This window comes from Daejeonella sp., from assembly GCF_017495225.1.
In the GTDB taxonomy this organism is placed as follows: domain Bacteria; phylum Bacteroidota; class Bacteroidia; order Sphingobacteriales; family Sphingobacteriaceae; genus Daejeonella.
Genome location: NZ_JAFEIG010000020.1, coordinates 346,030 through 461,372 on the forward strand (window position 1 = coordinate 346,030; position 115,343 = coordinate 461,372).

General features: G+C 34.9%; 102 protein-coding genes and 1 tRNA gene (2 of these 103 only partly in view). 66 read left to right on the plus strand and 37 right to left on the minus strand.

Translation table 11 applies throughout. The annotated features are described in order from the left end of the window. Positions 1–45, minus strand: the 5' end (the start) of a protein-coding gene (locus QZ136_RS08830; protein WP_291402544.1) for a sialidase family protein. The gene continues 1,077 nt to the left of window position 1, outside the view; only the first 45 of its 1,122 coding nucleotides appear in the window; its start codon is at positions 43–45; its stop codon lies off the left edge, out of view. Between the two features lie 157 nt (positions 46–202). Next, positions 203–1,567, minus strand: a complete 1,365-nt coding sequence (locus QZ136_RS08835; protein ID WP_291402546.1) for a hypothetical protein — start codon at positions 1,565–1,567, stop codon at positions 203–205. A 162-nt stretch (positions 1,568–1,729) separates the two neighbouring features. On the opposite strand from QZ136_RS08835, the gene QZ136_RS08840 reads away from it, so the two are divergent. The 9 genes from QZ136_RS08840 (at position 1,730) to QZ136_RS08880 (ending at position 12,186) form a co-directional block, all read left to right on the plus strand. After that, entirely contained in the window at positions 1,730–2,053 is a 324-nt protein-coding gene (locus QZ136_RS08840) for a hypothetical protein (protein WP_291402548.1), read from the plus strand. A 109-nt stretch (positions 2,054–2,162) separates the two neighbouring features. Further along, the gene (gene yaaA / locus QZ136_RS08845) at positions 2,163–2,780 is read left to right on the plus strand and encodes a peroxide stress protein YaaA (RefSeq protein WP_291402550.1); all 618 of its coding nucleotides are present in this window, start codon (positions 2,163–2,165) and stop codon (positions 2,778–2,780) included. A 3-nt stretch (positions 2,781–2,783) separates the two neighbouring features. Further along, a complete protein-coding gene (locus QZ136_RS08850; RefSeq protein WP_291402552.1) occupies positions 2,784–6,791 on the plus strand; it encodes a T9SS type A sorting domain-containing protein in 4,008 nt (1,335 codons plus the stop codon). Then, complete coding sequence (locus QZ136_RS08855; RefSeq protein WP_291402554.1) at positions 6,788–7,474, plus strand: hypothetical protein; 687 nt, start codon at positions 6,788–6,790, stop codon at positions 7,472–7,474. The genes QZ136_RS08850 and QZ136_RS08855 overlap by 4 nt, the downstream gene beginning before the upstream one ends. Before the next feature lie 33 nt (positions 7,475–7,507). Continuing rightward, on the plus strand, positions 7,508–8,458 hold the full coding sequence (locus QZ136_RS08860) for an FISUMP domain-containing protein (protein ID WP_291402556.1): 951 nt from the start codon (positions 7,508–7,510) through the stop codon (positions 8,456–8,458). Between the two features lie 146 nt (positions 8,459–8,604). Further along, positions 8,605–8,976, plus strand: coding sequence for a hypothetical protein (locus QZ136_RS08865; protein ID WP_291402558.1), 372 nt, complete (start codon positions 8,605–8,607; stop codon positions 8,974–8,976). A gap of 268 nt (positions 8,977–9,244) precedes the next feature. Beyond that, positions 9,245–10,540: an amidohydrolase/deacetylase family metallohydrolase gene (locus QZ136_RS08870; RefSeq protein ID WP_291402560.1), complete on the plus strand. Its 1,296-nt coding sequence runs from the start codon at positions 9,245–9,247 to the stop codon at positions 10,538–10,540. A gap of 11 nt (positions 10,541–10,551) precedes the next feature. Continuing rightward, positions 10,552–11,778 (plus strand): amidohydrolase/deacetylase family metallohydrolase, encoded by a 1,227-nt coding sequence (locus QZ136_RS08875; protein ID WP_291402561.1) that lies wholly within the window; start codon positions 10,552–10,554, stop codon positions 11,776–11,778. A gap of 72 nt (positions 11,779–11,850) precedes the next feature. Then, complete coding sequence (locus QZ136_RS08880) at positions 11,851–12,186, plus strand: DUF6150 family protein (protein ID WP_291402562.1); 336 nt, start codon at positions 11,851–11,853, stop codon at positions 12,184–12,186. A gap of 28 nt (positions 12,187–12,214) precedes the next feature. Here QZ136_RS08880 and QZ136_RS08885 read toward each other — a convergent pair whose 3' ends face one another. Next, positions 12,215–13,468 (minus strand): DUF4143 domain-containing protein, encoded by a 1,254-nt coding sequence (locus QZ136_RS08885; RefSeq protein ID WP_291402563.1) that lies wholly within the window; start codon positions 13,466–13,468, stop codon positions 12,215–12,217. A 311-nt stretch (positions 13,469–13,779) separates the two neighbouring features. Between QZ136_RS08885 and QZ136_RS08890 the strand changes: the two genes are divergently transcribed. The 3 genes from QZ136_RS08890 (at position 13,780) to QZ136_RS08900 (ending at position 16,729) form a co-directional block, all read left to right on the plus strand. Further along, the gene (locus tag QZ136_RS08890) at positions 13,780–14,124 is read left to right on the plus strand and encodes a zinc ribbon domain-containing protein YjdM (RefSeq protein ID WP_291402565.1); all 345 of its coding nucleotides are present in this window, start codon (positions 13,780–13,782) and stop codon (positions 14,122–14,124) included. A 225-nt stretch (positions 14,125–14,349) separates the two neighbouring features. Next, positions 14,350–16,008 (plus strand): PLP-dependent transferase, encoded by a 1,659-nt coding sequence (locus tag QZ136_RS08895; protein ID WP_291402567.1) that lies wholly within the window; start codon positions 14,350–14,352, stop codon positions 16,006–16,008. Between the two features lie 139 nt (positions 16,009–16,147). Further along, the gene (locus tag QZ136_RS08900) at positions 16,148–16,729 is read left to right on the plus strand and encodes a Crp/Fnr family transcriptional regulator (RefSeq protein WP_291402569.1); all 582 of its coding nucleotides are present in this window, start codon (positions 16,148–16,150) and stop codon (positions 16,727–16,729) included. Between the two features lie 80 nt (positions 16,730–16,809). On the opposite strand, the gene QZ136_RS08905 is transcribed toward QZ136_RS08900, so the two are convergent. The 6 genes from QZ136_RS08905 to QZ136_RS08930 form a co-directional block, all read right to left on the minus strand. Next, positions 16,810–17,385 (minus strand): YceI family protein, encoded by a 576-nt coding sequence (locus QZ136_RS08905; RefSeq protein ID WP_291402570.1) that lies wholly within the window; start codon positions 17,383–17,385, stop codon positions 16,810–16,812. Positions 17,386–17,404: 19 nt separating this feature from the next. Next, positions 17,405–17,926 carry a hypothetical protein gene (locus QZ136_RS08910; protein WP_291402572.1) on the minus strand — a complete coding sequence of 174 codons (522 nt, stop codon included), beginning with the start codon at positions 17,924–17,926 and terminating at the stop codon, positions 17,405–17,407. Positions 17,927–18,025: 99 nt separating this feature from the next. Then, positions 18,026–18,517 carry a RidA family protein gene (locus QZ136_RS08915; protein WP_291402574.1) on the minus strand — a complete coding sequence of 164 codons (492 nt, stop codon included), beginning with the start codon at positions 18,515–18,517 and terminating at the stop codon, positions 18,026–18,028. A 27-nt stretch (positions 18,518–18,544) separates the two neighbouring features. Continuing rightward, the gene (locus QZ136_RS08920; protein ID WP_291402576.1) at positions 18,545–20,257 is read right to left on the minus strand and encodes an FAD-dependent oxidoreductase; all 1,713 of its coding nucleotides are present in this window, start codon (positions 20,255–20,257) and stop codon (positions 18,545–18,547) included. A 5-nt stretch (positions 20,258–20,262) separates the two neighbouring features. Beyond that, positions 20,263–21,501, minus strand: coding sequence for a sugar MFS transporter (locus QZ136_RS08925; RefSeq protein ID WP_291402578.1), 1,239 nt, complete (start codon positions 21,499–21,501; stop codon positions 20,263–20,265). A 45-nt stretch (positions 21,502–21,546) separates the two neighbouring features. Beyond that, the gene (locus tag QZ136_RS08930; protein WP_291402580.1) at positions 21,547–22,725 is read right to left on the minus strand and encodes an AGE family epimerase/isomerase; all 1,179 of its coding nucleotides are present in this window, start codon (positions 22,723–22,725) and stop codon (positions 21,547–21,549) included. Between the two features lie 277 nt (positions 22,726–23,002). Between QZ136_RS08930 and QZ136_RS08935 the strand changes: the two genes are divergently transcribed. Both QZ136_RS08935 and QZ136_RS08940 read left to right on the plus strand, forming a co-directional pair. Beyond that, on the plus strand, positions 23,003–25,318 hold the full coding sequence (locus QZ136_RS08935; protein ID WP_291402582.1) for a patatin-like phospholipase family protein: 2,316 nt from the start codon (positions 23,003–23,005) through the stop codon (positions 25,316–25,318). Next, positions 25,315–25,875, plus strand: a complete 561-nt coding sequence (locus QZ136_RS08940; protein WP_291402584.1) for a hypothetical protein — start codon at positions 25,315–25,317, stop codon at positions 25,873–25,875. The genes QZ136_RS08935 and QZ136_RS08940 overlap by 4 nt, the downstream gene beginning before the upstream one ends. 27 nt (positions 25,876–25,902) lie before the next feature. Here the strand turns inward: QZ136_RS08940 and QZ136_RS08945 are convergent, their stop codons facing one another. Next, entirely contained in the window at positions 25,903–28,185 is a 2,283-nt protein-coding gene (locus QZ136_RS08945; protein WP_291402586.1) for a BamA/TamA family outer membrane protein, read from the minus strand. A 50-nt stretch (positions 28,186–28,235) separates the two neighbouring features. Here QZ136_RS08945 and QZ136_RS08950 point away from each other — a divergent pair, with 50 nt between their 5' ends. From QZ136_RS08950 to QZ136_RS08960, 3 genes are all read left to right on the plus strand, one after another. Continuing rightward, complete coding sequence (locus QZ136_RS08950; protein ID WP_363245106.1) at positions 28,236–29,009, plus strand: RNA methyltransferase; 774 nt, start codon at positions 28,236–28,238, stop codon at positions 29,007–29,009. Positions 29,010–29,060: 51 nt separating this feature from the next. After that, positions 29,061–29,131 (plus strand) — tRNA-Cys (locus QZ136_RS08955). A gap of 26 nt (positions 29,132–29,157) precedes the next feature. Then, a complete protein-coding gene (locus QZ136_RS08960; RefSeq protein WP_291402588.1) occupies positions 29,158–29,340 on the plus strand; it encodes a spore protein in 183 nt (60 codons plus the stop codon). A 78-nt stretch (positions 29,341–29,418) separates the two neighbouring features. Here QZ136_RS08960 and QZ136_RS08965 read toward each other — a convergent pair whose 3' ends face one another. Next, complete coding sequence (locus tag QZ136_RS08965; RefSeq protein WP_291402589.1) at positions 29,419–30,438, minus strand: quinone-dependent dihydroorotate dehydrogenase; 1,020 nt, start codon at positions 30,436–30,438, stop codon at positions 29,419–29,421. 157 nt (positions 30,439–30,595) lie between these two features. Between QZ136_RS08965 and QZ136_RS08970 the strand changes: the two genes are divergently transcribed. From QZ136_RS08970 to QZ136_RS08985, 4 genes are all read left to right on the plus strand, one after another. Further along, positions 30,596–31,345 (plus strand): isoprenylcysteine carboxylmethyltransferase family protein, encoded by a 750-nt coding sequence (locus QZ136_RS08970; protein WP_291402591.1) that lies wholly within the window; start codon positions 30,596–30,598, stop codon positions 31,343–31,345. A gap of 205 nt (positions 31,346–31,550) precedes the next feature. Then, the gene (locus QZ136_RS08975; protein ID WP_291402593.1) at positions 31,551–33,470 is read left to right on the plus strand and encodes an ABC-F family ATP-binding cassette domain-containing protein; all 1,920 of its coding nucleotides are present in this window, start codon (positions 31,551–31,553) and stop codon (positions 33,468–33,470) included. A gap of 45 nt (positions 33,471–33,515) precedes the next feature. Then, entirely contained in the window at positions 33,516–34,811 is a 1,296-nt protein-coding gene (locus QZ136_RS08980; RefSeq protein ID WP_291402595.1) for a DUF5103 domain-containing protein, read from the plus strand. A 78-nt stretch (positions 34,812–34,889) separates the two neighbouring features. Further along, entirely contained in the window at positions 34,890–35,414 is a 525-nt protein-coding gene (locus QZ136_RS08985) for an acyl-CoA thioesterase (RefSeq protein WP_291402597.1), read from the plus strand. Between the two features lie 17 nt (positions 35,415–35,431). Here QZ136_RS08985 and QZ136_RS08990 read toward each other — a convergent pair whose 3' ends face one another. Next, entirely contained in the window at positions 35,432–35,836 is a 405-nt protein-coding gene (locus QZ136_RS08990) for an EVE domain-containing protein (protein ID WP_291402599.1), read from the minus strand. 587 nt (positions 35,837–36,423) lie between these two features. On the opposite strand from QZ136_RS08990, the gene QZ136_RS08995 reads away from it, so the two are divergent. The 7 genes from QZ136_RS08995 (at position 36,424) to QZ136_RS09025 (ending at position 42,612) form a co-directional block, all read left to right on the plus strand. Further along, a complete protein-coding gene (locus QZ136_RS08995) occupies positions 36,424–36,762 on the plus strand; it encodes a TM2 domain-containing protein (RefSeq protein WP_291402601.1) in 339 nt (112 codons plus the stop codon). Then, positions 36,762–37,178, plus strand: a complete 417-nt coding sequence (locus tag QZ136_RS13455; protein WP_363245110.1) for a DUF2752 domain-containing protein — start codon at positions 36,762–36,764, stop codon at positions 37,176–37,178. The genes QZ136_RS08995 and QZ136_RS13455 overlap by 1 nt, the downstream gene beginning before the upstream one ends. Beyond that, positions 37,175–37,606, plus strand: coding sequence for a DUF4870 domain-containing protein (locus QZ136_RS09005; RefSeq protein ID WP_291402605.1), 432 nt, complete (start codon positions 37,175–37,177; stop codon positions 37,604–37,606). The genes QZ136_RS13455 and QZ136_RS09005 overlap by 4 nt, the downstream gene beginning before the upstream one ends. Further along, a complete protein-coding gene (locus QZ136_RS09010; protein WP_291402607.1) occupies positions 37,603–38,400 on the plus strand; it encodes a M48 family metallopeptidase in 798 nt (265 codons plus the stop codon). The genes QZ136_RS09005 and QZ136_RS09010 overlap by 4 nt, the downstream gene beginning before the upstream one ends. Positions 38,401–38,475: 75 nt before the next feature. Continuing rightward, a complete protein-coding gene (locus tag QZ136_RS09015) occupies positions 38,476–40,653 on the plus strand; it encodes an acylase (RefSeq protein WP_291402609.1) in 2,178 nt (725 codons plus the stop codon). Between the two features lie 51 nt (positions 40,654–40,704). Further along, on the plus strand, positions 40,705–41,634 hold the full coding sequence (locus QZ136_RS09020) for an alpha/beta hydrolase (protein ID WP_291402611.1): 930 nt from the start codon (positions 40,705–40,707) through the stop codon (positions 41,632–41,634). A gap of 60 nt (positions 41,635–41,694) precedes the next feature. Next, positions 41,695–42,612, plus strand: a complete 918-nt coding sequence (locus tag QZ136_RS09025; protein WP_291402613.1) for a hypothetical protein — start codon at positions 41,695–41,697, stop codon at positions 42,610–42,612. Positions 42,613–42,638: 26 nt separating this feature from the next. On the opposite strand, the gene holA is transcribed toward QZ136_RS09025, so the two are convergent. Then, complete coding sequence (holA, locus tag QZ136_RS09030; RefSeq protein ID WP_291402615.1) at positions 42,639–43,670, minus strand: DNA polymerase III subunit delta; 1,032 nt, start codon at positions 43,668–43,670, stop codon at positions 42,639–42,641. A 110-nt stretch (positions 43,671–43,780) separates the two neighbouring features. Here holA and QZ136_RS09035 point away from each other — a divergent pair, with 110 nt between their 5' ends. Together QZ136_RS09035 and QZ136_RS09040 are read left to right on the plus strand one after the other, a co-directional pair. Continuing rightward, positions 43,781–44,245: a type I restriction enzyme HsdR N-terminal domain-containing protein gene (locus QZ136_RS09035; RefSeq protein ID WP_291402934.1), complete on the plus strand. Its 465-nt coding sequence runs from the start codon at positions 43,781–43,783 to the stop codon at positions 44,243–44,245. Between the two features lie 165 nt (positions 44,246–44,410). Beyond that, positions 44,411–45,148, plus strand: coding sequence for an acyl-CoA desaturase (locus tag QZ136_RS09040; RefSeq protein ID WP_291402617.1), 738 nt, complete (start codon positions 44,411–44,413; stop codon positions 45,146–45,148). A gap of 28 nt (positions 45,149–45,176) precedes the next feature. Here the strand turns inward: QZ136_RS09040 and QZ136_RS09045 are convergent, their stop codons facing one another. After that, positions 45,177–46,430 carry a DUF2264 domain-containing protein gene (locus QZ136_RS09045; RefSeq protein WP_291402620.1) on the minus strand — a complete coding sequence of 418 codons (1,254 nt, stop codon included), beginning with the start codon at positions 46,428–46,430 and terminating at the stop codon, positions 45,177–45,179. 174 nt (positions 46,431–46,604) lie between these two features. Here QZ136_RS09045 and QZ136_RS09050 point away from each other — a divergent pair, with 174 nt between their 5' ends. Beyond that, a complete protein-coding gene (locus tag QZ136_RS09050; RefSeq protein ID WP_291402622.1) occupies positions 46,605–46,934 on the plus strand; it encodes a metalloregulator ArsR/SmtB family transcription factor in 330 nt (109 codons plus the stop codon). Positions 46,935–46,987: 53 nt separating this feature from the next. Beyond that, positions 46,988–47,836, plus strand: a complete 849-nt coding sequence (locus QZ136_RS09055; RefSeq protein WP_291402624.1) for an arsenite methyltransferase — start codon at positions 46,988–46,990, stop codon at positions 47,834–47,836. Positions 47,837–47,892: 56 nt separating this feature from the next. On the opposite strand, the gene QZ136_RS09060 is transcribed toward QZ136_RS09055, so the two are convergent. Then, the gene (locus QZ136_RS09060; protein ID WP_291402626.1) at positions 47,893–50,532 is read right to left on the minus strand and encodes a valine--tRNA ligase; all 2,640 of its coding nucleotides are present in this window, start codon (positions 50,530–50,532) and stop codon (positions 47,893–47,895) included. 347 nt (positions 50,533–50,879) lie between these two features. Between QZ136_RS09060 and QZ136_RS09065 the strand changes: the two genes are divergently transcribed. The 4 genes from QZ136_RS09065 to mazG all read left to right on the plus strand — a co-directional run bounded on the left by QZ136_RS09065 (position 50,880) and on the right by mazG (position 55,090). Next, positions 50,880–52,928: a M13 family metallopeptidase gene (locus QZ136_RS09065; protein ID WP_291402628.1), complete on the plus strand. Its 2,049-nt coding sequence runs from the start codon at positions 50,880–50,882 to the stop codon at positions 52,926–52,928. Positions 52,929–53,042: 114 nt separating this feature from the next. After that, positions 53,043–53,555, plus strand: coding sequence for a rhodanese-like domain-containing protein (locus QZ136_RS09070; protein ID WP_291402631.1), 513 nt, complete (start codon positions 53,043–53,045; stop codon positions 53,553–53,555). Positions 53,556–53,570: 15 nt separating this feature from the next. Continuing rightward, entirely contained in the window at positions 53,571–54,245 is a 675-nt protein-coding gene (gene mnmD / locus QZ136_RS09075; RefSeq protein WP_291402633.1) for a tRNA (5-methylaminomethyl-2-thiouridine)(34)-methyltransferase MnmD, read from the plus strand. A gap of 35 nt (positions 54,246–54,280) precedes the next feature. Next, positions 54,281–55,090: a nucleoside triphosphate pyrophosphohydrolase gene (gene mazG, locus QZ136_RS09080; protein ID WP_291402635.1), complete on the plus strand. Its 810-nt coding sequence runs from the start codon at positions 54,281–54,283 to the stop codon at positions 55,088–55,090. A gap of 52 nt (positions 55,091–55,142) precedes the next feature. On the opposite strand, the gene QZ136_RS09085 is transcribed toward mazG, so the two are convergent. Continuing rightward, a complete protein-coding gene (locus tag QZ136_RS09085; RefSeq protein ID WP_291402637.1) occupies positions 55,143–56,363 on the minus strand; it encodes an FtsX-like permease family protein in 1,221 nt (406 codons plus the stop codon). Between the two features lie 108 nt (positions 56,364–56,471). On the opposite strand from QZ136_RS09085, the gene QZ136_RS09090 reads away from it, so the two are divergent. Together QZ136_RS09090 and fmt are read left to right on the plus strand one after the other, a co-directional pair. Continuing rightward, positions 56,472–57,737: a DUF1343 domain-containing protein gene (locus tag QZ136_RS09090; protein ID WP_291402639.1), complete on the plus strand. Its 1,266-nt coding sequence runs from the start codon at positions 56,472–56,474 to the stop codon at positions 57,735–57,737. Positions 57,738–57,834: 97 nt separating this feature from the next. Then, on the plus strand, positions 57,835–58,749 hold the full coding sequence (fmt, locus tag QZ136_RS09095; RefSeq protein ID WP_291402641.1) for a methionyl-tRNA formyltransferase: 915 nt from the start codon (positions 57,835–57,837) through the stop codon (positions 58,747–58,749). 3 nt (positions 58,750–58,752) lie between these two features. Here fmt and QZ136_RS09100 read toward each other — a convergent pair whose 3' ends face one another. Together QZ136_RS09100 and QZ136_RS09105 are read right to left on the minus strand one after the other, a co-directional pair. Further along, positions 58,753–59,592: an aminotransferase class IV gene (locus QZ136_RS09100; protein WP_291402643.1), complete on the minus strand. Its 840-nt coding sequence runs from the start codon at positions 59,590–59,592 to the stop codon at positions 58,753–58,755. A 1-nt stretch (position 59,593) separates the two neighbouring features. Further along, positions 59,594–60,613, minus strand: coding sequence for an RluA family pseudouridine synthase (locus tag QZ136_RS09105; RefSeq protein ID WP_291402645.1), 1,020 nt, complete (start codon positions 60,611–60,613; stop codon positions 59,594–59,596). 213 nt (positions 60,614–60,826) lie between these two features. On the opposite strand from QZ136_RS09105, the gene QZ136_RS09110 reads away from it, so the two are divergent. The 3 genes from QZ136_RS09110 to lat all read left to right on the plus strand — a co-directional run bounded on the left by QZ136_RS09110 (position 60,827) and on the right by lat (position 64,334). Then, positions 60,827–61,906, plus strand: a complete 1,080-nt coding sequence (locus QZ136_RS09110; RefSeq protein WP_291402647.1) for a DUF6588 family protein — start codon at positions 60,827–60,829, stop codon at positions 61,904–61,906. A gap of 22 nt (positions 61,907–61,928) precedes the next feature. Then, positions 61,929–62,816 carry a pyridoxal-phosphate dependent enzyme gene (locus QZ136_RS09115; protein WP_291402649.1) on the plus strand — a complete coding sequence of 296 codons (888 nt, stop codon included), beginning with the start codon at positions 61,929–61,931 and terminating at the stop codon, positions 62,814–62,816. Between the two features lie 186 nt (positions 62,817–63,002). Then, entirely contained in the window at positions 63,003–64,334 is a 1,332-nt protein-coding gene (gene lat, locus QZ136_RS09120; protein WP_291402651.1) for an L-lysine 6-transaminase, read from the plus strand. An 18-nt stretch (positions 64,335–64,352) separates the two neighbouring features. Here lat and bshB1 read toward each other — a convergent pair whose 3' ends face one another. Genes bshB1 through QZ136_RS09135 form a run of 3 tightly spaced genes read right to left on the minus strand, consistent with a single transcriptional unit; the run spans position 64,353 to position 66,189 of the window. Beyond that, positions 64,353–65,069, minus strand: coding sequence for a bacillithiol biosynthesis deacetylase BshB1 (gene bshB1 / locus QZ136_RS09125; RefSeq protein WP_291402653.1), 717 nt, complete (start codon positions 65,067–65,069; stop codon positions 64,353–64,355). Beyond that, positions 65,066–65,572: a glutathione peroxidase gene (locus QZ136_RS09130; protein ID WP_291402655.1), complete on the minus strand. Its 507-nt coding sequence runs from the start codon at positions 65,570–65,572 to the stop codon at positions 65,066–65,068. Before QZ136_RS09130 ends, bshB1 begins: the two co-directional genes overlap by 4 nt. After that, on the minus strand, positions 65,569–66,189 hold the full coding sequence (locus QZ136_RS09135) for a DUF4294 domain-containing protein (RefSeq protein WP_291402657.1): 621 nt from the start codon (positions 66,187–66,189) through the stop codon (positions 65,569–65,571). Before QZ136_RS09135 ends, QZ136_RS09130 begins: the two co-directional genes overlap by 4 nt. Before the next feature lie 112 nt (positions 66,190–66,301). Between QZ136_RS09135 and QZ136_RS09140 the strand changes: the two genes are divergently transcribed. Genes QZ136_RS09140 through QZ136_RS09155 form a run of 4 tightly spaced genes read left to right on the plus strand, consistent with a single transcriptional unit; the run spans position 66,302 to position 71,686 of the window. Further along, the gene (locus QZ136_RS09140) at positions 66,302–68,533 is read left to right on the plus strand and encodes a bifunctional (p)ppGpp synthetase/guanosine-3',5'-bis(diphosphate) 3'-pyrophosphohydrolase (protein ID WP_291402659.1); all 2,232 of its coding nucleotides are present in this window, start codon (positions 66,302–66,304) and stop codon (positions 68,531–68,533) included. Positions 68,534–68,590: 57 nt separating this feature from the next. Further along, complete coding sequence (locus QZ136_RS09145) at positions 68,591–69,067, plus strand: transcriptional repressor (RefSeq protein WP_291402661.1); 477 nt, start codon at positions 68,591–68,593, stop codon at positions 69,065–69,067. 33 nt (positions 69,068–69,100) lie between these two features. Next, positions 69,101–70,375: an adenylosuccinate synthase gene (locus QZ136_RS09150; protein WP_291402662.1), complete on the plus strand. Its 1,275-nt coding sequence runs from the start codon at positions 69,101–69,103 to the stop codon at positions 70,373–70,375. A gap of 42 nt (positions 70,376–70,417) precedes the next feature. Then, positions 70,418–71,686, plus strand: a complete 1,269-nt coding sequence (locus QZ136_RS09155) for an anthranilate synthase component I family protein (protein ID WP_291402664.1) — start codon at positions 70,418–70,420, stop codon at positions 71,684–71,686. 57 nt (positions 71,687–71,743) lie between these two features. On the opposite strand, the gene plsY is transcribed toward QZ136_RS09155, so the two are convergent. From plsY to QZ136_RS09170, 3 genes are read right to left on the minus strand one after another with little or no spacing between them, the layout of a single operon-like run. Further along, positions 71,744–72,388, minus strand: coding sequence for a glycerol-3-phosphate 1-O-acyltransferase PlsY (gene plsY, locus QZ136_RS09160; protein WP_291402666.1), 645 nt, complete (start codon positions 72,386–72,388; stop codon positions 71,744–71,746). A 55-nt stretch (positions 72,389–72,443) separates the two neighbouring features. Next, the gene (nadC, locus tag QZ136_RS09165) at positions 72,444–73,298 is read right to left on the minus strand and encodes a carboxylating nicotinate-nucleotide diphosphorylase (protein ID WP_291402667.1); all 855 of its coding nucleotides are present in this window, start codon (positions 73,296–73,298) and stop codon (positions 72,444–72,446) included. A gap of 42 nt (positions 73,299–73,340) precedes the next feature. Then, entirely contained in the window at positions 73,341–73,742 is a 402-nt protein-coding gene (locus tag QZ136_RS09170) for a DUF4783 domain-containing protein (RefSeq protein ID WP_291402669.1), read from the minus strand. Between the two features lie 82 nt (positions 73,743–73,824). Between QZ136_RS09170 and gpmI the strand changes: the two genes are divergently transcribed. Further along, a complete protein-coding gene (gpmI, locus tag QZ136_RS09175; RefSeq protein ID WP_291402671.1) occupies positions 73,825–75,348 on the plus strand; it encodes a 2,3-bisphosphoglycerate-independent phosphoglycerate mutase in 1,524 nt (507 codons plus the stop codon). Positions 75,349–75,387: 39 nt separating this feature from the next. Then, positions 75,388–75,876: a hypothetical protein gene (locus QZ136_RS09180; protein WP_291402673.1), complete on the plus strand. Its 489-nt coding sequence runs from the start codon at positions 75,388–75,390 to the stop codon at positions 75,874–75,876. Positions 75,877–75,892: 16 nt separating this feature from the next. Here QZ136_RS09180 and QZ136_RS09185 read toward each other — a convergent pair whose 3' ends face one another. Together QZ136_RS09185 and QZ136_RS09190 are read right to left on the minus strand one after the other, a co-directional pair. Next, on the minus strand, positions 75,893–76,243 hold the full coding sequence (locus tag QZ136_RS09185; RefSeq protein ID WP_291402675.1) for a hypothetical protein: 351 nt from the start codon (positions 76,241–76,243) through the stop codon (positions 75,893–75,895). 88 nt (positions 76,244–76,331) lie between these two features. Further along, positions 76,332–76,946: a tetratricopeptide repeat protein gene (locus tag QZ136_RS09190; protein ID WP_291402677.1), complete on the minus strand. Its 615-nt coding sequence runs from the start codon at positions 76,944–76,946 to the stop codon at positions 76,332–76,334. Between the two features lie 334 nt (positions 76,947–77,280). Between QZ136_RS09190 and lon the strand changes: the two genes are divergently transcribed. From lon to QZ136_RS09205, 3 genes are read left to right on the plus strand one after another with little or no spacing between them, the layout of a single operon-like run. Further along, entirely contained in the window at positions 77,281–79,758 is a 2,478-nt protein-coding gene (gene lon, locus QZ136_RS09195; RefSeq protein WP_291402680.1) for an endopeptidase La, read from the plus strand. Positions 79,759–79,795: 37 nt separating this feature from the next. Then, a complete protein-coding gene (locus QZ136_RS09200) occupies positions 79,796–80,302 on the plus strand; it encodes a hypothetical protein (RefSeq protein ID WP_291402682.1) in 507 nt (168 codons plus the stop codon). Positions 80,303–80,353: 51 nt separating this feature from the next. Next, on the plus strand, positions 80,354–81,319 hold the full coding sequence (locus tag QZ136_RS09205) for a lipid A deacylase LpxR family protein (RefSeq protein ID WP_291402684.1): 966 nt from the start codon (positions 80,354–80,356) through the stop codon (positions 81,317–81,319). Here QZ136_RS09205 and arfB read toward each other — a convergent pair whose 3' ends face one another. Continuing rightward, on the minus strand, positions 81,320–81,730 hold the full coding sequence (gene arfB / locus QZ136_RS09210) for an alternative ribosome rescue aminoacyl-tRNA hydrolase ArfB (protein WP_291402686.1): 411 nt from the start codon (positions 81,728–81,730) through the stop codon (positions 81,320–81,322). 108 nt (positions 81,731–81,838) lie between these two features. On the opposite strand from arfB, the gene cmk reads away from it, so the two are divergent. From cmk to QZ136_RS09270, 12 genes are all read left to right on the plus strand, one after another. Continuing rightward, entirely contained in the window at positions 81,839–82,504 is a 666-nt protein-coding gene (gene cmk / locus QZ136_RS09215) for a (d)CMP kinase (protein WP_291402688.1), read from the plus strand. Positions 82,505–82,810: 306 nt separating this feature from the next. Next, the gene (gene rpsA / locus QZ136_RS09220; protein WP_291402690.1) at positions 82,811–84,808 is read left to right on the plus strand and encodes a 30S ribosomal protein S1; all 1,998 of its coding nucleotides are present in this window, start codon (positions 82,811–82,813) and stop codon (positions 84,806–84,808) included. Between the two features lie 182 nt (positions 84,809–84,990). Further along, positions 84,991–85,533, plus strand: coding sequence for a bifunctional pyr operon transcriptional regulator/uracil phosphoribosyltransferase PyrR (pyrR, locus tag QZ136_RS09225; RefSeq protein WP_291402692.1), 543 nt, complete (start codon positions 84,991–84,993; stop codon positions 85,531–85,533). Further along, positions 85,533–86,474: an aspartate carbamoyltransferase catalytic subunit gene (locus tag QZ136_RS09230; RefSeq protein WP_291402694.1), complete on the plus strand. Its 942-nt coding sequence runs from the start codon at positions 85,533–85,535 to the stop codon at positions 86,472–86,474. The genes pyrR and QZ136_RS09230 overlap by 1 nt, the downstream gene beginning before the upstream one ends. 144 nt (positions 86,475–86,618) lie before the next feature. Next, a complete protein-coding gene (locus tag QZ136_RS09235) occupies positions 86,619–89,645 on the plus strand; it encodes a tetratricopeptide repeat protein (protein WP_291402696.1) in 3,027 nt (1,008 codons plus the stop codon). A gap of 60 nt (positions 89,646–89,705) precedes the next feature. Beyond that, positions 89,706–91,322 carry a TonB-dependent receptor gene (locus tag QZ136_RS09240; protein WP_291402698.1) on the plus strand — a complete coding sequence of 539 codons (1,617 nt, stop codon included), beginning with the start codon at positions 89,706–89,708 and terminating at the stop codon, positions 91,320–91,322. Between the two features lie 46 nt (positions 91,323–91,368). Then, positions 91,369–92,463: a hypothetical protein gene (locus tag QZ136_RS09245; RefSeq protein ID WP_291402700.1), complete on the plus strand. Its 1,095-nt coding sequence runs from the start codon at positions 91,369–91,371 to the stop codon at positions 92,461–92,463. Further along, on the plus strand, positions 92,463–93,161 hold the full coding sequence (locus tag QZ136_RS09250; protein ID WP_291402702.1) for a MotA/TolQ/ExbB proton channel family protein: 699 nt from the start codon (positions 92,463–92,465) through the stop codon (positions 93,159–93,161). Before QZ136_RS09245 ends, QZ136_RS09250 begins: the two co-directional genes overlap by 1 nt. After that, positions 93,158–93,556, plus strand: a complete 399-nt coding sequence (locus QZ136_RS09255; protein ID WP_291402704.1) for a biopolymer transporter ExbD — start codon at positions 93,158–93,160, stop codon at positions 93,554–93,556. Before QZ136_RS09250 ends, QZ136_RS09255 begins: the two co-directional genes overlap by 4 nt. Next, on the plus strand, positions 93,553–94,377 hold the full coding sequence (locus tag QZ136_RS09260) for an energy transducer TonB (protein WP_291402705.1): 825 nt from the start codon (positions 93,553–93,555) through the stop codon (positions 94,375–94,377). The genes QZ136_RS09255 and QZ136_RS09260 overlap by 4 nt, the downstream gene beginning before the upstream one ends. Before the next feature lie 79 nt (positions 94,378–94,456). Continuing rightward, positions 94,457–94,900, plus strand: a complete 444-nt coding sequence (locus QZ136_RS09265) for a hypothetical protein (protein ID WP_291402707.1) — start codon at positions 94,457–94,459, stop codon at positions 94,898–94,900. Between the two features lie 66 nt (positions 94,901–94,966). Next, complete coding sequence (locus QZ136_RS09270) at positions 94,967–96,277, plus strand: folylpolyglutamate synthase/dihydrofolate synthase family protein (protein WP_291402709.1); 1,311 nt, start codon at positions 94,967–94,969, stop codon at positions 96,275–96,277. Positions 96,278–96,368: 91 nt separating this feature from the next. Here QZ136_RS09270 and QZ136_RS09275 read toward each other — a convergent pair whose 3' ends face one another. After that, positions 96,369–97,787, minus strand: a complete 1,419-nt coding sequence (locus tag QZ136_RS09275; RefSeq protein WP_291402712.1) for an amino acid permease — start codon at positions 97,785–97,787, stop codon at positions 96,369–96,371. A gap of 284 nt (positions 97,788–98,071) precedes the next feature. Here QZ136_RS09275 and QZ136_RS09280 point away from each other — a divergent pair, with 284 nt between their 5' ends. From QZ136_RS09280 to QZ136_RS09290, 3 genes are all read left to right on the plus strand, one after another. Further along, positions 98,072–100,342, plus strand: coding sequence for a sodium-translocating pyrophosphatase (locus tag QZ136_RS09280; RefSeq protein ID WP_291402713.1), 2,271 nt, complete (start codon positions 98,072–98,074; stop codon positions 100,340–100,342). Positions 100,343–100,539: 197 nt separating this feature from the next. After that, complete coding sequence (locus tag QZ136_RS09285; RefSeq protein WP_291402716.1) at positions 100,540–102,015, plus strand: amino acid permease; 1,476 nt, start codon at positions 100,540–100,542, stop codon at positions 102,013–102,015. A gap of 108 nt (positions 102,016–102,123) precedes the next feature. Next, entirely contained in the window at positions 102,124–102,693 is a 570-nt protein-coding gene (locus tag QZ136_RS09290) for a MarC family protein (protein WP_291402718.1), read from the plus strand. A gap of 5 nt (positions 102,694–102,698) precedes the next feature. On the opposite strand, the gene QZ136_RS09295 is transcribed toward QZ136_RS09290, so the two are convergent. From QZ136_RS09295 to QZ136_RS09320, 6 genes are all read right to left on the minus strand, one after another. After that, entirely contained in the window at positions 102,699–103,868 is a 1,170-nt protein-coding gene (locus tag QZ136_RS09295; protein ID WP_291402720.1) for an RsmB/NOP family class I SAM-dependent RNA methyltransferase, read from the minus strand. Then, a complete protein-coding gene (locus QZ136_RS09300; RefSeq protein ID WP_291402722.1) occupies positions 103,865–105,106 on the minus strand; it encodes an ABC transporter substrate-binding protein in 1,242 nt (413 codons plus the stop codon). Before QZ136_RS09300 ends, QZ136_RS09295 begins: the two co-directional genes overlap by 4 nt. Continuing rightward, on the minus strand, positions 105,063–106,592 hold the full coding sequence (gene guaA / locus QZ136_RS09305; RefSeq protein ID WP_291402724.1) for a glutamine-hydrolyzing GMP synthase: 1,530 nt from the start codon (positions 106,590–106,592) through the stop codon (positions 105,063–105,065). Before guaA ends, QZ136_RS09300 begins: the two co-directional genes overlap by 44 nt. A 145-nt stretch (positions 106,593–106,737) precedes the next feature. Next, the gene (locus tag QZ136_RS09310) at positions 106,738–108,576 is read right to left on the minus strand and encodes a UbiD family decarboxylase (protein WP_291402727.1); all 1,839 of its coding nucleotides are present in this window, start codon (positions 108,574–108,576) and stop codon (positions 106,738–106,740) included. Positions 108,577–108,665: 89 nt separating this feature from the next. After that, the gene (locus QZ136_RS09315; protein ID WP_291402729.1) at positions 108,666–109,130 is read right to left on the minus strand and encodes a dCMP deaminase family protein; all 465 of its coding nucleotides are present in this window, start codon (positions 109,128–109,130) and stop codon (positions 108,666–108,668) included. Then, on the minus strand, positions 109,130–110,737 hold the full coding sequence (locus tag QZ136_RS09320; protein WP_291402731.1) for an MFS transporter: 1,608 nt from the start codon (positions 110,735–110,737) through the stop codon (positions 109,130–109,132). Before QZ136_RS09320 ends, QZ136_RS09315 begins: the two co-directional genes overlap by 1 nt. A 145-nt stretch (positions 110,738–110,882) precedes the next feature. Between QZ136_RS09320 and QZ136_RS09325 the strand changes: the two genes are divergently transcribed. Then, positions 110,883–111,512 carry a LysE family transporter gene (locus tag QZ136_RS09325; protein WP_291402733.1) on the plus strand — a complete coding sequence of 210 codons (630 nt, stop codon included), beginning with the start codon at positions 110,883–110,885 and terminating at the stop codon, positions 111,510–111,512. A gap of 72 nt (positions 111,513–111,584) precedes the next feature. Here QZ136_RS09325 and QZ136_RS09330 read toward each other — a convergent pair whose 3' ends face one another. The 3 genes from QZ136_RS09330 to QZ136_RS09340 form a co-directional block, all read right to left on the minus strand. After that, entirely contained in the window at positions 111,585–113,486 is a 1,902-nt protein-coding gene (locus tag QZ136_RS09330) for an amidophosphoribosyltransferase (RefSeq protein ID WP_291402735.1), read from the minus strand. 115 nt (positions 113,487–113,601) lie between these two features. Continuing rightward, positions 113,602–115,086, minus strand: a complete 1,485-nt coding sequence (locus QZ136_RS09335; protein WP_291402737.1) for an NADH-quinone oxidoreductase subunit N — start codon at positions 115,084–115,086, stop codon at positions 113,602–113,604. Next, positions 115,086–115,343, minus strand: partial view of an NADH-quinone oxidoreductase subunit M gene (locus tag QZ136_RS09340; RefSeq protein WP_291402738.1) — the 3' portion only. It continues 1,338 nt past the right edge of the window; 258 of the gene's 1,596 nt are visible here — the last part of the coding sequence; its start codon lies off the right edge, out of view; the stop codon is at positions 115,086–115,088. The genes QZ136_RS09335 and QZ136_RS09340 overlap by 1 nt, the downstream gene beginning before the upstream one ends.

The window sequence follows — 115,343 nt, forward strand, 5'->3', positions numbered from 1 at the left end:
GACCACAATAAAAGCGGCTAAGAATGTTTTTTTCAAAGAAATCATAATCATTTAATTTTTTGTTGAATTTATGATTTATGTTTTAAAAATCAAATAATATGTCATACATAATACAATTTATGATTGTAATTAATTTGTTATAAAGTAATTAAAAACACTAAAATATTGATTAGAAAAAAGAATATAAATTAGCTAAAGTCGATTAAATTTTAGTTTTATCAAATAAATCAAATACCAGTTCTTTAGCTTCATTTGTTAATTTATAATAAACCAATCTGCTATCATCACCAGATTTAGAACGTATAATAGCCTCCTCAATCTTGTAATTAATTAAAAATTTAAGGTTCAAATCTTTCAAAAATTTTGATCGTAGGCGTCGCTGATGTTCTGGAGATTTATCATCAATTTTTAAAATTTCATTTATTTGAACTACAGATACATAATTTTCTGACTCTTTATCCGGTTCTAAAAACCTATTAAGGAATAGTAGCTCCAATTCATCAAAGTGGCTAATACTATCAACTTTTCTATTTATATTTTTTCTTTTCCTGAAGATTTGATATCCTAGAATAATAAAGCCTAGGACAGAAAAAGTTATAGCTGCATATTGATAAATTACTTGATTATCGTTTGTGTAGAAGACTCCAAAAAATTTAGCTTGATTTAATAAGTCTTTTTTAGATAATTTTACGATTGTAGTTTGATTCTCATGAAAGATATAAATTGTGTCGCCTTGCACCTTTAAATGGTCTCCTAAAGGGAAATAGAATTTTTCATTCTCAAATAGGAATACTTCATTTTTTACTGGTTCTATGAAGAAAATTTTACTCAAAGTAAAATGTAAAAAATATTTTCCATCCCAAATAGCAGTATTATTTACTTCAGGAGGAAGATCAGGATTTATTTTTCCTAGAATTGACCATTGCAAAGATTTAAAATCAAAAGCAAACAATTTATCATCAATCACTTTTGGATAACCTTTTAGTGGAAGCACTCTATAAGGAGCACCAGAAAAAAATTTATCCGCTATTTTTGAATAGCCTTGGTATCCATGTACAAAAGATTCAGGTCCAAAATTAATTGCACGAATATCTTGCCACTCACGCAATTTCACGTCATAATAAGTTAATGCTTTACTATAACCCCAGAATCCAGTACCACCAAAACTATAAAGGGTATCTTTTCTAACAAATTGAGGTGCGAAAAAATTGTATCCCCTAAAATATGTTTTGTCTAAACGTTTTAATATCCTTTTATTGGGGTTGAAATGATACACCATTCCTGTTCCGTCCACTGTAAACAATAAACTTTCACCATCCGATTCATGAAAATAATTATTGTTAAAAGTAACTGCTAAATCTGATAAAATAGCAGTATCAACGTTTAATACAGCTAATTGCTTCCAAACATTAGGTTGTATCTCACGGACATAAGTTCTACTATCAACCAAAATACGTTCTCTGGAACCTAAATTGGAATTAATCCACTCAAAATAACGCTTTTGTGCTTTGGCTTCAATGCAGAAGAAATGAAGGATGAAAACTAAAAAAAAGAATAATTTTTTCATGATTGTAATCAACGATAGCTATCAAATTTATTGAATTCAGGCTAATTATATTACTAAAATATGTTTAAACATGTTCGCTACACGATAAACACGATAATTTAAAACAATTAAATGTTGAATTATTAAAATTGTGGTATCTATCGCTATCTATTGAAAAACATTATGAGTTCTAAAAATAAAATATTGGTGCCGTGTACTAGTCGTAAATCAGACGCAAAAGGTGAGAAATCAAACTTAGATGATTTAAGTTTTAATCAATTAAATAGCGCGAGAAAATTTATTGTAGATAAATACTCAAATAGTGATTACGATATCATTGTAGATAGGACTAGAAACATACACCGTCATGATAACAATTCAAGAACTCTAGATTGGGATAATTGCTTACCAGCATATCAAAGATATACAGGAATTATTTTTTCTAAAGTTGAGGAGCAGAATTGGCAAAAAGCAGATAATGTCTTATTTGTGTCGGCTTTTAGTTAAGATATCGCCCAAACTAATAGACTTTTGGTTTACATCATAATCCTTTTTTTTCTGTTGGAATGGGTGATATTTTATAAAGTTAATTAACATAATCTAATAATAAACCTAAATGAAAACAGTAGAAAACATTATAATTTCCTGCAGTAGTCAGAAATCAAAAGAGCCGGGAATAAAGGCAAAACTTGCCGATTTAAGTTTCGACCAATTATCTGAAACAAGGAATTATTTAGCTGAAAGGTATATAGATCCTGATTACCATTTCATTTCTGATAGAAGATTGAACACAGTTCGACATCGAAATATATCTAGATGCCTAGAATGGAATAATTGCTTGCCAGCACATAGTAGATATACTGGCAAAGTTTTTTCACATATTCAAAACCAGAATTGGTTGAAAGCTCACAACGTGCTTATTGTTTCCCCATTATTTGGGATAATAAAGCCTGGGGATAAAATTCCAAATTATAATTTACAAATGTCTGATTTATTAGTTAGCAAAAAACATAACATAAACATTCCTATTTGGCGTATTTGGCGCCCTGTACTTGACGAACTTATTCATGAATTAAGTGATGGTAAAACTACATTTAGCCTACTCTTCAATAGCTGCACACGTGGCTTTAGTGTAGATACAAGAAATTCTTTTGAAAGTCCGGTAATACAATGGAGGGATAATTATGGGCACCATAAGGGTGAATGGTTGAATGATTATTTATCAAATAGATAGAATATGATTAGGGCTGTAAAAACTCTGGTGCTTTTATTATTGGTTTCAGTAAATCTAAAGGGGCAAACTACTGGAAATTGGTTCGAAAGAAAGGGATTTGGAGATTTTTATATTAGCAATGGTACGAGTGGTGACTTCCATCAAACAATCAGTTTTAATATTTCTGGAACTATTTATGTAGGTCATAAACTGTCTTTTTCAATATATGACCCTAAATTAAACAGCTATATTCCTAAAACTGCACCAAGCTTTATTTCGAATGTATTGACTTCATTTTCGATTGGAAATAAAGGATATGTTCTTGCAAGGTTAAATAGTGGTGAAAAAAAAATGCTTGAATATAATCCTGAATTAGATCAATGGACTTCTAAACAACAATTTGTAGGAAATGCAATAACTGCAGCATCAAGTTTTGTAATAAACAACAAAGCCTACATCATTGGTGGTGGGTTAAGTGCATTTAATATGTCGGGCGACGAATTCAGTTCACAAGTTTGGGAATACAATCCAATAGTTGATGTGTTTTTGAGAAAGAAAGACACTCCTTTTGGTAGCCGTATGAATATGCTAATATCTCATTTTAAAAAACCGAAAGGTTTTGTCATAGACAATTATGGCTATATCTTATTTGATTCTTCTACTTTCTATCAATTTGATCCAATAACGGACAATTGGTATTCAAAACCTGCACCCAATGTTTCATATAATTGTAGGACTGGAGGACCTTGTTACATATTTAATTCATTTTCTTTTAAAGAGTATGGTTATTATCTTGCTGAAAGTAATATTTATTTACCAGGTAACGTATTTATGCGTTACGACCCAAAATCAGAGAGTTGGACGAAAATTAAAGAAAATACTAATATTGGTTTAGGAACCGCTTTGAGTGCGCAGATTTGGGTAAATGATGATAATTTTTCATATGGGATATCATTTGGAGGAAATATTTCATTTACCCCAAATGATTATACACTTTATACAAATAAAATTACCCCAGTAAATATTTGCTCAAATCTTGAAGACAATATTGATTTAAAATTAGAATTTACCGCCAAAGGGAACTATAATGCAAGTAACGTTTTCAAGCTTCTTTTATCTGATGAAAATGGAAATTTTGCTTCACCTAAAATTTTAGACAGTTTAGAAACAGGTACCTCCGATCAATATATAGGTAGTTTTACAAAGAATTTTTCCCCTGAAATACTTAATCCAATTAAAAATTACAGATTAAAAGTAACTGCCTCAAATCCAAATGATATTGACTTATTTGAAACGCCACTCAAAGATAAAGCAATTTATTATCCATCTGTAAAAATAACTAGTTCTGGACCCACAAATATTTGCAAAGGCTCATTTGTAACTTTAAGTGTACCTTTAGTAGAAGGATATTCCTATCAATGGTTTTCAAATGATTACCCATTCGGTGGTGGGACTAAAAACTTTTTTCAAGCTGCCTATGACGGTAATTATTCTGTTAAAGTAACCAACACCAACGGTTGTGTGGCTACTAGTGAAAAAATTAAGATAACGGTTAGTCCAGTACCTACTTCAGCAACAATTACTGCTAGTGGCCCTACTACATTTTGTCAAGGTGGATCTGTCACTTTAACTTCAAGTCCTGGTTATAAATACCTTTGGAGTAACGGAGATACTACTCAAACTATAATTGTTAATAAAGGAGGCAATTACACAAGTCAGGTGATTAACGAGAGTGGCTGTAGCATAACTAGCAATATTATAGGTGTGAAAGTTCTACCTCTTCCAATTGCAACTATAACCGCAATTGGTCCAACAACATTTTGTCAAGGTGGTTCTGTTAAATTAATTGCTAGTCAAGGGAGAAGCTTCCTTTGGAGTAACGGAGCTAAGACTCAAGAAATAATTGTTAGCGAAAGTGGTAATTATAGCGTAACCGTTACCAGTATCACTGATAATGGGTGTGTTGCCACAAGTGCCCCTACCGCTGTAACAGTAAATACAGTTACTGATAAAGCAACTATTACCGCAAATGGTCCAACAACGTTTTGCCCGGGTGGTTCCGTAACACTTACTGCGAGTTCTGGAGATAGTTATTTGTGGAGCAATGGTGAGAAGACTCAAAGTATTGTTGTCACTAATGCAGGCAATTATAGTGTAAAAGTAACTAATTCAAGTGGTTGCACGCTAACTAGTGAAGCTACAACAATTAGTATTAACCCATTACCTACAGTAAGAATTTCCGCCATTGGACCTACAAGTCTTTGTCAAGGAGAATCAGTCACTTTAATTTCTTCTTCTGGAAAAAGTTATCTGTGGAGCACGGGAGAAACAACTCAGAGTATTAAAGTTAGTAGTAGTGGTAAATATACCGTTAAAATGACTAATGAAAATGGATGTTCTAACACAAGTGAGCCATTTACTGTAACAGTGAGTCAAACTTCAATAGCTACAGTAACTGCTAGTGGACCATTATCGTTTTGCCAAGGTGGCTCTGTCACATTAACTTCAATGACCGGCAGTAGTTATTTATGGAATAATGGTGCGACCACTCAAAGTATCAATGTTAATAATTCAGGAAATTATAGTGTCACAGTTAAAAATGAAAATGGCTGTTCTTTAATTTCTTCACCAGTTACAGTATCAGTTAACATATTACCAAAAGCTGAAATTACAGCTACTGGACCAACAACATTTTGTGCTGGGGGATCAGTAACACTTACATCAAATACGGGCAGCAGTTATTTATGGAATAACGGTGCAACGACTCAAAGTATCAATGTTAATAGCGCTGGAAACTATAGTGTAACGGTTAAAAATGAGAATGGCTGTTCTGTAACATCAACTCCAATAACAGTAATTATTAATTCATTACCTAAAGCTGAAATTACAGCTAGTGGACGAACAACATTTTGTCCGGGAGAATCTGTTACATTAACAGCAAGTTCTGGAAGTAGTTATTTGTGGAGTACTGGAGCAACAAGTCAAAATATAAAAGTAGATAAAACTGGCAATTATAGTGTCAAAGTTACAAATTCTAATGGATGTAGTGCAACTTCCTCATCAACCAGTGTAATAGCATCCACTACGCCAGATGCAGTAATTACAGCATCTGGCTCAACTACTATAACTCAAAATGGAAATGTAAACCTGAGTGTTATTAGTGTAACCGGAAATCAATATCAATGGTTTAAAAATTCAACAGCAATAAGTTCTGCAACTTCAAGCGTTTACAAAGCCACAAGTGGAGGATCTTATACCGTCAAGGTAACTAATTCAGCAGGATGCACTAACATTTCCTCTCCTGTTGTTGTTAAGTCAATTTTAGTTTTACCTTCAAACAACTTTCAAATAAGCATACAACCAGAAAGTTGTCGAACAAGTGATAATGGTAAAATAGTACTAAAAGCCACTGAAAACCTAAATTATTCAGCAAGTTTATCTAAATCTGGACAATCTCTAAAAACAGTTTCCTTTAACACTAATACTGAGCTTTCTGGTCTTTCAGCAGGTAAATACACTATTTGCATCACAGTTGCGGGACAAGCAGACTTCCGTCAATGCTTCGATGTTGTAATAACCGAGCCTCAAGATTTAGCTGTATTCTCATTTGTAGATAGAAGTAATAATTCACTTATGTTAAATATGTCAGGTGGAGATACATATTACGTATCGTTAAATGATGTACAACATATAAATCGTTCATCTAAAATGAATTTAGGATTAAAAAGAGGTTGGAATAAAATAAAAATCAGTTCCGACAAGGAATGTCAAGGAGTATACACTGAAGATATATATGTCGATGAAAAAATAAGTGTATTTCCAAATCCATTTACCTCAATATTGAATATTAAAGTAGATCAACAAGATAATAAATCAATTTCTGTTAAGGTTCTTGATCAGTCTGGTCTTGAGGTTCACAAAGAAAATGCCATAGTAAATAATAACTTAATTAGCATTGATCTGAGCAAATTAACAAAAGGATATTATTTTGTGGTTATTGGAAGTAATACATATAAAGTTATAAAGAAATGAGAAAAATAATTTTAATTATATTCATTCAAGTAACTATTTTATCATGTGGTAAAAAGAAATCAAACCTTGCCCCCGAGCCAACCGCGGCAACCCTCGTAAGTCCAATAAATAACGAGCCGTGTACTACAGGAACTCTTGTATCGAATACTGAAAGTAAAATAACATTTAACTGGAATGCTGGATTAAACACAAATAGTTTTTTAATTACTGTTACGAATTTGAATACAAAAATTCAACAAACATATCCAACAAACGTAAACAGTGCAACACTAACATTACAACAAAACACCCCATATTCATGGTTTGTAACATCAAAATCGACATTCAGTGCTACTTCCACAAATAGTATAACTTGGAAGTTTTATAATTCAGGAACTGGAGCAAGTAGCTTTCCCCCATATCCAGCAGAAATATTAAATCCATTAATGGGTCAAATTATTTCACCTATTAATGGTAAAATCAACCTCCAATGGAAAGGTTCTGACGCGGATAATGATATCGTTAATTATGATGTATATTTTGGAACAACAGCTAGTCCTGCACTAATTCAAAGCAAGATAAGTACGGCTGGCATTAGCAATATCAGCGTCAATTCAAATACAACCTATTACTGGAAAGTAATTACATATGACTCAAAAGGCAACACCTCCGACTCAGGTTTGTTTGAGTTTAAAACGAATTGATTAAAATAACAAATTAATAAAATCAACAAAAAAATGAGAAAAATTTTAATTATAATCAACTTAATTGTTTTAATCGGATGTAAAAAATCAGAAGATGGCACTGTAGAAGTTGTACCACTTGCTCCTACTGAATTAAAGGTAACCATCGCCTCAAAAACCCAAGCAGATCTGACATGGAAAGATAATTCCACCAATGAAACTGGCTATAAAATTGAAAGAAAAACAGATAATGGTGTTTTTAGCGAAGTAGGCTCCACCACCACCGATGTAACAAATTTTTCTGATAAAAAAGTAAGTTTATATACAAATTATACTTACAGGATATATAGCTTTAATAAGGCAGGAAAATCAATTCAATACTCGAATGAAGTAGGCACCAATTTTTTCGTATTTGGTACAGTGGTAGGCGCCACTGGCAGAATATGGATGGATAGAAATTTGGGAGCTAGTCGAGTTGCAACAAGTATTAATGATGCTGCTTCTTTTGGCGATTATTACCAGTGGGGAAGAAACTCAGATGGCCATGAGTTAAGTAGTTCTAAAACGACTAATTCATTATCCAGTACGAATTCTCCAGCGCATGGTTTATTTATTAAAACCTCTGTAGAACCACATGATTGGCGAAGTCCTCAAAACAATAATTTATGGCAAGGGGTAAATGGAATAAACAATCCCTGTCCCCCCGGATTTCGTTTACCAACAGAAGCAGAATGGATTGCAGAAAAATCAACATTTAGAACAGATTGGGCAGCAGGTGCTTTTGAATCTCCACTTAAATTGCCTGCTGCAGGCTATCGTTTTCGTATCAACAATTTTGGTATCGCTAATATTGGTTTAGACCCTCGTGGCTTCTATTGGAGTAGCAGCACTAAAGATGGCTCTAATGCAGTTGCGTTATATTTCAATGGGGGACAGCCAATGGTAAATACAGTGTATATCGGTCGCAGAGCAGATGGATATTGCGTTCGATGTATTAAGGATTAATACATTTTATACTTAATGCTTCAATTGATTAATTATAATTAAAATAACGTATTAGAACAAATTGAATCAACCTTTTTAATTTAGATTAAAATCACTTTTAAATTAACTTTAAAAGTCTCACAATAAGAACATTAAACTCTAAAAAAATGAAAAATAACACACATAAAGGAGACGCTTATAGGCTAGTACTATCAAACTTAAAATCATGTGGTGAAAGTAATGATATATTTCACTTAATTGGTCTTATTGCTGCTTCTGAAAGTATCATGTCAGATCGATTAACTGCATTTCTTCATGGCACACAAAACGCAGCTTACTTAAAAAATTTGCAGCAAAATAAAAATGGAGTATCATTCGGCCATCTATTAACATTAAGTAAAGAAGAACTTGAAAAAGAATTAAAGCCAATTAGAGGTATTGACAAGATCGAAACTAAAATTTATATGCTGAAAATTTTGCTTGGAAAGAAATGCGAAATCAAATTATACATGCAGTTTGCAAGTCAAAAAATAACATAACTCATAAATCTCAACAGATACTTTTTGCTGAGGCACAATGTGCTTGTATAATAGCTTATAGATTAGTACGATTATTACTAAAATGGAATAGTAAAACCAAAAAAGAAAAAAACGTTTTAAAAAAGCAGTCTACAAATAATTAGATGCCTATTTAAGTGATACAAAAAAGAAAAAATTGATTTAATCTTTATTTAAATATAAAACTCCCCAAAAAACTATTCCCCAAAAAATCCTATATTAGATTGTAAAAGAAATAAAAATACAATCAATGAAGAATAGTTTATTATCAAAAAGTCTTTGGCAAATATTGAGTATTTCACTCTTGCTATCCACCCTAACTCTCCAGGCCCAAGAAATCGATCTCCTTCTTAAAGGCGGACACCTTATCGATGCCAAAAACAAAATCAACTCCAAAATGGACGTTGCCATTAAAAACGGAAAAATTTTCCGTGTCGCGGTAGATATTCCGGCAAATAGCGCTAAAAAAACGGTTAATATTAGCGGAATGTATGTTAGTCCGGGACTAATCGACATCCACGGACATGTTTTTCACGGTACAGAGCCAGATAATTACCTCAGCAATGGATTGGATGCAATCCCACCTGATGGATTTACTTTTAGATCTGGGGTGACAACGATTGTTGATGCTGGCGGACCAGGTTGGCGTAATATTGATGTTTTTCGTAAGAATATTGTGGAGCCTTCAAAAACACGGGTTTTGGCTTTTATGAATATTGTTGGGCAAGGAATGCGTGGCATTGAGGCTTATGAGCAAGACGAGGCGGATATGGATCCAAAACTGACTGCTGCAATCGCTAAAAAGCATCAAGATATTGTAGTTGGCATAAAATTGGCGCATTATATAGGCCATGATTGGGATCCCACAGATAAGGCTGTTGAAGCCGGACGCATAGCAAGCATTCCCGTGATGGTTGATTTTGGCAAAGCCCTTCCCCCACTCCCTCTTTCAGATCTATTATTGAAACATCTTCGCCCTGGTGATATTTTAACCCATGCTTACCGCTATGATCAAGAATATGATAAAGATGGAAATATGTTGGAGCATAAACAGGCAATTGTTGATGTAAAAACCGAAAAAGTAAAGGATTTTGTATGGGATGCTCGCAAAAGAGGTGTAATCTTTGACGTTGGCCATGGTGGTGGAAGCTTTAACTGGAGTCAAGCGATACCTGCCATGAAGCAAGGATTCGTTCCAGATGTTTTGAGCTCAGATTTACATACAGGAAGCATGAATGCTGGTTTTAAAGATATGGCCAATTTAGCATCCAAATTTTTAAGTTTAGGAATGCCATTAGCAGATGTTATTGCCGCGGCGACTTGGAATCCCGCAAAGGTAATTCAGCGGACCGAGCTAGGTAATTTGAGCGTCGGCAATGAAGCAGATATTGCTGTTTTTAATTTAAGAGAGGGCGATTTTGGCTATACTGATGCGAGTGGAATGGCTATCAGAGGAAAGCAAAAATTAGAAGCTGAGCTTACCATCCGTAAAGGAAAAGTAGTGTGGGATTTAAATGCCTTAAGTTCGCCAATTATCAAACAGTAATGCTTAAAACAATGGCTAAAGCTATATTGATTATTATCTGCTTAAATTTATTTTCTCATTTCTTGAGTGCGCAGACTATTGATCTCTTATTAAAGGGTGGTCACATTATTGATGTAAAAAACAAGATCAATAAAAAAATGGATCTTGCCATTAGCAATGGTAAAATTTTAAAATTAGATGCCAATATTCCTGAATCAGAAGCAAAAAAGGTATTGGACATAAGTGGCATGTACCTCACTCCGGGGTTAATAGATATTCATACACACGTATTTACTGGTCCGAATGCAGGTTTCGGACATGGATCATCAAGCGTGAAGGCTGATGATTTCACATTTCGTGCAGGCGTAACAACTGTTGTAGATGCGGGAACATCCGGATATAAAAATTTCCCAGTTTTTAAAGAAGAGGTTATTGATCGATCAAAAACAAGAATTCTTGCCTTTTTAAATGTTTTTGGTACAGGTATGGAGGGGACTGCTGCTGAGCAAGAGGATTTAAATGTTTTAAACATAGAAAAAGCATTTGAGATCAATCAAAAATACCCTGACATTATTGCAGGAATTAAAATCGGACATTATTCAGGTTCAGATTGGAAGCCTTTTGATGAAGCCGCGGAATTAGCACAAAAAATCAAAAAACCACTATTGGTAGAATGCCATATTACTGCTTTTTCACTTGAAGATCAGCTTAAACACATGAATGCTGGTGATATTCTTTGCCATGCCTTCGAAAACGTAGAAGAGCGTATGCCATTGGTAGATGAAAATAAAAAAATTAGGCCTTTTGTTTGGGATGCTCGTAAGCGTGGTGTCTTATTTGATGTAAGTCATGGAGGCGTAGGCTTTTGGTTTAATCAGGCTATACCGGCATTAAAACAGGGCTTTGGCCCCGATACTTTTGGAACCGACATGCATCATAACAGCGTAAACTCTGGCATGAAAGACATGCTCAATCTGATGTCAAAATACTTGAATATGGGCATGAAATTAGAAGAAGTATTCAAAATTGGAACTTGGTCGGCAGCACAAGCTATAAAAAGACCTGATCTAGGGAATTTAAGTCCGGGCACCGACGCAGATATAGCAATTTTCAAAGTACTTGATGGGAAATTTGGTTTCCTTGATGCTGGTGGTTTTAAGCTAGAAGGCGATAAAAAGTTCCAAGCAGAAATGACTATCCGTGCTGGCAAAATTGTTTGGGATCTCAATGGAATGGCTGGGGTGCCATGGGAGAATTAATAAATAATTAGCCTATATTAAATGTCAAAAATTTTATCTTAAATTTAAATTTGAAAGATAATTATTTACAAAATGAAGAAATTAATATTATTGATAATACTTCTATTGAATGTGGGACTTGTAAAGGCACAAAAAGTATTTTCTGTAGATTATGAAAACCAGGCCGATGTAAAGGTATTTGTGGTTAAATATGAGAATCAGGCCGACTTAAAAGTCTTTAAAGTGAAATACGAAAATCAAGTATCGGTGAACGATGGAAAATGGTTCTTTACAAAATATGAAAACCAGGCTAAGAAGAAAATTTTCTTTGTCAAATATGAAAATCAGGCCGATTTGAAAATATTTTTTGTGGAATATGAAAACCAGGCGGGTTGGCGTACCTCTTCCAAAAAACACCTGCTTTATTGAGAGATTTTTTCATTTTAAGACCTAAAAACTACACTCCTAAGGAGGCAAGCGAAATAACGTTTATTCCATCTGGTCTGTTATAGCTCATCCCAGTCCCGGTAATGATATTTAGTGTTTTTGGCAAATCCATTTTGGTGGTATCAATGTTTGCTACAAAGTTTTTAAGATTTTTTGCAGCTTCATCAATAAAGCCAATCCCAAGTTTTATCTCAAAAGCGGCATAATCTCCATTTCGTTTTTGTACGATGGCATCCACTTCGTAACCAAACGAGTCGCTATAGTGAAATACCTGCGCATCATTCGCTTTAGCATACACATTCAATTCATGAATAGCCAAAGACTCAAACAAAAAACCTGTATATTTTATGTCTTTCATCAAGGATTCTTTTGTCAAACCGAGTACCGCAACAGCGAGTGAGGGGTCACAGAGATGTCGCTTAGGGGATTTCCTTAGAGATGCAGAAGATCGTATATGCGGATTAAAAGCAGGTTGCTCGTACAAAATCATCAATCTGGAAAGTGTATCTAGATAGTCTGACAGAGTATTTCTCGATAAATCATTCGATTCATTCATTTTTACATCCTTTTCCAAAGTTCGATTATCCACCAACGTGGCCACATTTCTTGCCAAGGATCGTAAAAGGCTACGTACTTTTTGGGGATCTCTTCTGCCCCCCGAAGTCCTACTCATATCCACTTCACAAAGTAAATCAACATAACTTCGATTCATGTTAAACGCATTTCTTTCATTTTCGCCAATCAAATTTGGCCAGCCACCAATACACAATCGTTCGATAATTAGTTCAAGTGAAATTTCAGGTTCATAATAGTGATCCAAGTTACCTTTAAGCAAGTCACCAAGTTTTACCTTTCCAGTGGAGTATCCTAATTCCTGCCAGCTCATAGTATCCATTTGCAGCACTGTAAATCGTCCCGCGCCACTATGTAGTTTAACATCGTCAGTTGGATTAGCAGATCCAGTTAGGATAAACTGCCCCTTAGACTTTCGATCATCTACTTCGTGCCTCACATAATTCCATATTTCAGGCTGTTCCTGCCACTCATCAATTAATCTAGGCGTGTTTCCATTCAATAATAATTTAGGATTTGTAGCCATCATAACCGGGACTTGGGGATCCCTATCCATTTCTAAAACACTTTTTGCATATTGTTTTGCAGTTGCTGTTTTACCACAAGATTTAGGCCCTTTTATTAATAAGGCACCCGAGGCGTCCATTTTACCCAATAATTCATTCTCAATTATTCTTCTGATATACTTCATTTCAAATTAGTTAATTATATAATCAAGCTAAAAAAAACTACAATTGTGCACAATTCAGGATTTTCATTGTGCAAATATAAGGATTTTTATTGTGCATAATTAAGGATTTTCATTGTGCAAATATAAGGATTTTTATTGTGCATAATTAAGGATTTTCATTGTGCACAATTAAGGAAAAACACATTTTTGCCAATATTAATATCGCTTTAAACCGAATTCCCTTGTTTTATTCACAAAAATTGATTATATTATGGATTGACAATACCTTTAATCAGGGCTTTTTTATCTTTGTCGCATAAATAAAATATAAAATGATTGAGATACAAGCCTGCCCGAAATGCAAATCAGAGTTTACCTATCAGGATCAAGACCTGATGATTTGCTCCCAATGCTTCCATGAATGGGATCCCAAAGAAGAAACGATAGAAAGTACTGAAGCAAGTTTAAAAGTTTTAGATTCAAACGGAAATGAGCTTATTGACGGTGATTCTGTGATTGTAATTAAAGATCTTCCAGTAAAAGGTGCACCAAAACCAATTAAAGCTGGTACAAAAGTTAAAAACATTCATTTAAGTGATGGCGACCATAATATTTCATGCAAGATTGATGGTTTTGGCTCCATGGCTTTAAAATCAGAATTTGTAAGGAAAGCATAAGGTCTTGCTTAAGATATAAGGTCGAAAAACAAAAAACCTATTTATCCTATATTATCTGTAACAATAGCACAGATGATATAGGATTTTTTATTGTTTTAGAATCCGATTAAAATGAATTTATTAAATTTAGGTTCAATCAATTAGATAATTTATTAAATTAGATTATTGTAAATCATTAAGATAAAAATCGAATTCAATAATATAATTACCTTAACACAAAATTCAATGAAACGCAGAGACGTAATTAAAGGTCTGACATTAGTCCCAATTGCCGGAGGACTTGTTAGCAGTACTCAGGCAGTAATAGCTAGTCCGACAGCTTCAAGTTTACTAGGTGCAGAAAACTCAGCCGCACCAACAGCATTTAGAGGTCCTGAGGTATATCGTGCCCTTGGGGTAGAACCTGTAATTAACTGCCGTGGTACATTCACCATTATTGGAGCATCTACATTAGTCCCAGAAGCTAAAGAAGCCATGTACAATGCACAATCCAATTATGTTCAATTAGATGAGTTAGCAATGGGTGTTGGGAAGCGCCTGGCAGAACTTTCAGGAGCTGAGTGGGGTGTTGTTTCATGCGGTTGTGCTGGTGGCATTAAAATCAGCACGATGGCAGCTGTAACCGGTGGTAACCCAGAAAAATTAGTTCGTATTCCAGATCTCACCGGATTTGAAAAAACAGAAGTAATTATCCCTCGTCACTCACGCAATACCTATGATCATGCAGTACGTAATGTGGGTGTAAAAATTATTACTGTGGAAACACAAGCTGAACTTGAGGCAGCTATGAACTCTCGCACAGCCATGATATACATGATGCCTACAAGTCCCGGAGATACTGGTCCCCTTTCTGTACAAGCAATCTCAAAAGTAGCTAAACCTAAAGGTATTCCATTATTTGTGGATGCAGCAGCGGAGGCCTTGACATTAAACCCGAACGTTCACCTAGCTGATGGCGCAACAATTGTTGCTTATAGTGGTGGAAAAGCAATTCGCGGTCCGCAAAGTGCCGGCTTACTCCTCGGTGATAAAAAATTCTTAATGGCTACTTGGCAAGCAAGCTCTCCGCATCATGGCGCTGGTCGCGATAACAAAGTTGGTAAAGAAGAGCAAATTGGAATGGTAGCAGCAGTTGAAGCATGGCTTAAGCGGAATCATGCTCAAGAAGAAATTACATGGACAGGCTATCTAGAGACTATTGCAAAGCGTGTTTCTGCAATTTCTGGCGTAAGTACCGATATCCGTCAGCCAATAGGACTAGATAATCGTACTCCTAATCTCATTATTTCATGGGATCCAGCTAAATTTAACGCCACTGGACAAGATATTGCCACTTACCTTTCTACTACTAGTCCGAGGATTGCCCTAAGCGCTGGTGGCGGCGGTAAAGGAGCAGCAGAAAATACCACTAACATCAGTATTGCAGCATGGATGATGCAGCCTGGTGATGATAAAATTGTTGCAGAACGTATTTTTGCAGCTTTATCAATGAAGCGCCCGGCATTCCCAGAGATGAAAGCTCCTGCAGCAAACCTTGTTGGACGTTGGGATGTTACAGTTGAATACTTTACGGAAACCAGTAAACATACCTTCTTTATTGAGCAACAAGATTCAAATTGGCTTAAAGGTTCTCACAAGAGTACATTTACAACAAATGAGTTGGAAGGAACAATTGATGGAAATGAGGTGAAATTCAAAAGTGCATCTAGAATGTTAGCTGATAATGTCCCTTTTACCTTCTCAGGAACTATTTCTGGTGATACTATGTCGGGAATGATACACCATGGCGAATATTTAACTTCTAAGTTTACGGCTAAAAAATACATTCAACCTAGCACACGACAAAAAATCGTGGTTCCTGTTGGTCCGCCACTTTCAAGTTAATTTTTTGCTAAATTATAAGTCTAGAGCCCCATTTTGAATAAGAATGGGGCTTTTATTTTACCCTTTGACAATCTTTAGACCATATTCGTAAAAAAATATAAATCCAAAACAGCATATTTGAATCCGATAAGTATTAAAAATGTTTGAAGTCCTTTTTTCAAAAGTTGAAGAGAAAATTAACCTAAGTGAGGCGGAAAAAGAAATCTGTCGAAGTCTCTTTATTCCCAAAAAACTTAGAAAAAGGCAATATATTCTTCAGCAAGATGATATTTGCAAGAATCTCATTTTTGTTGAGAAGGGACTATTACGCTCCTACAATCTAGACGACAAAGGAAATGAACATATCCTTCAATTTGCACCTGAGGGCTGGTGGATTGCAGACGTGTACAGCTTTTTTACTGGGGAAAATTCCAATTATAATATCGATGCGATTGAAGATTCAGAACTACTCCTGATTACCAATTCAGCTTTGGAACAATTGTACGAACGTGTACCTAAGTTTGAGCGCTATTTCAGAATTCTGACACAAAATAACATGATTGCGATGCAAAAGAGGGTCATGTCTGAATTGAGCAGTACGGCAGAAGATAAATATCTTAAACTAATTGCTGCCTACCCAAATATCGTTGCTAGAGTACCTCAGCACATGATCGCCTCCTACTTGGGATTAACGCCAGAATCCCTAAGTCGTATTAGAAAACGAATTGCTCAGGAGCGATAGTTTTATTCTAATTTTATTCCAATAAAAAAAGGGATTATCGACCTTAGTCAACAATCCCCTAATTTATAGTTTAAAGGAAATTACTTGGCAGTAAATTCTCCGTTAGCTTTAATTTCAACTTCATCAGAAAGCATTGGAGCAGGATATCCAGCACCTAAATTAAAGTCTTTACGCAAGATTTTTCCGCTTAACTGAAAACCAGCAACATTAGCTTTTGATTGTGGATGAACAACTGTTCCACGGTAAGTTAGGTTGAAAGTAGCTGGCTTAGTAACGCCACGCATTGTCAAATTACCTTTTAAAGCATATTTATTCTTACCTAAAGCCTTGATTGAAGTGCTTTTGAATGTCAATTTTGGATATTTTGCAGCATCAAAGAAATCCGCACCTCTTAAATGCTCATCTCTCATTTCAATTTCAGTATTGATTGAATTAACATCGGCACTAAATTCAAAAATACCATCGCTAAAATCTGGCTTTGACGACTTAATTGTTGCGTCAAAATTTTTGAATAGACCATCTACATCAGAAATTCCAAGGTGTACAATTGTAAAACCAATTTTTGAATGTGCTTTGTCGATGTTCCAAGCGCTTTGTGCATAAACTGAGGCCTGACCTAAAACTGCCATAAGGGCGATTAAGATTGTTTTTTTCATGTTTTTCTTTGTTTAGATTTTAATTTATAGAGTTTGATTTGTTTAATAATTCTGGGAAAAAGCCTGCAGAGATAAGTAAGCTTTCTGCTTCTTCTAAAGCAGCTTCATTAATTGCTGATGCATAAAATAATTTTCCATGCCTCTGATCTTCAGTTAAATATACTGGCACAACATGAGTATGAGGCAATAATTGTTGTAAAACATTTGAAGTAAATAAATTACTTACATCATCTTTTGAGCTCACAAAAGCTAGAAGTGTTTTTTGAGTCACAAAGTCTGCAATACTTCCCGACATAAGTCTTTGTAAATCAATGCATACTGCCAAAACGACGATATCTGCTTGCCAGCTGGCTTCCGATGCACAATCCGTAATTTCTATGGATACATTAGGGTTTTTCTGCAGAATATTTTCTCTGAGTGCTAAAAGTTCCGCCTGTTGATCTGAAAACAATAAAAGTCGATTGCAATCTGAAGCCAAACCTTCAGCCAATGCTGATGCATATTTTTCTGTAGCTCCTAAAATGGCAATAGTTTTTATCATTTGCTTTCAAATTAACAACACAAATGTATATGTGATTAATTGAAGGCTAAATAACCTGTGATAAGAAATATCATTGATCTAGATCAATGGATTTTAAGATTAATCAATATAAGCCACACAATCAATTTGTACCAAAATCCCATCTCTACCCATTTGATCTATCCCGCAGCCACTGTAAGAACGAACAGGCTTGGGATCGGGAAAGTAGTCGCCATAGACTTCATTAAGCGCCTTGAGGTTCTTATTAGGCTCTGCTAAGGTCATGTGAACCTTTAATACATTAGCCATATTGGTTCCAGCACGTTCCAGCAAGTCTTTCATCTGTTCTAAAGCACTTTTAATTTGAACCTGAATATCTCCCGGTTCTTTCCTCCTATCGGGATACCAGCCACCAATACCACTCACAAAGACTAAATGACCGGAACGAATACAAGCTGAAAGTGGACTAGAACTTGGGTATTTACTGGGTACAGAAACTTTTTTGGGGAGCCACTCATCACGCTGCTTGGTGGCAGCTTCCGATTTATTGATATCAATAGATCCAGCTAATGGAATTAGGCTGAGGCTTTTTAAAATCTCTCTTCTTTTCATATTAAGATTAATTTAAAGCAAGAGTATTTATTTCCACTTCAACTCTATTCCCTGTTTCACAATAAAATCTTGAAAATCGGCTAATAAATTTTTGCCTTCACGGACTTGATGCGGAATTACATTCTTCTTTAAAGAATAGCTTACTAATAAACCAACTGCTTCTCCGATACTCCATTCTACTGGGTGTAAACGGTAACAACCATTGGTAATATGAGTTGTTCCTATGTTTTTATTTGCTGGAAGCAAGTTTTCCATTCGTATAGGCAATAATGAACCTAGCGGAATTTGAAAAGGTAAGGATGAAAAATCGATATAATTATTACCGCGACTACTTGGATGTAAATCAATGTGATAATAACCAATTCCTACGCTATCATAAAAATCGGCAGCAACTTTACCTGCTTCTGCCCCAGCCACTTGAATTCGGTTTTCTTGCCCTACATGTTCCTCTAAAATGGTAAATTGAGCTTTTATGCGTCTTGATTCTCTGATGTAAGGATACTTAGCCAAACCATCTTCTGTTCCCATCACATCCTTACGTAAACGCAATCCTGGCCAGCCTTGTTTCCCATCCGGACGAGGAGCCTCTGTTTGAAGCCAATGAAATAGCGATAAACTTAATTGCTTTCCTCTGTTTACGTGATGATTAAACTCCTTTTGAGATACGCCAACTAGATTTCCTAGCGTATAATCATTCTGAGGCCAGTTTACAGTAGAAATATCACCTTTGAATGCTCCAGGAGTAAAATTATCTTTAGCAAGAATACGGCGATAAATCCAAAGGTTGAGATACGGATCTGTTGAAATACCTTCTGGATGAAATCCTAAGGGTTTTTTCTCGAGAGTTTTCGGATTTGAATAGCTTAGGTCTAATAATTTTCCAGGCCATGCGGGGGTCATTTTCGGGACTAAATTTCGCCAGAAATCATATTCGGCGGGTTTTTCAGCTACATTATTCGATCCGGGCACATAGTCCATCGCAAAACAAACAGTAAAAGCCTGTTGATTATCTGGATCAGCTTTCAATGGGGCATGAAGCTCATGTGTTTCATTCCTTGATTCTGTCCCCATCACAAATTCTGTCCCCGTCATAGGCAAAAGCTCTCCCGTCTCCGTCGCATCCACAAAATAAGGAGCTGTTAAAATATAGTTACGGCCAGTCCTTAAACTTTGTGCTTTCAATGCCTTTACCTTATTTCCAGCATACTCGGCAGAAGTAATTTTATGCTCAATTAAGAGCGTTAATTTACCTGAGCTAATGTATGGGGCAAGCATTTCTTGCAGAACAGCCAAAGAAACTCGAGGTTCGTGACAAAGCGCAGAAACCATTGCATTTCCAGGATTAAGTCGCTCTTTAGCCCTTGAAGCCTCGTTTACAGGATAATGACTTTTATAATATTTCCTAACTGCATTTCGGTAATCGCGATAGGATTTTGGAGCACCGTGCGTTTCAATCCATGCATGCTCATCAGGGGGCACACCTTGGGAGGTTAACTGACCACCAATCCAATCGGTTTCTTCAGTCATAATTACATCCAAACCATTTCGCAGGGCCGACAATGCCGCAGAACATCCGCCAACACCACCACCGGCAATAACAACTTGTGCATGTAGCTCAGAGGCCTTCAGATCAGCAGAAAAGGGAGTCGCGAAGCTTTGACTCGGAATTGCCGATAATGCTCCAGAGGCGAGGCCTGTAGCTCCTAATCCTGTTAGACTTATAAAACTTCTTCTTTTCATAAATTTTAAGCTTTCGACTTATAGCCGTTAATACCAAAAAAAACAATGTATAAATAACATAGAATCGGAATCATAAATGCAATGGCCCATGTAGAATGATCTTTTAAATAACCCTGTGAAAAGGAAACAATTGCTCCACCGGCAATAGCGGTAGACAATATACCTGAAGCTTTAGTAGTGTATTTACCTAATCCAACCACAGAAAGAGAGAAAATAATGGCAAACATCACCGAATTAAAAACACCTACACCAATCATGGACCAAACGGCTAGATTTCCACTGCTACTTACTGAAAGGATAACCAACAGAATGGCTCCAATTGCACAGAAAGTTAGAACCTGTGAAGCTTTTAAAGTTTTTAATAGGTAGGAACCTATCAAGCGTCCAACAAGCATACCTCCCCAATAATAGGAAACGTATGAGTTTGCATCTTCAACTCCCATTTTTAAGGTATCAGCAATATAATTAGTTAGGAAAGTACCTATTGACACTTCGGCGCCCACATAAGCAAAAATGGCCCATGAACCATAATTTAAATTACGGAAAGAGAAAAGGCTTCTTCTTACTTCGGGACTTGCAACAGCACTTTCAGCGCCAGTACTAATTTTGGGTAATTTTAAATTATATACCACCAAGGCAATACATATTAATAAAGCTGCAATACCCAAATAAGGATATTTAACGGCATCGCTAGAAGCTCCCGACTCCTGTAAGCGAGAAAGAATATAATGAGCCCCAAAAATAGGTGCTACGGTAGTCCCAATTGAACCCACAGCCTGAATAAGCGTTAATCTTGAAGAAGCAGTTTCAGCAGGCCCCAGAGCTGTGATATAGGGATTTGATGCCACTTGCAAAACAACAATTCCTATGGCTAGTACAAATAAGGCAGCTAGAAACAAATAATAAAGATGCATATCTGCTGCAGGGTAAAATAACAGCGCACCGATAGCCGCAATAGCAAAGCCGAGCACCATTCCATTTTTGTAGCCTATTTTTTCAACAATCATCCCGGCAGGGAAAGACATTAAACCATAAGTCAGGAAAAAATAGAATTGCACCAAGGATGAATCAGCATAGCTTAAAGTAAAGCCCTCTTTAAAAAAAGGAACTAAAGTATCATTGAGGCAAGTAATAAAGCCATTCATGAAGTATAAAACCGCAAGTGAAATTAATGCGGGCATATAGTTCTGATTTCCAGAACCTTCAAATTGAATTGCCGAACTTTGTGAAGAAACAATCGCCATATCGTTTTAATTAAATTTATTTCTTATCACTTGGCTTATAATCAATTATTTAGAGTATTTCTCTTCAATTTTCTCTAAAGTTTTCCAACATTGATATAATCCACGAGGAACATGAAAACAACCTTTCCATTTACCACCTTTAAGCGGAAGTAGTACTTCTCCCCTACGATTTAAATAACCATACCATTCGCCTTTTTCGGCATCTGGGAAATGAGACCAAGTGTATTGATGAACCTTTTCAAACCAATCCCAACAGCGTTGATCACCCGTATGATAATAGCCTTTCAATAAACTAATTAGCGTTTCTACATGAACCCACCATAATTTCTGATCCCATTCTAATTGTTGAGGTGGATGACCTTTCACATCCATAAAGTACAGAATTCCTCCAAATTCTTTATCCCAGCCATATTCTAGGATATTAATGGTCGTATCCACTGCTTTTTTAATTAAAGCTTGATCATTTCTACGTTCGGCGATATCCATAATAAACCACATAGATTCTAGTCCGTGGCCAGGATTTACAAGTCGTCCATCAAAAGTATCCGAGAATGAACCATCAGGCTTAACATTTTCGAGAATTATCCCGAGATCTTCCTGATAAAAAACTTCCATAACGGAGTGGATACCATCATCAATAGTTTTTTCAATCAAATCGCGATCCAAAAGATGTTCCAATTCCAAGACAAGGTTACAAAGAATCATGGGTAAAGAAAATCCCTGCAAGGGCCTAGTCCCAGGATATGCTTTCGTATATTTTCCTTTCGGATCGTCCCTCTTACGAAGAATATTATTAAAAGTATCTATCGCGAGTTTGGCATACTCTTCGGTGCCAGTGGCTTTGTACAGCTGAGCGAAGGCCATTGCCGCAAAACAATCAGAGAAAATATTGTAAGGCTGGATTAAAGGTTGTCCTTCGCGTGTAAGCGAAAAATAGAAATTACCTTCGCTATCCCTTCCATGTTTTTTCATGAACTCAGCGCCTTGAAGCGCAAAATCTAGCCATTCTTTTTTACGCTCAACCTGATTGTAAAGCATGCTAAAGCACCAAACTTGCCTAAACTGTAACCAAGCAAATTTATCAGTATCAAATACCTTTCCTTCACGATCAAGACAGGTAAAAAAGCCTCCAAATTCATTATCACCTGAATTTTTCAACCAAAAAGGAATTACATCTTTTAAAAGGTTGTCTTGATATTTTTCTGCGTATTGCTTGTAGTTCATTTTTATATGATAGATTCTTAATATCTAATTTGTTTTATATTTCTCTAATTAATATAAAATTTACTAGAAAAGCCAATGTTTTTATAAAAACACGTAAATAGATTCTTATCTAAATTGAATAAAAAAACAAAAAAATGGAGTGAAGGAACATTTGCTCTAGAAATCAAGAAACAAGCTTATATTTGCAAAGAAATAAGATTCTTAGAAATTCAATAGTCCATCCAATTTTTCTTAATTACAAGACGTTATTGATTCTAATCAAAAAATTCAGAGAATCATGAAAAAAATTTTAGCTCTCCTACTACTTCTAAGCTCATTTCTATCTTTAAGGGCACAGAAAGTGGGATTGGTTTTTAGTGGTGGTGGCGCAAAAGGTTTAGCACATATTGGTGTTTTAAAGGCATTAGAGGAGAATAATATTCCGATAGATTATATAGTTGGGACTTCAATGGGTGGAATTGTTGGGGGACTCTATGCTTCGGGATATAGTCCGAAGGAGATTGAAAAAATTGCTTTAAGCGAAGATTTTCAGAATTGGTTGAGTGGATATTATGAGAATGAACATCGTTATTTTTACAATAAAAAGCCTGAAAACCCTTCCTTCATCACTGCAAAGCTTCAAATAGATACAGGTTTTAATGTAAAACTTAGGTCGAACCTTATTAATGATGTACCTCTTAATTTTGCTTTGTTAGAGCTTTACGGACAAGCATCAGCTACGGCAAAAAATGATTTCAACAAACTATTTGTCCCTTTTAGATGTATTGTAGCGGATGTTTTCACACAGGAAATGATTTCTGTTGCCAATGGAAATCTTGCTGAAGCTATACGTGGGACCTTTACGGTGCCGCTGGTTTATAGGCCTATCAAAGTGAATAATAAATATGTATTTGATGGTGGTTTATACAATAATTTTCCGGTTGATGTAATGAAAAAGGAGTTCCAACCAGATTATATCATTGGATCGAATGTATCATCAAAAACGTATAATAATTATCCCAAGGATAATGATGAAAAATTAATGAATCGTTTTTTGGTTTACATGTTTCTTTCTAAAACTGACTCTACCGCAATTGGTAAAAACGGAGCATATATTCAGCCAGATCTTTCAGATTATTCTACAACCAACTTCACGCCAGTAGCCGAATTAATTAAAAAGGGATACGAAGCTACATTAGCAGATATCCCGAAGATAAAACAAGCCTTGGCTAGAAGAAATAGCTCATTAGAAGTAAAAAACAAAAGAGACTCTTTCAAGAATAGTTTTCCACCCTTAGAATTTGATAAAATTACTGCTACAGGTGTAAATAGTAAACAGAAGACCTATGTAGAACAGATTATTAATAGCCATATTGAAAATGGAAGTAAACTTTCGGAGATCAAAAAAGGTTATTTTAGATTGGTATCCGACCAAAATTTCGAAACAGTTTATCCAAAAATAGTTTACGATAGTATAAGCAATACAAATAATTTTGAAATAGCTGCTCAGCCAGATAAAAATTTTAAAATAGATTTTGGAGGAGTTATATCTACGAGACCCATAAGTAATGCTTATATCGGTTTGCAATATAATTACCTGCGAAAAAAATCATATACATTTTCAGCAAATTTTTATGCTGGTGGCTTTTATGAATCAGCTCAAACTACTGCCAGATTAGATATCCCAAGTAGAACACCCATATATTTAGAAGCAGAGTTTACTTATAATCATTGGAATTATTTTAACAAAAGCCAAGTATTTATTGAAAATATAGATCCTGTTTTTATTATGCAATCTGATCGAAAAATTGCCTTAAAATTAGGTGTTCCCTTTACTAATAATGGTAAAATTGAAATCCAATCAGGTTATATCAATTTTACAGATGAATTTAGTCCCAATGAGAGATTCATGGTTGGCGATCTAATGGACCAAGGGTCATACAATGGCGCCATGTCTTCTATTAATTATGAAAATAATAAATTAACTAAAAGGCAATACGCTAAAAGTGGATCATCTTTTAAAATTGGATTAAGCATTTACACCGGACTTGAAGAATACATACCAGGGAACATTTATAGAGATGAAACATCATTTAATACAATAAGGCCTCAATCACAAAACAGGAATTGGTACAAGGCACAGGTTACTAGAGAAAAATACTTCGAATTTTCAAAAAAATATTCACTTGGAGTTCTATTTGAGGCAGTTGCATCAAATAGGCCCAATTTTAGTACTTTTAAATCAAGTGTTTTAACTGCACCAACATTTAATCCATTGCAGGACTCAAAATCATTATATTTAGAAAATTTCAGGGCAAACAGCTATAGCGCATTTGGATTAAAAAATGTAATTCAATTATACAAAAATCTTGATTTACGTGCAGAAGCTTACATTTTTCAACCCCTTAGAGCCTTTAAATTAGAAGGTTTACAAGGAACTAGTTATGGGGAATTATTAGCGGATAGGCATTATGCAATAAGCTCAGGATTAGTTTACAATACCCTAGCTGGCCCCATTAGTTTGAGTATAAACCATTATGATGATAGCCAAAAGCGATTGGGTGTTATGTTTCACATGGGATTTTTAATTTACAATAAACGATCATTTGAATGAGAAATTTAGTACTAATATTTATCAGCATTTTTCTAATTGTGGCCAGCAAAAAATTGCATGCTCAGGAGGAAACTATTCAAGGACAGGGTATAGCTATAAATAATTTCATGATTAAGGAAAACCTCCTTAAAAACAATAAAATAGCGATTATTGCAACTGATTCTTTAGATATTCCTATTGAAAGTTTGAATGGAACCTTTCAATTTAGCATTAATGGCTTGGGACAAGAATTAAGATTTACTGAGGGTGTTTCGGTAATGAAACAGCCCATAAATAAATCAACATTTATCTATTTAAGACACGAGAACGAATCTGGCACTCACGGCAAACTTTATTATGTTTACCAAAAAGACAACAACCTAAACCCAATAAAAATAAGTTGGTGGATATTAGTGATTATTCCCTTGATATTAATCCTTCTTGCAGCACTTTTCAGGAAGTTTATAGTAGTGGCGCTTATACTTTTAGTTGGTATATTTTACTATAATTCGAGTCAGGGACTTAAAATTCCTACTTTTTTTGATACGATTTTTGATGGTTTAAGGAACTTGATTTAGTGATTTTATAATATCAATTATTTCAATTTAAAAAGGCATACCAATACCGAAATTATACTGCACAAAGCGGTAAACATCTGGTCTGTGTGATATATTGAAATCTTCTTTAAACTGTTTTTTATTGAACAAATGTTTGATAACATATTGATCGGAGCCAATAAATTGAGGATCCTTCACTTTTATTCCGGCATCTAGTCTAAATACAAAGTAGTTATAATCAAATCGTAAACCGGCACCAATTCCAATGGCTAATTGGCCTAGAAACTTGTTAAATTTAAATTGACCATCCGGATTTTCAATAAAATCTGAGCTTCTCCAAATATTACCAAAATCAGCAAAAGTTGCGCCTTTGACTTTGGCATTTAAGATATTATCTGCCACTTTAAATCGGTATTCGAGATTAGCTTCTAGTTTTATTTCACCAAGCTGATCTAAATTTCGGAGATTACTCCTCAATGTATCAGCTGTACCCGATGTCCCGAAAACTGCTCGATTATACTTACCTGGGCCTAATGTTCTAGCTTGCCACGCCCTTATACCGCTCGATCCACCAGCAAAGAAATTCTTTTCAAAAGTTAAACGAACACTGTTTCCATACGGAATACCAATGCCAGGGTTAATTCGTGCCACCAACTGTTGTTCGCCACCTAAAGCACGATAATATCTTAAATCAAACTCCGTTTTAACGTATTGTTGATAAGGAATACCAAAAACCTCCTTGAATCCCTCAATATCCTCATTGAATTTTACAATTGAATTTAATAGTGCTAAAGAATTACCAGCAGCATCTAAAGAACCTTTAAAATACCAGAAATTACTGTAGGTATTTAACTTGTTTGCATTAAGCGTAAAAGCATATTTACTACCAAAATTGAAAAACTTTCTATCATTGGTTTTCACATACAATTCGAAGCCTCTCCTAATTAAACTATCTCTTAAAACAGCATCTAATTCACCCTTTCGAAACTCAACATTTATAGGAGTAAAAGAGTGTAACTTTTGTTTTGTTTCAACCCAATCATAAGTAATTGAATTTATAAAAACGCGACTTGAAAAGGCCTCTTTCTGATCAAAAAGCTGGTAGCTACTCGAAATTGTTGTTCGAGGCATCCCATTTTTACCCATCAAGGGAATGTTAAATGGCACCAATAATTTAGGAATCACAAGATTAGCCCCTAATTGAAGATCGCGGCTAAATACACGATCAAAAATTTTAGATTTTCCTGTAGCGTCAAAAAATATTCCGTATTTAACCTTAAGCTCTAAAAGTTCGGCTCCACCAAATAGATTACGATTGGTGTAAGTATTACCAATGTTTAAACCATTCCGACCAGCGTTAAAAATATATTCCCCTTCAATTCTGCTACTCATTCTTTTTAAAGGAGTAATAGTATATCTGGGAATCAATCTTGCGGTACTATCACTAGACTTTTGATAATCAATTTTCACATTCCTAAATACGTTCAAATCATATAAACGATCGTATGTAATATCCTCATTATCAATATTATAAAGATTACCTTTCTTTAAATATACATAACGAGAAATTGGTTTAGGATTAAATTTTCGGGAATAGTCGATAAAATTAAATTGATTATCAATCCTTACAGTATCCAAATTTTGAATGTCTTTTGACCCTGCACTATTGGTTATAGTAATTTGGCTATTATCAATAAGGTAAGTTTGATGGGAAGATTTATTTGCAGGATTAGCCAAATATAATTTTAGATTGACTTCATTATTTTTCAAATTACTATCTACTTCAAACCTTACAAACTGACGTACATAGTCAAAATAGCCATTCTGCTTCATCATTTTAAAGATTTGTTCACGCTCTAATGCTAAAGAGTCTGAGTCGAAACGCTGACCCTCTTTAATATGGCTAAAACGTGCACGATTAGCCATATAAAGAGACTTTGCTGTTGAATCTTCTATAATATAAGTAATTTCTTTAACTTTAAATACAGATCCCTGATCAGCTGTAAACAAAATTTCGGCCTTTTTATTCTCTATTTTAAGGTCGCTTTTCACTTTTGCATTAAGATAACCCTTCGTGGCTAAGAATTTCTCGATTTGCACTCTTGAAATGTCTAATAAAGAGCTATCTAAAATATGGGGTGCTTCACCTATAGATTTTATTCTATCGGTACGATATTTACCTTTCCTGGTATTAAAAGTATTGTATAAAGCTAATTTTTGTTTTGAATTTGGTCGGATATCATTTTGTACAAATGTGGATGCCGACTCTAAAAATTGTTTATCAATACCTTCTATTTTAACTTTTCTAACCAGAGCTTGATCCTCAGTCAAAAACCTGGTAGCGTTGCAGCTAGAAAATATTAATAACAAAAAGCTTATACTTGCAATTAAGTATAGACGGCAGAGAGGATATGATTTCAAAATCTCAAATAAGTTTTATTAAATCTTTACATCAAAAAAAGTTCCGAAAAGAACATCGTCTTTTCATTGTTGAAGGTTATAAATCAATTCAAGAGTTTATTAACTCAAAATACGAAATTGATTCTATCTATCATCTTACAGATGTAATGCCAAAGTTGGGTAAATTATCACAAAATATAAAGTTACATGAGATAAGTCCCGACGAATTGTCAAAGATAAGCACTTTAAATTCACCACAACAATTACTAGCAACCATAAAATTACCTGAACCGGAAGAAATTAATATTCAAACAATAAAAGGGCATTTTGCATTAGCACTTGATGGCATTCAAGATCCTGGCAATTTAGGAACCATTATACGAACTGCCGATTGGTTTGGTATTGAACATATATTTTGCTCAGAAGATACGGTTGAAGCATTCAACCCAAAGGTTGTACAGGCAAGTATGGGCTCATTAGCTAGAATTCAATTAGTTTATACCGACTTAAAAAAGCTATTAAGTAGTAAAGCAACACCCGTTTATGGGGCATTATTGGAAGGAGAATCAATTTATAAAACAAATTTCGGGGAAGAAGGAATACTTTTATTAGGAAATGAAGGAAAGGGAATAAGTGCTAATTTAATGCCTGAAATCGACTTTCCGGTCACAATTCCGCGCTTTGGAAGTGCAGAATCTCTAAATGTTGCCATTTCAACTTCAATAATCTGTTCAGAAATTAGAAGAAATTATTAAAAAATATTGGCTAGCAATAATTATTTGCTACTTTTGCATTCCTTTACAAAAGGTCGGGTGGCCGAGTGGCTAGGCAGAGGTCTGCAAAACCTTCTACAGCGGTTCGAATCCGCTCCTGACCTCATTAAAAAAAATTAAATTTAAAACCATGGGTGTTACACGTTTAAAAAGAAAAGACAGAAAAAATAAGACCACTTCACGTTTAGAGGTTCAATTTTTAAAATTAGGCCGAAACATTGAAATCGGAAGTCGCTCTGCACAATCTGCAAAAAGTCAGGTTAGTAAAAACAATGCAGTTTTAGCTGCAATTGAAGCAGCAGCAAAGAAATAATCTTAAAACATTAAGAATTCAATCCCGATCATTTTGGTCGGGATTTTTTTGTTTAAAAAATTTGGCCTGACAATAATTTTAAAGAAGGCCTTTTAATATTCGCTTAATCAAAGCTGGTCCCTCATAGATAAATCCTGTATAAATCTGGACTAGTGAAGCTCCTGCCTTAATTTTTTCAAGCGCATCTTCTGCCGAATGTATCCCTCCTACTCCAATAATCACAAAAGATTTATTTGATTTTTCTGAAAGGTAACGAATAACTTCCGTAGAGCGTTCAGTTAAAGGTTTTCCACTTAATCCACCACTTTGATTTTTTAAATTAGGACTTGAATTTAAATTTTCTCTTGAAAGCGTTGTGTTTGTAGCAATTACGCCCGCAATTTTTGTTTCAGTAACAATTTCTATGATATCATCTAATTGAGAATTAGTAAGGTCAGGAGCAATTTTAAGTAAAATAGGCTTGGATACCCCATCTCTTAAATTTCTTTGCTGTAAGGTGTTTAAAATATGTTTAAGAGGCTCCTTTTCTTGTAATTCGCGTAAACCTGGTGTATTGGGTGAACTCACATTTACCACAAAATAATCGACTACATCAAACAGGCGGTCGAAGCACTTGATATAATCGCTCACAGCATCCTCATTGGGTGTAATTTTATTTTTGCCAATATTTCCACCAATAATTAAACCCTTCCGATCTACTTGTTTTAAACGAGCAGCAACCACATCAACTCCTTGATTGTTAAAGCCCATTCGATTAATTAAGCCCTCATCTTGAGGTAAACGGAACATCCTAGGTTTTTCATTTCCAGGCTGAGGCAAGGGAGTAACAGTACCAATTTCAATAAAACCAAATCCCAATTCGGCAAAATCTTCAATTAAGGTGGCATTTTTATCAAAGCCTGCTGCTAAACCAACAGGGTTTTTAAACTTTAATCCCATCACTTCACGCTCAAGTCGTTTATCTTCAAATTGATAAAGATTTTTAAGCAATGACTTAACACCCCAAATTCGATTTACTCTCCGTAAACCACCTGTAACAACATGATGTATACTTTCTGGGTCAAATTTAAATAACAGGGGTTTTATTAGCTCGTACATGATGTAAAGTTACAGGTTTGAATGATAAATTCATTTTTGAGAGATGAAAATAAAGAAATGATTTTTTTGTTAAAAATCGATTTCATGCATAACTAGTTAAAATTCAACAATTAATTGGAATGTTTTTTGTATATTAAATATATCTAACCGTGAAAAAATGGCTTTAAGTGAGCAAATGGAACGTCAGGGGGCTTGGCTGTTTAAATACCGAGGTATTTTACCACTTGTTATCTTTGTAATAGCTATAGTTTTATTTTATAAAAATGAAACAGATCCAGAAAATAGGATTTTAAAAAGTGAATCAGAGCAAAGCATTTATGAATTAGTTTGTTTATTAGTCTCATTTCTAGGCTTTTTTATACGCATTTACACCGTAGGTTATAGTCGCCCGAATACCTCAGGCAGAAATACTGAAGAACAAGTTGCAGATGAGCTAAACACCACAGGAATCTACTCAATTATGAGAAATCCACTTTATGTGGGTAATTTTTTCATGTGGTTAGGCATTGCAATGCTTACTAGTAATTTCTGGTTTATAATTTCATTTATCTTATTTTATTTCTTGTACTACGAGCGTATTATTTTTACGGAAGAACAATTTTTAAAGAACAAATTTGGTGATACCTTTATAAATTGGGCAAGAAAAACTCCTATCATTGTTCCAAATTACAGTTCATTTAAGAAAACAGGCTATAATTTCAATTGGAAAAAAGTCTTACGACAAGAAAAGAATGGCTTTGCAGCTCTTCTTATTATATTTTGTCTTTTTGATTTAGGAGCTGAACTTTTAAAGGTTGAGCGTCATTATAACATTCCACTTTACATTGCAGGAGTGGCGTCGATTATTATTTATTTTATATTAAAATTCATCAAATACAATACGAAGCTACTTCAAGATCCACAATAATATTTCATGTTAATTATCTTCTTGATATTAAACTAATTATCTTTTTAGATGTTTGCTTAGTGTTCTAAACGTCACAAACGGAGCAAAATAAGTGAAAAGGCATTTTTTATTTGTACAAACACACAAATTGAGCAGATCAAAATAAATCCTGCTATGACATTCATTTCCCTAAAAATAATCTATAAAATCCGTACTTTTGCGGCAAATGATTGCAATAAATAACCTAACCTTCGAGATTGGTGCAAGGGCATTATACGACGACGCTAATTGGCACATTAAACCAGGAGAAAAAATTGGCCTGATTGGTGCAAATGGAACCGGAAAAACAACATTATTAAAGATAATTGTTGGAGATTATAGCGCTACGAGCGGAACAATCTCCATGGCAAAAGATATAAAGATTGGTTACCTTAATCAGGACCTTCTATCCTACCAAAGCGACAAGAGTATTCTACATGTTGCTATGGAGGCTTTTGAACGTCAAAACCAACTTCATACAGAAATTGAATCTTTACTCAAGAAATTAGAGACCGATTATTCGGATGATTTACTCAATAAATTAAGTGATAAACAAAACGAGTTTGAAGCATTAGACGGCTATAATATTGAATACCGTGCTCATGAAATCATGGCTGGTTTAGGCTTTAGTGATGTTGATACCCAACGCACGCTTTCAGAATTTTCTGGAGGTTGGCGCATGCGTGTAATGCTCGCTAGAATTCTGCTTCAAAGTCCGGATATTCTTTTACTAGATGAGCCAACTAACCACCTCGATTTACCTTCCATAAAATGGCTTGAATCTTATTTACAAGCTTTTGAAGGTGCTATTGTCATCGTTTCTCACGATAGATACTTCCTTGATAGAGTGGTAAAAAAGATTGTGGAGTCGAGAAAGGGCAAACTAATTCCTTATGCAGGAAATTATAGTTTCTACATTGAGGAAAAAGGGCTCAGAGAGGAAATTCAAAGTGGTCAGTTTAAAAATCAGCAGGCTAAAATAAAGCAAGAAGAGCGTTTAATTGAACGATTTAGAGCTAAAGCAAGTAAGGCTAAGATGGCTCAATCACGAATTAAAGCTCTCGAAAAAATGGAACGTGTAGATGATGTAGATGACGATAATCCATCGGTGAACTTTAGTTTCAAATTTAGTAAGCAGTCTGGAAGGCACGTTATTCGGATTGAAGATCTTACCAAATCATACCCTGGTGTTCCCATTGTTAAAAATGCAACCGGAACCATAGAAAAGGGCGATAAAATTGCACTTATTGGTGCTAACGGTAGAGGTAAATCAACGGTTCTAAAGATAATTGCTGGTGCCGATAAAAATAATTTTACCGGAATGTGTGAAACAGGGCATAATGTAACGCAAACATTTTTTGCGCAACATCAATTGGAAGCCCTTCATCTTGAAAACACATTAATTCAGGAATTACAAGCTTTTGCCCCAAAACATACCGAAACTGAATTACGTTCTATTTTAGGTTGTTTCCTATTCACAGGTGATGATGTCTTCAAAAAGATTAAAGTCCTTTCTGGAGGAGAAAAATCAAGGGTAGCCTTAGCAAAGGCATTAACTGCAGATGCCAATTTCCTTATCCTGGATGAGCCTACAAATCACCTTGATATTGCATCAGTAAATATCTTAATATCTGCTTTACAACAATATGAAGGCACATTTATCGTTGTTTCTCACGATAGATACATGCTCGATAATGTGGCTAATAAAATTTGGTTTATTGAAGATCAAGAGATTAAGGAATATCCTGGGACTTATGCCGAGTACGAAGAGTGGAACTCTAAAAGGGTTTATACTCCTAAAAAAATAGAGGAAAATCCTAAAAAAGAGGAAAAGAAAATAGAAAAACCAAAAGTTCAAACTGAAGACAAGAGCAAGGAAATAAAAAAGCTTAATCAAGAATTGCAAAAGCTTGAATCCGACATTGCAGAGCTTGAAAATGCTGTAAAAGATGCTGAAGCTGAACTAAGCAAAGAGGAAGTTTTTACTAATCCTGATAAACTTGCAGAAGCCAATAGGCGCTACCAGCAGCTAAGTCCGCGTTTACTCAAAGCACAAGCAGAATGGGAGCGCATGGCCGAAGAAATTATGGAACTTGAGGGGAATTAATTCTCCCCTCCTTTTAGCCTTTAGGTTGGAGAAATAAATGATTTTATGAAAAAATTAATCATTCTAATTCCACTTTTACTGTCTTTTTCATTGCTAATGGGACAGAAAAAGGTGCGTATCCGACCGGTTGAAACTCCTTTCAATACTATTCGATATGAGAATTATGTATATATCCCTGAGATAAAAACAGTTGAATTCTATCATCGTAGTAAGGAACAATCCATTCCTGTTTATGTATTGGGCAGTAGCGAAAATCTAATTTTAGCATTCGATGATTTGCGTACTGGCAGCAGAAACATGACCTATTCGATTGAGCATTGTGATGCTGAGTGGAATAGCAGCCGACTCTCCCCTTTTGATTATTTGATTGGTTTTACGGAAGATCGTATCAATGATTACCGCATATCTTTCAATACTTTTCAGAAATACACGCATTATGAGTTAAGCTTGCCAAATCTGACTGTAAAACCCAAAATTTCAGGCAATTATCTTTTAAAGGTTTATGAGGATAATGACCAAAGAAAAATTTTGATTACTAAGCGCTTTTTTGTGGTCGACCCTCAAGTATCAATTCTAGCAGAAATCAATCGTTCTAATAATGTTGCATTAAGAAATGAAATGCAAAAATTAAATGTAGTGGTTGAACATGGACAGAAAATTATCAATAATCCCTACATAGAAACAAAAATTAGAGTATTACAAAATGGGAGGCATGATAATTCACAAACATTAATCCGACCGAATTTTATTAGAGCAAATCAACTGGTTTACAACGACTTAAAAACACTAGATTTTAAAGGTGGAAATGAATTTAGACGCTTTGATATCCGAAGTTTAAGATTTAGAACAGAGCGAATCGGTAAAATTATTCAGGATACTGTAAATCATGTTTTTTTATTGAACGATATATCAGAAAACCGTTTAGGATACACATTTATTAATGATGAAAATGGTGCATTTTACGTCCGTAATTTAGATGGGCGCGACCAAAGAACAGATGCTGATTATGCAACAGTGCACTTTAGTTTATCCGAAAAAAAACCTTTTACAAATGGAAATCTATTTGTAGTTGGCCAGTTCAATGATTATCGCCTGATTAATAAATTGGATTACGATGATTCTAGAAATCGTTTTACTGGGTCTATTTTATTAAAACAAGGCTTAATCGACTATCATTATGTTTGGCTTGATGAAGATGGCAAAACAAGAGATGATGTTTATTTTGATGGATCACATTTTGAAACCGAGAATTATTACCAAATATTCTTTTATCATCGTAAGCCAGGTTCTAGGTGGGAAGAATTAATTGGCTATACACAAATTAATACTGCAAGACGATAGCTCAAAAAGCGTCTGAATTTCCCCTAATTTGACATAATTGCGAAAAAAGCAATTATAATAAAGCCTTATATTTGCAGCATGAGCACAATAACAAAGAATCCGAAAGAATCATTTACCATCATGAATGAATTGGTTCTTCCTAATGATACCAATACATTAAATAATTTAATGGGTGGACGATTATTACATTGGATGGATATTGCTGCAGCTATTTCGGCTCAAAAACACTGCAATAATATTGTTGTGACTGCTTCGGTGGATAATGTATCTTTTAAGCATGCCATCAAACTCGGTGATGTTATTACCATTGAAGCTGTGGTAACCCGAGCATTTAGTACTTCTATGGAAGTAAGATTAGATGTATGGGCAGAAAATATCCCTTCTGGGTCCAGAATAAAATCAAACGAAGCCTTTTACACCTTTGTAGCCATAGATGCAGACGGCAAAACAGTCGCAGTGCCTGAAATAATGCCTGAAACTGAACTAGAAAATAAATTATTTGAAGGTGCGCTTCGTCGCCGACAATTACGCCTTATTCTTGCCGGAAAAATGAAAGCAGACGATGCTACCGAACTAAAAGCATTATTCTTTAATAATAATTAAAATCAAGGAGCTGAAATTTAGCTCCCTAATTCTACAATACGGTCAAATTCTTCTACTTTCATTCCCATAACTGAAAGTCGGCCTTGCTTTACCAGCCCTATATTTTGAAGACGTAAATCCGCCTTAATTTGCTCTAAAGTAACCGGATTTTTGAGCGTTTCAACCGGGATCAAATCAACAACTACCCAGTTTTGATCTTCTGTAGTTGGATCTTGGTATGATTCACGAACCACCTTAGCAATACCAACAACAGATTTCCCTTCATTACTATGATAAAATAGAACTAAATCACCCTCCTTCATCTCTCTTAAGTTATTTCTAGCTTGATAATTACGAACGCCATCCCAAAAAGTACGACCATCCTTATTGAATTGCTCCCAGCTGTATTTAAAGGGCTCTGATTTTACTAACCAATAATTCATATTTCTAATTTTTATAGAAATCTCCTAATGCATCTGTTTATTAGATTTTAAAAGATTTATGCAAAACTAAGAAATTGAAACCATTAGGCGATAGAATTAAAAAAAACGCTTTAGTATGATCAAAATAACCAGATTTATCGTTATTTCAGAAAATGGGTTTTTATTGCCTTATCTAATTATATCATCAACAAAGAAAATGCTCTTAACACTAGTGAAGTTAAATCAACAGGCATGACTAGCGATGAAGCTCTAACAGAATTACAGAAAGCTAAAAACAAATTAGATCTTGGCTTGATTGGCAAAGAAGACTTTGAATCATTAAAAATTAGACGAATTAATAATCTGTCTTAATTTAAAAAAAGCTCGCTACATCGATTTTATGAGCTTTTTTCATGCCTAAATTGCATAAAAACAGTAAGATTATAGATAAGGAAAGTATAAAACCAGCAATATTAATTTTCGATTAATATTTTTAATTTCCATACAGAAATTGTAATATTGAACAATAGTGGAGTCTAGAAACCATAATAAAAACAGGGCCGAAACGAAAAGCCAAACGAGTAGTAATTAAAAACAATAAAAAATCAATGGAATCACAAAAAGTAGATATGTTTATCATGGCAAATGCGAAATATTTCGAGAGTCATCAACTTAATGCAATCAGAGAGAGATTGTTAACATTAGATGATTCAAAATGGGCTATGATTTCTACCGTACAACTAAAAGATCCTTCAACTAGCTTAATTGTTTCAATTTTTGCAGGTTATCTGGGAGTTGACCGATTTATTATTGGTGATACAGGTCTTGGAATTGGCAAATTACTTACTTGTGGTGGTTTGGGTATCTGGACAATCGTAGACTGGTTTATGATACAAGGTGCCACTAGAGATAAAAACATGCAAAAAATACAAAACTATTTGTATTAATGACTTTAAGCAGGAATAAGCTTTATATTTTTATAATTACAGCTTGTTTAACAGGGTATATTTGGCTTTATTGGAGCTTAAGCAAGCTTTCTAAGATAAATACAGAAATCGAAGTTTGTTTAATTAAAAATATAACAACTATACCCTGCCCCTCTTGCGGTTCAACGCGTTCTGTCCTTGCAATTACACAAGGTAATTTTAATGAAGCTTTTTTTATCAACCCATTAGGGTATATTTTAGCTTTCATCATGTTTTTTATTCCATTTTGGATTTTTTTTGATTTTATATTGAAAAAAGAAACATTTCTAAACATTTATCAAAAAGCTGAAAGTATTTTAAAAAGACCAATCATTTCAATCCCACTTTTGATATTCATTCTAATAAATTGGGCTTGGAACATAGTAAAAGGATTATGATAGAGCTTAACACATTTGCTTATACTCCCGAAGAACATGAGGCAGAAAAGGCTTCCAACAGCTATTTAATGTCATTAGTAGCAATAATTGCTGGATTACCATTACCGATCATTAATCTTATTGCAACTCTTATTTTTTATTTAGGGAACCGTAATTCAAGCTATTTTGTTCGTTGGCATTGTACGCAGGCCTTATTATCGCAAGTATCCATGCTATTTATTAATAGTTATGGGTTTTGGTGGACTGTCTCCATCCTATTTACTGAAGAAAAGGTAACAAATAATTTTATTGCCTATTTAATTGCAGCCTTTGTTTTCAATTTGGCAGAATTTATAGCGACAATTTACACGGCCATACAAACCAGAAAAGGAATTCATGTAGAGTGGTGGTTTTATAGCAATCTTACACATTTAGTTTGCAGATCATGAAAAAAACTATTATTCAGGGACTTATAAGTGTTTTCTTATTTTTTGCCAGCTGGTTTGCTTTAACAAAAATAGACTGGCTAACAATTTTTAAAGTTGAAAAAGTCACGAACAAAACCGAAGAAAAACTAGGCGATATTTTTTGGGAAGTTTTTAAAAAATCTGGCAAAGAAAATAAAAATCCATTCGTTATTAAAAGTATTGATAGCCTAGTAAATAAAATATGTGCATCAAATAATATTGAACCTAAGAGTTTACAAATTCATGTCCTTGAGAATGATGAGATTAATGCATTTGCCTTACCTAATGGACATTTAGTTATTCAGAGCGGTTTAATTTTAAATGCTGATAATCAAGCTGAATTAAGTGGAGTAATTAGTCATGAGATTGCTCATATTCAATTAAATCATGTTATGCAAAAACTGATTAAGGAAATCGGTTTATCTGTTTTAATTTCTATGACCACCGGAAGTGGTAGTCCGGAGATAATTAAAGAAGCTGCCAAAACTCTTTCTTCTTCGGCATTCGACAGAGATTTAGAGAAAGAAGCCGATTTAAAGGCGGTAGACTACCTTAATGAATCAAAAATAAATCCTGAGCCTTTCGCAAATTTTCTTTTCAAACTATCTAAAAATGAGGGAGCTAGCGCAGAATATCTGACTTGGATAAGTACTCATCCGAATTCAAAAAATAGGGCAGAATACATAATTGAGTATAATAAAGGTAAAGAAACTGAATACGAAAACATCATTAGCAAAGCTAGCTGGATTAAGCTGAAAGAATCTATAAAAGAATAATCTTATTTAATTTTGAATAAGATTCCCCTACCTTAAACTGTCAAAAACACTATATTTAGGATTCAAAAAAGAAATATGATCCGTATAGTACTTTTTTTAATTTTCCTAATTAGTGTAAGTTTTTCAGATACCGCTAACACAGATTTTAGCGATGAAAAGGCCCGTTGGAAGCAACATGCAGCACAAACAGAAATTATCAGAGATGATTTTGGTGTTCCTCATATTTATGGAAAAACAGATGCAGATGCTGTTTTCGGATTGCTCTATGCCCAATGTGAAGATGATTTTAATCGCGTAGAACGAAATTATATTTGGGCCATCGGCCGACTCGCAGAAATTGAAGGCGAAAATGCTATTTACAGTGATTTACGTGCCAAATTATTCATGACCCAAGAGGAAGCCATCGCAAATTATGAAAAGAGTCCCATTTGGCTTAAAAGCCTCTGCCAAGCCTTTGCAGATGGAATAAATTACTATCTAGCCACACATCCCGAGGTAAAACCTCAATTAATTACCCGATTTGAGCCCTGGATGCCTATGTATTTTAGTGAGGGCTCTATTGGTGGGGATATTGAGAAAATTTCTCTTAAAAAGCTAGGTGATTTTTATGATCAAAAGAATGGGGATAAAGCCCACCTGACTGGCTCTTTGTTAATTAAAGATAATGAGCCGAGAGGTTCAAATGGTTTTGCTATATCTGGCAAATTAACAGAATCAGGAAAGGCCATGTTATTAATTAACCCGCATACCTCCTTCTTTTTTAGAGGTGAAGTACATGTTGTGAGTGAAGAGGGATTAAATGCTTACGGGGCCGTAACCTGGGGTCAGTTTTTTGTCTACCAAGGATTTAACGAAAAAACAGGCTGGATGCATACTTCATCTGATGTAGATATTATTGATGAATTTGAAGAAAGTATTGTAAAAAATAAAGAAAGAACTCAATATCGCTATGGCAGTGAATTACGTAATATTGATTCTAATTTGGTTCAGATTTCTTATAAAACTGGGCAAGGTTTAAAGAAAAAATCCTTTATGACCTATCGAAGTCATCACGGACCAATTACTCATTCTTCAAATAATAAATGGGTATCAACGGCAATGATGTGGAGTCCTGTGAAAGCCTTGGAGCAATCTTATCTAAGAACCAAAAATTCCAATCATCAAGAATTTCAAAAGATGATGGACATCCGCACAAATTCATCAAATAATACCGTTTATGCCGATGCAGATGGCAATATTGCCTATTATCACGGTAATTTTATCCCAAAAAGAGATGTAAAATTTGATTATAAAAAACCAGTGGATGGCTCTAATCCAGATACAGATTGGAAGGGTTTACATCCACTAAAAGATCAAATATTCTTGTTAAATCCTGCGACTGGCTGGATACAAAACTGCAATTCCACACCATTTACTAGCGCCGGAAAAAACAGTCCCAAGCAAGAAAATTACCCCAATTACATGTCCTACTCACCTGAAAATTACAGAGGAATTCATGCCATTTCTCTTTTGAGTAAAGCAAAGAAATTAAACCTTGATAAACTTATTGAATTAGCATACGATCCATACCTGCCCGGTGCAGAAGAATTGACCAAAGCTTTATTAAAAGCATACCAAGCTGAACCAAGGGAGAATACAGATATAAAGCAGGCTATAAACACATTAAAAAACTGGGATTTTCGCACGTCTGAGACATCCACAGCAATGACCATGATTCAGTTTTACCTTAATACTTATAATCGTTCTGGTAAGATTCCTAATGGTTTAAACTTCATGGAACGTATTGAATACATCGGTACAAAAGCATCCGCTAAAGAACGTTTAGATTTATTTCAGACTAGTCTAGAAAAACTAAAAACCGATTTTGGATCTATTGAAACAGCTTGGGGAGAGTTTAATCGCTATCAACGTATTAATGGCGATATAAATCAAGAATTTAATGATTCCGCACCAAGCATTGCTATCGGAATGGCGTCCGGAGAATGGGGAGCATTGGCATCTTTTGGGACTAGATTTGGGAAAAACACAAAACGCCAATATGGAACAGCTGGAAATAGCTTTGTTGCCGTTGTTGAGTTTGGTGATAAAGTTAAAGCTAAGTCTATTTTAGCTGGCGGACAAAGTGGGGATCCTAAATCAATACATTTTGATGATCAAATGCAGCCTTATGCTGATCGTCAGTTTAAAACCGTAGCTTATTATCGCGAAGATGTATTGAAAAGAGCTAAGTCAAAATATCATCCAGGAGAATAGTGTATTTATTAATTTAAAATTAATTATTTATAATTTAAAGATATAATTATAATGAAAATATTAAAATCCATTCTCACTATAATTTTCATCATTTGCTCCATAAACATGAAGGCACAAACCATTTTCCCTTTGTATGAAGGAGAAATTCCAAATAGTAAGTCGACTACAAATCGTGAGAAATCAAACGTTGATGCAGCTGGTATAGAGCGCATCAGCAAGGTTTCTATTCCTACATTAAGTATGTATGCCTCTGAAAAACAGAATAATAAAACAGCTGCAGTGATTATTTGTCCCGGAGGTGGATATGGAATTTTAGCAGCTTCTCACGAGGGTTCCGATGTAGCACGTGAATTTAATCGTATGGGTATCACTGCATTCGTTTTAAAGTACCGTTTGCCGGATGATTCAACGATGCTAGATAAAAGTATTGGTCCACTGCAAGATGCTCAAAGAGCCATCCAATTAGTTAGAGAAAATGCTGAGCAATTCGGAATTGATCCAACTAAAATTGGAATAATGGGATTCTCTGCTGGCGGGCATTTAGCAGCAAGTGCATCTACCCGATTTAAGGAGCAATTAATTGATAATGAAAAAAATACATCCCTCCGACCAGATTTCTCAATACTCATTTATCCAGTAATTAGTTTTATGGACGGATTAACACATTCTGGAAGCAGACAGAATTTAATAGGCAAAGAAACTAGCTTAGAAATCCGACAAAAATTCTCTAATGAGCTTCAGGTAAGTCACGAAACCCCTCCCGCATTTCTTGTGCATGCCTCAGATGATGCAGCTGTACCTGTAGCCAATAGTATTGTATATTATGAGTCTTTATTAAAAAGAAAAGTATATAGCCAATTGCTAATTTATCCTAAAGGGGGACATGGTTTTGGGATGAATAATAAAACGACTAGGGATAAATTCATGGTCGGACTAAAATACTGGTTGCAATCGAATGATTTTTACCATAATTCTCTTTAAAAATTCAAAAAACAAAAGCAATAATAGGCTTTCCATAGATTTTTCCTAATTTCAGCCTCGATGAAATCTCCAGCCTTATTATTTTTATTTATCACGCTTTTAATGGCTTCTTCCTGCAATTATGTAAGGAAAATTAATGAAGATCCTATTCCATCATTCACCGCCATTAAAGGAATAAAATATACAGAGGTTAGGCGGTCATTTCAAAACGGACTCTCATTCAATGAGCAGGGTTTCCAGCTCGAACCTGAATGGAATATTTACTTCAATGCCGATGATTCGGTCAAGATATTTAGTCCCGAGAAACAACAATACATGACCTACCGCATTTTCCATAGCCATAAGGCATTATTTCAATTTGCACGCGAGTGGTTTAGAGTTTTACATGTAAGCAAAGACAGTATTCTTTTACAAGTAATGGAATTGGAAGCAAGAGTTGTAAAGGAGGAAAAGTCGAGCATTTTCATGAAGCTATATTCGGACGAATACATTAAAAATGGATTAAAAACCGATGCTAAACGCTTAAAAGCCCCAACCAGAGACGATAGCCTATTCATAAAATATAGAGCTATACAGGCAAATAGCAGTTTAGATAGCGCTTTTGCAGCTAGAAACCCGGTAGTTTTAAGCAGCCGTAGCAAAATTACCCGAGTAGAAAAAATCAAAGCAAGTCTCGACCCCTATTTAGGCCATGTAAACCGCTCTGAAGAGTATTTATACCCCGAATATCGAATAAATATCGATAAGGCATATAAAGACTTTCAATACTCCTTTTCAGTCCTTGTTGATCATAAAGGCAAAATGCATTTTAAAGATTTTTTAGTCGCAGTTGAACCCGAATTTCTTGAAACTAAAACAAAAGTGGCCAAAGGCATTATTGATATTTACCTTAAAAACACCCTCAATGTTAAGCCTGGAAATACTTTAGGATTTCCACATACAAGCTTAATTAATCTTCATGTAATTGGAAAGAAATAAAATAAATTTAAGATTAAATTTATTTCTTAATGAATAATTTTGAATAGAAGTTCTTTCATTAAATCGCCTTGTTCAGTATTTCCACTAGCATCCACTCCTTTTACTTTTAGATCACATTCGCGGAGATAGCTAATTATTCTGAAGACCTTTTCTTTGTTGTATGCTCTTGCTGCTTGTTCATAATCCTTGACAAAATATGGACCAACACCTAATTCTTTAGCAAGACCTTGAGGAGATCGGTCGGTAGCATAATGAAACCTCAAAATTTTAGAAAAATAAGAATTCAAATTTCCTAAAACTAAGAAAATGGGGTTATTCTTAGGGTTTTCGGCAAAATAATTAATGATTTGATTGGCTTTATAGGCATCCTTACGGGATATAGCATGTTGAAGTTCAAAAACATTATAGTCTTTACTGATACCAATATTATTTTGGATATCAGTTGTATTGATTTCTTGTCCCGCCTTCACGTTAAGCATCAATTTTTCGAGCTCATTGGATACTTTAGAGAGGTCATTCCCTAAATACTCGGCCATGAGAGCTGATGCTTGTGCTTGAATTTTATAGCCTTTGTCGCGGACAAAACTTTCAATCCAGGCCGAAATCTTATTATCATTTAAGCTAGCAGATTCGAAAACTACACCAGTCTTTTCGATGGCTTTATAGGTCTTTTTTCGTTTATCAAACTTAGCATGACGAAAACAAAACACCAAAATGGTACTTGGAAGTGGATTTTCAAAATACGCTAAAAGTGGGTCTGGAGCTTTCTTATCATCTTCGCCATCTTTTCCCCACTTCAATTCTTGAGCTTCTTTAACCAAAATAACTTGGTATTCGCTCATCATTGGATAACGCTTGGCAGCATTAAGGATACTCATAATATCTGAATCTTTTCCATAGAAAACACTCTGATTAAAACCCTTTTCAGCATCAGAAAGCACATTTTCCTCAATAAAATCACTGATTTTATCAATATAATATGATTCCTCCCCATGAAGTAGGTAAATCGGTTTAAACTGTCGATTTTTAATGTTTTTTATTAGGTCCTTGAAATCCATTGTGAATGTCGAAATTACAAAATAATGTAATGCTTTACACATTCAAAATCAGAATAAAAATAAAAGCCGGAATATTTGGCTTTTGATATTAAAATATGAAATTTACAGGAATGTTTGAGCCTATTCCATTAAATCTTCCACCCTATCCCATTCGAATAAAAGAAGAGGAAAATGGCACCTATATTTTTGATGTAATCCGGAAAAAATTCTTGTTTTTAACGCCCGAAGAATGGGTCAGGCAGCATTTAGTTCACTTTTTAATTGAGGAAAAGAAATATCCACGCACATTGATTCAATTGGAAGGCGGACTCAAATTAAATAATTTACAGAAACGTTCTGATATTTTAATTTTCAATAATTTCGGTAAAAAGATAGTCCTGATTGAATGTAAAGCCCCATCCGTAAAAATCAGTCAGGAAACATTCGATCAAATTGCACGATATAACTTTATTCATCAAGTAAAATGGCTATTTGTGAGCAATGGACTTCAGCATTATTGCTGTGAAATTGATTTTGAACAACAATCTTACCGCTTCGTAAAGGAATTACCCGAATATTCTACAGCTTCGCAATAAATTGATTTTCATTAATTTATAAAAAACAGATAAATTTTTATTTGTCGTTTAAAAAACTACCTTTATAATAAGCTTTTGCTTTTTTAACATCTACAAACAATTTAACCTTATCAAAATACATCCAAAGGGTGTTTATTAGTATGTTTTATTTTTTTTAAAATTTATATGGCCATTTTAATCTTTTTTGTTGCTCATTGGTTCCTTTCCTTATTTTTCCAGACTTTTTTCCAGCATCGTTATGCATCTCACAGAATGTTTACCATGAGTAAAACTTGGGAACGTATAGTTTATTTGATGGCCTATATTTTTGAAGGTGCTTCTTTTTTGAACCCTAGAGCTTATGCATTAATGCATCGCGAGCATCACGCTTATAGCGATACCGAGAAAGATCCGCATTCTCCACATTTTTTTACGGATGTATTTCAAATGATGAAATCAACCATCATCACCTTTAGAGATCATTTAAACAGAACTAAAGATCCTGAAGCACGTTTCAAAGGCAATTACCCTGAATGGCCAATTATAGATAGAATAGGTTCTTCAATAGCCTCTAGATTACTTTTTGGAGCTGCTTACACTTGGTTTTATATTGAATTTGTACCCGCTGGCTCTGAATGGATGTACTTATTACTACCTATCCATTATTTGATGGGTCCGCTACATGGTGCCATTGTAAACTGGTGTGGACATAAATATGGCTATTCAAATTTCGATAATAATGATAAATCGAAAAACACCACCCCATTTGATTTCCTAATGCTTGGCGAATTATTTCAAAACAATCACCATAAATATCCCAATAGTGCAAATTTTGGTAAGAAATGGTTTGAAATAGATCCTGTTTACCCAATTATGAAGGTAATGCATAAGCTCGGAATAATTAGGCTTAGAAAAGCGGTCTAAATTACATTATTGAGTATAATTAATTATTCTACTTTATACTCTCACTGTGATCATTTTCGAAATTCTCGCCCGACCAGACTTTTTGAGAAGTCCATTTAGCTGGTGGATTTGCCCAAAATGGATTAGTCTCTGCTAATCCCAAAGGTAAAAAGATAGCAGTACTCAAATACGGGCTACCTTGATTATTGTAAGAATCAGCCAAATTAGGTTGATCACCATATAATCCCAAGGTTAACCAGCCATTTTTATAGCTTGTAGGACTTTCTAGTGTCTTTTTAATGACTGCTGTTAAGGCAGAGCGAACCTGCTCCGGACTAATTTGTTTGGGTAAGCGATTTTTCCAAGCCATATCAGCCAAATGATGAAATGCAGCGCCACGGTAAATAATTGAACGGCCAGTGGCTGGAAAACTACCATCCGTATGAATTAATCTTTCCTGAATGATAGCATAGCGCTCATTTCTAGCTTTAATTTTTCCAAACATCTGGTTGTAGGCATTTGTTTTTTGCCCTATAACATCCATCAAAGTCCCTAAATATGGATGAATCACATAAGAATTATAATAATCAAAGGCAAAAGAACTCCCATCTTTATACATGCCATCGCCAACATACCATTGTTCTAATTGTTGCAATGAATAATCAACACGCATTACATCCCATTCAAAACCATATTTAGCCATAAATGCCTCATTCATAGCTGAAAAAAGTAACCAATTAGAAAAACCAGGTTTAAATTTTCGGGTTGTTGCTATGGATTTAACCAATAATTGTTGGTTCTTTTTATCCAAGTTTTCCCAGAGCCAAGGCGCACGAATAAAAGCCAATGAGATAAAAGAAGCATCAACTAATTGCTGACCCGCGATATCATAATTCATGAAATCTTTCGCATTAGAATCTAAAGAGTTTTTGATTCCCTGAATGGTCCATTCTCTATATTGCTTTCTAAGTGAAATCTCCTCCTTAGAGCCACCCTCTAATTGCAACCATGGTGCAATTCCACTTAACACTCGGCCTAAGACCTCTACATATTGCACCTTTATCCTACTTTCCTTATTATCCACACGAATGGATACTGTTTGAGGCATATTAATTCTCAAACTATCTTTCGCCAAATTATAAAGTACAGGTCGCACCATTTTATCCATTTCTTGAAGCCAAAATTGACGATCAGTTTGGACTACTATTTTCTGGGATGCGACTTTCTTTTGAGCAAATACATGAGCCCAATGAAAGTTCACAAAAAGAAAGATAAGAGCAATTTTAAAAACTAGTGATTTCATATTATCATTTGTAGGAGAAAAAACATATTAATTAAGGGTGCCTTAACAAAATTAAAAATAGAATTGGTTTAGACATCTTATTAATTAAAAATCAAGCATTTTTTTGATTCTAGCACTATTAAAATCGATTTTTCTTGGAAATGTCATATATTAATCGTAATATTGCAATTAAATATGGGACTAACCAAATCTGAAATCTTTTCTGAGGAGCAAAATCAATTAGCTCAACTATTGAAGGCGATGGCTCATCCGGCAAGAATTGCCATTTTGCAGCAATTGATGAAGAGTGAGACTTGCATTTGTGGAGAATTGGTTGATGAATTAGGTTTAGCGCAAGCAACCATATCGCAGCATTTGAAGGAATTGAAAAATGCGGGATTAATTCAGGGGACTATTGAGGGGGTTAGTGTATGTTATTGTATAAATCCCGAAACCTGGAAAATGTTAGAAAAAGAGACTAGTAATTTCTTTGCAAATTTTCAAGCAACTAAAAACTGCTGTTAAAAATTTTTTGAATTAAAACATCGCAATATTACAATTAATAAAAATAGAATTATATGAAAACCGAGGCAGAAATAAAAGAATTGGTAAGGCAAAAGTATAGTGAGATTGCTTTACAAGACAAAACTACCAATGAAAGTTCATGTTGTGGTGCAGGAGGCTGTAGTACAGAGGTTTATAATATCATGACAGATGATTATAGCAATGTAGAGGGTTATAACCCAGATGCTGACCTTGGTTTAGGTTGTGGACTACCGACTCAGTTTGCTGTTATAAAAAAGGGTGATGTGGTAATTGACCTTGGATCTGGAGCAGGAAACGATTGTTTTGTAGCACGTGCAGAAGCAGGAGAAAGTGGGAAAGTAATTGGTATTGACTTTACCGAGGCCATGATTAACAAGGCAAGAGAAAATGCGGAGAAGCTTGGTTTCAATAATGTTGAATTTAGGCAAGGAGATATCGAAAATATACCTGTTACATCAAATACAGCTGATGTGGTAGTTAGCAATTGTGTATTAAACTTAGTTCCAAATAAGAACAATGTTTTTAAAGAGATTTTCAGGGTTTTAAAGCCTGGTGGTCATTTTAGTATTTCGGATGTTGTATTGCTTGGAAGTTTACCTGATAAAATAAGAAATGCGGCAGAAATGTATGCAGGATGTGTTTCTGGAGCAATTCAAAAAGAAACCTATCTAGAATTAATTGAATTGAATGGCTTTAAAAATATGACTATCCAGAAAGAAAAAGCCATTATTATTCCGGATGACATTTTGATAAACTATCTAAATGTTGAAGAAATTGCAGCTTTTAAATCAGGGAATACTGGCATTTATAGTATTAGTGTATATGCACAAAAACCTATTGAGAACGCTCCAGTTTGCACTCCAGGAGGAGGATGTTGCTAGGGTAAATGCTTATAAATTAGAAAACGCTGATCGGTTAAACCGATCAGCATTTTTTATTAATTAGCTGATAATGAACTTAATGCAGCTTCAAGGATTTTGAGTTTTGAAAGCGCATCTTCTTTTTTACGACGTTCATTTTCAACCACTTCCTCTTTTGCATTTTGAACAAAACGTTCATTTGAAAGTTTTGCATCCACAGAACGTAAAAATCCTTGTAGATAATCGATTTCCTTCTCTAAACGCTCTTTTTCAGCTTCTACATCAATATTATTGGCAAGTGAGATGAAGAACTCATCTTTTCCAGCCATGAAAGTATTAGCCCCAATAACTGGTTCTGAAACAAATTCTGACGTGCTAATATTCGCCAATTTAAAAAGTATAGGCAAATAGTTTTCATATTTAATTGCCGAATTCACACGTATACTTAGTGGAAGAGCTTCTTTAGGAGAAATTTGCTTAGCATTTCTAACATTTCTAATTTCTGAGACTACCTGTTTGATGGTATCTACATCATTGAGAAGTGTAGAATCAACATTTCCAGCAAGTGGATAAGGGGCAACAATACAGCAATCTAGCTCAGAACGTTCAATAAATAAATCATCATGCCATAATTCCTCTGTTAAGAAAGGCATAAATGGATGCAATAATTTTAATATACGTTCAAAGTATGCTATGGTTATGCGATAGGTCTCAGGATCAATTGGCTGTTGATAGGCAGGCTTTATCATTTCCAAGTACCAAGCACAGAAATCATCCCAAACAAGTTTGTAAATGCCCATTAAAGCATCCGAGAGTCGGTATTGCTTATAATTATCTTCAATCTCTGTAAAAGCCTGATTAAATGCAGAATCAAACCAATTAATTGCTTGTTGATTGGTATTTGGAAGGCTTTCATCCACTTCCCAACCTTTTACTAAACGGAAAGCATTCCACACCTTGTTTGCAAAATTCCGACCTTGTTCGCAATAGCTTTCATCAAACATTAAATCATTTCCGGCAGGCGAGCATAAAAGCATACCAACACGTACACCATCGGCACCATATCTCTCAATCAGATCAATCGGATCAGGTGAATTCCCCAATGATTTCGACATCTTTCTCCCCTGCTTATCACGCACAATACCAGTAAGATACACGTTTTTAAAGGGAGCTTTTCCTCTAAACTCATGGCCTGCCATGATCATTCTGGCTACCCAAAAGAAAAGAATTTCAGGTGCGGTAACCAAATCATTTGTGGGATAGTAATAATTAATATCCTTATTATCAGGGTCTTTAAATCCGTCGAAAACAGAAATTGGCCACAACCATGACGAAAACCAAGTATCTACCACATCATCATCTTGACGGATGTTTGATGGATCAGAATCTGGAAATTGATTTTTAAATTCAATTATTGCTTCCTCCTTAGTTTTTGCAACAACCCACTCTCCTTTCAAATTGTACCAGGCCGGAATTCTTTGTCCCCACCACAATTGCCTACTTATACACCAATCCTTCACATTTTCCATCCAATGCTTATAGGTATTGATGAATTTTTCAGGAATTAGCTTCACTTCACCATTCAGAACATAATCTAATGCAGGCTCCGACATTTCAGACATCTTACAGAACCATTGCATAGAAAGCTTAGGCTCGATAGCTGCATCAGTACGTTCAGAAAAGCCGATTTGCGATTTATAATCTTCAACCTTCTCTAAGCACCCTGCCTCATCTAGCATTTTATGGATCATTTTACGAGCAATAAATCGATCTTCGCCGACCAAAATTTTTGCATTCTCGTTTAAAGTTCCATCATCATTTAAAATATCAATGACTTGCAGCTTATGCTTTACACCCAATTCATAATCATTTAAATCGTGTGCGGGAGTAACTTTTAGGCATCCTGTACCAAATTCCATATCCACATACTCATCCTCAATTACAGGTATCTCTCTGTTTATCAATGGAATAAAAACAGATTTACCCTTCAAATGAGTAAAGCGTGGATCTTTAGGATTGATACAAATGGCAGAATCAGCCATAATCGTCTCAGGACGAGTGGTAGCAATTGTTAAATAGCTTTTAGATGTACTAGATTCATCTTTAACTTCATATTTTATATAAAAAAGCTTCTGATTAACCTCTTTACGAATTACTTCTTCATCCGAAACAGCAGTTTTACCTTTAGGATCCCAATTTACCATACGAATACCGCGGTAAATCCAACCTTTTTTATATAAATGAATAAAGGTATCAATTACCGCTTCTGAAAGGTCTTCTTCCATGGTAAAACGCGTTCTATCCCAATCACATGAGGCACCTAATTTCTCCAATTGCTTGAGAATGATACCGCCATATTTATCTTTCCATTCGTATGCATAGTTTAGAAATTCATCCCTACTTACATCCTTCTTCTCAATACCTTTTTCCTTAAGCATCGCAACCACCTTCGCTTCAGTAGCAATAGAAGCATGGTCGGTTCCAGGCACCCAGCATGCATTTTTTCCTTGCATACGAGCTCTACGAATCAAAACATCCTGAATGGTATTATTGAGCATGTGGCCCATGTGAAGCACGCCTGTAACGTTTGGTGGCGGAATCACGATGGTGTAAGGCTCTCTCTCATCAGGTACTGAACGGAAGAATTTTTTATCCAACCAATAGGAATACCATTTATCCTCTGTTTCTCTTGGATTATATGTTTTAGGAATACTCATTTGCCAAAGCGGAATTTAAAATTGTAAAAATACATTTTTGGGAGGTATTTTTTGAATAGAATTGCTGTATTTTCTGAAAAATGATTGATATGGTATTTTGACGGTCTTTCATAAATTAATAATGTCCGAAAAAAATACAAAAATTTATTATGTGGATAAATTTTACATTCGCTATTAAATGAAGAAAAGTGAAAAACGAAAAAGTCAAGATACTGAAAATCAATATTTTATAGTTTATTAAAAAGAATTTCACAGTTTTGCGAATAAATATAACATATCTGAATTTTACATTTTTTGTTTTTTAATAATCTATATTTTTACATTTATAACCTAAGCAATTTAGAAACATGAAATACAGCAAAATATTTATTTCGGCATTATGCCTAAGCCTTTTTTCAATTCATGCAAATGCTCAGCATGATTCAAAACCAGCTAAAAAGCCTGTTTTTATAGATAAAACTGGAATGGATTTAACAAAAAATCCAGGTGACGATTTCTATAATTATGCCAGTGGAAATTGGATTAAAAACAATCCTGTACCAGCAAAAGAAACAAGATGGGGAAGTTTTAACATCCTTCGTGATTTTAATATTAACGCAGTAAAAAATATTTTAGAGGAGTCGGCGAGGAATAGAAAAGCTCCTGCAGGTTCTGTTGAGAAACGAGTTGGCGACTTCTACGCTGCGGCGATGGACAGTTTAACAATTGAAAAATTGGGTTATAATCCAATTAAGCCAGATTTAGAAAAGCTCAATCAAATTAGTGATTTAAATGGTGTAATTAATCAATCTGCGCTAATGCGGACATATGGCGCAGGATCGCCATTTTTTGGTTTTTCAGTAGGACAAGATCGTAAAAACGTTAAAAACTTTGTCCCTCAACTAAGTCAAGGTGGCACTACACTTCCCGATCGCGATTATTATTTAAAGAATGATGCAAGAAGTTTAAAAATCCAAGAATCTTATAAAAATTATATTGTTCGTTTATTTAACCTTTCTGGATCTAGTCAGGCAGATGCAGAAAAAGCCGCAGAAACCATATTTAAGATTGAAAAAGCACTCGCCAACGCTCAAATGAGTCGTGTAGAGATGCGCGACCCATATAAAACTTACAATAAATTTTCGGTGAAAGACTTTAGCAAAACTACCTCCAATTTGAATTGGGAAAGTTTAATGCCTGTCATGAAAGTCAATAGTCAAGATACGGTTTTAGTTAACTCACCGAAGTTCTTTAATGAATTAAATACCCTCCTAGCATCAACACCGGTAAATGATCTAAAAACTTATTTGAAATGGAATTTACTTAAATCTTCTGCTCCATATTTAAGCTCAGATTTTGTTAATGCTAGTTTTGAATTTACACAGGTTCTTAGCGGACAAAAAGTGCAAACTCCGCGTTGGCAGCGTATGTCGTCGCTTACTGATGGCACTATTGGCGATCTTTTGGGTCAGACTTATGTGAAGAAACACTTCAAACCTGAAGCAAAGGCAAGAATGGAGGAATTGGTTAGTAATTTAATTAAAGCTTATGAAATTAGAATCAAGAATCTTGATTGGATGAGCGAGGTAACTAAACAAAAAGCATTAGATAAATTATATGCATTTACACCAAAAATTGCATATCCTGATAAATGGAAGAATTATGATGGACTTGAAATAAAGAGACAATCATTTTTCCAGAACCTTAGAAATGCTGGTGCTTGGGGATATGAAGACATGGTTAGTCAGCTAGGTAAACCAGTAGATAAGAGTCGCTGGGGCATGACTCCACCAACAGTAAATGCCTATTACAATCCAGTAAACAATGAAATTGTTTTCCCTGCGGGTATTTTACAATTTCCATTTTTCGATCCAAACGCAGACGATGCTGTGAATTATGGAGGAATTGGAGCTGTTATTGGGCATGAAATTTCGCATGGGTTTGATGATTCTGGAAGTCAGTATGATAAAGATGGTACATTAAGAAATTGGTGGACAGATGAAGATCGTGCACGTTTCAAAGTAAAAGCAACAGCATTACAACAGCAGTTTGATGCCTACACAGTATTAGATTCTATTCATGTGAATGGAAAGCTTACTTTGGGAGAAAATATTGGTGATCTTGGCGGACTCAATGCTGCATACGAAGCCTTTAAAATGACCAAGCAAGGTCAAAGCAATGAAAAAATTGATGGTTTTACCCCTGATCAGCGATTTTTCTTGTCATGGGCTCAAGTTTGGAAAGGAAATATCTTAGATGAAACTGCAGCACAATTTATCTTGACAGATACTCACTCTCCAGGACCGTACCGTACCATTGGTGCTCCAGTAAATATGGATGCATGGTACAAAGCTTTTGATATTAAACCTGAAAATAAGCTTTATAAAAAGCCAGAAGATCGAATCAAAATTTGGTAAAATTAAAGAATAAATGCCCTCTAAATTTAGAGGGCATTTATAAGATTCAATAATCTATTTTATAGGTTAAATATTGCTTTGTTTAGATACTAATTACCTCTTTTACAAATAATTATGAATAAAAAAAGTACGATTTATTACTTGTTAATTATTTTATGCTTCTCAAATTTAAAAGTGGTGGCACAGATTAAAAATCAGGAATATAAATTGATGTTAGACAGTTTATATGAGCATGATGTAGCACTAATTACCATTGAAGAATTCAAAAAATTAAATAAGCAAAGTATTTACCTTTTAGATACCCGAGAAGAAGAAGAGTTTAGTGTAAGTCATATAAAAAACGCACGAAATGTTGGATATTTTTGGTTTGACATGCGAAAAGTTTATGATATACCTAAAAACTCAAAAATTATTTTATACTGCTCAGTAGGTTACAGAAGTGAGAAAATTGCGCATAAACTTTTTGATGCAGGCTATAAAAACGTTTTCAACCTATATGGTGGTCTTTTTGAATGGGTAAACCAAGGAAATCCTATTTATACTAAGAATGGCGTACAAACCTCCGAAATTCACACCTACGATAAAGAATGGGCGCGCTGGGTTAATCGCGGGACAAAAGTCAATTAATATAAAAACAAAAGAATGGAACATTTAAGCTTTGCCATAACATCAGATGGATCAAAAACCATTTTCAATGAACAGGTAGGCGAAAACTACCATTCGCGTCATGGTGCTCTTCAAGAAAGTAAACATGTATTTTTAGGTTCTGGTCTCTCCTACTTTTTGGAGAATAAAAAGAAAAAAAAGGTCTCTGTACTAGAAGTAGGCTTTGGTACAGGCTTAAATTTTTTAGTATCTGCTGATTACTGTGTGAGAAATGAAATAGAATTAGATTATTTTGGTATAGAAGCCTTCCCACTTAATAAAGAACTAATATCTCAAACAGCTTATAATGAATACGTTTCAGAGGAACTTTGGAATTCTTTTCTAAATCATTATCAAGAAGCATTTCATCAAAAATGTATTATAAATAATCAGTGCACAGTCCAGATAATTGAGAAAAAACTACTCGATTTTAGTTCAAATGATCAGTTTGATGTTATCTACTTTGATGCCTTTGCTGCCATTCATCAAGCAGAAATGTGGAGTTTAGAATCTTTAACACATATCTCAAAATTCATAAAAACAGGAGGTGTTTTTGTTACATATGCAATTACCGGCGACCTGAAAAGAACGATGAAAAGTTTGGGTTTCAGCATTGAGAAAGTGCCAGGGGCAGCAGGCAAGCGTGAAATGCTGAGAGCCACCAAATTGTAGAAAACTAAAGCTATTTTTACCGAAATTATTCCAACATGGCAGCTCCAAATATCATCCCAGCAGAAGGAAAAGATCCTGCAAGCGCATTTGAACGCCTTTTAACGATCATGAATACGCTCAGGGAACAATGCCCATGGGATAAAAAACAAACAATGGAGACCCTTCGCCATCTAACCATTGAGGAAACTTATGAGCTTTCTGATGCTATTTTGGATGGCGACATGAACGAAATAAAAAAAGAGCTTGGAGATATCATGCTTCACCTTGTTTTTTATAGTCGTATTGGAAGTGAAAATCAATCATTTACAATTGTTGATGTTTTAAATGGCATTTGCGAGAAACTAATTCATCGTCACCCACATATTTATAGTGATGTAATTGTTGAAGATGAAGCAGAGGTAAAACGTAATTGGGAGCAGTTAAAATTAAAAGAAGGAAATAAGTCTGTGTTAGAGGGTGTACCCTCTTCCCTACCTGCACTTATTAAAGCCTCCAGAATTCAAGAAAAGGCTCGTGGTGTAGGTTTTGATTGGGAAGAAAAGGCTCAGGTATGGGAAAAAGTAGAGGAAGAACTTCAAGAATTTAGAAATGAGTTTAATACACTTGATAATACTGCAATAGATAAAGAAAAAGCTGAAGGAGAGTTTGGCGATTTACTTTTTTCTCTGATAAATTATGCTCGCTTTATTGATATCAATCCTGAAGATGCTCTAGAAAGAACAAATAAAAAATTCATTAAACGCTTTCAATACCTAGAAAGCAAGGCAAAGGAATTAGATAAAAACTTAAAAGATATGACTTTAGCTGAGATGGATATATTCTGGAATGAGGCTAAAAATATCTAATTTAGTATTTATCTCGAATTGAATTAAGTATTTTAATTTAAAATTAAATAATTTACTTAAAACGAATAGCTTTTAGTGGAGAAATTCGACTAACCAGTAGTGATGGAATTAAAAGCACCAATAAACTTATAACTAAGGTTCCTGCATTAAGCAGCAGAATATCTTCAAAATTGAGCTGAACTGGTACAAAACTCATGTAATAGGAAGCTTGATCGAGCGTAAAAAAATGAGTTTTTTGTTGAAATAGTCCTAGGCCTATTCCTAAAATATTACCACTCAAAAGGCCAATTCCGATTAAATAGCTGGCATTATAAAGAAAGATTTTACGAATATTCCAATTTGAGCTTCCTAAGGCTTTAAGAATTCCAATCATGTTGGTTCGCTCTAAAATCATGATTAAAAGGGCAGAAATCATATTGATTACCGCAACCGCTATCATCAAAAATAAAATTACCTCGGTATTAACATCTAAAAGTGATAGCCATTCAAAAATAGCTGGATAATATTGTTTTATAGAATAGGATTTTAGCTCAACACTAAGCTCATCATACACTCGGGCTTCAATTTGTTCGAGATTATCAAAATTATCCACTCTTAACTCATAGCCTCCCACTTGATCGTTTTCCCAATTATTGAGGCTTCGAATTAAGTTTAAATCCCCAATTACAAAGACTTTATCAACTTCCTCGACTCCCAAATTATAGATTCCAACGATTTCAAATTTTCTTTTTCGAAGAGAATTTTCGATAAAATACATCAGAAAATCATCCCCAACCTTCAAATTAAGTCGATCGGCAGTAAACTTTGAAATTAATATTTGTGATTTAGATTTGGTGGAGTCGGAGAAATCAATAAACTTTCCATCAAGCAAAATATTTTCAAAATATTGGCTATTATAGCTTTTATCGACACCTTTCAGGACTACCCCTTCAGCTTCATCGCCAGAATTAATTATTCCAGGTTTGGTTGCAAAAGGCTGGATAAATGAAACCCCTTTGCTTTTACTGATCTTCGAATATTCTGCATCAGACATACTAAAAGGAGTATTTTCATAGGATGAATTTAGATTTAGCTTTGAAATCTGAATATCCCCTGAAAAACCTCTCACCTTCTCTCTAATTTCAGTTTTAAAACCTTTTACAATAGCCACTGCCAAAATCATAACGGCAAGACCGAGCATAATTCCAAGAATTGCGATTCGCACAATTAGCTTTGAAAAAGTACGCTTTGAATTAAAAGTGATTCGCTTAGCGATGAAAAAAGGTAAATTCAATTCTGAAAAGGTTTTTTTTGTACCTTAGCAAAGATGCATTTTTTTTAATTTCGTTTTAAAAACAATTCATCAAAAAGGTTCATTTTTGATCTATAATTTAATAATAATATGTCGCGTTACACTCATTTAATTTTAGCAGCATGCCTTTTAGTGGGACTAAGCAGCTCAGCACAACAAATACAAGTTGGAAAAAACAATGTGCCCGACCCTAAAAAGGTAAGCGTAGAAAACATTGACAAAGTTAGGGGCAAAATCCGTACTGGTGCCGAACAAACAGAACTTTACTTGCCTTATTTAAAGGGTAAACGCATTGGTATGGTTGTTAACCCTACTTCAATCATAGGAAACACTACGGTTGTAGATAGTTTATTAGCATTGGGTGTTAAAATTGTCAAAATTTTTGGTCCGGAGCATGGTTTTCGTGGTGATGCAAGCGCGGGAATCCATGTTGATGATAGCATTGATGAAAAAACAGGTATTCCGGCAATTTCACTTTATGGTAAACACCATAAGCCAAGTAAGGAAGATCTTGCTGATGTGGATTTATTAATTTATGATATTCAAGATGTGGGAGTAAGATTTTACACTTATATCAATACTTTGCAGCATGTGATGGAAGCTTGTGCTGAAAATAATAAAGAATTATTAATACTTGACCGTCCAAATCCAAATGGATATTATGTAGATGGCCCTATTTTAGATTCAAAATTAAAATCGGGAATAGGTATTAACCCAATTCCTATTACACACGGCTTAACCATTGCTGAATACGCTCAAATGTTGAATGGTGAAGGTTGGTTAGCCAATAAAGCTGTTTGTAAAATAAAAATTATTAAGAATGCAAACTACATGCATGCTATGCCATATGTGCTTCCTGTTAAGCCATCACCGAACTTAAATACGGCACAATCAATCTTATTGTACCCTACTTTATGTCTTTTTGAGGGTACGATAATTAGTCAGGGGCGTGGGACTTATTTCCCATTCTCAATCCTTGGAAACCCTGATTTAAAGGGAAAATATAAATTTTCATTCACCCCAAAGGGTATTAAAGGCATGAGTGAGACACCATTACACATGGATATGGAGTGCTATGGATTAGATTTACGTCAATATAGTGCTAATAAAATCCGCAGAGATGCAAAAATTAATTTATCCTGGTTAATTGAGATGTACAATGCCTACCCATACAAAGAAAAATTCTTTGATTTTAAGCAAAGTAAGCAAATGGGTAATTTCGATAAGCTTGCTGGGACTTATGATTTAAAGCAGCAGATTATTGCAGGTAAAACTGAGGAGGAGATTCGCCAAAGTTGGGAGCCTGGATTATCTCAATATAAAATTATGCGTAAAAAATATTTGCTTTACCAATAAAAAATACTGAAATAATTACTGGAGGTGATGTTTAAGCAAAAAACCAAAATGCTTTAAACATCACCTCTAATTTTTAATAAAAATTGAATTTTCCTTTATGAAAATTGTGTTCATGGGCACTCCCGATTTCGCTGTTGCATCTTTAAATGCATTATTGGAAGCGGGTTTTAATATTGTTGGTGTAGTTACTGCTCCTGATAAACCTGCAGGTAGAGGTCAGAAGATTAATGAGTCTGCTGTAAAACAATTTGCCCAAGATAAAGGGCTAAGAATCTTGCAGCCTATAAAACTAAAAGATCCAGAATTTGTAAATGAACTAAGATCCTTGGAGGCCGATTTAAACGTGGTTGTTGCTTTTAGGATGTTGCCCGAAATGGTCTGGAATATGCCTCCAAAAGGAACAATTAACCTACATGGTTCACTCCTACCACAGTATCGAGGTGCGGCACCGATCAATTGGGCCATAATTAATGGCGAGAAAGAAAGTGGCGTAACTACCTTTTTGTTGAAGCAGGAAATTGATACTGGTGATATTCTATTTGCTGAGAGCGTTAAAATTGAAGATCAAGATAGCGCGGGCGACCTGCATGACAAATTGATGACAATTGGAGCGGAACTACTTGTTAAGACTGTAAAAGCAATTGAATCAGGCAATTATAAAGAGATCCCTCAAGACAAATTGGCTGAAGAGAAGCTAAAATCGGCTCCTAAAATATTTAGAGAAGGCTGTTTAATTGATTGGAACCAAGAGGCTAGAAAAATTTACAATCATATCCGTGGATTGAGTCCCTACCCAGCTGCATTTTGCAAATTCCAGGATAAGACTTTAAAGATTTATAAAGCAGATTTTGAAGAAAAAAATCATCAATTAGAAGCTGGAAGTATCGAAACCGACCATAAAACTTTTATAAAGTTTGCTTGTTTAGATGGATTTATTTCAGTTAAAGAATTACAATTAGAAGGCAAAAAGAAAATGAAGGTTGATGAATTTTTAAGAGGAGTACGTTTATAAATCTTAGAGTTTATTTAATTTCTCACTTAAAAACTTAGCTACTTCATTAAAATAGCGCTTATTATTGTAGCCCATTACCCATTGAATTCCTTTGCTAGCATTGGTAATAAATACCTCATCTGCTTCATTTAATATTTCTGGATTTACCTGAGCTTCAATCAGTTCGATACCATTTTCTTTGGCCAAGCGCATAACCACCTGACGCATAACACCGCCGATGCATCCTTCATTAAGCGCAGGTGTGTATAATTTCCTATCGTAAACAACAAATACATTGCTACTTATCGATTCACAAAGAAAACCATTCTGATTTAAAATTATAACTTCATCCAGCGCATGCTGATTTTTATAAACACCAGCAAGAACGTAGACAAGAGAATTACATGTTTTTAGATTAGCCAGAATATTTATGGGCTTGGTAAGCTCATCAAAAACATCAATAATAAGTCCCTTGGGATTAAAAGTATATAAACTTTCATTTAGCGGCTGAGATTCTAACACAAAAGCTGTTTTATTAGATGATGGAGAATATAATCCCTCCGCATCACGAAATACTGTTAGTTTAACCCTAGCATCGCTTCCTGTTTTATTTCTTCGAACAAGCTCTTCTACTTTTTCACGCAAAAACCAAGAATCGATGTGCAAATTATTATCAAGCTTCAGCACTTTCATTCCCTTTTGGATTCTATCGATATGCAATTCAGGGAATTTGATGGCACCATTCATATAGCGCATCGATTCGAAAAGTCCATCGCCATAGCGAAAACCTCTATTATTTACCGATAAAACTTGTTGATCAGAAGAGACAATTTGACCATTAAAATTGATGAGCTGTTTGTCCATTTTATTCTTTTATGTAGTTACGCCATTTATCAATAACCGTTGAAATATCTGCAGGAAGCTCTGTTTCAAAATGAATAAACTCTTTTGTTGATGGATGAATAAAACCGAGAGATTTTGCATGCAGGGCTTGTCTAGGCAATATTTCGAAACAATTTTCAACAAACTGTCGGTATTTATTGAATACGGTACCCTTTAAAATTTTGTCGCCACCATAAGTAGAATCATTAAACAAAGGATGCCCGATATGCTTCATATGTGCCCTTATTTGATGCGTGCGACCAGTTTCGAGTTGGCATTCAATTAATGTCACATAATTTAAACGCTCAAGAACCTTATAATGGGTTACCGACCATTTGCCTTGATTTTCATCATCATACACGGCCATAACCTTACGATCCTTCACACTGCGCCCAATATAGCCGCTAATGGTGCCATCTTCGGCAAGATCGCCCCAAACAAGAGCAATATATTTCCTGGTGATAGAATGATCAAAAAATTGCTTTGCTAAGAAAGTTATTGCCCATTCATTTTTACTAACGAGGAGAAGTCCGGAGGTATCTTTATCTATTCGATGCACCAATCCCGGCCTACCATCATTTCCTGGCATTTGTGGCAATTGTTGTGAGTGAAACACAAGTGCATTTACAAGCGTACCCGAATAATTATTAAAACCGGGGTGTACAACCATTCCAGGAGCTTTATTAACCATGATTACATCATCGTCTTCATAGATGATATCGATAGGAATATCTTCAGGATAAACCTCAGTATCACGTGGAGGATGAGGCAATACCATAGAAATAACATCCAAAGGCTTCACTTTATAGCTTGCCTTTACTACTTTATCATTTACTAAAACATTACCTGCATCAATTGCGTTCTGAATACGGTTACGAGAAGTATTTTCGGTACGGATAATTAGAAATTTATCTAGCCTTAAAAGCGACTGACCTTTATCAACCACAATACGCAGGTGTTCATAAAGATCCTGTTCTTCTAAATCCTGATTCTCATCTATCATGTTACAAAATTAAACCTTTGAAAGGATTAATAAGAATAAAGGCGTATTGTTCTTTAAAAATTTGTTTTTTAGCCTAAAATTGATTATATTCTATTCTTTTTAAACAAAAGAATTTACCTTTATAACTGATATAAAGATCGATTTAAAACCTACCTGATCAACATAAAATAAATTGTTTACGAAGCTAATTTGAGGCTTACAAATTAAATTACGATGAAAAAATTTAGATTAATCAGGGGCTATGGACTTGCACTATTATTGGGCATGTCAAGTATTGCATTTTCACAAAGTGATGTTTCGGGTTTAATAAAATCAGGTCCCGCAGATGCCACAAAACTAACCCAGGCTTATTTAAGGCCACTTTTCAAAGGATTTGGCGTAGGCTTGAATAGTGGTTGGAATAATTCGGCGCACTCAAAAAACCTATTACGCTTTGATCTAAGACTTGGACTAACAGGTGCAGTGGTCTCTCCTATTGATGAAACATTTGATTTAACAAAAATCGGACTTTCATCCAATGTTAGGCCTACTAATCCGGCTCAAACCATTACACCGAGCTTTGCAGGAGAAAAAAATCCTGGAGCATCATTAAGTATTTATGATTCAGCTAATCAGCAGATAGAAAGCTTTTCAATGCCCAAAGGGACAGGCTTTGGTTTAATACCCACCCCGCAATTACAAGGTTCAATCGGTTTACCTAAAGGAATTGAACTGCAGGTAAGAGCCACGCCTAAAATTATTTTGGGGAATGATATTGGGACGATTGGGATGATGGGTGCGGGATTAAAAGTAGAATTATTGCCCTTGTTTTCAGGGGTAGCAGATAAGATATTCCCAATAGACATTGCAGTGGCTGCCGGTTATACCGAATTCACATTTGAGGCTCCTTTAGATGTTAAAGTACCTACGGGAGCCGTACCAGAATCACCAGCACAGGTTCAAGACTTTAGTAACCAAAGAATTGAAGCAAAGTTTTCAGGGATAAATGCAGAGGCAATAATCTCTAAACGATTTTTAGTATTTACCCCTTTTTTAAGTCTAGGATACCATCAAGCCAAAACAGACGGAGGAATTAAAGGAAATTTCCCAATAATTACGGGTGTAACACCTTTGGGACAAAAAACATATACGAATTATTCAAATCCGGTAAACATCAAACAGACTGATATTAATGGTTTTAGAACTAATATTGGATTTCAGTTGAACCTTGCATTCTTCAGAATTTACGGTTCATACAGCATGGCGGAGTATAATTCTTTTAATGGTGGAATTGGTTTTGGATTAGGTAAGTAGAAAGACAATACAGTAATCCTAAATGATCGAATTAGATATCTATAGTCCCACAGAAGAAATTTTCAGTCCTCTTTTTACTAAAAAAGAGCTACGAGTTTTTGTAAAACGTGATGACATGATTCATCCATTTATTTCGGGCAATAAATGGAGAAAGCTTAAATATTTACTTCTTGAGGCACAAAAACAAAACAAAAAGCATTTAGTAAGCTTTGGAGGTGCATACTCTAATCATTTGCTCGCAACAGCTTGTGCAGGTGCAAAATTCGGGTTTAAAACAACAGGATTTGTACGTGGCGAAGCAGTAAAAAATGACATATTAAGTCTTTGTCAGCTATTTGGCATGAAGCTGATTTTTACCGATCGTGAAAGTTATAAAAACAAACAACTATTATTCGATAAGCATTTTCAATCTGACCCGTTGGCCTTTTTTATCGATGAAGGTGGTGCAAGTCAAGAAGCAATAAAAGGCTGTTCAGAACTCTTAGATGAACTTAATATAGAATATGATCATATTTTCTGTGCTGCAGGTACTGGAACTACAATAGCAGGAATCACCAAAGGCATAAAAGAAAGATCTTTAAAATCACAAATTCATGTAATACCTGTTTTAAAGGGTGCTGATGAGCTAAAAACTGAGATAGAAATTAATTCAGGATGTAAAGACTTTGAATTTCATCAGAATTACCATTTTGGTGGCTATGCTAAAACGGATGAAAGCTTAATGACATTTATTAAGAATTTCTGCAAAGAAACAGGAATTTTAATCGAGCCAGTTTATACAGGAAAGATGTTTTATGCACTTTTCGATCTGATAGCACATGACCATTTTGAAGCGGGAAGTGAAATTTTGGCAATACATACTGGAGGACTCACAGGTATATCGGGAATGCATGATAGATTTAATTTTTAGTGAAAATCAGGCAGAAATTCTTTGTTTATTTAATTTTCCAGACTTAACAAATTAAAAATTAAATCCCTATTCAATAAAAAAAATAACTTTAAACGGTTTAAAGCTATTTTTTATCTAGAATTTGATAAAAAGCTCAAATTTGGACAATTGAAGGCTTTTTTTTAATTTTATTAAAAGTAAAATTCTATGTATAAGCTATCCATATCTCCAGATCAAGTACAAAAAATCTTAAGCAAACACATTCTTGCCGACGGCTATGATTTAACCTTCGACATGGAGAAAAGCAATGGAGTGCATATCTATGACTCCAAGCATCAACGTGAACTTTTAGACTTCTTTACCTGCTTTGCATCAGTCCCACTCGGTTATAATCATCCTAAGATGATTCATGATGAAGAATTTAAGAAGAGTCTGATGTTAGCTGCACTAACCAATCCATCCAACTCCGACATTTATACTACGCAATACGCACAATTTGTCGACACATTTTCACGAGTTGGAATTCCTGAATACCTGCCCCATGCATTTTTCATCGCAGGCGGTTCACTAGCTATTGAAAATGCATTAAAAGTAGCAATGGACTATAAAGTCCAAAAGAATTTTAAGAAAGGATATACTAAAGAGCATGGCTTAAAAGTTTTGCACTTTGAAAAAGCTTTTCATGGACGCAGTGGATATACCTTGAGTTTAACTAATACACTTCCAGATAAGACAAAATGGTTTGCAAAATTTGATTGGCCAAGAGTAAGCGTTCCTGCCATTCAATTCCCCTTAACGGATGAGTCATTAGTAGATCTTAAAGATAGAGAGGCCATATCAATTGCCCAGATACATCAAGCCTTTATAGACAACAAGGACGATATCTGTGCCATTATTATTGAGCCTATTCAATCGGAAGGTGGAGATAACCATGTACGTCAAGAATTTTTAGAGCAATTGAGAATCATTGCAAATGAAAACGACTGTTTTTTAATTTATGACGAAGTTCAAACTGGCGTAGGCTTGTCGGGTAAATTTTGGGTACATGAGCATTTTGGTGAGCATGCCCGACCAGACATTGTGGCCTTTGGCAAGAAAATGCAGGTTTGTGGGATATTAGTTGGAAACAAAGTTGATGAGATTGAAACCAATGTATTTAGAGTTCCTTCTCGTATAAACTCTACATGGGGTGGTAATTTAGTGGATATGGTGCGTTCAAGCCGCATCCTTGAAATTATTGAAGAAGATAATCTTTTGGATAATGCTGCAAATAGCGGTTCTTATTTACAGAATCGCCTGTCAAAAATTGCAGAGAAAAATGATAAAATTTCAAATGTTAGAGGCAAAGGACTAATCACTGCATTTGATTTTCCGACTAAAGAAATGCGTGATCAATTTGTTAACAAAGGAATGGATCAGCATGTGATGTTTTTAGGTTGCGGCGAAAAAACAATACGTTTCAGACCTGCATTAATTATAGAGGAAAAACACATCGATACAGGTTTGGAAGTAATGGAAAATATCCTGAAAACTATCTAAATATAGGGATATCAAACTTTACCTCAAATCCATCAAATCGTTCACGCCTAGTAATTTCTTAGATGTAAAACCTTCGGCATGAGTGGCTTGAATTGATTTTCCAAATTCTCGAGATCTAGCTTCAACCACTTTTAAAAAATTAGGGGAAGAAATATATGTTTCTTGTCCATCACCTTCCGTATTAAAAAATTGGGTTTTAAATGCATGAATACATTCCATTTTCTTATCGAAGAATTCAGTGATATCGACTAAAATATCTGGCTTAATATAATTATCTTGAATATACTGAAGTAATAATCGGGGTCTATATGCCAATTGAGCATTACCATTTAACTCCGTTTGTATTTTGGGCAATCCTGACAGAAAAAATGCATTTGAAACTAATTCACAGGCACGACCATGATCAGGATGACGATCTTGTAATGCATTACAAAGAACAATCTCAGGACTGTATTTGCGGATCATTTGAATAATCATTTTTTGATGCTCTTCATCATTTTTAAAGAAGCCATCTCTCATTCCTAGATTTTCACGAGCATGAATTCCTAAAATTTTAGACGACTCTAAAGTCTCTTGATCTCTTGTTTCGGCAGTTCCGCGTGTACCTAATTCTCCACGAGTAAGATCTACAATTCCAACCTTTTTTCCAGCTGCAATTTCCTTCAAAATAGTCCCAGAACATCCTAATTCAGCATCATCTGGATGCACTGCAAACACTAGAATATCTAATTTCATAAAGGGGTTGAGTTAAGTAGTTTAGTAATCTTCTTTTGGATTCTGGAAGAACTCGGTTTAGTAAAAGGATAGAAAAAATCTACCAATTCCCCATCCTGATTAATTAAATATTTATGAAAATTCCATCTTGGTGTAGAACCAAGACTTCCATTCAACTTTTTATCGGACAAAAATTTATATAAAGGATGGGCATATTCCCCTCTTACCCTAATTTTATCAAAAACTGGAAAACTTACTCCGAAATTAACTTCACAAAACTCGCTTATAGCTGCTCCCTCTAATGGTTCTTGTCCGCCAAAATCATTTGATGGAAAGGCAAGAATCTCAAAATTATCCCCTTCATGAATCTTATAAAGGTTTTCAAGATCTTTTAATTGTGGTGTAAAACCACATTCTGAGGCAATATTTACAATGAGCAATACCTTACCCTTATAATCCTGCAAATTCGCTTCTGTTCCATTCAGGCGCAGAACGGTAAATTGGTGGATTGATTTTTTATTCATAAATGGCTATAAGAGTAATATCCTGAAGATTGAATAATGGCTTCAATGTCTCTATCTTCTTGAGGATCATATGTATTTTTAAGATTATTACCGAAAATCCGAGCCACCGATTGATAAAAGAATGCGGTAATTCCGCCCTTCATATCTTTCAATAAATCATAACTGCTAGTCCCGGTTTCCCTATCGATTAACTTGATAAGTATTCCACCTTGCGTTATAGTTAAATTTTTTACTTCCCTATTAAACATATCCTTGATTTCAGATTCAAAGGCTTTAATTAAGACTCTTTTTTCTTTTCTACTTTTAGCGAGACTTAATTGAGATTGCAACTCAGCATATTTCCTTCTAGCATACATTGCATAGGGTAATACTTTGAGAACATTATATCTCAAGCGATTAAATTTAGCTTTTTCTTCAGGCGATTTGAAAATACGGGTATCAGTTATTACTATTTCAGGAATAACAACCCAAGGAATGAGTTCATTATTGATATTTGTAGTAGACACACGAATAGTATCTGCCACTCCTTTTACGGTTGGATCATTCTTATATTGAGCTGATGCCAAATTTGACATCAAAACCACTAAAATTATTACCAAAAGCCTTAAAATTTTCATAATTTTATAGTAACAAATTTACAGCTAATTATTATATTTATTTATAACCAAAATGTAATATAGTTGGAATAAATTATTCAACGTTTTTTGGAAACAGCTATTGTGTATAAGGATGAAAGAACTTGTGATTGATCTTGAGGCGGAAAAGAAAGAAATTCTAAAAAGATACCGTGCATTACTGAGAGCATGTAAGTCGACCATGCAAAAAGGTGATAAGCGAATGATTCGCATTGCCTTTGACATGGCCTTAGAAAGCCATCAGAACATGCGTCGCAAATCTGGCGAACCTTATATTTACCATCCTATTGCTGTAGCACAAATTGCTGCAGAAGAAATTGGCTTGGGTACTACTTCAATAGTTTGTGCTTTATTACATGATGTGGTTGAAGATACCGACATCACCTTGGAAGATATTGAGCGTGAGTTTGGCAAAAAAGTAGCTAAAATCATTGATGGACTAACCAAGATATCGGGTGTTTTCGACTATAATAGTTCGTTGCAGGCTGAAAATTTCAGAAAAATGCTACTTACCCTTGCGGATGATGTTCGGGTAATCTTAATTAAACTAGCAGATCGATTGCACAATATGCGTACAATGGATTTCATGCCTAGGGATAAACAGCTAAAAATTTCTTCTGAGACTGTTTATTTGTATGCACCATTAGCTCATCGTCTTGGACTATATACCTTAAAATCAGAACTTGAGGATTTGGCCATGAAATACATGGAGCCTGCAACTTATAAATTTATTGCACAACAACTCAATGAGAAAAAAGCAGAGCGAGAGAATTTCATCAAAGATTTTATTAGTCCGATAAAAGAAATATTAAATGAACAGGGTCTTGAGGCAGACTTGTATGGACGGCCAAAATCCATTCATTCTATCTGGACCAAGATGAGAAAGAAAAACATACCATTTGATGAGGTTTATGATCTATTTGCGGTTCGGGTTATCTTAAATAGCAAACCAGAAAATGAAAAATCAGATTGTTGGAAGGCTTATTCAATCGTAACTGACCTTTACAGACCAAATCCCGATCGTTTGCGCGACTGGATTTCTTCGCCACGTGCCAATGGCTACGAATCGCTACACACCACAGTAATGGGTCCGAGAGGCCAATGGGTGGAAGTGCAAATCCGCACCAACAGAATGAACGAGATTGCCGAAAAAGGCTTTGCTGCTCATTGGAAATATAAGGAAGAACCCAATACAGACAGTGGACTTGATCAATGGATACAGAAAGTACGAGAGTTATTGAGTAATCCTGAAGCTAATGCTTTAGATTTTCTTGACGATTTCAAGATGAACCTTTTTTCGGATGAGATTTTTATTTTCACTCCGAAAGGATCATTAATCCAGTTACCTATTGAAGCAACCGCTCTTGATTTTGCATTCGAGATTCATACTGATATCGGGGCAAGTTGTATTGGAGCTAAAGTAAATCATAAACTTGTTCCACTTTCTCATAAACTCCAAAATGGTGACCAAGTAGAAATTATCACCTCAAGTAAGCAGAGTCCGAAAGAAGACTGGTTAAATTTTGTGGTCACTGCCAAGGCAAAATCTAAAATTAAATCTTCTTTGAAAGAAGAAAAAAGGAAAATTGCCGAGCAGGGAAAAGAAATATTGGAACGAAAGTTAAAATCACTAAAAGTAACTTACAATACCGATAACCTTTATAAACTTTCCTACTATTTCAAATTACCAACAACACTGGATCTATTTTTTAATGTTGCACAGGGCAAAATTGATGTAAAACAGCTCAAAGAATTTGTAGCATCTGAAAAGGTCATTGAAAATAAACCTGAAAAAATTGATCCAAGTGTAAATGAGCAATTTATAAAAAAGGTCAAGATTGATGTAAATGACACTCTATTAATTGGAGAAGATCTTCAAAAACTTGATTATAAGCTCTCTAGCTGTTGTAATCCTATTCCTGGAGATGATGTTTTTGGTTTCGTAACAGTGGGTGAAGGAATTAAAATCCATCGCACAAACTGCCCCAATGCCACTAAGCTCATGTCCAATTATGGATATAGAATTGTTAAAGCAAGGTGGAATTCACAGAAAGAACTTGCATTTTTAACAGGACTACAAATTACAGGCATTGATGATGTTGGATTAATTAATAAGATTACAACTGTAATTTCTGGCGACTTCAAAGTAAACATGCGATCGATAACAGTTGATACAGAAGATGGCATTTTTGAGGGCTCTATCATGGTTTATGTGAACAATACAATCCATCTAGATAATCTAATTAATAAGCTTAAGGAAGTCGCGGGAGTAACATCAGTAACACGTTTTGATTCAAATAAAGAAGATTTGACAAAAGCTTCCTGAATTAAATACTGAATATTCTTATTTTTTGGATAAATTTGGAGGTCATTAATACATATTATGTCCGCAAAAGACACTATTGCACTAGTAATTAAAATTTTTGAGGCTTACCTTGAAAATAAAAGTTTACGAAAAACTCCAGAACGGTATGCTATTCTGGAAGAAATCTATTCGCGAAATGATCATTTTGATGTGGAATCATTGTATATCCACATGAAAAATAAGAAATATCGAGTTAGTCGCGCCACGGTTTACAACACCCTTGAGCTTCTAGTGTCATGCGATTTAGTAACCAAGCATCAGTTTGGTAAAAACATGGCACAGTTTGAAAAATCTTATGGTTACAAGCAGCATGATCACATTATCTGTATTGATTGTGGCAAAGTGGTTGAGTTTTGCGATCCTAGAATTCAACAAATACAAAGTATGATGGGCGATATTTTGAAATTTGATATCAAGCATCATTCACTAAACTTATACGGAAATTGCACACGTCTAAAAGAAGGACATTGCGATTCGTTTGTAAATAAAAATTAATTTAAATATACCTATACCCCCGCATTTTAAATCATGACTGTTGACGTATTGTTAGGCCTCCAATGGGGCGATGAAGGAAAAGGAAAAATTGTTGATGTATTGAGTCCCGAATACGACTTAATTGCTCGTTTTCAGGGAGGACCCAATGCTGGCCACACCCTAGAGTTTGACAATCAAAAATATGTTTTGAATACAATTCCCTCAGGAATATTCAACGATAAGGCGATGAACTTGATTGGGAATGGTGTAGTTATTGATCCAATCATTTTAAAAAGGGAGCTTGATAACCTTAAAAAAAATGGCTTTGATCCAGTAGCAAGAAAAAAGATGGTTATTGCTAGAAAGGCACATCTTATTCTGCCAACACATCAACTACTTGATGCAGCATCAGAAAGCAATATGGGAACTTCCAAAATTGGCTCTACATTGAAGGGTATCGGTCCGACTTACATGGACAAAACCGGAAGAAATGGTTTGCGTGTAGGTGATTCAATGCTTCCCGATTTTCGTGAAAGATATAATCGTTTAGTGAATAAGCATCGTTCTATCCTTTCTCATTATGGAGAAATACCTGATTATTCTGAGAAAGAAGCTGCTTTTTTTGAAGCCATAGAATTATTGAAATCTATACCACAGGTTGATAGTGAACATTTTGTGAACCAATATTTAAGAGAAGGAAAGAAAGTCTTAGCTGAAGGAGCACAAGGTACTATGCTTGATATCGACTTTGGATCTTACCCTTTTGTAACTTCATCAAATACAACTACTGCTGGTGCTTGTACCGGACTAGGAGTTGCTCCCAAAAACATTGGTAGTGTAATCGGAATATTTAAAGCCTATTGTACTAGAGTAGGTAGCGGTCCTTTTCCTACCGAATTAGAAAATGAAACTGGTGAAGAATTAAGAAGAATTGGGCATGAGTTTGGTGCAACAACTGGAAGACCTCGTCGTTGTGGATGGATAGATTTACCTGCATTAAAATATGCAATCATGTTAAATGGTGTTACTGAAATGGTAATGACCAAGGCCGATGTACTTAGTGGTTTTGAGACGATTTATGCTTGCACTCATTATAAATATAATGGTGAAGTTATTGATTATATGCCCTATGACATCAATGCACTGAAGGCAGAGCCAATTTTCGAAGCCATTCCTGGATGGGCTGAAGATATTACCGGCATTCGTGAGATTGATGCTATTCCACAGAAATTAAAAAATTATATCGATTACCTTGGAAAACATTTAGGTGTACCGGTAAAATACCTTTCTGTAGGCCCCGATCGCGTACAAACATTAACCCTTTGTTAAATAAAAGCTCCATTTTTGTAGCAATTATGAACTAATGCATCTATGTTAAAGGTTTTTTACTCTGAAAATATAGATGCATTAAAACAAAAAGGCTTACACTGGGCAGACTCGTTTAGCACAGCTTGCTTTTTCGATTCAAATCAATATGCTGATCCCTATTCGGCATTTGATTTATTTATCGCTGCAGGAATCAAAAAAGAGCTTATTCATTCGGTAAATGATTCTATTAAAGAATTAGAGGCTTTTTTATCAGAAAACAGGTCTTATGTATTAGGTTATTTTGCTTATGACCTTAAAAATGAAGCTGAAAATTTAAGTTCTAATAATCCCGACCATCTAAAATTTCCAGATTTTCATTTTTTTCTACCAGAGCATAGCATTTTAATCAAAGGCAATGAAGTTCAGATTGAAAGTGATCAGGCAGATGAGATTTGGAGGCTTATTAATGAGTTTGAAGTATCCAACATAAAATCATCAGCACAGAAAAATCAAATTCAAAGTAGATTTAGCCGAGAAGAATACCTTGAAACCGTTATAGAAATACAAAAGCATATTCAACGAGGCGATATTTACGAAATAAACTTCTGTCAAGAGTTTTATGCTGAAAATACGAGCATAAATCCTATAGAAATCTTTTCTAAGCTCAATAAGCTCTCCCCTACGCCATTTGCGAGTTATTATAAGTCAGACGGAAGATACATACTTTCGGCAAGCCCTGAGCGCTTCCTGAGCCGTAGAGGAAGCAAAATAATTAGTCAGCCAATAAAAGGGACTAGCTCTCGAAAATCAGACCTCATTCAAGACGAAAAACAAAAAAAATCGCTTCTTGAAAACGAAAAAGAGCGCTCAGAAAATGTCATGATTGTAGATTTGGTAAGAAATGATTTGACAAAAAGTGCGAAAGAAGGAACAGTAAAAGTTGAAGAGCTATTCGGATTATATAGCTTTAAGCAAGTACATCAAATGATATCTACTGTAGTCTGCGAGGCAAAAAAAGATCTTTCAAACGCTCAAATAATTTCAAATACATTCCCCATGGGCTCGATGACAGGGGCTCCCAAAATAAGTGCAATGCAGATCGCTGAAAAGTATGAACGTAGTAAACGTGGTGTTTACTCAGGTGCACTTGGATATTTCGCACCCAATGGCGATTTCGACTTTAATGTGGTTATTCGTACTATTCTTTATAATGAGAATTCGAAATATTTATCTTTTCAAGTGGGCAGTGCAATAACGCTCGACTCAAATCCAGAAATGGAATATGAAGAATGTATTTTAAAAGGTAAAGCAATTACTGAAGTTTTATCCTGAAATCTATAAGGATTGGGCAATAACATTGATTAATGTTATCATTGATTATAAAAAAAACTATTCTTTTCGTTTAAAAAGATTAACTTTTGATTCCTTTCCTTTCAAAAGACGTTCAATGTTTTTTTGATGTGTAACTAGTATTAAAATACAGATGCACATGCCATAAAGCACTACCGAGCGAATTGGAGATTGAAAAATAAAAATTATACTCAGTGGGAAGGAAAATCCGGAAAGAATTGAGCTTAATGAAACATATTTAGATATCAATAAGACAATTACAAAGGTAAGCACACATACAAGAGCAGAGCCTGGATGTACAGCTACAATCATACCGAACAAGGTTGCAATTCCTTTACCACCTCTAAATCCGGCGAAAACAGGAAATAAATGCCCCATTACGGCTGTAATACCTAATGCTAGTTGATAGTTAACAAATTGAACAGAATCTTGCGGACCAGTAACAGATAGGCCGATAAGATAAGCTAAATTAGTTGCGGTATATCCTTTGAGGATATCAAGAATCATCACTGCAATTCCCGCTTTTTTACCTAAAACTCTAAAAGTATTGGTTGCACCGGCATTTCCACTACCATATTCTCTAACATCAATACCATAAAAAGCCTGACCTATCCATACGGCGGTAGGGATTGACCCAAAAAGGTAGGCAAAGATTAAGGCAGAAATTGAGTAAATTGAAATCATTAGGTTACAATTATACTAATTCAATTAGGTGTTAAGATTAAATTTTTGTTTTTATTTATGGATTCACTGCTTTTAAGCTCATATCTAGACTCTTAACTGAATGGGTTAAAGCCCCCATAGAAACATAATCAACTCCACATTTCGCATATTCCAATACATTATTTTCAGTAATTCCTCCAGAAGCTTCAGTTATGAATGCTCCATTTATAAGTTGAACTGCCTTTATAAGCGTTGAAAAGTCGAAATTGTCTAATAAAATCCTATCAACAGAACCTATTTCGATTACTTGCATTAATTCTTGAAGATTTCTGACTTCTATTTCAATAGGAATTTGAATTTTATTGACTTTTAGATAATTGTGAGCAGAATGGATTGCATTTGTGATTCCACCAGCATAATCTACGTGATTATCTTTGATTAGAATCATATCATAGAGTCCGAAACGGTGGTTAACCCCTCCCCCAATTTTCACAGATAATTTCTCCAAATAACGTAATCCTGGTGTAGTTTTCCGTGTATCAAGAACCTGGGTATTAGTTCCTTCCAATACCTTAACAATAGAATTAGTTTTGGTGGCAATACCACTCATTCTTTGCATAGTATTTAAAACTAAACGCTCGGCTTTTAAGATAGAATGGACGCTCCCTGACACAAAAAAGGCGATGTCGCCATGTTTTACTGGCTCACCATCATTAATAATTACTTCAAGCTTAAGATTAGGATCAATTGCTTTAAATATCTCTAAAGCAACATCAACACCTGCAATAATACCAGAGTCTTTAATTAATAATTTAGCTTTCCCTTGTTGCCCTTGCGGAATTGTTGAAAGTGAAGTGTGATCACCATCGCCCACATCTTCTGCTAATGCATTTTGAATAAACGGCCCTAAAAAATCTTTATCTAAGTTCATGTAAGTTTCTAGGCCACAAAAATAGAAATTATCTTAATAAATTCATTCTTTGTCGTATTCTATCCTGATTACCTTAATAGTAAAGGAATCGCCTTCTTTGGCCATGGATATTGAAATCCTGAATTTTTTATCAATCCCCTGAAACGAAAACACTGCAAATCGATAATTAGAATTTGAATTTAATTGGTGTAAAATTTTAACAGTGCTAGGTTTATTTTTCAGCAAGAAGTCGCGTAGAATAAGTTCAGCCTGTGCTTTTGAATATTCATTCTCTTCATTTAGAATATTCATTTCAATTAATGGCGCAAAGTATGCAGCAATATTGCGACTATCAGATTCTTTCAAATAAGAGGCAATATCCTCAAAAGAATCAAAATTTTGTACTTGAAAAGGCACAAATAGAACTATGAATGAAAAAATAGTTTGAAATAATGAAGTTCCCATATTATAATCAATAACAAATCAATAACTAAGCCATTCTTTAAATTATATGGATTATTTTAATAGGTACGCGTATATTTGTAATGTGGAAAATAAAAAAGCAATTCTTTTGATCCTCGATGGATGGGGCTATGGGAAACATGATAAGACTGATGCTGTAAGTGTAGCAAATACACCATTTTTTGATAAACTTATTCAGGAATATCCAAATTCTAAACTGGAAGCCTCTGGAGAAGCTGTTGGCCTACCAGCTGGGCAAATGGGAAATTCTGAGGTAGGTCATATGAATTTAGGAGCCGGAAGAGTAGTTTATCAAGAACTTGGCAGAATTAATAAAGCTGTAAAGGATAATGAATTAGTAAGTAATCCTGTTTTAAAATCTGCCTTCGAATATGCAAAGAAGGAAAATAAAAATGTCCACTTTATAGGTCTATTATCCAATGGAGGTGTACATTCACATATCGACCATTTAAAGGGTTTATGTGATGCTGCGAAAGACAATCACATAAAAAATGTATACATACATGCCTTTATGGATGGCCGTGACACTGACCCTAATTCTGGATTAAAATTCATTCTAGATCTTGAAAATCATCTACAGAACTCATCAGGCACTATCGCTTCTGCTATAGGGCGTTATTATGCTATGGATAGAGATAATCGTTGGGAGCGAGTTAAACTGGCCTACGACCTCATGGTGAATGGTACAGGGAAGGCTAGCAATGACATTTCAGAAAGTATCCAAAATTCATATGATGAGGGTGTAAGTGATGAATTTATTCAACCAATTGTTAAAATAGACAATGACGGACTCCCAGTAGGAAAGATTGAAGAGGGCGATGTGGTAATTTGCTTTAATTTCAGAACAGATAGAGGAAGAGAAATCACCACCGTTTTAACTCAGCAGGCATTTCCTGAATATGACATGAAGCCGCTTATTCTGCATTATGTAACACTAACAAGCTACGATGACACCTTCAAAAACGTACGTGTTGTATTTACTAAAGATGATCTGAATGATACACTAGGGGCTATTCTGGAGAAAAATAATAAAAAACAAATTAGAATTGCCGAGACTGAAAAATATCCACATGTTACCTTTTTCTTCTCAGGAGGTAGAGAAAAAGAGTTTGAAAATGAAAAAAGACTTTTAATTCCCTCTCCCAAAGTTGCTACTTACGACCTGCAGCCTGAAATGAGCGCTATACAAATTGCAGATTCTATTTGTACTGAACTTGAAAATAAATGGCCAGACTTTGTTTGTTTAAATTTTGCAAATCCAGATATGGTTGGGCATACGGGAGTATTTAGTGCGGTAGTAAAAGCAGTAGAAACTGTAGATCATTGCCTACAAAAAGTTGTTGAATGTGGAATCAAAAACGGCTATTCATTTATAATTTTAGCTGATCATGGCAATGCTGATTTTATGGTAAATCCGGATGGATCACCAAATACCGCCCATACTACCAATCTTGTTCCTTGCATACTTATTGATAAAGATTTTAAACTTATTAAGGACGGTAAACTAGGAGATATCGCACCAAGTATCTTAAAAATAATGGGTATAAATCCGCCAGAAATTATGACTGGCGAAATCCTTGTTTCTTAAATGCGACATATCGGCTTTTATCTGTTTTTATTCTTTTTAATGTCATGTAAACAGGCTGAGGACAAAGCTCAGAAACCTGTTTACATAGATTTAGAAACTTATTTCAAATCTGAAGCTGAGCGTTTAAACAAGAAAAAAAGCCTTGTAAATAAAACCATTCGACAGAATGGCACAACTGAAAGCAAGAATAAAATCGAAATCGACTGGCTGAATGAATTAAGCCTTTTTATTAGTTCAGATATCAATAAACCAGCTTGGAAAGATAGCTATAAAATTACTCAAAATACTGTTCAGTCATCTTATTATGCCAAAGATCCTAACCTACGCACAAGAGAAATTCAAGTAAATAAAGACCAAAAAGGCAATTTTAAACGAATATTTATTAAAAATATCAACAAAAACTACCTCTATGAATCAACAGAGGTGTTAGTTTATATTCCTGATTCTATTTATAGCATAGAAAAAAAACAAAACGTAATACTATTAGGTAAAAACAGCTTGTTTATTGAAGCTGAAATAATCAAATAATATTTTTAAGAGAGTTTTATTGATCAGGAGTATCGATCTTTAAATTTCTAAAAACAAAAAGATAATAATATCCAATAATTAAGAGCCCTCCAATAAAAAACACCGTTGAATAGGGCCTAAAAGTATCATCAAAGAAAAATTCTCCCAACATCCATGTGGTATTGGCTATAATCCATAGGCAGACTGCCATATTATGGAATAATTCAGAAACATGTTTTCTAAACTTATAGGTAATATAAAAAGCTAGAAAAAGCGTTGGAATAATCATTATAACACCTAAAATCCTAAAATCTAGAACCCAACAAGTGTCTTTAACTAACCAAAATGCGATATGTAAATTTTCAAATTTTCGGATGGAGCTATTCATGAAATTATTTAAGAGCACTAATATCTTAAATTATTATAAAAAAGAAAACCCGAATGAGATCGGGTTTTAACAAATAGATTTTATTGATTTATTTGAAGTTTAGCAAATATGCTTTGGCATCAGCTAACTGACTGATAATATCTCGTCGGTCTGGTGTAATAGATAAAACCTTTTCAAAATCAGAAATACATGATTTCAATGAGCTTGCTGCTTTATTCTTATCGTAGAAATTTGGAATTTTCTGGCCTTTAAGAACACCATAATCTCTGTAAGCTACGGCTCTGTTTTGATAAAGTTTTACATCCTCAGGATTTAAATCAATGGCTTTGGTAAAATCCTTAATAGCTAAAAGAAGTAACTTTTCTCGATCAGCGTTTGAAATACCTTTAGTTTCATTAGCCAAGTTATTACTTGCTTTCCCTCGATAATAAAAGGCACTGTTATCGCTTGGCTTTAATGAAATAACTTTATTAAATGTATTTACAGCGGCTTTGTAGCTTGCAGCATGATAATAGGAATAACCGAGCATATAAAGCGTATTCACATCTGATGAGTCTGTAGCGAGTGCTTTTTCAAGATTACTTACAGCTGATTTAAAATCACCATCAATTAGAGCCTTCTGCCCCATTTTATGATAAGATGTTTGAGCGAAAGTGATATTCGCAGAAAAAATGATTAATAATAAACTTAAGAATAACTTCATTTTAATAGTAGAAAGATTACAAGGATTAAACGACAAAAAGCCATTATTATTTTAAAAGTACAAATTTATAAAACACAAGAAAAAAGAATTTGTTATTTGATAAATTCATCAAAATTGATAATTCAAATATACTCTTCAATAAATTGAAAATAACAAACAAAAGAGATTAAATATTTAAACAAAACAATCGTCAGTAGAAATGTCGTAATTTTTCCTAATCCTGCCTTTTTTAACCATATTTGAAATTGGCACATAGCTTGTACAGTTATAGGGAAGGCTATTTTATTGCCCTTAAATAAATTTAACTGTCATTATGACGTTATAAAATATATAGATGAGTAACTACGACAACTTTGATTTTAACCGTACTTTGCCCTTAATTAATGAAGATACTGAGTTCTTTCCACTTATGTCTCAAGAAGACGAAGAGGAAATGAACAATGAAGAAACACCCGACATTTTGTCGATTTTACCTTTAAGGAATACAGTTTTATTTCCTGGTGTTGTTATTCCTATCACAGTTGGTAGAGATAAATCAATCAAATTAATTAAAGATGCTTATCGAGGCGACCGAATCATTGGCGTGGTTTCGCAAAGAGATGTAGGTATTGAAGACCCTAGTTTTGAAGAATTAAACCAGGTTGGTACTGTAGCATTAATCATTAAAATGCTGCAAATGCCTGACGGAAATACAACCGTAATCATTCAAGGTAAACAACGTTTTCGTTTAAATGAGGAAGTTCAAAGCGAGCCTTATATAAAGGCTACTATTCAAAAGTTTGAGGAAGTTCGACCGAAAACTGATAAAGAATTCAAGGCACTTATGGCATCCATTAAGGAAATGGCCATGCAAATCATTGATCTTTCACCAAATATCCCTAGCGAAGCTGGAATTGCTATTAAAAATATAGAAAGTTCCTCTTTCTTAATAAACTTTATATCTTCTAACATGAATGCCGACGTGGCCGCAAAGCAACAAATGCTTGAGGTTGTGAACCTTCATGAACGTGCAAAAATGGTTTTGGGTCATTTAACCCAAGAGCTACAAATGCAAGAGCTTAAAAATCAAATCCAATCAAAAGTTAGGGTTGATTTAGATAAACAGCAGCGAGATTATTTCCTGAACCAACAGTTAAAAACTATTCAGGAAGAGCTAGGCGGCAATTCTCCAGATTTAGAAATTGAAAATTTACGTCTTAGAGCAACACGTAAAAAATGGACCAAAGATGCGGCCAATCACTTTAATAAAGAAATTGAAAAGCTAGCTAGGATGAATCCTGCTGCAGCCGATTATTCTATCCAGATCAATTACCTCGAATTATTACTCGATCTACCTTGGAATGATTTCACGAAAGATAATTTCGACTTAAAAAGAGCAGAAAAGGTTTTAGAAAAGGAGCATTACGGACTAGAGAAAGTAAAACAGCGAATCATAGAATATTTAGCTGTATTAAAGCTAAAACATAACATGAAGGCTCCTATCCTATGTTTGGTAGGCCCTCCAGGAGTTGGAAAAACTTCCCTTGGTAAATCTATTGCCAAAGCTTTAGGTAGAAAATATGTCAGAATGGCTTTAGGTGGAATTAGAGATGAAGCTGAAATTAGAGGTCATCGCAAGACTTACATCGGCGCAATGCCAGGAAGAATTATCCAATCTATTAAGAAAGCTGGATCTTCAAATCCTGTTTTTGTATTAGATGAGATTGATAAGGTGGGAAATGACTTCCGTGGTGATCCTTCATCTGCCTTGCTTGAAGTACTTGATCCTGAGCAAAATAATGCATTTTATGATCATTATGTAGAAGTGGATTATGACCTATCGAGCGTCATGTTCATCGCCACAGCTAATTCCTTAAGCTCCATCCAACCTGCCCTACTAGATAGAATGGAAATTATTGAGGTGAATGGATATACTATTGAGGAAAAAATAGAAATAGCAAAACAACATTTACTGCCAAAACAACGTGATCAACACGGTATTAAATCGAAAGATATTTCTTTAAAAAGCGCAGTAATTGAAAAGGTTATTGAAGATTATACGAGAGAATCTGGAGTCCGCGGACTAGAGAAAAAAATAGGTTCATTAGTACGTGGAGTAGCTACAAAAGTGGCAATGGATGTAGAATATAATCCCATTATTAGCAAAACTGATGTAGAAACAATTCTTGGTCCGCCAATTTATGACAAGGATCTTTACGAAGGTAATGAAGTCGCTGGAGTTGTTACGGGACTAGCTTGGACCCAGGTAGGTGGTGATATTTTATTTATCGAAGCCAGTTTAAGCCCAGGTAAAGGTAAATTATCCTTAACTGGTAACCTAGGTGATGTCATGAAGGAATCGGCAACAATTGCAATGGCCTATTTACGTGCTAATGCGTCGAAATTCAATATTGATTTCCGTTTATTTGACCAATGGGATGTGCATGTTCACGTGCCTGCTGGCGCTACACCAAAGGATGGCCCATCAGCTGGTATTACCATGCTAACGGCGCTTACTTCAGTATTTACTCAACGTAAAGTGAGACCTCACTTGGCTATGACTGGTGAAATCACCCTCCGTGGCAAAGTACTGCCTGTAGGTGGAATTAAAGAGAAAATTTTAGCTGCAAAGAGAGCAAATATTAAAGAGATTATACTTTCTAAATCAAATAGAAAAGATATTCTTGAAATTAAAGAAGATTATATCAAGGATCTTAAATTTCACTATGTAAGTGAGATGAAAGAAGTAATCGAACTTGCACTAAGTAAGGATAAGGTGAAAGATGCGATAGAATTAACAGTTAAGAATTTAGCTGGAACCAGCATCAATTAATAGTTGGATTTATTTTTATTTAATTAAACCCTGATTCATGAAAATAAAATCATTTTTCATTCTAAGTCTAGTTTTATTTATTAGCAGCATTGCAAATGCTCAAACAAAAGAGAGTACCATTACTGAAAAAAGAGCTCAAAACATTTTTGTTGAATTAGGTGGCCAAGGACTATTATTCACTGCCAATTATGACTCCAGATTTTCTAAACGAAGAGACGGTTTAGGTGGTAGAATTGGAATTGGTCATATTGGAGAAAACGGTGATAGAGCGACAACGGTACCAATTTCTTTAAATTATTTACTCGGTAAAGAAAAACATTTTTTTGAAATGGGATTGGGTGCCTCTTTAATGCTTATTGGAGGGGACGGCGACTCATTATTATTTGATGAGAATAATAGTAGTGTTTTAGGGACTATGAGTTTTGCATACCGTCTACAACCTAGTGACCGTGGATTTTCATTCCGCGCAGGTCTTAGTCCGATTTTTAATAAAAATTTCTTCATTCCCTACTATGCAGGAATAAGTTTAGGATACAGTTTCTAATAAAAAAATAGCAAATTTGTAAACATTCACAATTTTTACAGAAAGCTTCCCATGAAGAAATTTATTTTACTTTTTACAACTCTCTTTTGTTTTCTATTCGATTCTTTAAAAGCACAAACAATAAATTATAAAAGCGAATTTGGTTTCAGAAGTGAAAATGATAGCTATTTAGCTGGTGGACAAGATCGTTATTATACTAATGGATTAATACTGAATTTTAGAACTACCCTAAATACTGTAAAAATCAAAAACGAGAATCTTAATAAAATGATTCTTGAATTGGAAGCCGGGCAAAAAATATTCAATCCCCAATCAGGGAGTATTTCGAATAGCATTTATGTAGATCGTCCTTTCGCAGGATATTTATATGCCGGTGCCTCCTTAAACCTATTATATCAATCAGAAAACAATTTAAAACTAAGTCTGCAAGGTGGCACCATCGGTCCAGCTTCATTAGCACAAGAGGCCCAAGAATTAATGCATGATGTTGTAGGTTTTTATAAAATTGATGGCTGGCAGTGGCAAGTAAACAATGAGTTTGCAATTAATGCTTCCGCTGAATTCAATTACTTAATTAATCGTATTGCGAATGATAAAGTTGATTTTACCGCCAACTCATATTTAAACCTTGGAAATACATTTTCTGGGGCAGGCGCCGGATTAACATTCCGATCAGGGGCAATCAATCCGCTATTTAAGTCATCTAGCTCTCAAAGCCGCATATCAAATAGTGCTAGCCCCAAAGACATTGCCGAAAAAGAATTCTTTTTTTATGCAAAACCAATGCTGAATTATGTGCTTTATGATGCAACTATTCAAGGTGGACTTTTCAATAAAGAAAAAGGGCCAATTGTTTTTGATACAAAACCTATAGTCTTTACTCAACAATTTGGGGCTACATACTCTCAAAACAGAATTACGGCCGACTTTTCAGTACTCTTTAAAACAAGAGAAGTAAAAAGTAATGCAAAGCCACATCAATATGGCTCTATTGCATTATTTTATAGATTTAATTGATCAATCTAACCATTCATTCCTGCGGCTAATCTTTTTCAAGGAGGTTATTTGCTTAGATTTTAATCTTTTCTCAATTGCCGACCTTTTAGGCTTGCTAGCTTTCCTTATTTTAGGAATAAACAGTGCATTTTTTAATAGAATGAGTAATTTTTGGATACTTCGTTCTTTATTTTTGATTTGGCTCCTCTCCTCTTCAGTTATAATTTGTAGAATTCCGTCAGAATTAATACGATTTGCGAGTTTTAAAAACAAGCGGCCTTTTTCTTCTTCGGTAAAAAGAGAGGTTGATTTCAAGTCAAAATTTAGCTCAACCTTTGTAGAAACCTTGTTTACATGCTGACCTCCTTTACCTCCGCTTCTTGAGGTTTTGAAAGTAAGTTCTTTAAGAATATCTACCTTTTTGAGTTCCATTTTCAAAAATACCAAATAGTACACAAATGCTTCTTATTAAAGATTTTTTATAATAATAATATACGAAATAACCTTCAAATATCCAATTCAAATCCTATTTTTGCAGCAATGAGCAAAAATATTGTTATAGCCATTGATGGTTATTCTTCATGTGGAAAAAGCACTCTAGCTAAAGCTTTAGCCAAAAAATTGAATTTTATCTACATTGACAGTGGTGCGATGTATCGGGCTGTTACCCTATATTTTTTGCGGAACAATATTGACCTTAAAAGGCCTGAAATAATAAAAGAAGCTTTAGAAAATATCCATCTCGATTTTCAAACTTTAAACAATGAGACTGTTATTACCTTAAATGATGAAGATGTTTCGAAAGAAATCCGTCAAATGCATGTAGCAGAGAAAGTAAGTTTGGTAAGTGCCATAAAAGATGTTAGGGTAGAAATGGTTAGGCAGCAGCAAAGAATGGGCAAATCAGGCAATATTGTGATGGATGGAAGAGATATTGGAACGGTGGTATTCCCCAATGCAGATCTTAAATTGTTCATGACAGCAGATCCCCAAATTAGGGCTGAACGTAGATACAATGAACTCATCAGCAAGGGCGAGAAGGTAAAAATTGAAGAAATCTATGACAATCTTGCCAAACGCGACCTTCAAGACACAACACGTAAGGAGAGTCCGCTAATACAAGCCCAAGATGCTATTATACTCGATAACAGTAATATAAATGAGTCACAGCAATTAGAATTTGCTTTGAAGCACTTAAAACTTTAAGTGAATAAATTTCCTATAATTTTTCCTTCCCAAGATCTGCTTAATATCCATTACAGCATCTAAAGGTGTAAAAATGCTTTGAGCTAGAAAAATAAGCTTAAAATATGGCCTATATTATATTGCTACATATCTATTAAAAGACTGTTTTTATTAAAAAGACTTAAATAAAAAAAATAAAACGATAATTATCAGATAGTTCCGTTTAAAAATAATTGAAAATAAAGCGTCAAAATGTTTTTTAATAAAAATGAATTTTTCTACCTTTGCAGTCCGATTTAATATCGGAAAAAGGAGATAAATTAATTAATGGCTAAAAAACTAGAAGCTGAAAAGGAGTTAACTGCGAAACAAGCGGAACTTCAAGGCGAAGAGACCACTACGGTTAAACAAAAGGAAACAATTGAATCAGAAGCTGATTCAGTGTCGATCGAAGAGATCAAATCAAAAACATTAATCACCCCATCTGGCGATTTCGACTGGGATGCGGATGATAAAGGTTTTGGTAATTACAGCACTGCAGACCGTGAAAAGTTTGAAGAAATGTATGCTGGAACTTTCAATTCGATTAACAAGGGTGAGATTATCTCAGGCGTTGTTGTATCGATTAACAACAAAGATGTGGTATTAAACATTGGATTCAAATCTGATGGTTTAGTGTCTTTATCTGAATTCCGTGATACACCAGATTTAAAAATTGGTGATTCAGTTGATGTATTTGTAGAATCACAAGAAGATGCTAACGGACAGTTGGTATTATCTCGTAAGCGTGCAAAAACACAACGTTCATGGGAAACAATCAATGAAGCTTTGGATCAAGACAGAATCATCACAGGTTTTGTTAAGAGCCGTACAAAAGGTGGTTTGATTGTGGATATTATGGGTGTTGAAGCTTTCCTTCCAGGATCGCAAATTGACATCAAGCCTATCCGTGATTACGATGTTTATGTTGGTAAAACAATGGAATTCAAGGTTGTAAAAATCAACCATGAGTTTAAAAACGTAGTTGTATCTCATAAAGTATTGATTGAAGACGATTTAGAAAATCAAAAAACTGAAATCGTTGCAAAACTTGAAAAAGGTCAGGTACTTGAAGGTACTGTTAAAAACATTACCGATTTCGGTGTGTTCATCGACCTTGGTGGCGTAGACGGTTTATTACACATAACTGATATTTCATGGGGCCGTATAGAGCATCCACGTGAGGTATTAACACTTGATCAAAAGATCAATGTGGTTGTTTTAGACTTTGACGATGAGAAAAAGCGTATCGCCTTAGGATTAAAGCAATTAACTTCTCATCCTTGGGAGGCCTTAGATACTACCTTAGAAGTGGGATCTAAAGTTAAAGGTAGAATTGTAACTGTTGCAGATTACGGTGCATTCCTTGAAATCACACCAGGTGTTGAAGGCTTAATTCACGTATCTGAAATGTCATGGTCTCAAAATCTTCGTAACCCACAAGAATTCTTAAAGGTTGGCGATGAAGTAGAAGCTCAAGTATTGACATTAGATCGTAATGAGCGTAAAATGAGCCTTGGTATTAAGCAACTTACTCCAGATCCATGGAAAAACATTGGCGAGCGCTATCCAATTGGAAGTCAGCACAAAGCTGTTGTTAAGAACATGACTAACTTTGGTGTATTTGTTGAAATTGAAGAAGGTATCGACGGATTAATCCATATTTCTGATCTTTCATGGTCTAAGAAAGTAAATCATCCAAACGAATTCACTAAAGTTGGTGAGTCACTTGATGTGATTGTTCTTGAACTTGATGAAGCTAACCGCAAATTGAGCTTAGGCCACAAGCAGTTAGAAGAAAACCCTTGGGAAACTTTCGAAACTGTATTCACTCTTGAATCTATTCACGAAGGAACAGTATTAAAAGTTACTGATAAAGGTGCAATCATTGCATTGCCTTACGGTGTAGAAGGATTCGCTCCTACTAAACACATGGCAAAAGAAGATGGTACTTCTATCAAAGCTGATGAGACTGCTGAATTCAGAATCATTGAATTTAACAAAGATTCTAAGCGTATCGTAGTTTCTCACGCCCGCATTTGGGAAGAGGCTAAAGCTGAAGAGCGCAAAGAAGAATTCAATGCTAAGAAGAAAGAAGCAAAAGCGACTACTACTGCCGTTAAAAAGGTAAAAGAGTCGGTTGAGAAGTCTACTTTAGGTGATCTTGGTGTATTGGCACAATTGAAAGAGAAAATGGAAGGTGCAGAAAGCAAAGCCAAAAAAACAAAGAAAACTGAAACTGATGCAGCAGCTAGCGCTGAAGCAGCAGAAAGTACAGAAGAATAAGCTCAATAGCTTTATTTATATTTCAAAAGCCCTGATGAAAATCAGGGCTTTTTTTTGTAAAAAACGTTTTTATTCTATAAAAACAAGTATTTAGCCTATTTTTAGGCAATACTGAATTAATTTGCAGAATTCTCAATTGGAGTAAAAAAAAAATTCATATTTTTGATCAAACAAATCCACTGATGCAAACATTAAATCTGCTTGACGGTCCTAAATTCCAGATCACTATCCAGCGCCTTTGTCATCAGTTAATTGAAAATCATGATCATTTTAACAATTCAGTTATTTTAGGCATTCAGCCTCGAGGCGTTTTTCTTGCAAAACGCATTATTGCTGAATTAAAAAAAATAATGCCTGAAATTACAATTGAGAACGGCAATCTGGATATTACTTTCTTTCGTGATGACTTCCGTCGCAAGGAGGGGTTATTAATCCCTAGCAGTACCGAAATTGATTTTATAATAGAAGGCAAAAAAGTAATCTTAGTAGATGATGTACTTTGGACCGGCAGAACGATTCGTGCAGCAATGGATGCGATACAATCTTTTGGCCGACCAGAAAAAGTAGAATTATTAACGCTCGTAGACAGGCGCTTCTCAAGACATTTACCTATTGAAGCAGATTATATCGGAATTAAGGTTGATACCATTGATTCTCAAAAAGTGATTGTGAGTTGGAAAGAAACAGACCATGAAGATAAAGTGATCTTACTATCAGAAAAATAATGGCAGAAAAAATCAATACATTAAGTACCAAACACCTGCTGGGAATAAAAGATCTCACCACTAGAGATATCGAATTAATATTCGAGACTGCTGATACTTTCAAAGATGTACTTAACAGACCCATTAAAAAGGTGCCGTCTTTAAGAGATGTAACCATTGCCAATATATTTTTTGAAAACTCAACTAGAACTCGCTTATCATTCGAACTTGCACAAAAAAGATTATCAGCAGATACCGTCAACTTTGCGGCATCTTCGTCTTCGGTAAGCAAGGGCGAAACCCTAATTGATACGGTAAACAATATTTTAGCCATGAAAGTAGATATGGTGGTGATGAGACACCCCTATCCAGGTGCTGGAATATTCCTCAGTAAACATGTAAATGCTCAAATAGTGAACGCTGGAGATGGGGCTCATGAACATCCTACCCAAGCTCTACTTGATGCATTTTCTATCAGAGAAAAATACGGAGATGTTTCAGGCAAAAAAGTAGCCATCATTGGCGATATCCTTCATTCAAGAGTAGCGCTTTCTAATATACTTTGCCTACAAAAATTAGGTGCAGAGGTAATGGTATGCGGACCAAGCACATTGATCCCTAAATACATTGGTAGCTTAGGTGTAAAAATTGAACACGACCTATTAAAAGCGTTAAATTGGTGCGATGTAGCAAACATGTTACGTATTCAATTAGAGCGACAAGATATTAAGTATTTCCCTTCATTGAGAGAATATTCAATGATGTACGGACTTAATAAACAAATACTTAACTCACTTGACAAAGAAATTATTGTAATGCACCCTGGTCCAATAAATCGGGGGGTAGAAATCACAAGTGATGTTGCTGACAGTAAACAATCTATAATTCTTGATCAAGTAGAGAACGGTGTTGCCATAAGAATGGCAGTATTGTATTTATTGGCTAATCAACGTTCGCAATAGTCTTTAAATTTTTAAACATTTTTAGATTTTAATAACATCTTAAACCTGTATTCGTTTTTAATCTGTTTTCAACACATGTTAATTACTAATTATATCAAACTGAACCAGTTTAGATTAAATTAGAGATTATAATTTTGCTTATTTATGCTCAGAAAATACACAATCATCACACTTATTATTGGACTTTTATCAATTCCAGCTTTTGCTCAACAAAATGCTTGGTTTGATCTAAACAAACATTATAAAAGCGGACTTGAATTGCTTGAAAGTGGAAAATACGCTGCTGCATCAAATCAATTTAATAATGTTTTAAAAAACGATAAAAAATCAAGTGTAAAACCCGAAGCAAACCTAGAAAATGGTTTAATTAAAGAGAATGCACATTATTTTATCGCCCTTTGTGCACTAGAATTAGGGAATAGTGATGCAGAATCTTTATTTCTAAATTTTATAAATACCTATCCTGCAAATAATTACACCAAACTTGCCTATTACCATGTTGGAAGATATTATTTTGCTCAAAAAAACTATCCCAAGGTTATTGAATGGCTTAAAAAGTTAGAAGACAATGATTTAATAGGAAAAGAGTCCTCAGAATACCGCTATAAACTTGCTTACTCCTATTTTGAAAATAAAGAATATGATCAAGCAAAAGCTATTTTTCATCAATTAAAAGATGAAAAAAGCATTTATAATGAACAATCTATTTATTATTTCGCGTACATCAGCTACCTACAGAAGGATTATAAAAGAGCATTAGTTGAATTCGAGCGTTTAAAAGGATCAAAACTGTATGAAAATAGTTATCCATACTATATTTCCGCCCTTTATTTTCTAGATAATCGATATGATGATGTTTTAAGCTATGCCATACCCGTCTTAAAATCGAGTAAACAATTGTATGAAACAGAAATGTTCCGCATTGTTGGTGCCTCCTATTTTGCAAAATCAGATTATGTAAATGCTGGTCAATATTTTGATAATTTTCAAGGGAAAGATCAAGGCAAAACTCAAAACAATCAAGATAATTATCAGATTGGATACACTGCATTTAAGCTTAAAAAATATGAGAAAGCTATCCTAGAGCTAGAAAAGCTAGAAACAGCAGATGAATATTTTCAAAGTGGAATGATAGCCTTGGGAGAATCCTTCCTCAAAACAAACAATAAACAAGCAGCAAGAAGTGCTTTCTTTAAAGCATCCAAATTAGACTTTGATACACAATTAAAAGAAGAGGGATTATTTAATTATGCTAAACTATCCTATGAGCTTGATTTTCATCAAGTTGCACTAGATGCTACACAGTTATTCATAAAAACCTATCCACAATCACCAAAATTAGACCCTGCTAAAACTTTATTAAGTGAAATTCTATTAACAACAAAAAACTATAAAGATGCCATTGATATCTTAGAAACTATAGCCAATAGAAATAGAGAAGCCAATGAGGTTTACCAAAAGGTAACTTACTATAGAGGATTAGAATTTTACAATGAAAGAGCCTTCCAAAATGCCATTTCAATGTTTATGCGTTCCAGTAAAAATGCAGAGGATGATGAAATACATTCATTATCAACTTATTGGCTAGCCGAAGCAATGTATGAGGTTAGAAAATTTGGAGAATCGGTGGATAATTTTGAAAAATTCATGTCATTAACAGCTTCAAAGAAAACGGAAGTATATAACTATGCGCATTACGCATTAGCCTATGCTGCTTTTGAGCATGAGAACTACAGAAAGGCCGCTACTTATTTCGCGCGCTTTCTTCGTGGCAATGAAAAAGACCAAAATACTATAAACGATGCCATTTTAAGATTAGCAGATTCACATTTTGTGCTAAAAGATTATGATGAAGCGTTGGTTTATTATAATAGAATAATTGCATCCCGGACAAATAGTGAAGACTATGCCCTATTTCAACGTGGGATGATTCAGGGATTGCAGGGTCAAAATGACATAAAAATAACGACTCATAAATCCTTGCTCCAACAATTCCCAAATTCAAACTATTCGGATGATGCAAGCTTTGAAATACCCTATACCTATTTCATCAAGAATGATTTTGAGATTGCAAAAACAGGCTTAAATGAATTGATTCAAAAATACCCTCGCAGTAGTTATGTGCCACGTGCTTTAATTACTATCGGGTTAGTAGAACTAAATCAAGATAATGAAGAAGCGGCTCTAACAACCTTTAAGCGTGTGATAAGTGAATATACAACTACCGACGAAGCTAAATTAGCTTTAGAATCGATAAAAAACATCTATCTGCAAAATTCAGATGCCACTTCATTTTTAGATTATGCAAATACAACAAGCATAGGAAATTTAAGCACCTATGAACAAGATAATATCACTTTTCAAGCAGCCAATAATCGATTCTTAAACGGAGATTACCAAGGAACATTCGAATCTGTTAATGCATATTTCGATAAATTCCCTAAAGCCGCACATGATAAGCACGCTCGTTTTATAAGGGCAGAAAGCTTGGTGAAATTAAAGAGACCCAATGAAGCCATTCCAGATTATGAATATATTTTGAACGATTGGACTAGCGATTATACCGAACGTGCGCTCATTAGCATCTCCAAAATTTATCTTGCTCAAAAGAAATACAATGAAGCCATTGTTCACTTAAAAAAGCTGGAACTTACTTCAGAATACAAGTCTAATTACAGCTTTGCCGTTAACAACTTAATGGAAGCATATTCAAATATGAATTTACCAGACGAGACTCTTCAATATGTGAAATTCATTAGAGAATCTAATAAATCGTCTGAAGAAGATCTGTTTAGAGCAAGTTTATATTCTGCTAAAGCCAATCTAATTATTGGAGATACGGTTCAAGCTGTAAAAGATTTAACCGAAGTGGCTGAAAAAACACAAACAGTAACAGGTGCTGAAGCTAAATACAATCTTGCTCATATTTTATACTTGAAAGGGCAATATAAAACCTCTCTCGCTACCGCATTCGACCTTACTAATGAAATGCCTTCACATGATTATTGGGTTGCAAAAACATATATTCTCATAGCCGATAATTACGTGGGTATGAAGGATATTTTTCAAGCAAAAAGCACCCTTCAAAGCATAATCGAAAATTATGAGAATGAAGAAGATGATATTTTAGTCACCGCCCAAGAAAAATTAAAAAAACTAACAAAAAAATAATTGATAATGTATAGCTCTACTTTAAAATATTCGCTGATAGTTAGTTTGATTAGTCTATCAATGTTAACTCAGGCACAAGATAAAAAAACCGAAAACCCAGCCACAAAAGAGGCAAACACTCTGACTGAGGAAATTGAGGTTGTACGACCATATAAACCTGTTTTGGCAGACGCTGTGAAAATTAGGCGAAATCCTGACATGGACAAGCAAAAGCCATTTAAACCGGTTTTAAGCTATAGCATTATTGATAAAAAACTAGAGCTCAACTCAAATATCAAAGAACTGCAAGCACAGAAAATGGAAGATGAGCGTGCTAGCATATTGTCTAATAATTTCGTAAAATTAGGTGCAGGAAATTTCAATACCGCCCAAGGCGAAATTTATGTTAACTCAGGTAGTGATGAAGCCCTACAAACAGGGGCTTATTTCAAGCATTTATCACAAAAGGGAAATCTAGATCACCAACAGTTTTCTAACCAAGAAATGGGAATTTTTGGACGAACAATTGGAAATTCTTATGCTGCATCCGGAAATTTAAAATACGATAGGAATTCCTTTTTCTATTATGGATTTGATCCAACATCAGCTGTTGCTCCTGACATGAGTAAACAGCGGAATAATATAATTTCTGCTGAGGCTGAAATCATAAGTAATTATACAGAATCACCTGTATTAAATTATGCAGCAAACATTAAGGCATATCAATTTAATACCATTGCAGATGCTAAAGAAAGCTCTGTGATTTTAAGTGGATCTTTGAACAAAGATTTAAGCTCATTTAATGTGGGCTTGAATGCCTCAGCCGACTTAACCTCTACAAAAGATGTTTCTTATGAGATTAAAAACAACATACTAAAAGCAAATCCATACCTAACTTTTAAAGGAGATCTTTACAAATTAAAATTAGGAGCTAATATCGTTCAGGAATTAGGCACAAATACAAGATTAAATATTTTCCCGTCGGTATCAGCCGAGTTTGCTATTTTACCAGGATATGCCAATATTTTTGCCAAAGTGAATGGAGATGTTCTCAAAACATCTTTAAGCGAAATTGCATTAGAAAATCCATTTTTGAACGAAAACATAGGAATCAAAAACTCTCTTGAAAAAATAAATGTAGAAGCTGGTTTGAATGGTAATGTAGGCGCTACTTTTGGCTATAAAATCATGGCTTTTTATAAAAACATTGAAAATATGCCGCTTTTCATGAATAATTCTACAAAGATTAACCGCTTTGATGTAATTTATGATCAGGGACAAAGTTCGGTTTTTGGACTTGAGGGAGAAGTAAACATAAAAGCATCTGATGTATTTGAAATTGGGGGAAAAGCCCAAATTTTCAATTATGAGCTAGCAACTGAATCAGAAGCTTGGTTTAAGCCAAATTTTAGATTAATTTCGAATGCGAAAGCACAAGTAAATCAGAAACTTTATCTGAATGCAGAATTACTTTTTCAAGGGGAAACTAAGGCAAAAGTTAATTCTACTCCTGGAGAATTTAAAGCAAGTACTTTAAAAAGTTTTATGGATTTGAGTGCTGGAGCAGAATATAAAGTCAATAAAAAAATTGGAGTCTACCTAAGAGCCAATAATATAATGGGACAGTCTTACCAGAGATATTTATTTTATCCTAAAATGGGACTTACCTTATTCGGTGGTTTAAATTACTCCTTCTAAGTCTTTGTTTGGCAGCTTGATAATTAAAATATAACTTTACCCATTAATGGAAATAGCACAATACATTGTAGATCTGTTGCGTGGGCAAGATGAAGTGAGTCTAGCTGGTTTAGGCACATTCACCAAAACGAGAGTTGCTGGTTTTTTCGACCAAAACAGCAATATTTTCTACCCTCCTACCTATAAAATATCTTTTAAAGAGACTGAAACAGAAGATTCAAGTCTAATTCAGTATATAATTAGTAAAGAAAACACAAGTCCTTCTTCAGCAGAAGATCAAATAAAAAGCTTCATTTCAAGCATTTTAAATGGAGTTGAAAACGAAAATGTATTTGAAATAAAAGAATTAGGAAAGTTCCGCAAAAAAGATGGAATCCTGAATTTTGAAGCTTTTGAAAGTCTAGAATCAAAAGAAAATAATTGGATACTTAATCCTATTCAGGAGTTTGAAAATAGTGAAAAACCTAGCGAGCAAATTAAAAATGAGGAAGAAAGTGTTCAGGAAATAGCTGTTACGGAGGAACCAACCGAAACCGATCAAGAACAAGTTAGCGACGAAAATGAAGATTTAGATTTACAAGAAACAGCTCCCAATAGGTCTTGGTTGAAAATATTCCTTCTTTTTATCATCTTTTTGTTAAGTCTAACAACCCTGTTTTTCCTAAACCCTGAATTTAACACATTTGTTAAAGATAAAAGTAAAGGATTATTCAATTCAACAGGCAGCAGTCAAGAAGAAAGTCCCATTTTACTTGATTCAACCAAAATTAGTGCCGACTCTCTAGATCTTCTTATTGATAGTGCTTCAATCATTGCTGATAGTACCCAACAAGCTCAAGATACTAGCATAAAAGTTGGAGTTGATACCTTAGCAACAATTTCAAACAATGAATCTGCAACATTTGAGATTATTTCTGCCGCATTTTATAGAAAAAGCGAAGCTGATGCTTACATGAAAGAATTAAGCAAAAAGGGAATAAAATCAAAAATCGTAGAAAATATGCCAGGCAAAATGCTAAAGATTAGTCTTGGTACGTTCTTAGATGAAGAGAAGGCAATAATAGAACTACATAGAATACACAAAGAAATAAATAAAGATGCCTGGATCGCCAGGATTAAACCAAACAAAAAATCTAACTAATGTTTTTACTCCAAATTGATACCCTTAGTCCAATTACTGATACCGCAACATCTACCGTTCAAACGATGCCAGTCGGAGAAGAGTTAAGATTTATAGAACTACTTTTCAAAGGAGGTTGGGTAATGGTTCCATTAGCCATACTCGCATTCATGGGATTAGTCATATTTGTGGAGCGCTATCTCACCATTAGAAAAGCTTCTAAAAATGAGATGAACCTGATGATGCAAGTTAAACAGAGCGTTAAATCAGCTAAACTTGATGCTGCATTAGCTATCTGTAGGAATAGTAATACCCCTCTTGGAAGGATGTTAGAAAAAGGACTTTTAAGAATCGGAAGACCAATAAAAGACATTGAAGGAGCAATTGAAAATGTTGGGAAGCTTGAAGTATCAAAGCTTGAAAAAAATATAAGTATTCTTGGAATCATTGCTGGTATTGCTCCCATGCTTGGTTTCGTAGGTACAATTATTGGAGTAATTACCATTTTTCATGAAGTATCAGTTAAGGGTATAATTGAGATTGGGACTATTTCCGGCGGACTTTACGTCAAAATGATTACCTCGGCAACGGGTTTAATTATTGGTATCATAGCTTATGTTTTATACCATATTTTAAATATCATGGTTGATCGAATTATCCTTAAAATGGAAACAGATGCCATTGAATTTATAGATTTATTAGAGGAGCCGGGCAAATGAATTTAAGAAAAAGACAGAGAGGAAGCGTTGAGGTTCATACTTCAGCATTGAACGATATCATGTTCTTTTTGCTGTTGTTTTTCCTATTGGCTTCTGCTGTGGCAAATCCAAATGTTGTAAAATTGTTTTTACCGAGGTCGAGCTCCGGACAATCAATTCCTCAAAAAACTATAAACGTATCAATTACTAAAGATTTGGAATATTTTGTTGAGAAAAAACAGGTAAATGCATCTGAATTATATCAAAATATTGAAGTTTATCAAAAAGCATCACCTGATCTTACCATTATTTTATATGCAGATCGTACCATTGCCATTGAAAATGTAATTGAACTCACTGATATTGCAAATAAACTCAAGATTAAGCTTGTTTTAGCGACAGAAACAAAGAAATGATCGAATACCGTCCACAAGAAGAAAATAATTACCCGAAAGCCTATGCCATTTCAACTGGCATAATGATTGTTTTTCTGGCAATTAGCTTTTTTATTGTTGCGAGTCGTGTAGAACCCGATACCAGCGGCACAGGAGGAATAATAGTGAATTATGGAACCTCCGAATTTGGCATGGGTGATGATTATATGAGCGTTGAGGAGCCTTCTACCTCCCCTGATGCAAATAATGTTGCTCCCGACAAAGTGGTAATGGATAATAATACATCTAATGAGGTTAGTTCAGAAGTGACTGATAAAGCCATTGCCACACAAAATAATGAAGATGCTCCTGAAATAGTCACTAAAGAAAAAAGTGCTGCTAAAAACCCATCGGTAAGTACTCCAACTAAGGATAGTAAGCCTGCAGTAAACCAAAATGCGCTATACAAGGGCAAGAAAAATGATGGCCTTGGTAAGGGTGATGGTACAAGTAATGTTGCTGGAAATCAAGGTAGTACAAATGGCGATCCACTTTCACCTGATTACGGTGCTGGAGGTTCAGGTAATGGCAGCTATGCCTTAGATCTTAAAAGCAGAAAATTTACCAATCTTACCGTTCCAAAAGATGATGGACAGAAATACGGAAAAGTAGCAGTAAGAATCTATGTAGATAAAAATGGAGTTGTGGTAAATGCAATTGCTGGCGTAAAAGGAACTACCCTTTCCGATAAGGCTATTTGGGAGAAATGCAGACTAGCTGTTATTGGATCTTCCCTAAATAAACTAGATTCTGCACCCGACGTTCAAATAGGTGTAGTTATGTTTAATTTTAAGGTAAAATAATTTCTTTTAATTAAATTAATTTTCTTTTATATTTTTAATATCTGTCAAAACATTTGCTTAATCAATATGTTCTAACAGTATGAAAGCAATACAAATAATCCCTTCAAGAAGTCTATTTATGACTTCCTTAAGCATGCTAGTAATTTTCACTTTACTAAGTGCATGTTCAAAAAAAATCAATTTTAACACTTCAACGGTAGTCCCAGCTGCAGAAGGAGTAGTTAAAATCAAAAAAGACAGCAATAAAAACAGTTCTGTCGACATCAAAATCAAAAATTTAGCAGAGCCCGAGCGACTTGAATATCCAAAATCTGTTTATGTAGTTTGGATGGTGACAGAGGAAAATGGCATTAAAAATATAGGGCAATTAATAAGCTCTAAAAGCATGTTTTCAAGTCAATTAGAAGGAACATTAAAAACAACAACCCCATTTGCGCCAAAACGTATTTTCATCACAGCTGAGGATAGTAGTGACATTTCAATGCCTGGATCTTATGTGATTTTAGAAACAAAATCATTTTAATTCTATACATATTTCGAGAATAGGATTCTCTTCAGGATATTTACCCCATAAAATCATTGTCCATTAATGAATTATAGGGATACTATTCAATATTTATACTCGCGGCTACCGATGTTTAGCAAGGAAGGTAAAGCTGCGATGAAGCCAGGCCTGCAAAACATTATTAAGTTTTGCCAAAAACTTGGGAATCCGCAAGAAAAATTCAAATCAATACATGTGGGAGGAACGAACGGCAAAGGTTCTACTTCTCACATGCTTGCAGCAGTACTTCAGGAAGCGGGTTATAAAACAGCTTTATATACATCTCCACATCTCCGTGATTTTAGAGAAAGGATACGAATTAACGGAGAAATGATTTCTGAGAAGGAGATTATTCAATTTGTAAGCTCAAACAAAACATTTATTGAGGAGCTAGAACCCTCATTTTTTGAGGTTACAGTTGCTATGGCATTTGAATATTTTGCTCTGCAAAAAGTTGATATTGCAATTATTGAGGTCGGACTTGGAGGCAGGTTAGACTCCACCAATATAATTCATCCCGAATTAAGTATAATTAGTAATATTGGTTACGATCACATGAATATTTTGGGAAACTCCTTAGGAGAAATCGCTTCCGAAAAGGCTGGAATTATAAAAAGTGACAGTCCCATAATTATAAGTCAGAGGCAAAGCGAAACACAAGAAATATTCATAAATAAAGCTTCAGAAATGCAATCTCCAATCACTTTTGCAAGTGATGAATGGGAAATAACACGTTCCAATACCCAAAACATTGACACAGATTTATTACAAGTTGATATCAATCAAAAAATAAGGAACAAAAATTCAGTTTTTAGTTTTAATAAACTTGAATTAGATTTAAAAGGATCCTATCAACTAAAGAATCTTGGAGGTGTTTTAAGCGCTTTAGAGCAATTAAAATCAATGGGCTATCATATTGATGATCAAGATATTATATCGGCATTAGGCAGTGTTAAATCACTCACAGGACTAATGGGACGCTGGCATACAATGAGTAAAAAACCACTTGTTATTTGTGATACAGGTCACAATGAGGATGGAATCAAAGAAGTTTTAAAAAATATTGAGCTTAATACCTTCAAAAACCTGCATATGGTTATTGGAATGGTGAAGGATAAAGATATATCAAAAATATTAGCCCTTTTACCACAAGAGGCGCATTATTATTTTTGTCAGCCAGATATTCCAAGAGCAAAATCGGCAGAAGAGCTACAAATTGAAGCGAAAAAATTTGGTCTTCAAGGCCTTTTTTATGAATCAGTTCAATCAGCTTTAGATGCTGCAAAGAAAAATGCTTTAGAAGATGACCTAATTTTTATCGGAGGTAGCACTTTTGTGGTTGCTGAAATCATTTAAATGACCTAAAAATAGCTTATATCAGTATTTTAAATCCAAAAAAAACCGGCATCCAATTAGATGCCGGTTTTTTATTTGAAAACAAAAAAGATTAACTATTTTTCTTATCCATAGCCTTCCACATATAATAAATTGGAACACCTGTTAGAACGATAATGAATCCCGGCCAAGTAAAATTAGGCTTATAAATAATTAATAAAATACAGAAACTTATACCCATCAAGATGTATAATGCAGGAAGGAAAGGATAACCAAAAGCCTTGTAAGGTCTTTCTGCCTCCGGATTTTTAACTCTCAAAATATAGATACCTAGTATGGTAAGTACATAAAATATAACCACCACAAAAGAAATCATATCAAGAAGGTCACCGTATTTACCACTCAAACATAAAACAGAAGCTACGAGGCACTGCAACCATAAACCAAATTCTGGAACTGCATGTTTATTTAATGAGGCAGTTTTCTTGAAAAACAGACCGTCATTTGCCATAGTATGGTAAACACGAGCACCGGCTAAAATTAAGCCATTATTACAACCAAAAGTTGAAACCATGATCATTAAAGCAATAATTACAGTACCAATATTACCAAAAATTACACTTGAAGCTGCAACAGCAACACGATCCTTATCTGCATAAGCAATTTCTTCAAGGGGTAAAACAGCGAGGTAAACAAGATTTGCCAGCACATAAATAATGGTAACAATCATTGTCCCTAAAAACAAACTCAAACCAATATTTCTTTTCGGATTTCTTACTTCCCCAGCAATAAAAGTAACATTGTTCCAGGCATCGCTACTAAAAATAGAACCAACCATAGCGGCAGCAACTGCACCAAGAGCGGCAGCAATCGTTAGAGATTGGAAAGAACCATCGGGACTCAATTTCTGCATAGTCCAAGCATTCTCCCAATTGCTAGTCCATATTTCTGGTTTCATCATGATAAAACCAAAGATTATAAGTCCGAAAAGGCTAAATAACTTAGTCAGTGTAAAAGAAGTCTGAATCATTTTACCACCCTTCACTCCTTTAGTATTTATATAGGTTAGCAAAATAATGGTAGCGATGGCTAAAACTTGTGCAGCTGAAATTTTAAAGGATCCCATAGAGAAAAGAATAAGGTCTTCACTCACTTGTGGCCATAAATAGGCGGTAAATTTCGAAAATGCAACCCCTACTGCTGCAATTGTACCTGTTTGAATTACTGCGAAGAAACTCCATCCGTATAAAAAGCCTACAAGCGGGTTATAAGCCTCTTTAAGATAAACATACTGCCCACCAGCCTTTGGGAACATCGCACTTAATTCGCCATAGCTAAGGGCAGCAATTAAGGTCATTAAGCCCGTAATGAGCCAAACGGCAATTAACCAGCCACCAGACCCTACATTTCGTGTAATATCGGCAGCCACGATAAAAATACCTGAACCAATCATACTTCCAGCAACTAGCAAAGTGGCATCAAGTAGACCAAGCTCACGCTTCATTTCATTTTGTTCTATAGTTTCATTCATATTAAAGTTGTTGTTCAAAGAATAAACATACATTAAAAAATAAATCTGTGAACAATAAAGATTATTAAAAATCTAAAAAATCTTTCATCAAGAAAAAAAACAAAACAAAATTAGAAATAAATAATATATTTAAATTATTGATTAACAGATACTTAAATAATAAAAAGATGAAAATTTGAATGAATAGCTAAACATTCTGAATTACAAAATTTGAATAATAGAATAAGCCTGCTATTTTTGCCGATTGTATTAGAAAATATAATTATATAAACAGATAAATATCCATGGAGTTTTTACAAAACAATTTGATTTATTTAATACCCGCGATGGGCGTTTTTGGTATCCTAATAATGGCTATAAAATCGGCTTGGGTAACAAAACAAGATGCTGGCGACGAAAACATGCAACGTCTTTCGGGTTATATAGCTGACGGTGCAATGGCCTTTCTTAAGGCTGAGTGGAAAGTATTAGGTTATTTTTCAGCAATTGCGGCTATATTATTAGCATACTCAGGTACTTTGGTGGAAACATCAAGCTGGGTTATTGCTATTTCATTTTTGATTGGTGCATTTACTTCAGCCTTAGCGGGTTATATTGGTATGAACATCGCTACAAAAGCAAATGTTCGTACTACTCAAGCTGCACGTACAAGTTTAGCCAAAGCACTTCAAGTATCTTTTACTGGTGGTAGTGTAATGGGTATTGGAGTTGCGGGACTAGCAGTTTTAGGTTTAGGAAGCTTATTTATAGTTTTCTATAATATGTATGTTATTAATACAGGTGGTAGTGTGAACGGAAAAGAGATGGAAAAAGCTCTTGAAGTTTTAGCTGGTTTTTCACTTGGTGCTGAGTCAATTGCATTATTTGCACGTGTTGGTGGTGGTATTTATACCAAAGCTGCCGATGTAGGTGCAGATCTTGTAGGTAAAGTTGAAGCAGGAATTCCTGAGGATGATGTTAGAAACCCAGCAACTATTGCAGATAACGTAGGTGATAATGTTGGTGATGTTGCGGGTATGGGTGCCGATTTATTTGGTTCTTACGTTGCTACAATCCTAGCAACCATGATTTTAGGTCGCGAAATTGTATCTATTGATAATTTTGGAGGTATCGCTCCTATCCTATTACCAATGCTTATTGCAGGTTTAGGTTTAATATTATCTATTGTAGCAACTGCATTCGTTAGAATCAGCAAGGAAACCGATAGCGTTCAAAATGCTTTGAACATGGGTAACTGGTCATCAATTATTTTAACAGCTATTGTTTCTTTCTTCGCAGTAAAATGGATGCTTCCTACTGGTGAAATGTATATGAGCAGAGATATGGTTGGTGGTGTTTTAAGAGATGGTGCTATCGCTTTCACAAGCATGGATGTATTTTATTCTATTGTTGTAGGATTAGTAGTTGGAACCTTAATGAGCTTAATTACAGAATATTATACTGCAATGGGTCAGCGACCAGTATTGAGCATTATTAAGCAGTCTTCAACAGGACATGCAACTAATATAATTTCAGGTTTAGCAGTAGGAATGGAATCTACAGTAGCTCCAATTCTTGTGCTTGCTGCAGGTATTTATGGGTCTTTCTATTTTGCTGGTTTCTATGGTGTTGCTATTGCAGCAGCGGGAATGATGGCAACTACCGCTATGCAATTATCAATTGATGCCTTTGGCCCGATTGCAGATAATGCAGGTGGTATTGCTGAAATGAGCGGATTACCTCCAGAAGTTAGAGATCGTACTGATAATCTAGATGCTGTAGGAAATACCACTGCAGCAACTGGTAAAGGTTTCGCTATCGCTTCGGCTGCATTAACTTCATTGGCATTATTTGCTGCTTTTGTTGGTGTTTCTGGTATTGATCGTATTGATATTTATAAGGCAGATGTACTTGCGGGACTATTTGTTGGAGGTATGATTCCATTTATATTTTCTGCGCTTTGTATTTCTGCTGTAGGTAGAGCTGCAATGGACATGGTAAATGAGGTTCGTAGACAATTCCGCGAAATTCCAGGAATCATGGAATATGAAGCAAAGCCTGAATATGAAAAATGTGTTGCTATTTCAACAAAAGCAAGTATTCGTGAAATGATGTTGCCTGGAGCAATTGCATTAATCGTTCCTATAATTATTGGATTTTCATTTGGTCCGGAGGTTTTAGGCGGACTATTAGCCGGTGTAACTGTATCAGGTGTTTTGATGGGTATGTTCCAATCAAATGCTGGTGGTGCATGGGATAATGCTAAAAAATCATTCGAAAAAGGCGTGGAAATTGATGGTGAGATGTATTACAAAAAATCTGAACCACATAAAGCATCAGTAACTGGTGATACCGTTGGTGATCCATTTAAAGATACTTCTGGTCCGTCGATGAATATTTTAATTAAGTTAATGTCAATCGTATCCTTAATTATCGCTCCACATATTTCTGAGGGTGTAAGCCATAAAGTAACAGTGGAAGTTAAAAAAGAAATTAAAGTGATTAAAACAGAGGATCAAGCTGGTAATACTAGCATTGATACTATTGTAAACACCACTGATACTATAAAAAGATAATAAAAATGCAGAAGGGAATTCATTAGAATTCCCTTCTGCATTAAAAGAATAATTCTTATTATTGAGTTTCAATTCATTGGTGATAAATTAATTCCGGTAATGTACATTCATGTTTCATTTTACCGTTTTAATTAATTAGGTTTGAATTCAGATTAAATCAAAATTCTTAAAGAAAAATATTTAACAAACAAATTCGTATGTTTCACAAAAAATCCATCGAACAGTTAATGTTCGAATCACAACAAACTGGTGAAGGCACATTAAAACGTTCATTAAGCAGTGTAAACCTAGTTGCTTTAGGTATCGGTGCAATTATTGGTGCCGGATTATTCTCTCTTACGGGTATTGCTGCAGCTGAAAATGCTGGACCTGCGGTAACCATTTCTTTTGCTTTAGCTGCTTTTGCTTGTGCATTTGCGGGACTTTGCTACGCTGAGTTTGCATCAATGATTCCTGTTGCAGGAAGTGCATACACTTACTCTTATGCAACTATGGGTGAGTTTATGGCTTGGATTATCGGTTGGGATTTAGTCCTTGAATATGCTTTAGGCGCCGCAACTGTTGCTGTAAGTTGGTCTAGATACCTTTTAGAATTACTTCACAAATACAATATCAACCTTCCACACGAGTACATCGTATCCCCTTGGGAAACAATGAAATTAGGTGATGGTACTATAATTGACGGCGGAATAATTAATATTCCTGCAATTTTTATTGTAAGTGTTTTATCATTAGTTCTAATTCGCGGTACTCAGGGTTCAGCTAACATGAATAACTTCCTTGTTATTTTAAAGGTAGCTGTAGTTCTAATGTTTATCGTTTTAGGATGGAGCCATATCAATCCTGATAATTATGTTCCTTACATCCCTGAAAACACTGGTAAGTTTGAAAACTTCGGTTGGTCTGGTATTTCAACTGGAGCTGCTGTGGTATTCTTTGCCTTCATAGGATTTGACGCCGTGTCAACAGCTGCACAAGAAGCTAAAAACCCTCAAAAAGGTATGCCAATTGGAATTTTAGGTTCCCTTATCGTTTGTACTATTTTATACGTTTTATTTGCCCATGTAATGACTGGTCTTGTAAATTACAAAGACTTTGCAGGTGATGCTAAGCCAGCCGCAACAGCCTTTGCAATGACAGGTTATACTTATTTACAGGATGCCTTAATTATTGCAATTCTTGCAGGTTATACTTCTGTAATCTTGGTGATGTTAATGGGTCAGTCACGTGTATTTTACACCATGTCAAAAGATGGTTTATTGCCGAAATTCTTTTCTTCAGTTCATCCAACTTTCCGTACTCCATGGAAAACTAATCTATTCTTCTTAGTTTTTGTTAGTCTTTTCGCTGGATTAGTACCAGTTTCAGATTTAGGCCACATGGTTAGTATCGGTACTTTATTTGCCTTTACTTTAGTTTGTATTGGTATTATGGTGTTACGTCATACCATGCCAAATATTGAAAGACCATTTAGAACTCCTTGGGTACCATTTGTTCCAATTATGGGAATTTTAGTATGTGTGTATTTAATGTACACCCTACCAGCAGAAAGCTGGTACCGCTTAGGAATATGGATGGCTTTAGGTGTTGTTATCTACTTTATTTACGGTAAAAAGAATAGTAAAGTCAGAGAACTAAGAGATGGAGTAATCATCGAAAAAGATAGAGAGTAATCCTTTCATATTAATTTAATATTAAAAAAGGTTTCAGATTTATCTGGAACCTTTTTTAATTAAATGAATTTAATACCTTCATGCTAGAATATTAAAACAGAATTGTTCATGGAAAATTTCAATTTTAAACAGATTCTTTCAGTCACTATGATTCTCTTCGCAATCATAGATATCCTTGGCTCAATTCCAGTAGTTATCTCCTTACGCAATAAAGTTGGTCATATACAATCTGAAAAAGCTTCTTTAGTTGCTCTTTTATTAATGATTCTTTTTCTGTTTATTGGGGAAGAAATGCTTAAAATCATCGGTCTCGATATTTCATCTTTCGCCATAGCGGGTTCAATGGTAATATTCATTATCGCTATGGAAATGATTTTAGGAATCAATTTATTTCGTGAAGAAGCAGCAGAAAGTGCCTCTATTGTACCATTAGCCTTTCCATTAATTGCAGGCTCAGGAACACTAACCACCCTCCTATCCCTTAAATCTGAATACGCAACGCAAAACATTATTGTTGGAATCATAATCAACATGATTTTTGTTTATATCGTTCTAAAAAACACCATTTACCTAGAAAAGCTATTGGGTAAAACTGGCTTAAATATCATGCGAAAGGCCTTTGGAATCATCCTTCTGGCAATTGCAATCAAATTATTTAGAAATAATACGGGTTTGTAGGAGGTTTAACGAATTAATCGTGCAATAAACATGGTATCCGCTTTCTTATTGTATCCCTTAATCAATTCTAAGCTCTCCAGCTTCATTGAATGATCGGATTGAAGATGTCTTACCACTTCTTCATTTTCCTCTCTAAAAACAGAGCAGGTAATGTAAATAAGCGGCTTACCCGGTTTAAGATATTTTAATACGTTGCTTGCAATCGTTTTTTGTAAATTTTGAAATCCCTGAATTTTAAATTCTTCAAACTGATTGATCATTTCAGGTGTTCTGCCCCATGTACCAGAGCCAGAGCAAGGAGCATCCAAAATAATCCCATCAAACTCATAATGATGCAATTCAGGATCTGCGTTTTTTGTCAGATCAATTATTTTTTTCTGATATGTTTTTAACCCCGCAGCATTAAAGCGCTCATCTAAATTATCTAAAACACTTTCCCGAATATCCGAAACAACAAGTTTAATATCAGGCTGTTCAGAAAATAATAAAAGAGATTTACCCCCAGAAGCAGCACAAGCATCCCACCAATGTTCATATCGATTGGGTTTAAAATAATTCAATGTATGTTGCGAAGAAAGATCCTGAACTTCGTAAGGCTTAATTGTAAAGCTAGTATCAGGAAATAAATTATTTAAATTCGTGCCGTTGGGCATTGAAATAGTATAATTACCAATCTGCTTAAAGTCGATGGAGCTATTTTCCATTGTTTTTAAGACCATTGCCAAGGATTTCGGATTAACCCGTATAAATAAATCTGGCTGTATAAAAAATGAGCTTAAAAATTGAGCGCTATCAACACCTTCAGATAGATGCTTAAGAAAAGGAAAAACCTCCTCCAACACTAATCCCTCATGGGCTTCAGCAAAGGCTATTTTTTCATCTAGTGGAAGCAAAATTTTGGCATTTAAATCGGGACGAAAATGCTCTAAAAATGGATTATCTATAGAATTACAGAGAAATTCAGCCAGAAAGAGTCGCTCCTCCTTAGTCTTATTTACAATCGCTTTTCCTAAACGGAAATAGTTATAAAGAAGTCTTGAGGCCATACGTCGATCTGTAGAACCCATCTGTTTGTTCTTCTTAAAAAACTCTGGCAAAAACTTAGTAATTGGCCGATCTCCGGGATAGCTTTCCAAAACCTTTAAAAAGCTACGTAACTGTTGTTCTGCTCTCATTTCTCAGGCTGAAGTTCAAAATTTCTATATCTCAGCATCATCAGCTCTGTATTCATGTATCCTGTTTTCGGATCTTTAGAAAATTTAAAACTTGTGTGTAAGCCCCTGTAAACACTGTCTTTGAGATGTTTAGCATAATCATTACCGTATTTTTCAAGTAGCCCACCAAAATAATAGCCAATGTCAAAACCCTTAAAAGAATATTCTGAAGGCTCAAAACCATATTCATCACGATAACGAGAAATAAAGTTTTTAACCGTTTGAGATTTATAATTTACGTGAAAAGATGCGCTGATTCGGGAATTAAGTGTCTGCATCTTCTCCTGACTTAAATAATTAGTCTTTAACCAATTAGGATGCCCAAAAACCTCTATTTTGAACTTTTGCTTCGTTACTAAATTATATAATTTATCAATTGCAGGCATCACAAATAGCCTGTCTGAAGAGGTGACAATCACCAAATTGTTTTTTGTTGGGACTAAATACTTTTCTAATGCGATAACTGTAGCACGTTCAGTAATTTGAAATTTATCTCCCGAAATATTTGTCAAGTTTCTTTTAAAATGATTCGAGAATTTAGCGTCATCGCTCTTTTGTGTATTTATCAATACAATATTTACCAATTCAGCTTGATAGTTTGAACTAATAAATTCAGCAATTTTACGCGCATGCTGATCAATGGTATTATTTACTGTAACTAAGCTCGGATTATTAAAATCGGTAGGAATAGATGCTGCCAAGGGTGAAATTTGGAGCTTTTTATCGCCAAGCTCTGCAAATTCACCAAAAGTCTTGATAGCATCTGGATAGATAGGTCCTACAATTAAATCCTTGCTTCTTACCGAATTAGCTAAAGCGAGATTAACAACTCTGGTCTCCTGATTTTGCGTATCAAATACACTTAGGTTAAAATTATGACCCCTTGCTGTAAGTGAATCAAGCGCCAACTTAAAACCTTGATAAAAATCAATGGCAATACTAGCCTTTTCAATGTTTTTGCTTGTTGCCGTCTTAAGATTAATGGTATTAAGATCAAAAGGCAAAAGCAAGGCTATTGAATGATCTGTTTTTAGGGGTACAATCTCTTTCTGCTTCTCTAATTCGCTAGGAGATGGAATATCAACTGGCTTAGGAGCAGTTATTTTTTTAGAGCATGCTGATAAAAATATCAGCATGCATAAAATCAATACAAAATTATTCCCACTCAATAGTTGCGGGCGGTTTGGAACTAATATCATATACAACTCTGTTAATTCCTTTTACATTATTTATAATTTCATTGGATATTTTAGCAAGTAAATCATAAGGTAAATGACTCCAGTCTGCTGTCATTCCATCCACAGAGCTAACAGCTCTTAAACAAATAACATGCTCATAAGTTCTCTCATCACCCATTACCCCTACCGATTGTACCGGCAAAAATATCGCTCCAGCTTGCCAAACTTTATCGTACCAACCTGAAGATTTCAAATTATTGATATAGATAGCATCAGCTTCTTGAAGAATAGCTACTTTTTCTGGAGTAATATCATCTAAAATACGAATGGCTAATCCGGGACCAGGAAAAGGATGCCTTCCTAAAAGTGCAGGATCCATACCTAATGTAGCACCTACTCTTCTCACTTCATCCTTAAATAAGGTATTTAAGGGTTCTACCACTTTAAGCTTCATAAAATCAGGCAATCCACCCACATTATGATGCGATTTTATCGTTGCAGATGGTCCCTTTACAGAAACAGACTCAATCACGTCCGGGTAGATAGTCCCTTGACCTAGCCATTTCACGTCCTTAACTTCGTGAGCAGCATCATCAAAAACCTCAATAAATACCCTTCCAATGGCTTTTCTTTTTGTCTCAGGATCTTTAATTCCAGCAAGCTGACCTAAAAATCGATCCCCTGCCCTAACACCACGAACATTTAGTCCCATGTGTTGATACGAATCCAATACCTGCTCAAACTCACCCTTACGCAACAAACCATTATCCACAAAAATACAATGAAGGTTTTTACCAATTGCTTGATGTAAAAGCACCGCTGCAACTGATGAATCAACACCTCCTGATAAGCCTAAAATAACCTTATCATCACCTAATTTTTCTTTTAATGATTGAATGGTGGTCTCAATAAATGCATCTGGAGTCCAATCTTGACTACAATCGCAAATATCTACTAAGAAGTTTTTCAGTAATTGCTTCCCATCGGTGCTATGTGTTACCTCTGGGTGAAATTGAATACCGTAAACTTTCGCATTTTTTAATTGATAAGCAGCAACCTTCACAGAATCGGTGCTAGCAATAATTTCAAAATCATCTGGAATAGATGCGATGGTATCTGCATGCGACATCCATGTTTGAGAATTTGCGGGTATATCCTTAAATAAAGGATTAGAATGATCAATAAAATCTAAACATGCTCTGCCGTATTCACGTGTGGATGAAGCTTTTACTTCTCCACCAGATTTCTGAGCGATGTATTGAGCGCCATAACAAACACCCAAAATTGGAAATTTTTGCTGAAGCGATTTAAAATCAACTTGTGGTGCATCTTCTTGACGCACAGAATAGGGACTTCCCGAAAGGATGACACCTTTAACTGAACTATCAAAGTCTGGAAGGTGATTAAACGGATGTATCTCGCAGTATACGTTTAGCTCTCTGACTCTACGTGCAATAAGTTGAGTGTATTGCGACCCGAAGTCAAGAATGATGATTTTTTCTTGCATGAGCAAAGATAACTTTTTTGTACAGAGGCAGAAAGTATTCTAATAATCCTTTTTGTTTTTTTAGGCATTTTTTTGTGATTATTCACAAAAAACAAAGTCAATTAAGAATATACTAAAAATATCTGAGAAATCAAAGCAAAATCGACTAAATAATACCATGAAGTGGACCACCTTGGGCTCCCAGTTGATCAACTCGTTTTTCAACTTCTGGATCTTTAATTAACTCTGGAGCATGATGCTTTTTTAAGCGTGCATCAATAATTAGAGGGCCTTTACAACCCCAATGTTTATGCTCAGTAAATGACTTAATTCCATGAATATCATGAGAAGGGTTACTTCTGGTGAAGCTTACCCAAACAAAATTATTTATACTTTCGGCTACGAAGCCAGCATCATCGCAAAGGATAAATAAAGGCAATCCATCTAAATTTGTATTAGCTAGGGCTGTATCTAATATTTCAATTTCATGAGATGTTTGCTCATGGCTTCCAAAAGGTGGCGCTTCAATAGCTAGAACACCAGGCATCACCATCTTGAACTTATCGAATGTTCTTGGCATCGTGAAGGATGCAGGTAATTCGGTCCATAAAGTGCGTTTTTTATCTCCTGCAGCGGCAATTGCAACCTTTGATCCCGAATTGATATCAGTCCCGCTATAATCTAAAGTATCAATTGTTGTTCGGGTATAAAAGTGTAAATCACGACTCAAATCAACACGCTCAAGAATATGCTGAATGAAGCCTTCGATATCGCTAGTTTTAAGGCTTGGATTATCTTCTTTATTAGATATGAATAAATATTTAGCTAAACTCAGCTGACTTTTACCCAAAATATGATTGGCGATAGTTAAAATTTCTTGAGGTTTTTTCTCATTGAGATAAGGCGTATATCGCTCACTGCCAATGGCAAATAAAAGTGGATGTACACCGGCAGCATCTACCGCATTTACTTCATGCAGACCTGGAATTTCTTTAGGAATAGCAGATCCTGTGATATCATGAATTAAAGCGCCAAAGCTAGTATCTTCTTGAGGTGGGCGACCAACTACAGTAAAAGACCAAATAGCATCTTTACGATGATATACATTATGCACCTTCAATAATGGGAAAAGGTGTTGAAGACTATAATAGCCTAAATGATCCCCGAAAGGGCCTTCCAATTTATTGGCACCAGGCTCTACGGTACCAGTAATAACAAAATCGGCATCTGAAGAGATACAAAAGCCTTCAGCATCATAAAAATAACGGAAACGGCGATTACCTAAGGCGCCAGCAAAAGTCATTTCAGACAATCCTTCAGGCAATGGCATAACTGCTGCTAAAGGGTGTGAGGGTGGCCCACCCACAAAAATACTTACTTTTAAGGCCTTTCCTTTGGCATTAGCCTTGGTTTGGTGAACACCAATACCACGATGTAATTGATAATGAAGACCAATTTCCTCATCTGGAACATATTCATTACCACCTAATTGGATACGGTACATACCTAAATTGGCATTCATAATACCTGGCTTGTCGATATCTTCGGTATAAACTTGAGGCATAGTCACAAATGGACCGCCATCCATTGGCCAATTAACAATTTGAGGCAAGGCCGAAATACTTGTTTTACCAAATTTGATGGGTGAATTAAAACCACTTTTCAAAGGTAAAGCTGAAAAGGCAGTTAAGCCAGCACTAGCATATTTAAATGGGCTTTTTAAAGCTTTTAGAGGATCTGATTTAAGGTCTACAAGCGTTTTTATTGCATCCAGAGTATCCCTAAACATAAATTTAGAGCGATCAAGGGTACCAAAAAGATTTGAAACTGCTGGAAATTTACTTCCTTTGATATTTTCAAATAGTATGGCCGGTCCTTGATTTTCGTAAACACGCAAATGAATAGCAGCGGCTTCGAGGTAAGGATCAACTTCTTGTTTTATACGGACGAGGTGTCCATTTTTTTCAAGATCAGAAACGCAATCAGCAAGACTTTTATAACCCATTTTAAAAATAAATTGCACCAATAAATAATGGTGCAATTTATAAAATTGTGAAGCAGGAATTTAAACCTTTAAGATTTATGTTTTAAAGATTACAAAACCATGTTGTAGGAAATACACTCTATGCCAAATTTATTTAAAAAATCTACGCCTTCATCGCTGGGCAAACCTTTATATTCTGCATAAGACGCTTTAAACAACACTTTTTTTATTCCCGAGGAATAAATAATTCGCGCACAAGAAATGCAAGGAGAAAGCGTCACATAAAGTGTTGATCCGCTTAAATTCATCCCATTTTTCACAGCATAGAGAATAGCATTTTCTTCTGCATGTAAGGCTAGCGAACAACTATTCTTTGAATCTCGCGGGCAACCAGTCTCGGGCCATTCTTCATCACAGTTGTGAGTTCCGGCTGGCGGACCATTATAACCGATAGAAATTATGCGCGTATCTTTGGTTAAAACAGCACCGACCTGTGCTTTCACGCAATGAGAGCGTGAAGCAAGGTCGGTTGCTAAATTCATAAAAATTGAATCGAAGCTTGGTTTTTTATTCATTAATGTCCAGGTTCTGTATCCAATTTGCTAACGTCAAATCCTTGTTTTTTAAGTTCTGAACTCACTTTTATAGCGAAGTAAGCTAGGTAAACAAAACCTAAGAAAGGAACAATATAAGATATATGAATGCCACTAGTATCAGCAAGAATTCCCTGTACTGGAGGAATAATAGCACCACCAAGAATCATCATAATTAAAAATGCAGAACCCTGAGAAGTATATTTACCTAAACCAGTGATTGCCAATGCAAAAATACAAGGCCACATGATTGAGCAAGCTAATCCTCCTGCAAGAAATGCGAATATTGCCACATTTCCAGTAGTTAATAATCCCACAACCATTGCTAATCCACCCAAGAAACCGAAGGTTAATAAGGTTTTAGCAGGCTTTTCCTGACTGTAGAAGAAACCAGCAATTAAAATAACCAAACATACTGCATAAGCAAAAAACTGCTCTACAGAGGTTCCATTTAAGTGATTTAAGAATAAAATGATTGAAAATGCAATAAAAGGCATCACAATAGTTAAGATTCTCTTAGTTGTTTTAGATAGTTTGAAAGCACTAACTGCACCAGTCCAGCGACCAATCATCATACTTCCCCAATAAAGAGAAATAAAAGGTGCAATTTGAGAATCTGAAAGTCCGCCAAAATCAGGCAATTGCAATAAAGCACCCATATTACTTTGGATACTCACTTCAACTCCTACGTAAGTAAAAATAGCAATCATTCCTAAAATCAGTTGAGGGTAACCCATTGCACCCCATCCTGACTTATCCTTACCTGCAGCTTTTAGAGCCACTAATAAAGTAAGAATAATGATAAATAGCGAAAGGTATACAAAAACAGACATTCCTAAACCTGTTGCTTTTGAGATTGGATCAGCAGCTAAAATCAATAAGAATGCTATAAAAATAACAAATAAAGGAAGGTTTGTCTTTCCGCTAGCTTCTACCTTTTCGTCACTAGTAACTTTAGGGAGTTTTGAAACCCAAAAGAATAAGGCAACAGCCAGAAATAAACCAGCAAGAATGTAATACAAGGTATTTATTGAGGAAATTTCAATGTCTTTTGGAACTGCAGCAGTTGCTGAGCCGAAAAGAATAACGCTCACTGCAATCGGACCTAATAATCCACCTAAATTATTAATACCACCAGCTAAATTTAACCGGTTTGCACCAGTTACGGGACTTCCAAGTGCTACTACGAAAGGATTTGCAGCTGTTTGTTGAAGTGAAAAACCTATAGCTACAAAGAAAAAAGCTAATAAAATAAAGTTAAATGATCCAGAATTTACAGCGGGAATCATCATTAATGCCCCTCCAGCCGAAATTACAAGTCCCAAAGCGATACTATTTTTATATCCCAATTTATTAAGAATATCTACCTTAATAATTTTAGATGCATAAAATAAAATCAAAGAACCAATGAAATAACCACCATAAAAGGTAAAATCAATTAATTGGGACTCAAATTGGGTTAGATTAAAGTGCGTTTTACAGAATGGTATAAATATACCATTACTTGCAGCCAAAAAGCCCCAGAAGAAAAACACTGTTATAAGTGTATAAAGAGCTGAGGAATAATTTTTTTGTGAATTGTTATCCATATCTAATTTTAAATTATTGAAAAATTTATCTAACATAAATTATTTTTCTCATATCTCTAAGTTTTTAATGTTTTTATATTAAATAGTATAGAATTATTCAATTTTAGGTTAATTTGCAATTCATAAAAATGGATTTAAAATTCGGATGATAGAAATAATCATTTCAGGGATTTCTTTGGGCTTTGTACTTTCTTTTTTAACTGGTCCAGTATTTTTCGCTCTGATAAAAACAAGTATAGAAAAAGGCTTTAGTGCAGGTGTTTCATTGGCAGCAGGAGTAGTTTTTAGCGATATTTTTTATGTCGCATTAACCGTTTATGGTACCTCCTTTTTAGCATTGGAAAACAAGTATCGCATGGAAATTGGAATAGTAGGAAGTACTATTTTATTTAGTGTTGGATTATATTATTTATTTAAGAAGGTAAAGGTCAATTACGAGCAAACCGCGTCCAAAAGGCATTATACAGGGTATTTTCTGAAAGGTTTCTTGATGTGTATTTTTAATCCAGCAGTTTTACTTTATTGGCTAAGCGTTACAAGTGGTGTAATTTCTTTATCAGGAGGAATTAATTCTGCCTACATACTTCCATTTTATGGTTCAATTTTAATCACACAATTTAGCCTGGATGTGCTTAAAGCTTATTATGCCAATAAATTGAGATATAAAATAAAGGAAAAGACCATCTCTAATCTTAATAAAATTGCAGGGGTTTTAATTCTAATATTTGCAGCAAGAATAATTTACAATCTTATAATAGGCCATTCATTAATTTAAAATTAGAGGCCTGACAAACAAAAAAAGGGATTGCATATGAAATGCAATCCCTTTTTTAAAATTGTTTTTTTCTTAATAAGCTCTTTGATTTTTACCCTCCACCCAATTCATAAAGGCTTTATTAACCACCTTATTTCCTCCAAGCGTAGGATAATTTCCAGAGAAATACCAATCACCTAGATGTGCAGGGATAGCTTTATGAAGATTATCTAGTGTTTGATAAATCACCTTGACTTCTGCCTTGATTTCTTTAGGAGTAATAATTTGAGCTATTCTATCCGAAATTTCCTGATCTGTAAAAGGACTGTAAATATCTTGAACATGATTTTTAACTTGCTTATTACCAAGCTTTTGAGATTCAAGACAATTTTGATAAACGCGATCAATGACATCTGCCATTCCTCTTTCTTTTAACAGAGAAATAGTTGCTTCAAATGCTACAAACTCGCCCATTCTCGACATATCGATACCGTAGCAATCAGGATATCGAATTTGAGGTGCTGATGAAACAACAATAATCTTTTTGGGACCTAAACGATCTAATATCTTTAAGATACTCTGCTTTAACGTAGTACCTCTAACAATTGAATCGTCAAGAATTACCAAATTATCGGTACCCTTGTTTATCAATCCGTAGGTGGTATCATACACATGCGCCACCATATCCTGTCTATCAGCATCTTGAGTAATGAATGTACGAAGCTTAACGTCCTTAATAGCGATTTTTTCAACTCTAGCAGTTAAGCTTAACACATCATTAAGCTCAGCGTCGGTAATTTTATCAGAACGATTTAATAAAATATCTTTTTGATAGTCCCTAAGGTAATTATGAACTCCCTCTACCATTCCATAAAATGCTACTTCTGCTGTATTGGGTATAAAGGAGAAAACAGTGTTTTTAATGTCGCGGTTGATGGCGTCAAAGATCTGCGGACAAAGATTTAATCCGAGTTGTTTACGTTCTTTATAAATGGAGGCATCGCTACCTCTAGAAAAATAAATACGTTCAAAAGAACATGATTTTTGTTCTTCAGGCTCTCTAAATTGCTCTTCAGTGATTTTACCATTCTTTTTAATGATTAAAGCATGGCCTGGTTTTATTTCCTTTACTGATTCCAGGGGAACGTTAAATGCTGTTTGAATTGCTGGGCGCTCGGATGTTACAATCACAATTTCATCGTCATGATAGTAAAATGCAGGTCTAATTCCCGATGGATCACGCATTACAAAAGCATCTCCATGACCTAAAATTCCACTAATGGTATAACCACCATCCCAAGTTTTTGCTGAGCGACGAAGTATTGAAGCTACATCAATATGTTCGGCAATCTGGTGACTTATCTGCTCATTTGAGAAACCTTCATTTTTGTATTTATCGAAAAGAATCTGATTTTCATCATCTAGGAAGTGTCCAATTTTTTCGAGAACGGTAACTGTATCTGTGCGTTCTTTTGGATGCTGACCCAATTCGAAAAGCTGTTCTAAAAGCTCATCTACATTGGTCATATTGAAGTTACCACTAACTACCAGATTTCGAGTCATCCAATTGTTTTGACGTAAAAAAGGATGACAGCTCTCAATACTATTTTTACCATGAGTACCATAGCGTAAATGCCCCATTAAAACTTCACCGGTAAAGCTTATATTTTCTTTAAGCCATTCTGTATCTTGAAGTAGCTCTGGTGATTCTTTATGAACATCCGCAAACTTTTTCTGTACATATTCAAAAATCTCTGCAACAGCATTGGCACCCATTGCTCTATGGCGACTAATATATCGCTTTCCAGGTTGAACATCGAGTTTTATCGTTGCAATACCTGCACCATCTTGTCCCCGATTATGCTGTTTTTCCATTAATAAATACAGCTTATTTAGTCCGTAAAGGGCCGTACCATATTTTTCCTGATAAAAAGAAAGAGGTTTTAAAAGACGGATAAGTGCTATTCCGCACTCATGTTTAATCTGGTCACTCATAAGATATTCTGAGATTGTAAAAATAGAAATTTAAACGCTAAGTATCCAACGAAAAAATACTGAAAATGATCTAATATGGAATTAAATTTAAAGATTTTAAGATTAAGTCGCATGCTTATAAAAACTGTTCAATAAGTGATGGGAAAACAATTAATAATAGCAATAAGAAAGCCAAGAAAGCACTTAGATAGGTTTTAGGAGAAATACTTGCTTTTATTTCAGTATCTGTAGATTCTCTCAAATAAGCATTTAGTGGGATCTTAAAATAATAAAACAAGGAAATTAAGGTGCTTAAAGCTGCAACAATAATCATAATTAAAATCACAGACGAGCCGGAGCTATTGTATGCGTCTAAGGCAGTAGAAAAAACGAAAAACTTAGCTGTAAAACCGGCGGTTGGAGGCAATCCTGTAAGTGAAACAAGTACAATTACGAAGCAAATCATTAAAATACTTAATTGTTTACCTAAGCCTGAGTATTCATCAATATTTTGTTTTGCAGTTTGATCTTCTATTTCATCAAGGATTAAGAAGGCAGCCATATTCATGATTACATAGATAAACATGTAAAAAATGAGGGCCTTATAGCCTTGACCAGGTAATACAAAAAGCGCCATAAACATAAAACCTGTATGTCCTATTGATGAATAGGCAAGCATTCTCTTTGAATTATTTTGCCAAATTGCCGCAAAATTTCCAAGAACCATACTTAAAATAGCAATCATTGCCAACACAGTAAAAATGGCATTTGAGGCTATGCCTATTGCTTGTAGAAGTATCAAAAACTTAATCAAAACAGCAAATCCCGCTATTTTGGGCCCTGTAGATAAAAATGCAGTTACCGGACTTGGTGCTCCTTGATAAACATCAGGAACCCAAAAATGAAGAGGAAATGCAGAAAGTTTAAAGGCAATTCCAACAAATACTAAGGTTAAGCTTAGCACTAAGGGCAATTGAGGTAAATTTTGAAGGCCAGCAATAAATGATGGTCCTTGTAAATAAAGTGAGCCTGTGAAGCCGTAAAGTAAAGATATTCCATACAGCATAATGGCAGAAGCCACTGAGCCAAACAATACATATTTTAAAGATGCTTCACTTTGTTTTGAATCTTTTGAAATATAACCAACCATTAAATAAGACCCTAAAGAAACCATCTCAATGGAAAGAAATAACATCAATAAATTAGAAGACATGACCATTAAATTCATCCCAAGGTGAACGGCTAATAAAATTGCATAAAGATCTCCAGTCCCCTTGCCATGTTCTTGTAGCGATTTATTAAACCTTATAAACAGAAGAAAAATCAGGCTGACTAGGCAAAAAAGAATTTTAAATAGCACCGAAAGGTGATCTAGAACTATCATTCCTCCGAATAAAACCTGAGGATTTAAATTCAAAAGAGTAAAATTTTGAGTTAATACAATTAAAACAATGGCCATTGATAGGCCAAAGCTCATTTGAGGGAGCTTTTTAGAGAAAAACAAGTCAATTATTATAACCAATAGAAATCCTGCCACCAAGACTATCTCAGACTCTAAATAAGCCAAACTAGCAAGCGTATCATTAATCGATGAAGAAATAAAAGGTATAAACTCAACCATTAGTTTAAAATTAATTGCACAAATGCTAATATTGAAGCATTCATCTTATCAAATAATAATGATGGAAAAATTCCAAGTGCTAGAGCTAAAATAGCTAATGGGACTAAGGCAATTTTTTCGCGCATATTCACATCTTTCAGTTTTGACAACCAATCATCGCCACCTTTTAATTGAGTTGGACCAAAAAACATGCGTTGGAGAGTCCAGAGGAAATAAGCAGCCCCCAATAAAATTCCAACAGAAGCTAAAACTGCCAT

Excerpts from the sequence above, each read along its gene's own strand:
- QZ136_RS09290 (WP_291402718.1), top strand. The coding sequence starts at position 102,124 with ATGGAAAATTTCAATTTTAAACAGATTCTTTCAGTCACTATGATTCTC.
- QZ136_RS08995 (WP_291402601.1), top strand. The coding sequence starts at position 36,424 with ATGGAATCACAAAAAGTAGATATGTTTATCATGGCAAATGCGAAATAT.
- QZ136_RS08895 (WP_291402567.1), top strand. The coding sequence starts at position 14,350 with ATGAAACGCAGAGACGTAATTAAAGGTCTGACATTAGTCCCAATTGCC.
- QZ136_RS08920 (WP_291402576.1), bottom strand. The coding sequence starts at position 20,257 with ATGAAAAGAAGAAGTTTTATAAGTCTAACAGGATTAGGAGCTACAGGC.
- QZ136_RS09040 (WP_291402617.1), top strand. The coding sequence starts at position 44,411 with ATGGCCATTTTAATCTTTTTTGTTGCTCATTGGTTCCTTTCCTTATTT.
- QZ136_RS08925 (WP_291402578.1), bottom strand. The coding sequence starts at position 21,501 with ATGGCGATTGTTTCTTCACAAAGTTCGGCAATTCAATTTGAAGGTTCT.
- QZ136_RS09130 (WP_291402655.1), bottom strand. The coding sequence starts at position 65,572 with ATGAATAAAAAATCAATCCACCAATTTACCGTTCTGCGCCTGAATGGA.
- QZ136_RS09090 (WP_291402639.1), top strand. The coding sequence starts at position 56,472 with ATGTCGCGTTACACTCATTTAATTTTAGCAGCATGCCTTTTAGTGGGA.
- mazG (WP_291402635.1), top strand. The coding sequence starts at position 54,281 with ATGGCAGCTCCAAATATCATCCCAGCAGAAGGAAAAGATCCTGCAAGC.
- QZ136_RS09005 (WP_291402605.1), top strand. The coding sequence starts at position 37,175 with ATGATAGAGCTTAACACATTTGCTTATACTCCCGAAGAACATGAGGCA.
- QZ136_RS09070 (WP_291402631.1), top strand. The coding sequence starts at position 53,043 with ATGAATAAAAAAAGTACGATTTATTACTTGTTAATTATTTTATGCTTC.
- QZ136_RS08980 (WP_291402595.1), top strand. The coding sequence starts at position 33,516 with ATGAAAAAATTAATCATTCTAATTCCACTTTTACTGTCTTTTTCATTG.
- rpsA (WP_291402690.1), top strand. The coding sequence starts at position 82,811 with ATGGCTAAAAAACTAGAAGCTGAAAAGGAGTTAACTGCGAAACAAGCG.
- QZ136_RS08975 (WP_291402593.1), top strand. The coding sequence starts at position 31,551 with ATGATTGCAATAAATAACCTAACCTTCGAGATTGGTGCAAGGGCATTA.
- QZ136_RS09045 (WP_291402620.1), bottom strand. The coding sequence starts at position 46,430 with ATGAAATCACTAGTTTTTAAAATTGCTCTTATCTTTCTTTTTGTGAAC.
- QZ136_RS08915 (WP_291402574.1), bottom strand. The coding sequence starts at position 18,517 with ATGAAAAGAAGAGAGATTTTAAAAAGCCTCAGCCTAATTCCATTAGCT.
- QZ136_RS09240 (WP_291402698.1), top strand. The coding sequence starts at position 89,706 with ATGTTAACTCAGGCACAAGATAAAAAAACCGAAAACCCAGCCACAAAA.
- QZ136_RS08960 (WP_291402588.1), top strand. The coding sequence starts at position 29,158 with ATGGGTGTTACACGTTTAAAAAGAAAAGACAGAAAAAATAAGACCACT.
- pyrR (WP_291402692.1), top strand. The coding sequence starts at position 84,991 with ATGCAAACATTAAATCTGCTTGACGGTCCTAAATTCCAGATCACTATC.
- QZ136_RS08940 (WP_291402584.1), top strand. The coding sequence starts at position 25,315 with ATGAGAAATTTAGTACTAATATTTATCAGCATTTTTCTAATTGTGGCC.
- QZ136_RS08900 (WP_291402569.1), top strand. The coding sequence starts at position 16,148 with ATGTTTGAAGTCCTTTTTTCAAAAGTTGAAGAGAAAATTAACCTAAGT.
- plsY (WP_291402666.1), bottom strand. The coding sequence starts at position 72,388 with ATGATTTCAATTTACTCAATTTCTGCCTTAATCTTTGCCTACCTTTTT.
- QZ136_RS09285 (WP_291402716.1), top strand. The coding sequence starts at position 100,540 with ATGTTTCACAAAAAATCCATCGAACAGTTAATGTTCGAATCACAACAA.
- QZ136_RS08865 (WP_291402558.1), top strand. The coding sequence starts at position 8,605 with ATGAAAAATAACACACATAAAGGAGACGCTTATAGGCTAGTACTATCA.
- QZ136_RS09035 (WP_291402934.1), top strand. The coding sequence starts at position 43,781 with ATGTTTGAGCCTATTCCATTAAATCTTCCACCCTATCCCATTCGAATA.
- QZ136_RS09230 (WP_291402694.1), top strand. The coding sequence starts at position 85,533 with ATGGCAGAAAAAATCAATACATTAAGTACCAAACACCTGCTGGGAATA.
- QZ136_RS09325 (WP_291402733.1), top strand. The coding sequence starts at position 110,883 with ATGATAGAAATAATCATTTCAGGGATTTCTTTGGGCTTTGTACTTTCT.
- QZ136_RS08840 (WP_291402548.1), top strand. The coding sequence starts at position 1,730 with ATGAGTTCTAAAAATAAAATATTGGTGCCGTGTACTAGTCGTAAATCA.
- QZ136_RS09010 (WP_291402607.1), top strand. The coding sequence starts at position 37,603 with ATGAAAAAAACTATTATTCAGGGACTTATAAGTGTTTTCTTATTTTTT.
- QZ136_RS09190 (WP_291402677.1), bottom strand. The coding sequence starts at position 76,946 with ATGAAGTTATTCTTAAGTTTATTATTAATCATTTTTTCTGCGAATATC.
- QZ136_RS09110 (WP_291402647.1), top strand. The coding sequence starts at position 60,827 with ATGAAAAAATTTAGATTAATCAGGGGCTATGGACTTGCACTATTATTG.
- QZ136_RS08870 (WP_291402560.1), top strand. The coding sequence starts at position 9,245 with ATGAAGAATAGTTTATTATCAAAAAGTCTTTGGCAAATATTGAGTATT.
- QZ136_RS09260 (WP_291402705.1), top strand. The coding sequence starts at position 93,553 with ATGATCGAATACCGTCCACAAGAAGAAAATAATTACCCGAAAGCCTAT.
- QZ136_RS09265 (WP_291402707.1), top strand. The coding sequence starts at position 94,457 with ATGAAAGCAATACAAATAATCCCTTCAAGAAGTCTATTTATGACTTCC.
- QZ136_RS09245 (WP_291402700.1), top strand. The coding sequence starts at position 91,369 with ATGGAAATAGCACAATACATTGTAGATCTGTTGCGTGGGCAAGATGAA.
- nadC (WP_291402667.1), bottom strand. The coding sequence starts at position 73,298 with ATGAACTTAGATAAAGATTTTTTAGGGCCGTTTATTCAAAATGCATTA.
- QZ136_RS08970 (WP_291402591.1), top strand. The coding sequence starts at position 30,596 with ATGGCTTTAAGTGAGCAAATGGAACGTCAGGGGGCTTGGCTGTTTAAA.
- holA (WP_291402615.1), bottom strand. The coding sequence starts at position 43,670 with ATGGATTTCAAGGACCTAATAAAAAACATTAAAAATCGACAGTTTAAA.
- QZ136_RS09205 (WP_291402684.1), top strand. The coding sequence starts at position 80,354 with ATGAAGAAATTTATTTTACTTTTTACAACTCTCTTTTGTTTTCTATTC.
- QZ136_RS09055 (WP_291402624.1), top strand. The coding sequence starts at position 46,988 with ATGAAAACCGAGGCAGAAATAAAAGAATTGGTAAGGCAAAAGTATAGT.
- guaA (WP_291402724.1), bottom strand. The coding sequence starts at position 106,592 with ATGCAAGAAAAAATCATCATTCTTGACTTCGGGTCGCAATACACTCAA.
- QZ136_RS09150 (WP_291402662.1), top strand. The coding sequence starts at position 69,101 with ATGACTGTTGACGTATTGTTAGGCCTCCAATGGGGCGATGAAGGAAAA.
- QZ136_RS08985 (WP_291402597.1), top strand. The coding sequence starts at position 34,890 with ATGAGCACAATAACAAAGAATCCGAAAGAATCATTTACCATCATGAAT.
- QZ136_RS09155 (WP_291402664.1), top strand. The coding sequence starts at position 70,418 with ATGTTAAAGGTTTTTTACTCTGAAAATATAGATGCATTAAAACAAAAA.
- QZ136_RS09300 (WP_291402722.1), bottom strand. The coding sequence starts at position 105,106 with ATGATATTAGTTCCAAACCGCCCGCAACTATTGAGTGGGAATAATTTT.
- QZ136_RS13455 (WP_363245110.1), top strand. The coding sequence starts at position 36,762 with ATGACTTTAAGCAGGAATAAGCTTTATATTTTTATAATTACAGCTTGT.
- QZ136_RS08850 (WP_291402552.1), top strand. The coding sequence starts at position 2,784 with ATGATTAGGGCTGTAAAAACTCTGGTGCTTTTATTATTGGTTTCAGTA.
- QZ136_RS08875 (WP_291402561.1), top strand. The coding sequence starts at position 10,552 with ATGGCTAAAGCTATATTGATTATTATCTGCTTAAATTTATTTTCTCAT.
- QZ136_RS09145 (WP_291402661.1), top strand. The coding sequence starts at position 68,591 with ATGTCCGCAAAAGACACTATTGCACTAGTAATTAAAATTTTTGAGGCT.
- QZ136_RS09320 (WP_291402731.1), bottom strand. The coding sequence starts at position 110,737 with ATGGATAACAATTCACAAAAAAATTATTCCTCAGCTCTTTATACACTT.
- QZ136_RS09280 (WP_291402713.1), top strand. The coding sequence starts at position 98,072 with ATGGAGTTTTTACAAAACAATTTGATTTATTTAATACCCGCGATGGGC.
- QZ136_RS09275 (WP_291402712.1), bottom strand. The coding sequence starts at position 97,787 with ATGAATGAAACTATAGAACAAAATGAAATGAAGCGTGAGCTTGGTCTA.
- cmk (WP_291402688.1), top strand. The coding sequence starts at position 81,839 with ATGAGCAAAAATATTGTTATAGCCATTGATGGTTATTCTTCATGTGGA.
- QZ136_RS09065 (WP_291402628.1), top strand. The coding sequence starts at position 50,880 with ATGAAATACAGCAAAATATTTATTTCGGCATTATGCCTAAGCCTTTTT.
- QZ136_RS09060 (WP_291402626.1), bottom strand. The coding sequence starts at position 50,532 with ATGAGTATTCCTAAAACATATAATCCAAGAGAAACAGAGGATAAATGG.
- QZ136_RS09105 (WP_291402645.1), bottom strand. The coding sequence starts at position 60,613 with ATGATAGATGAGAATCAGGATTTAGAAGAACAGGATCTTTATGAACAC.
- QZ136_RS09235 (WP_291402696.1), top strand. The coding sequence starts at position 86,619 with ATGCTCAGAAAATACACAATCATCACACTTATTATTGGACTTTTATCA.
- QZ136_RS09200 (WP_291402682.1), top strand. The coding sequence starts at position 79,796 with ATGAAAATAAAATCATTTTTCATTCTAAGTCTAGTTTTATTTATTAGC.
- QZ136_RS09255 (WP_291402704.1), top strand. The coding sequence starts at position 93,158 with ATGAATTTAAGAAAAAGACAGAGAGGAAGCGTTGAGGTTCATACTTCA.
- bshB1 (WP_291402653.1), bottom strand. The coding sequence starts at position 65,069 with ATGAAATTAGATATTCTAGTGTTTGCAGTGCATCCAGATGATGCTGAA.
- QZ136_RS08990 (WP_291402599.1), bottom strand. The coding sequence starts at position 35,836 with ATGAATTATTGGTTAGTAAAATCAGAGCCCTTTAAATACAGCTGGGAG.
- QZ136_RS08860 (WP_291402556.1), top strand. The coding sequence starts at position 7,508 with ATGAGAAAAATTTTAATTATAATCAACTTAATTGTTTTAATCGGATGT.
- QZ136_RS09020 (WP_291402611.1), top strand. The coding sequence starts at position 40,705 with ATGAAAATATTAAAATCCATTCTCACTATAATTTTCATCATTTGCTCC.
- QZ136_RS08910 (WP_291402572.1), bottom strand. The coding sequence starts at position 17,926 with ATGATAAAAACTATTGCCATTTTAGGAGCTACAGAAAAATATGCATCA.
- QZ136_RS09270 (WP_291402709.1), top strand. The coding sequence starts at position 94,967 with ATGAATTATAGGGATACTATTCAATATTTATACTCGCGGCTACCGATG.
- QZ136_RS09170 (WP_291402669.1), bottom strand. The coding sequence starts at position 73,742 with ATGGGAACTTCATTATTTCAAACTATTTTTTCATTCATAGTTCTATTT.
- QZ136_RS09185 (WP_291402675.1), bottom strand. The coding sequence starts at position 76,243 with ATGAATAGCTCCATCCGAAAATTTGAAAATTTACATATCGCATTTTGG.
- QZ136_RS09335 (WP_291402737.1), bottom strand. The coding sequence starts at position 115,086 with ATGGTTGAGTTTATACCTTTTATTTCTTCATCGATTAATGATACGCTT.
- QZ136_RS09135 (WP_291402657.1), bottom strand. The coding sequence starts at position 66,189 with ATGAAAATTTTAAGGCTTTTGGTAATAATTTTAGTGGTTTTGATGTCA.
- QZ136_RS09295 (WP_291402720.1), bottom strand. The coding sequence starts at position 103,868 with ATGAGAGCAGAACAACAGTTACGTAGCTTTTTAAAGGTTTTGGAAAGC.
- QZ136_RS08935 (WP_291402582.1), top strand. The coding sequence starts at position 23,003 with ATGAAAAAAATTTTAGCTCTCCTACTACTTCTAAGCTCATTTCTATCT.
- QZ136_RS09015 (WP_291402609.1), top strand. The coding sequence starts at position 38,476 with ATGATCCGTATAGTACTTTTTTTAATTTTCCTAATTAGTGTAAGTTTT.
- QZ136_RS09115 (WP_291402649.1), top strand. The coding sequence starts at position 61,929 with ATGATCGAATTAGATATCTATAGTCCCACAGAAGAAATTTTCAGTCCT.
- QZ136_RS09140 (WP_291402659.1), top strand. The coding sequence starts at position 66,302 with ATGAAAGAACTTGTGATTGATCTTGAGGCGGAAAAGAAAGAAATTCTA.
- QZ136_RS08905 (WP_291402570.1), bottom strand. The coding sequence starts at position 17,385 with ATGAAAAAAACAATCTTAATCGCCCTTATGGCAGTTTTAGGTCAGGCC.
- QZ136_RS09250 (WP_291402702.1), top strand. The coding sequence starts at position 92,463 with ATGTTTTTACTCCAAATTGATACCCTTAGTCCAATTACTGATACCGCA.
- arfB (WP_291402686.1), bottom strand. The coding sequence starts at position 81,730 with ATGGAACTCAAAAAGGTAGATATTCTTAAAGAACTTACTTTCAAAACC.
- mnmD (WP_291402633.1), top strand. The coding sequence starts at position 53,571 with ATGGAACATTTAAGCTTTGCCATAACATCAGATGGATCAAAAACCATT.
- QZ136_RS09180 (WP_291402673.1), top strand. The coding sequence starts at position 75,388 with ATGTCATGTAAACAGGCTGAGGACAAAGCTCAGAAACCTGTTTACATA.
- QZ136_RS08885 (WP_291402563.1), bottom strand. The coding sequence starts at position 13,468 with ATGAAGTATATCAGAAGAATAATTGAGAATGAATTATTGGGTAAAATG.
- yaaA (WP_291402550.1), top strand. The coding sequence starts at position 2,163 with ATGAAAACAGTAGAAAACATTATAATTTCCTGCAGTAGTCAGAAATCA.
- QZ136_RS09310 (WP_291402727.1), bottom strand. The coding sequence starts at position 108,576 with ATGGGTTATAAAAGTCTTGCTGATTGCGTTTCTGATCTTGAAAAAAAT.
- QZ136_RS08890 (WP_291402565.1), top strand. The coding sequence starts at position 13,780 with ATGATTGAGATACAAGCCTGCCCGAAATGCAAATCAGAGTTTACCTAT.
- QZ136_RS09100 (WP_291402643.1), bottom strand. The coding sequence starts at position 59,592 with ATGGACAAACAGCTCATCAATTTTAATGGTCAAATTGTCTCTTCTGAT.
- lon (WP_291402680.1), top strand. The coding sequence starts at position 77,281 with ATGAGTAACTACGACAACTTTGATTTTAACCGTACTTTGCCCTTAATT.
- QZ136_RS08835 (WP_291402546.1), bottom strand. The coding sequence starts at position 1,567 with ATGAAAAAATTATTCTTTTTTTTAGTTTTCATCCTTCATTTCTTCTGC.
- QZ136_RS08880 (WP_291402562.1), top strand. The coding sequence starts at position 11,851 with ATGAAGAAATTAATATTATTGATAATACTTCTATTGAATGTGGGACTT.
- QZ136_RS09025 (WP_291402613.1), top strand. The coding sequence starts at position 41,695 with ATGAAATCTCCAGCCTTATTATTTTTATTTATCACGCTTTTAATGGCT.
- fmt (WP_291402641.1), top strand. The coding sequence starts at position 57,835 with ATGAAAATTGTGTTCATGGGCACTCCCGATTTCGCTGTTGCATCTTTA.
- QZ136_RS08965 (WP_291402589.1), bottom strand. The coding sequence starts at position 30,438 with ATGTACGAGCTAATAAAACCCCTGTTATTTAAATTTGACCCAGAAAGT.
- QZ136_RS08930 (WP_291402580.1), bottom strand. The coding sequence starts at position 22,725 with ATGAACTACAAGCAATACGCAGAAAAATATCAAGACAACCTTTTAAAA.
- QZ136_RS09330 (WP_291402735.1), bottom strand. The coding sequence starts at position 113,486 with ATGAGTGACCAGATTAAACATGAGTGCGGAATAGCACTTATCCGTCTT.
- QZ136_RS09315 (WP_291402729.1), bottom strand. The coding sequence starts at position 109,130 with ATGAATAAAAAACCAAGCTTCGATTCAATTTTTATGAATTTAGCAACC.
- lat (WP_291402651.1), top strand. The coding sequence starts at position 63,003 with ATGTATAAGCTATCCATATCTCCAGATCAAGTACAAAAAATCTTAAGC.
- QZ136_RS08855 (WP_291402554.1), top strand. The coding sequence starts at position 6,788 with ATGAGAAAAATAATTTTAATTATATTCATTCAAGTAACTATTTTATCA.
- QZ136_RS09050 (WP_291402622.1), top strand. The coding sequence starts at position 46,605 with ATGGGACTAACCAAATCTGAAATCTTTTCTGAGGAGCAAAATCAATTA.